Genomic DNA, 115,343 nt, shown 5'->3' on the forward strand with positions numbered 1-115,343 from the left:
CGCCCGCAACATGCAATTGGCCGATTCTCTCAAGATCCAGGGCACCCCCGCCTTCATCATCGACGAGACCGTCATCCCCGGGGCGGTCGGCTTTGACGCGCTTGCCGCGGCCGTCAAGCAGGTGCGCGACAATGGCGGGTGTAAGCTTTGCTGAGGCTACCCTGAGGATAGGCTGAGCCCTCCTCCTTCCCGAAACCGGGCTGACCGCTTATAAGCGCTCTCATGAAACCTGTTTATGTCATAAACGGGCCCAATCTGAACATGTTGGGTCTGCGCGAGCCCGATGTTTACGGCAAGGAGACGCTCGCCGGCCTCGAGGAGCGCTGTCGGCGCAAGGCTCAGGCGCTGGGGCTCGACATCTCATTCCGCCAGAGCAATATCGAGGGCGAGCTCGTGTCCTGGATCCAGGAAGCCCGCAACGCCGCCAGCGGAATCATTCTCAATGCTGCCGCCTATACGCACACCTCGATCGCCATCCACGATGCGCTGAAAGTAGCCCAGATCCCGATCATCGAGGTCCATCTCAGCAACATCTACAAGCGCGAGCCTTTCCGTCATCACAGCTACGTCTCGCCGGTTGCCGATGGCGTGCTGTGCGGCTTCGGCGGGCAAGGCTATGAGCTCGCCATCGACGCCATCCACGAGATCCTGACAAAAAAGAAGGGGTAATCCTGATCATGCCCGCGAAGAAGACAGCGCCGCCCCCCAAGCCGCCATCGGACAAGTCCGAGCTTGGGCTGATCCGGGACCTGGCCGACCTCCTCAACGAGACGGGGCTCACCGAGATCGAGCTGGAGCAGAAGGGGGTCAGGGTCAGGGTCTCGCGCGGCGGCACGGTCTATGCGGCGGCCCCCGCCGCCCCGGTGGCGCTCGCGGGTGCTGCGGCAGCACCGCCGGCGGCCGCGGCTCAACCGACGGCTCCGTCCGTACCGGCGGATGCCGTCAAATCGCCGATGGTCGGCACCGTCTATCGGGCGGCGCAGCCGGGCGCCCCCAATTTCGTCGAGGTCGGCGCCGAGGTTAAGGCCGGCCAGACGCTCCTCATCATCGAGGCGATGAAGACGATGAATCAGATCCCGGCCCCTCGCGCCGGCAAGGTCACCCAGATCTATGTGCAGAACGGGAGCCCGGTCGAATATGGCGAAGCCCTGGTCCTCATAGAGTAGCGCGATGTTCGACAAGATCCTCATCGCCAATCGCGGCGAGATCGCCCTGCGCGTGATGCGCGCCTGCCGCGAGCTCGGCATCCACACCGTCGCCGTGCATTCGACGGCGGACGAAGAAGCCATGCATGTCAGGCTTGCCGATGAGAGTGTCTGCATCGGCCCGCCGCCGGCGCGCGACAGCTATCTCAACATTCCCGCCATCGTGGCGGCCTGCGAGATCACCGGCGCCGAGGCCGTGCATCCGGGCTACGGCTTCCTGTCGGAGAACGCCCGTTTCGCCGAGATCCTCGAAGAGCACAAGATCAAGTTCATCGGGCCCTCGTCCAACCATATCCGCATCATGGGCGACAAGATCGAAGCCAAGCGCACCGCCAAGGAGCTCGGCATTCCGGTCGTGCCGGGCTCGGAAGGCGGCATCAACGACTTGGGCGAGGCGCGGCGCATCGCCAAGGACATCGGTTATCCGGTGCTGATCAAGGCGACGGCGGGCGGCGGCGGGCGCGGCATGAAAGTGGCGCGCTCCGAGACCGAGCTCGAGAATGCCATCCAGACCGCCCAGGCCGAGGCCAAGGCCGCCTTCGGCAATGGCGATGTCTATCTCGAGAAATATCTGGAAAGGCCGCGCCACATCGAAATCCAGGTGCTGGGCGACGGCCAGGGCCGTGCGGTGCATCTGGGCGAGCGCGATTGCTCGCTGCAGCGGCGCCATCAGAAGATCTGGGAGGAGGCTCACTCCCCTGCCCTCAATGCGGCGCAGCGCGAGGCCATCGGCGGGCGCGTGGCGCGCGCCATGCAGAAGCTCGGCTATGAAGGCGTCGGCACCGTCGAATTCCTCTATGAGAACGGCGAATTCTATTTCATCGAGATGAACACCAGGCTCCAGGTCGAGCACCCGGTGACCGAGATGCTGACCGGCCTCGATCTCGTGCAGGAGCAGATCCGCGTCGCCGCGGGCGCCCAGCTCAAATATGAGCAGAGCGACATCGTCTTCTCCGGCCACGCCATCGAATGCCGCATCAATGCGGAGAATCCGACGACCTTCGCGCCCTCGCCCGGAAAGGTCGAGTATGTCCATGTGCCGGGGGGCCTTGGCGTGCGCATCGATTCGGCACTCTATGCCGGCTACCGCATCCCGCCCTATTATGACAGCCTGATCGGCAAGCTCATCGTCTTCGGCAAGTCGCGCACCGAATGCCTGATGCGCCTGCGCCGCGTGCTCAACGAATATGTCATCGAAGGCGTCGAGACGACCATCCCGCTGTTCCAGCGCCTGGTCGCGGAACCGGACATCATCGATGGGCATTATGACATTCATTGGCTTGAGAAATATCTGATCAACAGTACCTGAATGTCGACCATCACCCCGCAGATCCTGCTCAAGGCCTATGCCGCCGGGATTTTCCCGATGGCGGAAAGTGCCGAGGACAATGCGCTCTACTGGGTTGAGCCCGAGGAGCGCGGCATTTTCCCGCTCGACGGCCTGCATATCTCGCATTCCTTGCGCAAGCGCGTGCGCCAGCGCCGCTTCGACATCCGCATCGATACCGCCTTTCAGGACGTGATCGCGGCCTGCGCCGAGAAGAAGCACGACCGCAAGACGACCTGGATCAACCAGCGCATCAAGTCGCTCTATGGCCAGCTCTTCAAGATGGGCTGCTGCCATTCGGTCGAGTGCTGGCGGGACGAGCGGCTGGTCGGCGGGCTCTATGGGGTCCGGATCGGGGCCGCCTTCTTCGGCGAGAGCATGTTCTCGCGCGAGACGGATGCGAGCAAGGTGGCGCTCGTGCATCTGGTGGCGCGCCTGAAGGCCGGCGGCTTCCATCTGCTCGATGCGCAATTTACCACGCCGCATCTCGAAAGCATGGGCGCCCGCACGATCAGCCGTGTCGACTATCACGCTTTGCTCGAACGCGCGATCGACCAGGACGCCGAATTCTTCAAATTCGCGGGCGATCGCGATCCGGAAGCGGTGCTGCGGCTGGCGAGCAAGGCCGCATAACTTCACATGATGCCGCCGGTGACGGCGAAGGCGCCGGCCGTGCGTCCGTCGGCCAGGTGGACAATGGCGGTGATGATTGATCCATAAGGCTTCCGCCACACGCTGTGCAGTCTTGCATGCTCGGCCGAAGCCACGGCCCTGCGCACCTTGAACAACGGGCCCGGGACGAGGATTTCGGCAGGCTCTCCGTTCACATGGATCTGCACGATGGCACCTGACATGTCGATGGGTTCCTCCGAGCTCACCTCCACCTGCGCCATCACCTCGTCGAACACGGCATCCACCGCATGCATCTCGGCCTCGATGGTGATCTTCAAATCCGCTCTCGCGCTCTCCGCGACTGAGCGGCGCGCCGTGAAAACATCGTCTGGCAGCTCCGGCGTGCGCGGCGGCCTGACGCGAAGCCCGGCGGCCCGGTCGAATTCGGCGGCGAAGCACAGCAGCCGCGTGTCGTCATAGGCCTTGCCGGCGATCGTCATGCCGACCGGCATGCCGATATCGGGCATGATCCCCATCGGCACCGTCACCGTCGGAATGCCGAGATGGCGCCAGACCAGATTGCCATTGGCGACCCAGGTCCCGTTGCGCCAGGCGAGCCGCGCCGACTCCTCGTTCACATCGGCATCGGCCTTGCCGACATCGGCGACGGCAGGCAACACGACGGCATCGAGGCCGAGCGCTTCCATCCAGTCCTCGAAATCGATGCGCCGCGTCGCCTCGAGCCCCTTGAGACCCTCTTCCAGATCCGCAATCCCCGCCACCGGCGGCAAGCCAAGCCTCGCCAGGTCGACCAGGTTGCCGAGGCCCGCCTCGATAGGTTCAGGAAGCGTGCCGGGCGGCTGCGGGAAAATTTTGTCGCCATCGACGCCAGCGAGGTCCGGGAAAGCCGGGTCACCATTGGCGCGCAGGAAATCGTCAAACGCCCAGGCGCAAAGCGGGCCCAGTTCGTGGGTCTCGAAGCTCTTCGGCACGAGCCCCCTGTCGACCATCGACCGGGCGCCCGGGCGGTTGCGTTCGTAATTCGAGACCACGGGAAAATCGACCTCGATCACCTCGGCACCCAGCACTTCGAGCTGGCGCGCCGCCTTCTCCCAGAGCGCAATGACCGACGGCCGCGTCTCGATCGGCGCGGTCGCTTCAGTGTCGCGGCCGATATACATGCGCGGCACACCGAGCCGCGTTCCACGCAAGGCGCCCTCGACGGTGAGCTTCACATAGCTCTTAGGCCGCAGTGCCGAGCTTTTCGGTATCTCGACCCAGGGCTGGACGCGCCAGAAGTCGCCGCGGGCGATGTCATCGTCGGCGACGATGACGTCGAGCAATTCCAGCAGGTCATCGACGCCGCGCGTATGCGGCACGACGACGTCCATCGTCGGCACCAACGGCCAGTTGCCGCGCACCGAGATCACCCCGCGCGAGGGCGTATAGGCGACGAGGCCGTTATTCGAGGCGGGAGCGCGCCCCGACGACCATGTTTCTTCGCCGAGACCGAAGGCGGCGAAGCTCGCGGCCGTCGCCGTCCCTGAGCCGTTGGACGAGCCCGAGGCGAAAGCAGCCGTCAGATAGTCGCCATTGTAGGGGCTTTCGGCCCGGCCATAGACACCACGCTGCATGCCGCCATTGGCCATGGGCGGCATGTTGGTGAGGCCGATGAGAACGGCACCCGCTTCGCGCAGCCGCTCTATCGTGAAAGCATGGTCGCCGGCGACGAGATGCTCGAAAGCCGGCGAGCCCGCGGCCACCGTCAGCCCCTTCACCCGATAGCTGTCCTTGGCCGTGTAAGGTATGCCGTCCAGAGGTCCGAGCAGCTTCCCCGCGCGGCGCCGTCTGTCGGATGCCGCCGCCATTTCGAACATCGAAGGATCGAGCACCGGAACAGCGTTGAGCGCAATGCCGTGACGGTCGTAATGCGCGATGCGGCGCAAATAGGCGCCCACCAGCTCGACGCTGGTGACGATGCCGCTATCGAGGGCCTGGCGCAGTTCGGCGATCGAGGCTTCGACGAGATGGAATGCCTGGTTCACTCGGACACCACCTTGATCAGTCTTCCGGCTCTTCTTCCTCGCCGCCCGGCACAGGCTGGGTGTCCGGCACCTGCTCGATCACCGGCGGCGGCGCGTTGGGATCGCGGCAGCCGGTCAGCCACACATCGTAGATCGGATGCTCCACCGCGCTCAAGCCCGGGCTCTCGGCAAACATCCAGCCGGAGAAGATCTTCTTGCGCGTGTCGTCGGATTCGATCTCCTCGACCTCGACGAAGGACGTGGTGCGCGGCTCCTCGGTGACATCGCGCGTATAGCAGGCATCGGCCTTGATGAAGAGCCCGCCGAAGCGCTTCTGCTCGCCGATCTTCGCCTCGAACGTGGTGGTGAGGCCGGTGATCTTGTCGAGGCCGGCAAAAACGGCGATGGGATTGGAGACGCGCTCGGCCGCGGCCGGCGCAACCATCGCCATTAAAGCAACGAGTGGCAGGATACGTGTCATGATGTCCGCGCTTCGACCCGCAGGCGCACATAGTCCGCCGTCCAGTTGCCCTGGGCATCGCACAAAGCGGGCTCAAGGAGCTCTTCGGTCTCGTTCACGGCGGCGTCGAAATTCTCGCCGAACTGGTGGAAGAAGGGCGAGTTGAACAGCTTGAGCCAGGATGCCATGCCGGTCTTGAGCGGCGTCGGGCGCGGGATGAGCGCGATGCGCGCCACCGCGAAGCCTTGCGCCTCCAGGAGCCCCCGATAGGTTTCGACCGACGGGAAGAACCAGGGATGAGCGAGGCGGACATCCTTGCCATGGCGCATGGCGACCGCATGGAGCGCCGTCGTGATCGCCGCGACATTGCCGTGGCCGCCGAACTCCGCGACGAACCGGCCTTGCGGCTTGAGGGCGCGCGCGACGCCGGCAATCACCCGCTCCGGACGCGTCATCCAATGGAGTGCCGCATTCGAGAACACGGCATCGAATTCATTCGCGAAAGTGAGCGCCTCGCCATCCATCAGGCGCACATCGAGGCCCCGCGCCTGGCAGGCGCGCACGAAATCCTCGCTCGCATCGACGCCCACCACCCCAGCACCCTTGGCCGCGAGTTCCGCCGTCAGCACGCCGTCGCCGCAACCGAGATCGAGAATGCGCTCGCCGCTTTTGGGCGCGAGCCAGTCGAGCACGCCTGAGGCGAGGTCGGAGACGAAACGCGCATGCTCGTCATAGGACGCCGCCGACCAGGTCTGGCGGCGCGAGTCGCCACCTGTCATTGCGGCTGCGTTTCCGGCTGCGGCTGCGGCTCGGGCTCCGGCGCCGTCTCAGGCGCGGTCTCGGGCTGTGGCGGGGTCTGCGTGTTCTCCGCCGGCTTGTCGTCGCCTTTGCCCTTGCCGCTGTCGAACATCGCCGTCGAGATCAGCGTCCAGATATCGACGGACCCTTGCGTGTTGGTGATCTGCCCGCCATCGGCAAGGATCGTATCCGATCCGCCGGGATCGAGGGCGATGAAGTTCGAGCCCAGGAGGCCTTCGGATGTCACTTTCGCCGTCGTGTCGTCGGTGAGCTTCACCTTGGGATCGATCGACATGGTGACGACGGCCTGGTAGTTGTCCGGGTTCAGCGACTGGCTGACCACGGTCCCCACTTTGATGCCGGCAAGCCGCACATCGGTGCCGGTATTGACGCCGGCGATATTGTCGAATTCGGCCGTCAGCCTGTAGCCGCCCGTGGTGCTGCTCTTCCCCGAGGTCGTATAGGCGAAAGCGAAGAAGCCGGCGGCGATCAGGATGACCAGCGCGCCAATGGCGGTTTCAACAGTCGTGTTCTTCATGATGCGGTCCCTTGCGACCTCGGCCTTCTAGCGGTCTTTAGGGATTCGAGACAACCCGCAAATTGTGGCAGCAGCAGGCCGGAAAAAATGACTATTCCGGGCGCCACGCTTCATAATCGGGCTTGGCGACTTTCGGCCAGGTACTGCCCATGATGCTGCCCGGCGGACGATAGGCGCGCGCCGTGCCGGTGAGATTGGGCTGATGCGGCTTTTCCCATTCGCGCGGCTGGTAGTCGTTCTTCGTCGGGGGGTTGGCCTGGCGGTGATGCATCCAGCCATGCCAGCCGGGCGGGATCATCGAGGCTTCGGCATAGCCGTTATAGACGACCCAGCGGCGCTCTGCGATCGACTGCGGCAGCGCCGAGGGCGCGCGATAATAGCGGTTGCCGAACTCGTCCTCGCCGACGAACTCGCCCTTGCGCCAAGTATATAGCCACAGGCCCAGCGTCCGGCTGTTCCACCAGGTAAAGAACTGCTTGAGGAATTCGATCACGTCGTCACCTTTTGGGCCTTGATTGGCGGAATTAGCCGGTTTTGTCCAGCCCATCCTGAGCGCTCATTTCATGGCATCGACCAGGGTCAGGCCGTCCTTGGCCTCGAGCCCTCGGGCCTCCACGACCCTGACGGCAGGGATCGAGCGTATCAGCGCCGCCAGGCCCTCGCGTTCCGGCGCATCGGCCGGGAGCGGTGACGGCACCGCGTAAAGATGGAAACCGCGGCGCAGGCGCTCGCGCATGAGGCTCATGAGATAGACGGGATAGGTCTCCTGCGCCTTGCCGATCATTACATCGGTCTTCCACGCCCGCAGGACCAGGCGTTCATCGGGCTTGCCCGCCACCGGCTTCGTCCAGGTCAGGTCGGCGAGCCTGCCCTGATGCAGAGCCGGGCGCGGCGCAAGATCGCTGAGCGCGCGCTGCGGATCGAGATAGGCAAGCCCCAATGTCCAGGACCACTTGCCCTCTTCCGTCCAGCCCTCCTTGCCGAGCGCTTCGGCAAGCGGCGTCGGATCACCCGCCCATTGCACGCAGAACGGCTCTTCGCTGCGCCCGGCGAGATCGATGCGCTGCCGGGGCAGGCTCGCCCAGGACCCGGATTCCCACTGCTCGCGATCGTAGAGAACGATCGCCTCGCGCGGCGCATAGGTCTCGGCATTGGCCGGATAGTCGCGCGAGATATGGATCGATCCGGCGACAGCGAAGGCGAGCAAGGTCGCGACCGTCAGACCCCAGGGTATGATGCGGCGCGACGGCACCGCTTCGATGGCGATGCCGAAGGCGGCGATCATGACCGCGCCGAACAGGAAGCCGCCCAGCACATCCGACATCCAATGGGCGCCGAGATAGATGCGCGAATAGGCGATGGCGATGACGGCGATGCCGGCGGCGGCGAATACCACCGCCTTGCCCCAGCTTCTGAGACCATGGCTCGCCAGCACCGCGAAGACGCCGAGCGTCACGGTGGCGAAGGTCGTGTGGCCGGAGGGAAAGCTGAAGACTTCCGGGAGCCCTGAGAGCTCGAGCGGCCGCGGCCGCTGCAGCCACAATTTCATCAAAGGCACGAACAGCCGCGCGGCGAGGATGGTGAGGAAGGCCGCGACCGCGATCCGCCATTCGCGCCGCCACAGGAGCCAGGCGACAATGGCGAGCCCCACCGCAACCATGACGAAGCCATCGCCCAGCATGGTGATGATGGTCATGATCTCGTCGCTCGGCGCGTTGCGCAGGCCCTGCATCATATTGTGGACCGAAAGATCGGCATCGATCAGCGTCGACTGGCCGAAGACGCTGCTCATGATGTGCAGGAAGGCGATGAAGGCGGTGACCGCGAGGGCAGCGAAGAGGATGATCGACAGCGATCCCGGGTGGGCGGGCGAGATGACGGCGCCGATGCGCGGCCAGAAGCGGCCCGGCTGTTTTTGCGCCCAGGCGGCGAAACTGTCCTGGGCGTTCTCGATGATTGGTCCGAGGCCGCCGATGAACAGGCGAATGAGCCAGCCCGCTATGGCGAGCAGCAGCAGCAGCAAGAGGAGGACGATCAGCAGTCTTTCGCTGAGCTCGCCCGCCATGGCCAGCACCTGGCCGAACAGCATGCCGGGCAGCACATGTGCCGCCGTCCAGAACAGGCCCGAGGTCACGTTGATGGTGGCGAAATAGACCTGCCCCATGCCGAACATGCCGACGATGCCCGGCACGACGGCTTTGACGCCGGGCACGAAACGGCCGATGGCGATCGACTTGCCGCCATGCCTGCGCACGAAATCCTCCCCGCGCGCGACGAGAACGGGATAGCGGTTGAGCGGCCACAATGTCTTGAGGCTGTTGCCGAACAGGCGTCCCGCCCAATAAGAGAGCTGATCGCCGAGGATCGCGCCGACGGCGGTGGCAATGAAGACCGGCCAGAATTCGAGATGCCCGGTCCCGACCAGCATGCCGGCCCCCACCAGCACCGCTGTCGAGGGCACGAACAGGCCGATGATGAGCAAGGCTTCCCCAAAGGCAATGAGGAAGACCACGGCGATCGCCCAGCCGGGATGCTGGGCAAAATAATCCAAATAAGGCTGTATATGCTCCATGCGGCCGGTGGTTCGTTAAGTCAGGAAAGTCACAAGGTTATTACGATGGGGCCTCGGGGGATGGTGGGGCCGACTTACCAAAAACCTCGTGTCGAGAACAAGGCGTAAAGGTCTGACTACGCCGAATCGCTTGATCCTGTCATCCTCGAATAAAGCGCCTGTCTTTGCTATTCATCACCTTCCAGCGCCCGGTTCCGATCAACGCATGACCTCCCCGTCCTCTCCCGATCGACTGACCGCCACCGCCGCCAGCTGGGCGGGCTTTGCCGCCATGTGCATCGGCATGTTCATGGCGATCCTCGACATCCAGGTCGTGGTGACCTCGCTCGCCGTGATCGAGGAGGCGCTCGCCATCGGCGCCGATCGGATGAGCTGGATTCAAACCGCCTATCTCATCGCCGAGATCATCGCCATTCCGCTGACCGGCCTGTTCATCCGCACGCTCGGCCTCAAGCGGACCTTCATCATCGCCTTGGCCGTCTTTACGCTCGCCTCCATCGCCTGCGCGGTGAGCTTCGATTTCGTCTCGCTGATCGCGGCGCGAGTCATCCAGGGCTTTGCCGGCGGCGTCCTCATCCCCCTGGTCTTCGCCGCCATATTCCTGCTGTTCCCGCGCCAAAACCATCCGCTCGCGACCACGATTGCCGGCGTGGTCGCGGTGCTGGCGCCGACGCTTGGACCGGTCGTCGGCGGCTGGATCACCGAGACCACATCCTGGCACTGGCTCTTTCTCATCAATGTCCTGCCCGGGATCGTCGCCATCGCCATCGCCTTCGTGAGCTTCGCCCCTGAACCCCGTGACCTCACCGGGCTAAGAAGCCTCGATTGGCTCTCCCTCATCTGTCTCGCTCTGGCCCTTGCCGCTTTTGAGATCGCCCTCAAGCAGGCGCCCGATGACGGCTGGACCTCGGGCACGGTGCTCGGACTTCTCGCAGCAACCGTCATCCTCGCCGCCGCCTTTGTCCAGCGCGCCCTCAAGGGCGAGAATGCCGTCGTCGATATCGCCCTCCTCGGCAACCGCAATTTCGCCGCCGGATGCATCTTGAGCTTCGCGCTCGGCGCCTCGCTCTTCGGCATGGTCTATCTCATGCCGGTCTTTCTCTCCTTCGTGCGCGGCCACGGCCCCTTGCGCATCGGCGAGATCATGCTGGTGACGGGCGCCGCCCAGCTCCTGATGGCGCCGGTCGCGGTGCAGCTCGAAAAACATGTCGACGCCCGCTGGCTGACGATCCTGGGCTTCACCGTCTTCGCCTTAGGGCTAGGCCTCAGCGCCCAGCAGACGGCCGATACCGACTATAATGAGATGTTCTGGCCGCAGGTCATCCGCGGCGCCTCGGTCATGCTGTGCCTCCTGGCGCCCACCCATATCGCGCTGGGCGGTCTCGCTCAGCATCAGATCGGCGACGGCAGCAGCCTGTTCAACATGATGCGCAATCTAGGCGGCGCCATCGGCATATCGCTCATCGACACCGTCATGTTCACGCGCGGACCGGAACATGCCGAGGCCCTCACCGATAAGCTCAAGGCCGGCGATCCCCAGACCCTCGACCTCTTCGGGCTGACCCCCGCCGATATCGAAGGCGGTCTCGATTCCATGCGGCTCCTCGACCTCATGCCCGATCTCGAGAAGCATTCGCTGGTGATGGCCACCAACGATGCCTGGGCGCTGCTGGCGGCCATCACGCTCACCGGCCTCGTGGCTTTGCTATTCGTCAGGAAACTGGATCAGCCTTCCGGCGACTTTACCCGCCGGCACTGACGCGTCGCAGAAATGTGACTTCGGCCTCGGCCGCGCGATGCTAGCCTGCGGGCGATGGTTCGCGGAGGTTACTTCATGCCGAGATGCTGGTTTTCCCTGCTTGCGGCAGCCATGCTCGCTTGCGCGATCGTCATTCCATCGCCCGTGGCCGCCGAAACGCAAGCCCGAGAAGCCACTGTTTCGGCAGTGAATGTGAAAGCTTTCGATGAAGCCTGGCAGGATGTGCGCGAGTCCTTCTACGATGCCAAGCTCAAGGGCCTCGACTGGAACGCCACGGGTCAGAAATATCGGGCGCGCGCCGGCGCGCCCGGCGCCGATGTGGCCCGGATCATCAATACGATGCTGGCGGAGCTCGATGCCTCCCATACCGGCTATTACACACCGGACGAGATCGCCTATTACGACCTCGCCGACATCTTCGCGGGAAGCCTCAGGCGCGACCTCGAGAAACGCTTCGCCAAGGGCGAAGTCACCTATCAAGGCGTCGGCATGGTCACGCGCGTGATCGACGGGCGGCATTTCATCAGCGGCATATTCGATGGCTTTCCGGCGGCACGGGCCGGGCTCATGGTGGGCGATGAGATCGTCACCGCCGACGGCTCGTCTTTCGCTCCCGTCCGATCTTTCGCCGACAAGGCCGGGCGGAAAGTCCGGCTTGCGATCCGGCGCGAGGCGCAGGGCCCGCTCACGACCGTCGAGGTCGTTCCGCAAGCCCTGCGCCCCAATGAAACCTTCCTCGCCGCCATGCAGAACGGCGCCCGCCTCATCGAAAAGGACGGCCGCAAACTGGGCTATGTCCACATCTGGTCCTATGCGCGACGCCAGTATCAGGAGCTTCTCGAAGAGCTCATCGGCGGGAAATTCAAGGACGCCGACGCCCTCATCTGGGACCTGCGCGACGGCTGGGGCGGCGCTCAGCCCGACTATCTCGACATCTTCAACGCGCGCGGGCCGACCATGACGCTCACCGGGCGCGACGGCGCCGAGACCGTGAATGCGCGATGGCGCAAGCCCGTCATCCTCATCATCAACAGCGGCACGCGCAGCGGCAAGGAAATACTGGCCTACGGTTTCAAGAAATATGGCTATGGCGAGATCGTGGGAACGAGAAGCGCCGGCGCGGTGCTGGCCGGGCGCGCCTTCATGCAAGCCAACGGCGACCTGCTGCTGATCGCCGTCGCCGACGTCGCGGTCGACAATGAGCGGCTGGAGGGCGTTGGGGTCTCACCCGACCATGATGTGCCTTTCGATATCCGCTATGCCAAGGGTGCGGATCCGCAACTGGCCGCGGCCATCGACATCCTGATGCGAAGACTCAACTAGCCGTTCCGTTGCCGACAAAGAATTCACTAACCGGGACAAAGCCGCGCCAGTTCTTTACGTGAGGACATGCATGCCCTCACTGCCGATAAATTACCCTTTCAAATACCCTTTCAATATCCTTTGCCTCGGGTTTTCCTGGCCCATGAAGCACCAATCGCCGGCGACAGGGCTGGCCGGGCTGCGCGCACCCGCGCGCGCAGAGAGAGCTCGTTATCCATCATGACGGCCCTCTCGAATTCGGGCGAGCGCTTGCGCGCAAGGACAGAGAGCGCGCTCGCCGCAGGCGCCAGGAAGCCCGCTTTGTGGCGCAGCAGCGCGACCTCCCGGCAACAAGCGCCGAGTTCCGCCAAGATCGTCAGGATGGTTTCGACGATGGTGGCGAACAACGCGGTGATCGTCGCCGCGTTTTGGCAAGGCGTTCTGGTCATATGACGGTTCCATTTGGGGAGCGAATTATAAAACAACGTGCCGGTAATGACTGTGGCCGGATCAAGTCCGGCCATGAACTGCGGGCACACTTTCTAATTCTGATATTTCCCGAACCACGCTTTGGCCCACGATGTCAAGAAGCGACTGGCGCAAATGGACATGGGCTGGTGAGCGACTTCTGGGATCACTGTCCTCGCCTCCGGCGCCGCGCTTGTGGAAGGCCCCATAATCACACCCTCGAGAATCGGCCCCTTTTCCCGCGTTTTTTCAGTCAAGCTCAAGGTTTGCTTGCGAGGGTCTGCCGAATCGTGGCGCACTCTCACTTATCCACAAGCCACCGTCAAGCTGTGGACACAAGATATAGTGTTAGGGTTTTGGTAACACACTATCTGTTGACGTTCATATGACGATGTAATAGATTGAGTCCTGAGGCTGAGGGGTACCGAGAACCGGGGCAAAAGCCGGCTCTCACACAACGAAAAACCCAAAATAATGCTGCTTGATCCGCGGGGGTGTCGTTCCCGGGGATGGGGAGTTCTGCGTCGTCAAACACGGGTGAATAGAAGCCGGTGGGTGGAGTCCTGCGCGTCCACCTCAGGCCAACTGTTGAAGAAGAACGAGGGAAACTATGAAGATCGAGCGCCGCTACACACAACCGGGTCAGGATGCCTACGAAGGTCTGGATTTCCGAAAGGCGGTGAGCGAGATCAAAAACCCCGACGGCTCGATCGTCTTCCGCCTGGAGGACATCGAGGTGCCGGCTTCCTGGAGCCAGGTCGCTTCAGACATCCTGGCGCAGAAATATTTCCGCAAGGCGGGCGTGCCTGCGGCCTTGAAGCGCGTCGAGGAAGAGACCGTTCCCTCCTGGCTCTGGCGTTCGGCCCCCGATGACGCCGCCTTGGCCGCCCTTACGCCCAAGGAGCGCACCCGCGGCGAAGTCAGCTCCAAGGAAGTCTTCAACCGGCTGGCCGGCACCTGGACCTATTGGGGCTGGAAGGGCGGCTATTTCGACACCGAAGAAGACGCCCGCGCCTTCTATGACGAGCTCTGCTACATGCTCGCCACCCAGAAATGCGCGCCCAACTCGCCGCAATGGTTCAATACCGGCCTGCACTGGGCCTATGGCATCGATGGCCCCGGCCAAGGCCACTATTACGTCGACTTCGAAACCGGCAAGCTCGTCAAGTCGAAGTCGGCCTATGAGCATCCCCAGCCTCATGCCTGCTTCATCCAGTCGATCGAGGACGACCTCGTCAATGAGGGCGGCATCATGGATCTGTGGGTGCGCGAGGCGCGCCTGTTCAAATACGGCTCGGGCACCGGCTCCAATTTCTCCAAGCTGCGCGGCGAGAACGAGCGGCTTTCGGGCGGCGGCAAGTCCTCCGGCCTCATGAGTTTCCTCAAGATCGGCGATCGGGCCGCGGGCGCCATCAAATCGGGCGGCACCACGCGCCGCGCCGCCAAGATGGTCGTGGTCGACATCGATCACCCCGATGTCGAAGACTATATCGACTGGAAGGTGAAGGAAGAGCAGAAGGTCGCGGCCCTCGTCACCGGCTCGAAGACCGTGCGCAAGGCGCTCACCCAGATCATGAAGGCCTGCGTCAATTGCGAAGGCTCGGGCACCGATTGCTTCGAGATCGAGAAGAACCCGGCGCTCAAGCGCGCCGTCAAGGATGCGCGCCGCAACATGGTGCCCGACAACTACATCAAGCGGGTCATCCAGTTCGCGCGCCAGGGCTACAAGGACATCAGCTTCGATACCTATGACACCGACTGGGACGGCGAGGCCTATCGCACCGTCTCCGGCCAGAATTCCAATAATTCGGTGCGCGTCACCGACGACTTCCTCAATGCGGTGGAAAGCGACCGCAATTGGGAGCTGACCTCGCGCCTCACCGGCAAGACCACCAAGACGCTGCCGGCGCGCGCGCTGTGGGACAAGATCGGCTATGCCGCCTGGGCCTCGGCCGATCCCGGCATCCAGTTCCACACCACCATCAACGACTGGCACACCTGCCCGGCCTCAGGCGAGATCCGCGCCTCCAACCCGTGCTCGGAATACATGTTCCTCGACGACACGGCCTGCAACCTCGCCTCCCTCAACCTCCTGCAGTTCCGCCAGGGCGACGGCACCTTCGACGTCGCCTCCTTCGAGCATGGCGTGCGCCTGTGGACCATCGTGCTCGAGATCTCCGTGCTGATGGCGCAGTTCCCGTCCAAGGAGATCGCCAGGCTCTCCTACGAGTTCCGCACGCTGGGCCTGGGCTTCGCCAATATCGGCGGCCTGCTCATGACCGCCGGCATACCCTATGACAGCCATGAAGGCCGCGCCATTTGCGGCGCCATCTCGGCCATCATGACCGGCATCGCCTATGCCACCTCGGCCGAAATGGCCAAGGCGCTCGGCCCCTTCCCGGGCTTCGAGAAGAACCGCGACCACATGCTGAAGGTGATGCGCAACCATCGCCGCGCCGCCTATGGCGCCGCCGTCGGCTATGAAGGGGTGAAGACCGCTCCCGTGCCGCTCGATGAATTGAGCTGCCCCGAAAAAGCACTCATCGCCCATGCCCGTGCCGCCTGGGACAAGGCCGTCACTCTCGGCGAGGCCCATGGCTATCGCAATGCGCAGTCGACCGTCATCGCGCCCACCGGCACGATCGGCCTCGTCATGGATTGCGACACGACCGGCATCGAGCCCGATTTCGCGCTCGTCAAGTTCAAGAAGCTCGCCGGCGGCGGTTATTTCAAGATCATCAACCAGGCGGTGCCGGAGGCGCTGCGCACCTTGGGCTATGGCGTCGATGAGATCGAGACCATCGTCTCCTATGCGGTCGGCCATGGCTCGCTCGCCGACAGCCCGGCGATCAACCACCAGGCGCTCAAGGCCAAGGGCTTCGGCGATGCCGAGATCGCCAAGGTCGAGGCGGGCCTCGCTTCCGCCTTCGACATCAAGTTCGTCTTCAACAAGTTCACCTTGGGCGAGGCCTTCTGCAAGGGCACGCTCAAGCTGACGGATGAGCAGCTGAACGACTTCGGCTTCGACCTCTTGAGCCACCTCGGCTTCTCCAGGGCCGATATCGAGCGCGCCAATATCCATGTTTGCGGCGCCATGACGCTCGAAGGAGCGCCGGGTCTCAAGGACGAGCACCTGCCGGTCTTCGACTGCGCCAATCCCTGCGGCCGGCTCGGCAAGCGCTATCTCTCGGTCGAGAGCCACATCCGCATGATGGCCGCGTCCCAGCCCTTCATCTCGGGCGCCATCTCCAAGACCATCAACATGCCGAACGACGCCTCGGTCGAGGAATGCAACGAGGCCTATCTCCTGTCCTGGAAGCTGGCGCTCAAGGCCAATGCGCTCTATCGCGACGGCTCGAAGCTCTCCCAGCCGCTTTCGGCCCAGCTCATCGAGGATGACGAGGCCGAGGACGACCTGGCCGAGACGCTGGCGGGCAGGCCGCAAGTGCAGCGCATCGAGACCGTGGTCGAGAAGATCGTCGAGGTGATGGTCAAGCGCGAGCGCGAGGTCATGCCGCAGCGCCGCAAGGGCTATACCCAGAAGGCGATCGTCGGCGGCCACAAGGTCTATCTGCATACCGGCGAATATGAGGATGGCAGGCTGGGCGAGATCTTCATCGACATGCACAAGGAAGGCACGGCGCTGCGCGCCATGATGAATAATTTCGCCATCGCGGTGTCGACCGGTCTGCAATATGGCGTGCCGCTCGAGAAGTTCGTCGAGGCCTTCACCTTCACGCGCTTCGAGCCGGCAGGCCTCGTCCAGGGCAACCAGTCGATCAAGAACGCGACCTCGATCCTCGACTACGTGTTCCGCGAGCTCGCGGTCTCCTATCTCGGCCGCCACGACCTCGCCCATGTCGAGCCCTCCGATATCGGCTTCGACGCGCTCGGCAAGGGTGTCGAGGACGGCAGCGCGCCGCCCCCTGCTCCGGTCCCGGTGCCGGCCGCCAAGGTCCTGTCCTCGGGCTTCGTGCGCCGGCAGAACCTCAACCTGCGCAATGTCGTCGTGATGCCGACCGGCAGCACCACGGCCTCATCATCGCCCGCCCATGCGCTGCAGATGCGTGCCGCGGAGACCTACGGCACATCGGCGCTCGCCGTCGCCGAGGCGCATGTGCATGAGCATCACGAAGAGCACGTGCATGTCCATGCCGCGCCCGCCACGCTGGAGCTCGACCGGCGCACCGAGGCCCGCATGAAGGGCTATGAGGGCGACAGCTGCAATGAATGCGGCAATTACACGATGGTGCGCAACGGCACCTGCCTCAAATGCGACACCTGCGGCTCGACCAGCGGGTGTTCATGAGCCTCGATCGACGCTGATCAGAAATGGCCGGGCATGTCCCGGCCATTTTTCATTTTCAGTCTCGGCGCATGGCGCCTAGGTCGCCTTCCCAGTTGAACTTGCCGCGCAGCTTTCGAATGGATTTCCCGACCTCCAGGTAGATCAAGACCTGAAGAGCCCTTTCGACGGTCTCCCGCTTCGTGGACGTGCCTGCCATCTTCATAGCCCGTTTCATCAGCTTATCATTGATTTCAATGGTTGTTCGCATGGTCGTCCTGCTCCTCGACCCTTTTTAGCAGGGATCACTCGATTTGCCTGCGGCGTTCCGCCAGTAGCTGAGCGACTCGGCATTGACCGGATTGCCGGCGGCCGCGACCAGCGCCCTGATCTCATCATGGAAGCCCCGCGCCTCGTCTGTGCCCAGAGCGAGCTTGAGGCAGCGGATGATGCGGGTGATGCGCAGGTGATTATGGTCGAAGGCGGTGAGCCAATGGTCGTTCACCTTGTAGAAATCGAGCATACGGTCGCGGGCGCGGCGCATATTGGCCTTCGCCGCGTCGCTGGCCTTGATCTCAGCCATGTCCTCAGGCCTCAAGACCGGCGCATTATGGTTAAAGCGGCTCGCTTCCGGCAGAGGAAACAGCCATTGGATGTAATCGTGGCTCCGTTCGAGCATGGAATCATCGTATGCCAGGACATCATCGAGAGAGCGGTGGCGATGATCATGTCCTTCTCCGGTCAAAAACAAGACGACGGCGGTCTTCGCGGTCATTTTTCGCTTCTCCCTTGTCCGGAATCAGCTCTCGTGGCGCATCGAACCATCTCTGCTTCGCTCGAAAGGCCGGATGAAGCGCCCCTTCTCACCGGGCTCGCCTGCCTCCTTCGCCGGCCTGCCCGAGGTGGATTCATGCTCAAAATCGCTCCCCATGCAAAAAAATCTTGCCGGCGTGACTTCCCGGCCACAGGGCCGGCGGGCCAAAAAAACCTCTCCGCCAGGCCGATTCCGGACGCTGATCCGTATACGGAGGACACGAAAAAACACTTGATTCCCGCATGAATCTCGTGAATCCGGCGCGCTTCCTTCCGTATACGGACAAAAAACACGATTTCTCAATGTTTACGGGTTGTTAGCGGATTTCTGCTGACATACCAGATGTTGTCGGCATATTGCCGAATCACACAAACAGGTAGACAACACGTTGCGATGACGGCCTGACAAATGATGATTCCTCTCGAGGGTCGCATTGTTGGACGTTAGATGTGAGGCTTACCTGCGTTATTGGGGCTCTAATTTAACCAGGAGAAAGACTATGGCTGCTAAGAAAGCTGCTAAGAAGAAAGCTGCTAAGAAGACGGCGAAGAAGAAGGCCGCCAAGAAGAAGAAGTAATCTTCTTTAGCGATACTTCAGGACTGGGCCCCGGACGGCATGAGCCTCCGGGGCCAGTTCTTTTTAAGGAGCCTGTTTGGACGTCTTGCGCGGCTCACGCGCGCCATAGCGGATAGCCGCCTCGAGATAGAGCGCCAGCACCAGCCCGTTCAATATGTGCCAGACGAAATGCGTGCCGATCGGCAGCATCGAGCACAGGATCTGGTCGGCGGTGCGGAAGATCAGCGACACGAACAAGATGGTGGAGGCCAGGCTCACATTGAGCTGGGCGGGGTGTCCCTTGCGCATTAGCTCGATCGACACGAGCACGCTGGCGATGAGCGCCGGCAAATAGGCGCCGGAGCCGTTCATGAAGCCGGGCGGCATGATGCGCTCGGTCGCGAGGGTGACCAGGAACAGCACGCCCAGACCCAGCCCTACCTTCCACCAGTCAAGCCTCAGGAACCGCCGCAGCGCGAAAGCGAGATAGCCGTAGATGAACAGCGTGATCGGCAGCACGTCGGCCAATGCCGACCATTGGTCGGCGAAGGTATGGAAAGCGAGGCTGCCGAGGCCGATGACGAAGACCAGCGCGATGAGGAGCCAGATGACGGGCTCGACGCCCCTTCTCGCCGCCGTCCGCGCCGCCCACAGGGCGGCGATGAAGAAGGCGGCGTTGCTCAGCGCATTGAGCGGCTCGGCCCAAAGACCGGGACCTAAGCGTTCACAATAAGCATCGATCGGCGCAAACCAGTCCATGAGCCCCTTGATATAAGACGAAAGCCGCGGCTGTTTTCAACCGCGGCTTCGCAATTGGCGAAAAAGCCCAAGTCTATTGGTAGACGTAGACTCGCGAACCGAGGGCGACGCGGTCGTAGAGATCGATCACGTCCGAATTCATCATGCGGATGCAGCCCGACGACACCGCACCGCCGATCGAGGCGGCATTGTTGGTGCCATGGATGCGGAACATCGTGCCCGAGATATACATGGCGCGCGCGCCCAGCGGATTGTTGGGGCCGCCTTCCATATATTCCGGGATGATATTCCCCTTTGCGGCCTCACGCGCGATCATCACGGCAGGCGGGCGCCAATCCGGCCATTCCCGCTTCATGCCGATCGAGGAATTGCCGCTCCACTGGAAGCCTTCCTTGCCGACGCCGACCTTGTAGCGCAGCGCCTTGCCGCCAGGCAGCACATAATAAAGAGCGCGCTCGGGCGTGCGGATGATGATCGAGCCGGGCTTGTACTTGCCATCGCTGAAGGAGACGGTCGAACGGGTCGTGCGGTCGCCCCCGCCCATTCCCCCGAAGGATGCGCGCGTGGCGCGCCTCGTGCTGAACAGGCACTCGAAGAAGCTGTCGCAGGTCCGGCGCAACGATGCCCGGCGGTACTCCCGCTTGGCCTGCGGCTTTTTCTGCTCGACCTTGACGACCTTGACGGTCTTGACGACCTTTTTCTTCGGCGCCGGCTTCTCGCTGTACACCGTGATATTGGACTTCACATTGGGCGTCGCTGCCTGGACGCCCCCTGTCACAAGCCCCACCACGGCAAAGACAGCCGCGGCGCCAACCCAGATTTTCCGCATTTTAACCCCTTGTTAAGAGACAGCCCCGTCTCGAATAGAATCCGACGCGGCGGACAATAATCTGGACCATGCGCCTTTTCAACTGGTTACGGGGTGCCAGTGGTTTCACCGTTGCGTGACGGGCGGCGCCCCCACCCCGGCTCCAAATCCCAACTTTGCCCTGATATCGCCATTGGTTTTCCCCGCCGCTTGACCTAATGTCTGCCCGCTTCGGGGTCGGGGCAATCTAACTTTTCAAGAGGTCTGGAAATGACATTGGTCAAGCGCTCGGCGCTCGCGTTGATAGTTTTTACGTCCCTGGCGGGCGTCTCACCCGCCTTCGCCGCCGAAGAGCCCCCGCTTGTCACCGCAATCCTGAAGACCTGGGAGAGCCAGCTCAAGGTCAAGCCGACCTATCAGTCGCTGACGACCGAAAGCGATGGATCGGTCGTGATCGACGGGCTGAGCGCCAACCTGGCGGTCCCGAACGATCCCGCGGGCAAGATGTCCGTCTCGGTCGGCAAGATCAAGCTCAGCGGCATCAGCGACAAGGGCAACGGCCTGTTCGAGGTGGCTTCGGCGCAATATACCGATACCAAGGTCGACATGGGCACGCCCGAGGCTGGCTTCAACATCACGGTGCCCCAGAGCTCGGCCGAATACTGGTATGTCAAGGCCCTCGGTGACAATCCGACCCCGGCCGACACCCTGCGCGCCAATATGAACATCGCCAAGAAGATGTCCGCCGGCACCATGACGCTGACGGCGGCGGGACAGACCTACTCGGCCGACGGCTATGAGATGACATGGGACGGCGATCCCGCCACGGGCTCGGGCAAGACCGATTTCAAGATCGTCAATATCACAATACCGGAAGCCGCCATCGCCGCCCTCGATCCCTCGGGCATGCTGAAGCAGCTCGGCTATTCGTCGCTCGCCTTCGATATCGGCGGCAACGGCGATATCGACATCGGCGCGGACAAGATGGGCTTCAATTTCGACATGTTCTATACCGGCAAGGACATGGGCACGCTCAAGATCGGTGCGGGCATGGGCGAGATCCCCGCAGCCCTCCTGGCCGAGCTGCAGAAACTCGAAGGCCAGGCGCAGCCCGATCCGAACAAGTTCATGCCGCTGGTCCAGGGTATCCAGGTGAGCCGCGTCACCTTCCGCTTCGAGGACCAATCGATCACCAAGAAGATGATCCCGCTCCTCGCCAAGATGCAGAACATGGACGAGGCGACGATGGTGGCCAATGCCGGCGCCATGCTGCAACTCGGCCTTGCCGAGCTCAAGAACCCGACCTTCACCCAGAAGGCGGTCGAAGCGGTCAATGCCTATCTCAAGGATCCGCGCTCGCTTACCATCCTGGCGAAGCCGGCACAGCCCGTCACGGTCCAGCAGCTCATGGCGCTCGATCCCAACAATCCGGGGGCGGCCATCGACCAGCTCGGCGTCACCATATCGGCCAACGACTGAGGTGTCGCGATCTCTCCACTTTGCGGAATGGCCGGGATTTCCCGGCCATTTTATTTGCTCCAATCGATCGCCTGCGGATCGTCAAAGGCCCGGCCCTCATCCTCCCAGTCGATCGGCATCAGCATCCCGTGGCGGATGAGGCTTCGGGGTCCGCGATAGCGCTTCGAGCCTTCGTAGAAGGCGACGACCTCGGGCTGTTCCTTGAAATGCCTGTTGATCACTCGATAAGCGTTCGAGTTCCGCCAATGCTGGCCTTCACGTTCATAGCGCTCCGAGCGTTCGACGAGGTCATGCATCAACTTCAAGTGAACCATGGCTCCCAGAGCCCCATTGGTCACCGTGTCATAAGGCCAGAGCCAGTGATGGTTGAAGATGAGCGTATCGGGGCCCATCCGGAAGAATGGATATTTCCACATCAGGTTCCTGTGCGAGTCGTCCTGATGGAAAAGCCGGAAGCGCGGGCCGCCGGTCAGGCGCCAGCCCTGCGGCCATCTTTCGAGCGAATAGCCGTCATTGTCGAACCAGCTGTCCTTCTCGATCAGCTCGGCTATGGTCTGGGACGAACCGCCGATCGCCGCTGACGGATAGAGATCGATCATCGGAGCATAGACCCGGTCCATGCCATGCCGGTCGAGCCATAGCGCAAGAGCCTTGAGATCATGCTCTTCCATTCGATCATAGACAAAGAGCTCATCGACATCGGCGCGGAGAAGCCAATTGCCCTCGCCGTAGAGGCGCGCGATGGCTTGCGCCCAGAAGAGGCCGCCCTGGCCCTCGCTGAACAGCGCCTGGGCGTGAAAGATGTCGGCCAAGGGTTCGGCGAGCAATAGATCGCGCGAACCGTCGTCCGAATTGTTGTCGATCATGAAGAAACGCGTGATCCCTAAGCGTTTATAGTGATCGAAAAACAGCGGCAGGCGCGTCGCCTCGTTGCGCAGAACACACACCATTCCGATCTCATCCGCCGCCAGACGCCCGCGACAGCGTATGGTCGTCAAATGCGCCGCGAACGATCTGCGGGAGAAGTCCTCGAACTCCTCGCGCTCGCCTGCAGAAATCGTCAGCCTAAGTCCGACGCCGTTCCATAGCCGATAGTCGATATCACCAACGGTCCGCAGATGCGGCAATGGTTCGGTTCCAATCGCCCGCCATTCGATCGGCAACAGCAGGTTATGCGCGATCAGGCTGCCAGGGCCGGTATACTTCTCCGACTTCGGATAGAACGCGATCTGCTTTGGCTGCTCGGCCAGCTTTTCGTTGATGATGCGGTACTTCTCGGCATTGTCGTGATGTTCGCCCTCGCGCTCGTTGCGGGCGCTGCGCTCGGCAAAATCATCGAGGAATTTCAGGTGAATCAAGGCGGTAAACGGACGGGCCGGCCCGGCGTCGCCCGGCCAGACAAAATGCGCATTGCAGACCACCGTGTCCGCACCCATGCGGAAGAACGGATGCTTCGATGCCCACTGGCCGCCGAGCAGCGGCAATGTCCCGAACAGGCGTTGCCGTGGCCCTCCGGTCATGAGCCAGCCTGCGGGCTTGCGCTGCAACGCATAGCCGGTCGTGTCGAACCAACTGTTCCGCTCCAGATTGTCTTTGACGGAGAGGCCCGTCTCGCCGATCACGTCCGGCGGATAGATGTCGATCATCGGCGCAAGGACACGGTCCTGAGCATTGCGCTCGAGCCATTGCGCCAGTGACGGCAAGCCGTGCCTGTCCATCCCGTCATAGACGATGAGCTCATCGGCATCTGCCATCAGCGTCCAATGGCCGACGCAACGGGCGCGGGCCAGGCCGTTGTACCAGTAGATGCCGCTGCAGCTGTCGCGGTAGGAAGCCCCGGTGTGGAAGACATCGGCAAGCGGCTCGGCCAGGAGCAATTCGGGGGTTGCATCTTCCGATGCGTTGTCGAGCATCAGGAAACGCGTCACGCCGAGCTTCTTGTAATGCTCGAAGAACAGCGGCAGGCGGAGCGCCTCGTTGCGCACCACGCTGATCAGCGCGATCTCGCCGGGTTTCAGCGGGCCGGCATGGCGCACGGTCCGGAGCTGCTCGGCAAAGGCACGGTCCGACAGCGCATTGAACTCGTCGCGCTCCGGCCAGTCCTGCCCGTGGAGCGGCAAGGTGGCGTTCCAATTGCGATAACCGAAACCGCCATCCATGCCGCCGCTTCCCCTATTTCTCCGGCAAATTGACCCTTAGATGCAATTCGCGCAACTGCTTGGGCGTCGCTTCCGAAGGCGCGTTCATCAGGAGGTCATAAGCCTGCTGGTTCATCGGGAACATCGTCACTTCGCGCAGGTTCTTGGCGCCGACCAGCAGCATGACGATGCGATCGATGCCGGCGGCCATGCCGCCATGCGGGGGCGCCCCATACTGGAAAGCGCGATAGAGGCCGCCGAAGCGCTCCTCGACCGTCTGGCGGTCCTTGCCTGTGATCTCGAAGGCCTTGACCATCGTCTCCGGCAAATGGTTGCGAATGCCCCCCGAGGCGATCTCGAAGCCGTTGCACACGATGTCGTACTGGAAGGCCTTGATGGTCAGCGGGTCCTGGCTCTTCAGCGCCTCCATGCCGCCCTGCGGCATGGAGAACGGGTTGTGGCCGAAATCGATCATCTTCTCTTCCTCGTTCCATTCATAGAACGGGAAGTCGACGATCCAGCACAGTTCGAACCGCTCGCGGTCGACGAGGTTGAGCTCTTCGCCCGCGCGCGTCCGCGCGGCGCCCGCGAATGTCGCGAATTTCTTCGGGTCGCCGGCGACGAAGAACGCCGCGTCGCCGTCGGCGAGGCCGAGCTGCTGGCGAATGGCCTCGGCCCGCTCGCCGATATTCTTGGCGATGGGCCCTGCCCCTTCGACCTTGTCGCCCTCCTTGCGCCAGAAGATATAGCCCAGGCCCGGCTGGCCCTCGCCTTGAGCCCAGGCGTTCATCCGGTCGCAGAAAGCGCGCGAGCCGCCTGTTTTCGCCGGAATGGCCCAGACCTGGTTCTTGGGATCGCTGCCCAGGATATTGGCGAAGACCTTGAAGCCCGATCCGCGAAAATGCTCGGAGACGTCCTGCATGACGATCGGGTTGCGCAGATCCGGCTTGTCGGAGCCGTATTTGCGCATCGCCTCTTCGAAGGGAATGCGCGGCCACTTTTGCGTCACCGGCTTGCCCTCGGCAAAGGCCTCGAACACGGCGCGGATCACCGGCTCCATGGTGGTGAAGACATCGTCCTGCTCGACGAAGCTCATCTCGACGTCGAGCTGGTAGAACTCGCCGGGCAGCCGGTCGGCGCGCGGGTCCTCGTCGCGGAAGCAGGGCGCGATCTGGAAATAGCGATCGAAGCCCGACACCATGATGAGCTGCTTATATTGCTGCGGCGCCTGCGGCAGCGCGTAAAACGTGCCGGGATGGATGCGGGACGGCACCAGGAAGTCGCGCGCCCCTTCAGGCGATGAGGCGGTGAGAATCGGGGTCGAGAATTCGGTGAAGCCCGCCTCTCCCATGCGCTTTCGCATCTCGGCGATGATCCTGGTGCGCGCCATGATGTTTCTGTGCAGGCTCTCGCGCCGCAAATCGAGGAAACGGTATTTGAGCCGGATGTCTTCGGGATATTCGACATCGCCGAAGACCGGCAAGGGCAATTCCTTCGCCTCCGACAGGACCTCGATGCCGGTGGCGAACACTTCGATGAGCCCTGTCGGCAGATCGCGGTTCTCCGTGCCGGCGGGGCGCAGCCTGACCTTGCCGTCGACCTTGACCACCCATTCCGAGCGCAAGGTCTCGGCGGTCTTGAAGGCCGGGCTGTCGGGGTCGGCGACGACCTGGGTCAGGCCATAGTGGTCGCGCAGGTCGATGAACAGCACGCCGCCATGATCGCGCACGCGATGCACCCAGCCCGACAGGCGCGTCTCGGCGCCCTGCTGCGTCTCGCGCAAATCGCCGCAAGTATGGCTTCTATAAGCGTGCATAATCCCTCGCAAATCAGGCATGGAAAATCGGATGAGCGCGCGGGAAAAGCGCATGCGCAAGCGGGATTGTCAAGCTTGCGGCGATTTCGCCGGTTTTCAGGCCGTCGCCGCCCTGTTTCACTCTCCCGGCGCGGCCAATGGCGTAAATTGACGCAGCGACCCGCACTTTCGGCCCAGGGCATTGAAAAATATAGATAAAATAGAATTTTAGCTGCTATGTCAGCAAATCATTTGACGCCTGCCCCGGACTCGCGCGACTTAGAGCCCATGGAGGTCATTACCACCACCCTAGCCCTCAAGGCCCTCGTCAAGGAACTCGCCCGCGAAGCCTATGTCACGGTCGACACCGAATTCATGCGCGAGCAGACCTTCTGGCCCGACCTCTGCCTCATCCAGATCGCCGGAAAGACGCGCCAGGCGATCATCGATCCCAAGGCTCAGGACATCGATCTCAAGCCCTTTCACGCGCTGATGACGAATGAGGCCGTGCTCAAGGTGTTCCATGCCGCCAGGCAGGATATCGAGATCTTCTTCCATCTCTCGGGCCGCGTGCCGCATCCGGTGTTCGACACGCAGATCGCCGCCATGGTCTGCGGCTTCGGCGACCAGGTCTCCTATGAATCGATCGTGCGCCAGCTGGCGCGCGCTCAGATCGACAAATCCTCGCGCTTCACCGACTGGTCGCGCCGGCCCCTCACCGAGAAGCAGCTCAATTACGCGCTCTCCGACGTCACCCATTTGCGCACCGTCTATGAGAAGCTGAAGGAAGAGCTTGACAAGACCGGGCGCGAGCCGTGGCTGGCGCAGGAGATGGCGATCCTCACCTCGCCCAAGACCTATAATCTGGCGCCCGAAGACGCCTGGAAGAGGCTCAAGACGCGGCTGCGCTCCAAGAAGCAGCTCGGCGTCCTGATCGCGCTCGCCGCCTGGCGCGAGCGCGAGGCTCAGGAAAAGAACGTGCCGCGCCAGCGGGTCATCAAGGATGACGCGTTGATCGAGGTCGCCACCCAGATGCCGCAGACGCGCGAAGCCCTCAACGCGTCGCGGGCGTTGCCGCGCGGTTTCGGCAATTCCCGCGCCGGCGAGGCCATTCTCGCCGCCGTCAAGGACGGCCTCGAGACCGACGCCAAGCTCCTCCCCGCTCTGCCGGGCGTGCATGAGAAAGTGGCGGAGAGCGCGCAGGCTGCCGCCGAGATCCTGAAACTCGCCCTCAAGATCGTGGCCGAGCGCGAGGGCCTGGCGCCGCGCCTTCTCGCCAGCGCCGCCGATATCGACGCCGTGGCGCAGGACGACGAGGCCGATGTGCCCCTGATGAAGGGCTGGCGCCGCCAGATGTTCGGCAGTGTGGCGCTCGACCTCAAGCACGGCCGCGCCGTCATCGGCTTCCGTGATGGCCGGGCCGAGATCATGCCGCATACGGGAAATTTTAAGCCGGCCGCCGCGGCGGCCGAATAAGCCCTCCCTGCCCTTGAGGAACGCCTTGTGCTAGGCTTGCTGCGCCGGGGGCTGTCCGCAGGGAGGATCAGCCATGCCTGCCTTCATCATCCTGTCGAGCTTCACCGACCAAGGCGTCCGCGCCGTCAAGGATACGACCAAGCGGGCCGAGAAATTCAAAGAACTCGCCAAGCAGCACGGGGCGACCGTCAAGGACCTTTACTGGACACTCGGCCAGTACGATGTCGTCGCCATCGTCGATGCGCCCGATGTAACGAGCATGACGGCGCTCGGACTCACCCTCGGCATGGCCGGCAATGTCCGCACCCAGACGCTGCCGGCTTTCTCCGCCGACGACATGGCCAAAGTGCTGGCCAAGGTGAAGTGAGCGTCAAGCGTATCGCTTAGTCTAGTCCGCGACTCTGCTTCTGGCATTTGTTGGGCATGAAGCTCCTTGTCCATTGGCCAAGGACTCACACTCATTTCGTCCCGGCGGGAGGAACTGGTCCGACTCGTTTAATCGAAGGCTCATCGGCAATACTCGATGGCGATAAAACACAACGCTCCACTTAGAATGATCATCCACGCGATCAGCGAGCAGTAGTCGCACCGCCGGGGATCAAAGAACACGTGGTTACTCCAAATTCGCACTCCCAGATAATTCTCGAGACGCAGCTGATCCGGATGAAAAACAGATACGCATGTCCCAAGCGCCAGGAGAATGACAATCAATGCGATGCCATATCCAATGGGCGGCATTAGGGTTGCGACCGAACACATGCGCTGTTTATATCGCGCAAATACCTCGATTCAAACGATCTCAATCCTGGAAGTACGTCCCATCTGGCCGGCGAGCGCAGCCAGCCGCTTCTCGACCCGCTCGCCCATGAGGTCGGCGAATTTCTTCGGCACCCGGAGGATCAGGCCCTTGGTGCCTTCGGCCTCGATGCCGATCTTGGGCAGGACGCCCGGCATGGCGGCGGTGATGATGTAAGCGAGGCGGAACACATCGCTCAACAACCGCGCCCGCTCCAGCATCTTGTCGTCGACCAGGCGGGCGAGATTGCTGGTCATGCCCTCCTCCTCGCCCTCATAACGATAGTAGATGGTGAGCGCCATGAAGATACGGCCGGCATGGTCGATATCGACGAAGGCGGCTTGCGAGATCATGCCGAGCGAGCGCTGGGCGCGGTAGTCGGGATGCGCCCGCCAGCCGATATCGGCGAGGAGGCATGCGGCATGGCGCAAACGGCGCTCGGACTCGGTCTCCTCGAAGCTCTTGTGCATGAAGAGCTTGTCGGTCCAGTCGCAGAGCTCGAGCTCGTGCTCGGGAGAGCGTGCATAGCGGCAGCAGAACTCCCAGCAGGAAGAGAGCAGCGCATCGGCGTCGCGCTTGCGCTTGGGCAGCTTCGAATAGAGCAGCCCCTCGCGCACGCCATAGATCGACACCACCATCTGCTTGACCTTGGACTTGGCCAAGAGGCGCTCGAGCACGAGCGCGCCATAGGGCAGCGTGTCGATGCGGCTGCGCGACACCGACTTGATGTCCTTGAGCGAGGATGAGGAGAGATGCGAGACGAGATCGGCCACCGAGCGCGCCTGCTCGCGTCCGATCGTGTAATTGTGCAGCACGTGCAGCGGATAGCGCGTCTGCGCCATGTGGATGCGCGCGATGTTGCGCCAGGTGCCGCCCACCGCATAGAGATTGCGCCCCTTGAGCTGGGTCAGAAGCGGCGAGGAATCGAGGTAGTTGTCGATGATGTCGCGCGCCTTGGCGACCGAGCCGCCCGACATGTCCAGGAGCCGCAAAGGCCCCAAGGGGAAGGTGACCCCGTCACGGATGCGGCCCTCGCCGACATCGATGAGCTCGAGGCTGCCGCCGCCCAAATCGCCGATCAGCCCGTCGGCGCCGGTGACGCCCGCCATCACCCCCATGGCGGCGAGCCGTGCCTCTTCCTTGCCCGAGAGCACGTCGATATGGGCGCCGAGCGCCTCTTCCGCCATGTCCACGAATTGCGGACCGTTTTCCGCTTCCCGGGCCGCAGCGGTCGCCACGGCATAGACTTCGCGAGCGCCGATCTGGCGCGACAGGGCCTTGAAGCGGCGCAAGGCGGAGAGCGCCCGCTCCATGCCTTGCGGGTTGAGCTGGCGGGTCGTGGCGACGCCGCGGCCCAAGCCGCAAAGGAGCTTCTCGTTGAAAACCGGCGTGGGCGCCCGGCGCAGACCATCATACACGACGAGACGCACCGAGTTCGACCCGATGTCGACGACGGATACCGGCCGGTATTTCGTCGACCCGCTACCTAACCTTTTTCGCTTCACTTCTTGGCTCTGGACTTCCTGCCGACGCGGCCAGTTATTGGTGGCGGCAGACTACCTTTAAGCGATCTACCGCGTCCAGAGAGAGATGGATTCTTCATGAAGTAGGTGTGGGCGTTGAATGGCTCCTCGTCGGGACCTGGCGCTATACGCCGCGACGAACCGTCGGACAGGAGTTCCCAGCTCTGCTCGTTGTCCTTCATGTTGGCCATCATGATCTGGCCCAGCACCTGCTCATGCACGGTCGGGTTTTCGATCGGGATCAGCGTCTCGACGCGGCGATGCAGGTTGCGCGGCATCCAGTCGGCGGAGGCGATATAGACCCGGGCGTTCGGGTCCGGCAGCCCATGGCCCTGGCCGAAGCAGATGATCCGGCTGTGCTCGAGGAAACGCCCGATGATGCTCTTGACGCGGATGTTCTCCGAAAGGCCGGGGACGCCGGGCCTCAGGCAGCATATGCCGCGCACCACGAGGTCGATCTGCACGCCCGCCTGGCTTGCCGCATAAAGCGCATCGATGATGCCCGGATCGACCAGCGAGTTGAGCTTGGCCCAGATCTGGCCGGGCCGCCCGGCCTTCACATGCTCGATCTCATCCTCGATGTCCTCGAGGAGCTGTGTCTTCATGTCGAGCGGCGACAGCGAGATCTTCTCCAGGTCCTCGGGCTCGGCATAGCCCGAGATGTAGTTGAAGAGCCGTGACGCGTCGCGCCCCAGCGCCGGATCGCAGGTGAAGAAGGAGAGGTCCGTATAGATCTTCGCCGTCACCGGATGATAGTTGCCGGTGCCGAAATGCACATAGGTGCGCATATTGCCGCTCTCGCGGCGCACCACCATCGACACCTTGGCATGGGTCTTGAGCTCGATGAAGCCGAAGACCACCTGGGCGCCGGCGCGCTCGAGATTGCGCGCCCACTGGATATTGGCCTCTTCATCGAAGCGCGCCTTGAGCTCGACCAGCGCCATGACGGACTTGCCGGCCTCGGCCGCCTTGACCAGTGCGGCGACGATCGGGCTGTCATTGGACGTGCGGTAGAGCGTCTGTTTGATGGCGACGACGTCGGGATCCTGCGCGGCCTGCTTGACGAACTGCACGACGACGTCGAAGGACTCGTATGGGTGATGGACGATGATGTCCTTCTGGCGGATGGCGGCGAAGCAATCGCCGCCGTGATCGCGGATGCGTTCGGGGAAGCGCGCGACGAAGGGCTTGAACTTGAGGTCGGGGCGCTCGTCGAGGATGAGCTGCTTGGTGTCGGAATAACCGATGAGGCCGAGGCATGTCACCATCTCGTCGCTCGACACGCCGAGCTCGTCGGCGATGAAGTCGCGCAGGTTGGACGGGCATGCGGCATCGACCTCCATGCGGATCACCGATCCACGGCGGCGTCGCTTGAGCGCGCTTTCGAACACCAGCACCAGGTCTTCGGCCTCTTCCTCGATTTCGATGTCGCTGTCGCGGATGATGCGGATGAGGCCCTGGCCCAGCACGTCATATCCGGGGAAAAGACGCGGCACGAACAGGGTCAGCATGTTCTCGAGCGAAATGAAGCGGGCCTGGCCCGTGCTCGTGCCGGGCAGCCTTATGAAGCGGTCGAGCTGCTGCGGAATGGGCAGCAGCGCGTTCATCAGGCCGGCGTCGCGCCTCCGCTTGAGCTGCAGCGCGATAATGAAGCCGCGATTGGGGATGAAGGGGAAAGGATGGGCGGGATCGATGGCGATCGGCGTCACCACGGGAAGGATGTGGCCGAGGAAGCGCTCGTCGAGCCAGGCGCGCTCCTCATCGGTGATCTCGCTTGGATCGACGATGCGGATGCCGTTCTCGCTCAATTCGTCGCGCAATTGCAGGAAGCGCGTATCCTGCTCGGTCATCAGCTCCTGGGCAAGCTTGCGCACCTGCTCGAGCTGCTCGGCCGGCGTCAGGCCGTCCTGGCTCAACTCGACCAGCTTGGCGCGCATCTGGCCGACGAGGCCCGCCACGCGCACCATGAAGAATTCATCGAGATTGTTGCCGGAGATCGACAGGAAGCGCAGCCGTTCGAGCAGCGGGTGGTTTTTGTTGCGCGCCTCTTCCAGGACCCGCATGTTGAAGATGAGCCAGGACAGCTCGCGATTGATGAAGCGGCTGGGATCGCTGAGCGGGGCCTCAACCTTGGGTTCGATCGTGAGAGAGATTTCGTTCATCGCGCCAAATCCTGCCGGAGACCCCGAATTTCAGGCTCATAATCGGGCCATGTGACCGAACGATGAAGGCTGTTGGTTAACCGTCCTCGCCCGTGAACAGGCCCGGGGAAACTATATCCCCAAGCACCTTTGCGGCAAAATTCCGGGTCACTTCGGCCCTTTCCTCGAGCGCCCGGCGGTCGATCTCGGCCACCAGGCTGCGGGCGGCGGCGAGTTCCCGCGGCATGCGGGAAATGAGGTAGCTGACCGTGGCCTCGTCCACCCCGATCTGCCGGTCGGCGAAGAGCTTGACCAGGACGCCCCGCAGGAGCGCATCATCCGGCGGTCCCAATTGCGCTATCGGCGCCGCCTTGAGCCTCGACAGCAGGTCCGGGAGTGCTATCCCCCAGGCTGGCGGCGGTGCCAGCGCCGTGATCAGCACATAGGCCTTCTGCTCGCGGGCGAGATTGAGGAGATGGAAAAAGGCCGGTTCGTCCAGCGCCTCGCCCGGCGCGTCCTCGATGACCAGGGCCCCCTTCTCCAGGAGCCATGGCACCGCGTCGGCGCGGACCTCGGAAGGGCGGGCCACCGAGGCGCCCGTCATCTCATGCCAGACGGCCGCGAGATGGGATTTGCCGCTTCCAGGGGGCCCGAGGAGAATCAGCACGTTCGACGGCCAATTGGGCCAGAGGTCGATCAGCGCCACCGCCTTGGCATTGGACGGCGTCACGAGGAAATCGTCGCGTCCGGTGGCGGGACGATGCGGCAGGTCGAAAGCGAGCTGACGGCCTTCGCCCGACATTACTTCGACCGGCTCCGCCGCTTGGGTTCGGCGGGTTTTTCCTGAGTCGGCACACCGAGATAGAGCGGGCTCTTGAGATATTGCTGCAGCGCAAAGCGCACCAAGACGCCGACCGCGGCCGCCAGCGGCACGGCCAGCAGCAGGCCGACAAAGCCGAACAGATAGCCGAAGGCGAAAAGCGCGAACATCAGCCAGACGGGATGCAGGCCGATGCGGTTGCCGACCAGGTTGGGCGAGAGGAAATTGCCCTCGATGAACTGGCCCAAGCCAAAGATGCCGACGATGATGATGATCTGCAGCCAGTCGGGCCAGAACTGGATCAGCGCCATGCCGATGGCGAGGACGCCGCCGATGATCGAACCGACATAGGGGATGAAGCTCAGAAGTCCCGCTCCCAGCCCGATCAGCAGGCCGAAATTGAGCCCGGCAAAGGACAGCGCCACGGCATAGAAGATGCCGAGCAAGAGGCAGACGGTGCCCTGGCCGCGGATGAAGCCCGCCATAGCCTCGTCGATCTGACGTGCGAGGGCACGGATCGTGTTGTGGTGATCGCGCGGAAGCCAGCCATCGACCTTAGCTACCATGTGATCCCAGTCGTTCAGCATGTAGAAGGCCACGATCGGCGTCACGATCAGGAGCGAGATGACATTGACCAGCGCCAGGCTGCCGGACAGGATCGAGGTCAGGATCGCCGCGAGCCACCCCGCCGCCTTGCCGGCAAGGTCGGAGAGCGAGGCCGGCAGGTTGGTGCCGGAGGCGGCCACCATGTCCTTCAGCCATTGCGGCGCGAGCTCCTCGAAGAGCTTGACCAGTGCCTGCATGAGGCCCGGCAGGTTCGAGGAGAAACGGGCGATCTGGTCGCCCAGCACCGGCAGCAGCAGCACGAGCAGCACCACGATGGCGACGATGCTGGTGATGAGGATGAGGAGGGTCGCCGCGAGGCGCGGCAGGCCGAGGCGCTCCAGCGCGTCCGCAATCGGGTCGAGGAAATAGGCCAGCACCAGGCCGGCGATGAAGGGCAGCATGATGTCGCCCAGAAGCCAGAGCGCCAGGATGACGACGACGAGTGCCGCCGTCCAAAAGATCATCTGGCGCTGCAATGTCATGGCGTATCCCTCGTGCTCGCCCCGTTGGCCATATGACGGGCCCATTCGCGCAAGTAAAGGGCCGCCGACGCGATGGTGAGGAAGGCGACGACGATGCTGCCGATCAGCGGGAACCAGGTGGCGTCCGACATCCAGGCGAGCATGGCCAGCTGCCCGCCGGCAAAGATGATCTGCGCCACGGTATTGACCTTGCTGATCATCAGCGGCTGCACCTTGATCGGCTTGTCGAGGATCCAGGAAAGGATCACCGCGCCGACGATCAGCACGTCGCGCGAGGCGACAAGGATGACGAGCCAGGCCGGCATCTGCTGCAGGAAGCCGAGCGAGATATAGATCGAGACGAGAAGCAGCTTGTCGGCGAGCGGATCGAGATAGGCGCCGAGCTGCGTCTTCATCGCGTAGCGCCGGGCGATATAGCCGTCGACGCCGTCGCCGACGCCGGCCATGATGAAGACCAGGAAAGCGAAGCCGAACTGACCGGCGACGATCAGCCAGATGGTGACCGGCACCAACAGGATTCGGCCGATGGTGATGATATTGGGCAGGTTCATGCGAGGCTAGAAGGCGAATGGTTGCTTTGGGCTGATATTACAATGGTTGCAGTACCCATGTCCCGCCTGCCCGCACCAGCCGCAGGCCACTGCCGGAAAGCGCCGATTGCAGCGTCTGGACCGAATCGGAGAAGGCCAGCTGGATGACGGCGCCGTTCTGGGCAATGGTCGAGACATCGACGCCGATCACGCCAGGGGTCGAAAGCAGCCGGGCGCGGATGCCGTTCCACTGATGTATGCCCGAAAACGGCACCGCGACCGCAAGCGACATCGCCGGGCGGGCGGCCTGCTGCTCCGCCTCGACGCGGGCCCTGGCCTCGGCGGCCATCTTGATTTTGACCGAACGCCACTTCTCCAGCATCACCTCGTCGAAGCGCCGCGCCGCGGCCGCGGCGGCGCCTTCGACCGTGCCATCCTCGGATGTGTAGGTCTTGTCGAAATTGATGCGTCCCAAGGGCGAGTCGCCCTGCATCACGGCATGGATGCCGCCTTGCGGATCGGGCTCGGCAAATGCCACCAGGATGGCCTTGGCCTCATATCGTATCATCAGCGATTCAAGCTTGATGGCATCACCCGCCAGCACCTCCTCAGGCGAGATCGCGGACGTGTCCTCGAGATCGCCTAACGGAATGATGATCGGCACCACCGACTGCTCGGCCTTGAGGTCGAGCCAGGCCTTGCGCCAGAGATTTTCCTCCCAGACGATCGGACCGGTGGGTCCTTTCCACAAGGGCAGGATGACGATCGGCGGCGCCTGGTCCTCGACGACCTCGATGCCATGCCGGCCGAACACTTCCCGGATCTTGGCCGGAAGGAAGCGCACCGTGAGCTTGCCGATGTAGCGTCCCGGGGCTGAACGCTCCTCCTCGATCGACAGCGAGCGCAGCATGCGGCCGATATCGCGGGCGTCCATCCCGGCTAGGCGCTGGGCCGCCTCGGGCGAGCCCAGCCGCTCGGCCAGGATGTAGAAAGCTTTTACCTGGGCCTCGATGATGGCGCGGGTACGGGCCGAGGCTGCATCCTTGTCGGTCACGTCGACCTCGACGCCGGTGACCGAGAACATACCGGTCTCGACCGGCCCGACCGCCCGGGCGCTCTCAGGCACAACAACGGCAAAAAGGGCCAGAAAGGCTGCAAGCAGGCCCCAAGAACGCACCGTCATCCAAAACTCCATCTGCGAGCCCGCGCTCAACTGAACGCTTTATCTGCCTGCCCGTTCGGGCTATTCACCGCGGCACACAGACGGCCAGCAGCAATCCAGGATCATTGAGGCAAACTAGCGGCATGGGCGCAGGCAAACAAGACGGCCATAACGGCATATCCTACGCGGATGCGGGGGTCGATATTTCGGCCGGAAACGCGCTGGTCGAGGTGATCAAGCCGCTCGCCAAGGCGACCGCGCGGGCGGGCACCGATTCGGCCTTGGGCGGCTTCGGCGGCCTCTTCGATCTCAAGGCCTGCGGCTTCAAGGACCCGGTGCTCGTCGCCGCCAATGACGGTGTGGGCACGAAACTCAGGATCGCCATCGATTCGGGCCTGCACAAGACGGTGGGCATCGATCTCGTCGCCATGTCGGTCAACGACCTGATCGTGCAAGGGGCCGAGCCCCTCTTCTTCCTGGATTACTTCGCCACCGGCAAATTGCAGGTGGAGGAAGCCCGCGACGTGATCGCAGGCATCGCCGAGGGTTGCCGGCAAGCGGGCTGCGCCCTCATTGGCGGCGAGACCGCCGAGATGCCCGGCATGTATCATGGCGGCGACTATGATCTCGCAGGCTTTGCCGTGGGTGCCGTCGAGCGGGTGAATATTTTGCCGCGCGCCGATGTTGGCCCTGGCGATGTCATTCTGGGCCTCGCCTCGTCCGGTCCCCATTCCAACGGCTATTCGCTGATCCGCCGTCTCGTCGAGCTGAGCGGTCTCGCCTATGCCGACACCGCACCTTTCGCGCCCGGCAAGACCTTGGGCGAAGCTCTGCTGACACCGACCCGCATCTATGTGAAGCCGGTCCTTGCCGCGCTCAAGGCATCGGACGGCATCAAGGCGCTCGCCCATATCACCGGCGGCGGCTTTCTCGAGAACATCCCACGCGTGCTGCCCGCGAGCACCGTGGCCGAGATCGATCTCGCCCAGGTGCCTTCGCCGCCCGTCTTCGGCTGGTTGCAGAAGACCGGCGGCGTCAGCGAAAGGGAGATGCTGCGCACCTTCAATTGCGGCATCGGCATGATCTGCGTGACGGCGCCCGAGAGCGCCGCGGAAGTCGCGCGTCTCTTCGAAGCACAAGGCGAGCACGTGGTGACGCTGGGAACGATCGCCGCCCGCAGCGGATCCGAGGAGCAGGTCAAGCCCCGCGGAAAGCTCGCGCTCTGATGACGGGGCGCAAGAAGACCGGCATCCTCATCTCGGGCCGCGGCTCGAATATGCAAGCCCTGATCAGGGCGGCGCAGGATCCGCATTACCCTGCCGAGATCGCCGTCGTCATCTCCAATCGTCCCAATGCCCAGGGGCTCGATTTCGCCAAGGCGCAAGGCATCAGGACGGAAGTCATCGACCATAAGGCCTATGGCTCGCGTGAGGACTTCGACCGCGCCCTCGATTCAGCGCTCAGGCGCCATCATGTCGAGATCATCGCCTGCGCCGGTTTCATGCGCGTCATGACCAAAACCCTGGTCGAAGCCTGGCGCGACCGCATGATCAATATCCATCCCTCGCTGCTCCCGGCGTACAAGGGGCTGCACAGCCATGAGCGGGCCTTGGCGGATGGTGCGACGCGCCACGGGGCTACCGTGCATTTCGTGCGTCACGACGTCGATTCAGGACCGATCATCGCCCAGGCGCGCGTGCCGGTGCTCAAGAGCGACACGCCCGAGACGCTCGCCCAGCGCGTGCTCGATGCCGAGCACAAGATCTATCCCAAAGCCTTGGCGCTCGTGGCCTCCGGCGCGCTCAGGGTCGAGGGCGAGGAGGTCGTCGCAACCGCGCCGGGCGTCACGCTGCCGGTCGTCATCCCCGTCCTACCGTGACGACGTCCTGCCTTTCTTTGCGGCGCGGCCCGACGAGGCGTTCAGGTCCACGGCGGCGCGGATCAATGCCGTGAAAGCCTTGGCATCGATTGGTTCACCCTCGCGGATGTCGATCGCGCGCCGGGTGTTGCCATCGAGGCTCGAATTGAAAAGGCGTGATGGGTCCTTCAGCGACGCGCCCTTGGCGAAGGTCAGCTTCACGACGCTCTTATAGGTCTCGCCGGTGCAGATGATCCCGTCATGCGACCACACCGGGACGCCGCGCCACTTCCACTCCTCGACCACCTCGGGATCGGCTTGCTTGATCAAAGCGCGGAGCTTCGCCAGCATCTCACCACGCCAGTCGCCCAGCTCCTTGATTCTCGCATCGATGAGCCGCGCGGGAGATTCATCTTTCGTCGATCCCATCTTCTTCTCCTTCAACGCTCCAATTTCTGCTTTGTAATGAATTCGTATATACTAAGTTAGTATCATAAGGGGGCTGACTGATGACAAGGGATGTGCCGCAATCCGCGTCTGGCGTGCTCATCGTCGGAACCGGTCCGGCCGGATTGTTCGCGGCATGCGAACTTCTTCGCCATGGCGTCAGGCCTCGCGTCGTCGAGCGGAGGGCAGCACCGCATCATGAGACTCGCGGTACCGCGCTTCAGCCGGCGGTGCTGGACATCATCGATCGGGCCGGTCTGATAGAACCCTTCCTCCAGGCGGGCGTCCACATCAGGCAGATCCAGCTTTTGGGGCCGGGCCTCAAGGAAATCGTCAGCGCCAAGCTTGCCGGCATCGGGTGCAAATACGAGTTTCAGTGCAGCCTGCCGCAGTGGCGCACCGAGGCAATTCTGCGCGAACGCCTGGAAAGCCTCGGCGTCGCGATTGAATACGGCACGGAAGTCAAGTCGATCGAGGACGATCCGGCAGGCTTGCGGGTGACCCTCGATGTGGACGGCCGGACCGAGATTCTGACGACAGCCTATGTGCTTGGCGCGGGTGGCGCCCACAGCGTGACGCGCCACTCGATGCAGGAGCACCTCGAGGGCGACACTTACGACGGCCAGTACATTGTCGCCGACGCGAAAACCCGCTTGCCGTGCCCGCCCGAATGCGGCCGCGTCATTGTCGGGCCGGACGGTTTTGTCCTGATATCGCCGTTGCCGGATGAACGCTTTCTCATCTTCGTCAATCGCGACGAAGCCGATACACGGCGCGAGCTTCCGGCATCGCACGAGCTGGCCGCATTGCTCGATGCCCGCGTCGGCGCCGATATCGGCCTGCACGATCTCAAATGGGTTTCCTATTTCAAGATGCACAAGCGCGCCGCCGAGCGCCTGAGCGACGGACGGCGGTTCCTGTTGGGCGATGCAGCCCACCTGTCCAGTCCGATGGGCGGCGAGGGTCTCAACGCCGCATTCATGGACGCCGCCGACATCGCCTGGAAGCTCGCCCTCGTCGCACGCGGCGCGGCGAAACCGTCGCTGCTCGAGAGCTACGCGCAGGAGCGCGGGGCCGCCGACCGCCATGTGCTCGAAGTGTCGGACGAGATCCATGATTTCGTGATCGGTCTGGTCGCAACGTGCAACAGCGGCGCGATGCCGGTCGTACCGCCGGCGGATCCGGCTGAAGCTGTCGCGGTGACACGCAAGCGGTCGATGCTCGATGTGTCATACGCCGGAAGCGCACTCGTCGGTCAGGCGGGCGCCGATGTCGGGGGAGCACCGCCGGGAAGCCGCTTCGGTGCGTGTCATCGCCTGAGTGGCACGGGCCACCATCTGATCCTGTTCGGCGCCCCGCCACGGCTCGAGCATTTTCGCGCGCGCTGGAACGGGTTCGTGTCGATCGTCGATGCTGCGAGCGCTGAGTTCGACGCGGCGGAGGTGGGAATTCCCGATGGCGGCGCTCTCCTCATCCGGCCCGACGGCTTCGTGGGGTTCCGCGCAAGCCCGGTGGATGAGGCGGCCATGGCGGCCCTCGATGCCCATCTCGCCACATATCTGATACCGGCTGCGATGCGGGCGAGCAGCAGCCCATCAGCGCGCAAAGAGCACTGAAAGACAAAGCAGGGCGAGGATCACGGCGACGATCCAGCCCGCCGCTTTGGCGCTCCGCGGTTGCGACTTTCCCTGTTCCTCAGCGTTCTCCTTGCCCATCAGCGCGCCGCAAATCGCCATTGCGGCACCACCCCAGCCGATGCCGAAAACGGCGGCGCTGTCGAGCCCGATGGACGCCCCTCCCAACAGCACGGCTTTCATGTTGACGAAGGCGAAAGCGATCGCCGTCAGGCCAAGGGCGCCAACAACCGTCGCAAAGACGACGAAACCGATGCGTTTCAATATTGCCGTCATGATGAATGATCCTTCAGGAAGCGACATTCACTGCGGGAATAATGACAGGGTGGCCGCAAAAGCCAAGCTGCTGAAGAGTCCACCTTAGAGAAATACGTCGAGATCGGGCTTCTCCTGCTCGGCGCGCAGCTCGTCCTGCCATTCCTTGAGCAGCGCCTTGCGCCGCTTCGGATAGCGGTCCTTCAATATGTCGAAATGCGAGATGCGGTCGGTGCGGAAATGGCGGAAGGCGGTGCGCAATTCGCACCAAGCGATGATGTTGCGCGTCGCCTCGTAATAGGCGATGCCGATCGGCCAGATCGTCCGCTCGGTACGGCGTTCGAGTTCGTCGCGATACTGGATCTGCACTTTGCGGCTCTCACGGATGGCGCTGCGCAGGCCTGCGACATCGACGGCATCGGCGGCGCGCTCCTCGCGCGGCGGCACCACCAGTCCGGCATCGAACAGAAACGGCTTCAGCCCTTCCGGCAGCACGGCGCCGATCTTGGCGACGCTGTCGCGGGCGGCGCGCGACAGCTGGACGTCGCCGCGGCGCGTCACCCAGCGCAGACCCAGCATGACGGCCTCGAGCTCATCGACCGTGAACATCAAAGGCGGCATGTCGAAGCCTTCGCCCAGCACATAGCCGATGCCGGCCTCACCCCTGATCGGCACACCCTGCGTGACCAGAGAATTGATGTCGCGATAGACGGTGCGCAGCGAGACCTCGAGTTCCTCGGCCATGGTCTCGCCGGTCACCGGCCGCCGATGGCGGCGCAGGATCTGGAGGACCTGCAAAAGTCGGTCAGCGCGTCTCATGGCCAGTACCCCGGTTCGCTGGAAAATTTACGCTTCTAGCGTGCTCTTGAACGCGAAGCTCCCGGCGGCATAGGCAGGAAACTTCGCGTCCGGCACAGCAGGAACCTACTGCAGTGCTGCTGACAAAGCATGTCAGGAAGCTGGCAGGAAGTGACCTTTTCCGGCATCGGCCGGCTCGGAAAATGGGAGGATCAGATGGGGACGGCCAGCATGGCCAAGGGCGCCGCCGTCGCCACCATGAGCAAGGCGGCCATGATCAGGAACCAATGGACGGGCAAGGTGGCGCGACGAGCGTTCATGGGTCTGGACTGTGTGCTGATTCTCATTTCGGGAAAATGATTCTTTTCAAAGGCTTAGGTCTTGAGATCTAAGCCTTTGATTCAATTAGCTCTAAGGATTGGGGGGTGATGGCGAGGGGGGTATGGACGGCCCGCCCGCGACCGGCATCGGCGGATTGGGCTGGACCGGTTGCACCGTCTTGAGCTTCATCTTGACGATATTTTCTTGCGTGATCTGGGGCCCGTCCTTGGCTTCCTGGGTCAGTTTCGGCGCGGTCTTCTTCTCCGCCGCCGAAGGCCCGGCCAGCGCTGCTGCCAGAAGCAGGACCGCGATTGCCGCACGGAACATGGCAAAATCCTCTCTCAGACATCCGGTAGACGCCCCAACTTGGGCCGGAATGTGCCATAGCCCACCTGATCACCGGCTGAGCTAGCTGTTCATCTGGGATTCATCTGGCCCGACGGCAGTAGCCCCCGCTCAGTCCTTCGCCGAAGGCAAAGGCAGGCCGGCCTCGGCGGAATAGACCTTCACCACCGCCGCATCGTCCTCGCGGCCCAAGCCCATGGCGGCCGCTTCGGCAAAGAGCCGGTGCGCGGTCGAAGCGATGGGCAAGGGGAAATCGAGAACCCGGCCCGCCTCGAGCACGATGCCCAGATCCTTCACGAAGATGTCGACCGCCGAGCGCGGCGTGTAGTCGCCCGAAATCATGTGGGGCACCCGGTTCTGGAACATCCAAGAGGAGCCCGCGGAGTTGGAGATCACCTCATAGAGGAGACTGGGATCGATGCCCGCCTTTATGCCGAGCGCCACCGCCTCCGCCGCAACCGCAATATGGACACCGGCGAGAAGCTGGTTGATCATCTTCACGCGCGAGCCCGCCCCTGGCGCATCGCCCAGGCGATAGACCTTGGACGCGATCGCGCCGAGAAACGGTTCCGCCTTCTCGAACGCCGCCGCGGCGCCCGAAGCCATGATGGTCATCTCGCCGGCTTCGGCCTTGGCCGAGCCGCCCGAGACGGGAGCATCGAGCGCCAGCAGGCCTTTTCCGTTCAGCTGGCGCGCCAGTTCCTCGGCAAAACTCGGCGGCACGGTGGCGCATGAGATCACGAGCGAGCCTTGCGATAGAGCCGCCGCTGCTCCGTCCGCGCCGAACAGAACCGTCTGCGTCTGCTCGGCATTGACCACGAATGTCAGCACCGCATCGGCCCCTTTGGCCCCCTCGCCGGCCGAGGTGGTCCCAAAGCCTCCCGCCTCTTTGAGCCGCGTCAGCGCTTCGGGCCGCACATCGACACCGCGCACCTCGATGCCTGCGCGCAGAAGCGAAAGAGCAGCCCCCATCCCCATCGAGCCGAGGCCGATGACGCAGGCAACCGGGCGTGGATTTGGAGTCATCATTGAGGCCGCTTCTCGAGTGTTCTTTTGAGGAAGGGAGCTAGGCGGGCCTGAGCCACACCCGGTTGTCATGGAAGGCGCCGCCTGCCGCCGGCGCCGGCTGGTCGCAGCCGGTCAGCGTGTTGATGCCCTTGCCGTCCTCGAAGGCCTCGTTCGGCCAGATCGATTCCGCGACCAGCACGCCGCGGCGCACGCCGTCGAAGGCCTGGACATGCAAAGTCACGGCGCCCCTGGCGCTGCCGAGACGCACCTTGTCGCCATCCTTGATGGCAAGCGAGGCGAGATCGTCCGGATGCGCGAAGACGGTCGGCCGCCCTTCCCTTTTGCGCGAGGATGGCGTCTCGTTGAAGGTCGAATTGAGGAAGGTGCGCGCCGGGCTGGTCGCGAGCCGGAAGGGATAAGTCTCGGTCGCCTCCTCGATGACGCCCCAATGGTCCGGCATCTGAGGCATGTCGTCGACCGGACCATAGGGTCCGATCCCGGCCTTGAACCGCGCCGCTTTCCAATCCGGCTTGAAGCGGAACTTGCCGTCCGGATGGCCGAAGCCGTTGAGGAAATGCGCGCTCTCGAAATCCTGCTGCACGTCGATCCAGGTCGCCTCGTCGAGGGCTGCAAGATCGGGCCGGTTCGAGTTCTTGAGCGTCCAGTCGATGAGCTCGCGCGGGCTCATGGCGAAGCCCGGATGCTCGGCCCCCACCCTTGCGGCCAGATCGGCGATCACCTCGTGATTGTTGCGGCACTCGCCCGGCGGCTCGATGAGCTTCGCGCCCAGCATGATGTGCTGGTGGCCGCCGCCCTGGTAGAGATCGTCATGCTCGAGGAACATCGTCGCCGGCAGCACGATGTCGGCGAGTTGCGCCGTCTCGGTCATGAACTGCTCATGCACGCAGGTGAAGAGATCGTCACGCATGAGCCCTTGCCTGACCTTGGTCTGGTCGGGCGCCACGGAAGCCGGGTTGGTGTTCTGGACGATCATCGCGGTGACCGGCGGGCCGCCCGCCAGGTCATAGGGATCGTTGAGCAGAACCGGACCGATGCGGCATTGATCGAGCTGGCGGATCGAAGGATCGCGGATATCGAGCCCCTCGATCATGGTCTTGTTCCACTTGTACATGCCGCTGTTCGAGTGGAAGGCGCCGCCGCCTTCATGCTGCCAGGAGCCCGCGACCGCGGCGATCGCCGTCACCGCATGCATATTGGCGGAACCGTTGCGCGAGCGGGTGAAGCCATAGCCGATGCGCAGATAATTGCGCTTCGTCTCGCCGATGAGCCTGGCGAAGGCCTCGATCTCGGAGGCCGGGCAGCCGCAAATGGCGGCCGCCCATTCGGGCGTGCGCGCCCTGAGATGCGCTTCGAATTCGCGCGGCACGTCGGTGTATTTCTCGAGATAGGGCCAGTCGGCATGGCCGTCGCGGAACAGCACATGCATGACGGCGCAAGCGAGGGCGCCATCGGTGCCGGGCCTGATGATCATCTTCACATCGGCCTGCTTCATCGTGCCGGTCTCGTAGACATCGACACAGGCGATCTTGGCGCCCCGCGTCTTGCGCGCGATCGCCGCATGGGTCATCACATTGACCTGGGTGTTCACCGGATTGGTGCCCCAGATCACGATCAGGTCGGATTTCTGCATCTCGCGCGGGTCGGAGCCGGTCATGCGGCCGCAGCCGGCGAGGTAGCCCGGCCACGACAGCGCCACGCAGAAGGTGTCATAGAGGCCGGAATATTTCTTGGCGTGGCGCAGACGGTTGATGCCGTCGCGCATCACCAGGCCCATGGTGCCGGCATAGTAGTAAGGCCACACCGATTGCGCGCCATAGCGCTCTTCCGATTTGAGGAAGGCTTGCGTGACCTCGCCCATGGCATCATCCCAGGAAAGGCGCTGCCAGTCGCCGGCACCCCGGGCCCCTTTCCGCTTCAAGGGATAGAGCAGGCGGTCGGGATGATGGATGCGCTCGGCATAGCGTCCGACCTTCTCGCAGATGACGCCCAGGGTGTAGGAATTGTCTTTCGCGCCACGCACGCGTCCGATCGTATGGGCATCGAGCAGTTCGACATCGAGAGCGCAGGCCGAGGGGCAGTCATGCGGACAGACCGACCGGCCGATCTTGATATTTGTACGGATGTTCATGGTGCTAGTTTAGGCTAAACGATTCCAAATGTTTAGGGTGACAATGACGGGGACAATCCGGAGGGGATGAGCCAGGCCTTGGAGACCATCACCAGCGCGCAAAACCCGGCGATCAAGGCCATTCGCGCCCTTGAGTTGAAGAAGAACCGCCAGGATACCGGGCTGTTCGTCGCCGAGGGCCTAAGGGCGCTCGAGCGGGCGCGACAGGCGGGGATCGCGGCCGACACCGTCGTCTCGGTCGCAACGCCCAAGGATTGGGGCCAGGCCCGCACCATCAGGGTGTCGGAAGCCGTGATGGCGCGGCTCAGCGGGCAGAACAATCCCACTGGCCTCATCGGCGTCTTCAAGCAGTCCGCCATCCTCTCCGATTTCGCGCCCGGTCCGGATGACGTTGCGATCGCCCTCGAATACATCCGCGATCCCGGCAATCTCGGCACGATCATCCGCACCGCGGACGCCGTCTCGGTACGCCATGTCGCGCTCGTGGGCGAGACCTGCGATCCCTTTTCGCCGGAAGCGGTGCGCGCCAGCATGGGCTCGCTCTTCGGCGTGAAGCTCAGCCGGATGACGGCGAAGCAATTCCAAGCTCCCCTTGCCGAGTGGCCAGGGGAGATCGTCGCCACCGCCGCCCAGGCCGCAGCGGATTATCGTCGCACCTATGCCCGGCCCACTTTGCTGCTGATGGGCAGCGAGGGCAGCGGCCTTTCGGCCACGCTCGCCGCACAAGCGAATGTGTCGGTGCGCATTCCCATGTCCGGGGGTGCCGAATCGCTCAATGTCGCCACCGCTTCAGCTCTCATGCTCTACGAGGTCAAACGGTCCGAGCTGCGCTAGGATCCGGGGCATGAATTCATCAGCGCGCAACAAAATCCGAATTTGATGTGCGTCAAGATCAACCAGCAAGCAAGGAGATTGGCATGCCTACCAGCTTCAATGTTCCCCGGCGAGACGTTCTGGTGGCAAGCGCAGCATTCGCCGCGGCGGCTGTGGCAACAGCGAAGCCCGCCGTTGCCGGCGATCCGAGCTTCATGAACAACGTCCCTGATCCTCTGCTTGCGGACAAGGAACTGCCGACGTTCAAGTTCGCTCTCGAGAAGTCGCAAGGAAAGGTCATCGGCAACAGTTTTGGGAAGGAGGCGACGGTCACCCAACTGCCGATTTCCAAGGGCATCGCCGGCGTCTCCATGCGCATCGAGCCTGGGGCGATGCGGGAGCTTCACTGGCACGCCACCGCGGCCGAATGGGCTTTCGTCATCGAGGGCCGCGTTCGGACCACTGTCATTGATCCGCAGGGCAACGCCGAGACGAATGATTTCGATGTCGGCGACGTCTGGTACTTCCCCCGCGGACACGGTCACATGCTCGAATGTCTCGGTGCGACGCCCTGCCAATTCATTCTCATTTTCGACAATGGATACTTCTCCGAGTTCGGCACGTTCAGCGTCAGCGACTGGATCGCTCATGCGCCAAAGCCACTGCTCGCAAAAAACTTCGGCCTGCCGGAGGAAACGTTCGATACGTTCCCCAAGGGGGAGGTATACTTCGCCCAAGGCGCTGTGCCGCCCGAACAACCAGCGGAGCCGCTGCAAGGGTGGAAGCTGCCGCCGGAAACGCATAAGTATCGTCTCCTCGCCCAGGCGCCCCACAGGGTCTATGCGGGCGGCCGCGAGTGGCGGGTCGATTCCGCGCGGTTTCCGATCTCGAAGACGATCACCGGCGTGATCCTCGACCTCGAGCCGGGGGCATTAAGAGAGTTGCACTGGCACCCGAACGCCGACGAATGGCAGTACATCGTCGATGGCCAGGTGAGCGTCACCCTGTTCGGCTCGGGCGGGAGATTCCGTGTCGAGACGCTGGAGAAAGGCGACGTCGGCTACATTCCGCAAGGATACGGGCATTCGATTGAAAATGTGGGCGACAAGCCCGCCCGCATCCTGATCGGGCTCAACACCGGCATCTACGAAGCGATCGACCTGTCGCAGTGGATTGCGGGCAACCCGGCTGATGTCCTGGCCACCAACTTCGGACAGCCACAAGACCTGTTTGCCAAATTCCCCAACCACGACGTGTTCCTCGCCGGCCCGAAGGACGCCAGCAAATAGGATCACCGGGTTCACGGGCTGGCTCAGGGGCAGTCGCTGTCGACCGTGAAGCGCCGCTTGATCCAGCCCTTGGTGACCTTGTCGCCATTGTAGTGCGACACCTTGCACCAGCGTGAGCGCGGCGCCGCCGATTTCGGCACGCAAGGGCCATCAAGATGGATGATGCCGTGATTGCCGGGCGGCAGCACATCGACGATCGGATGGGACGTGCCCGGGCCTCCGCGCATATTGAGCACGTCATTGGCCGCGACATTGGTGACGATCAGGCAACCCGGCCCCGACGTGGCATGCGCGGCACCTGCCGTCAGCATCAGGCACGCCGCGATCAGAAATATTCGCATCGTCTCCTCCCTCTTTGCGATAAGACTAGCCGCTTCCGCGCTATTTCCGAAGGTGAGCCTATTTCACCACACTTCCACGAATTCGTCCTTGTTTTCGGCACAAGGAGGGTAAACACCCCTCACCCTCTCTTGCCCGGACAGGGGCGGGAAGATTAGGTTTGGCGAAGGATCGAGGAGGATTTGATGAAATCGCATGCGCGGGTGGTGATCGTTGGCGGCGGCATCATGGGGGTAGGCCTCCTCTATCACCTGGCGCTTGAAGGCTGGAGCGACATCGTCCTCATCGAAAAGGGCGAGCTCACCTCGGGCTCGACCTGGCATGCGGCCGGCCAGTGCCCGCATTTCAACGGCTCTCTCAACATGACCAAGGTGCATGTCTATGGCACCGAGCTCTATCCCAAGCTGGAACAGCTCACCGGCCAAGCCGTCTCCTGGCATGGCTGCGGCGGCTTGCGCCTGGCCCAGACCGATGAGGAGCTGAACTGGCTCAAATATGTCGAGGGCATCTCCAAGCTCGGCGGCTATGAAGGCGAGATCATCGGCCCCGACGAGATCAAGAAATACCACCCCTTCCTCGAGACCTTCGGCCTCAAGGCCGCCTTCCGCACCGTGACCGATGGCCATGTGGCGCCGGCCGATGTGACCAATGCCATGGCCGCGGGGGCGCGCAAGCTCGGCGCAGAAATCTACCGCCGCACCCTCGTCACCGACATCAAGCAGCTCAAGAGCGGCGAATGGCAGGTGATCACCGACAAAGGCACCATCACCTGCGAGCACGTGGTGAATTCCGCCGGCTCCTATTGCGACGTGGTCGGCGCCTGGACCGGACACAATGTGCCGATCGCCAACATGCTGCATCACTACATGATCACCGAGCCTCTGCAGGAGCTCATCGATCTCGAGATGGAATTGCCGGTGGTGCGCGATCCCTATTCGCATGCCTATTTGCGCGAGGAGACGAACGGGATCCTGGTCGGTCCCTATGAGACCGAGACCGCGCATGTGTGCTGGGACGGCGAGCCCCCCGCCTGGGATTTCGAGAGCGAGCTCATCGCCCCCGAGCTCGACCGCCTGACCCCCTGGCTCGAACGCGCCACCGAGCGCCTGCCGCTCTTCGCCAAGGCGGGCCTCAAATCGATCATCTCCGGCGCCATCACCCACACGCCGGACGGCGTCTATCTCTCAGGCCCTGCCCCCGGCCCCAGGAATTACTGGATGCATTGCGGCGCCTCGATCGGCATCTGCCAGGGCGGCGGCGCCGGCAAATATTTGGCGCAGTGGATGGTGCACGGCCAGGCCGAGATCAACATGCGCGAATTCGATCCGCGCCGCTTCGGCAATTGGGCGAGCAAGGATTACACCGCCGAAGTGTCGATCGCCGACTATCACCATATGTATTACTGCTACAAGCCGGCCGAGCAGCATGAAGTCGGCCGAAACCTGCGCAAATCCGCGCTGCATGAGAAGCTCAAGGCCGAGGGCGCGCAATTCGCGCAAATCTTTGGCTGGGAGCGCGCCCGCTGGTTCGACAAGACCGGCAAGGGCGAGGACTTCTCCTATCGCCGCTCGAACTGGTGGGAAGCGGTGAAGCAAGAGGCGCTCGCGGTGCGCGAGAAGGTCGGGCTCATGGATCTTTCGACCTTCGCCAAATTCGAGGTCGCAGGCGCCGATGCCTACGCCTTCCTCGACCGCATCTGCGCCAACAAGATCCCCAAGACGGGCGGCATCATCCTGGGCCATCTCCTCAACGACAATGGCTTCATCGAATCCGAGATCACCGTCACGCGGCTCGCCGATGACAGGTTCTATGTCCTCTCGGCCGCGGCCGCTCAGCTCTATGACCTCGATCAGCTGCGCTGGCGGATCAAACCCGGCGAGCGCGTCGAAGTGAAGGACGTTACCGACGATTATGGCGTGCTGGTGCTCGCGGGTCCCAAGGCTCGCGATGTGCTCGCCCAGTGCACCAGAACCAATTTGGACAATGCCGCTTTCCGCTGGCTGACGGCGCAGGAGATCGAGGTCGCCAGCGTCAAAGGGGTACGGGCGTTGCGCGTCAATTATGTCGGCGAGCTCGGCTGGGAACTGCACACGCCGATGGCGGACATGCCATTCGTCTTCGATGCCTTGATGAAGGCCGGCGCCACGCACGGCATCCGACTCTTCGGCACTTATGCGATGAATTCCTTGCGCATGGAAAAGGCCTATCGCGGCTGGGGCTCGGAGCTCACCAGTGAGATCGACATGTTCGAAGGCGCGATGGAGCGCTTCATCCGTCTCGACAAGCCCGATTTCATCGGCCGGACCGCCAGCCTGAACCGCAAGCAACAAGGCGAGCGGATCAAGCTCACCTACATGGCGGTCGAGGCCGGCGACAATGACTGCCGCGGTAACGAGCCGGTCTATCTCAATGGCAAGGTCGTCGGCCTCACCACATCGGGGGGTTACGGCTTTGCCGTCAACAAGTCGCTGGCCTTCGCCTATGTCGAGCCCCGTCTCGCCAAGGCCGGCCAGGGCTTCGAAATCCTCTTGCTCGGCGAGCGGAAAAAGGCCCAAATCATCGCCGAACCAGCCTGGGATGAGACGAATTCACGACTGAAAGGATAGCGGGGGCGCGAAGGGACGGCGGCGGCATGAAGTTGGGACGGCTTTTCACGCGGGGCGCACTCGCCTCCACTCTGCTTGCCGGTCTGTCTGTTCTTGCCCAGGCAGAGCAGCGCATTGCGCTCGTCATCGGCAATTCGTCCTATCGGCCGGGCTATGAATTGCGCAACCCGGTCGCCGATGCGCGCGCCATCGCCAAGAACCTCTCCGATCTGGGCTTCGCCGTGACCGTGGTCATGGACAGCGATCTCGCCACCGCGCAACGGGCGCTCGATGCCTTCGTGCCGGAAGGCATCGCCGCCGAGGCCGCCCTCATCTACTATGCCGGGCACGGCGCCATGATCGACGGCCGGAGCTTCATGCTGCCGACCGATTTCTCGATGAGCAATTTCGACGAGATCGACAAGGAGGCGCTGGCCACCGACCGCATGCTGCAGACGCTGTCCAGCACCCATGCGAGTGTGAAGATGCTGCTCTTCGATGCCTGCCGCAACAATCCGCTGGAAAGCCGCGGCGCCACGGTGATCGAGAGACCCGAGGACGCGGAGGCGCGCACCGAGGACATGCTGATCGCCTTTTCGACGGCGCAAGGCATGGTGGCGCTCGACGGCTCAGGCGATCACAGCCCCTTCGCCGAGGGCCTCATCAACAATCTCGGCAAGCCCGACGAGCTCTCCGACATCATGCGCGCGGTGAGCTTGCATGTGCGCGAAAGGACCGAAGGCCGGCAGACCGTCTGGCTCGAGAATTCGCTGACCAAGAGCTTCTATTTCGCCGCCGTTTCCCCGGCGAGCCCGCCCGGCAAGGTGACCGATCTCACCCCGCCCGAGCCCGATGCCGATATCGGTGTCATCTTTCCCCAGTCGAGCGCGGAGTTGTTGAGCGAAACCGATCTCGCGGATAAGGATTCAGCGACGCTCAGACTGGCCCGCAACGAGATCTTCGCCCGCAATGGCCGCATCTTCAACGACCCCGCACTTCGGGAGCATTTCGGGAAATTCGACTGGTACAGGCCTGAAAGCTACGAGCCCATGCTCAACGCCATCGAGAAAGAGAATGTGGCGCTGATCCGCCAGTTCGAGATGACCCAGTCGGCGCCCAAGGCCGGCTTCCTGTTCGTCGATTCCGACCGCCGGCTGCTCACCGCGGCGGATCTCAAGAGCCTGAGCAAGGCGGAGCTGCGCAATGCCCGCAACGAGATCTATGCCCGGCGCGGGCGCAAGTTCGTGCGCAAGGAAGTGTCCAACTATTTCAAACAATTCGATTGGTACCGGCCGCAATTCGGAGAAGTCGAACTGACCTTCATCGAGGCCCAGAACGTGGCCCTCATCCAGAAATTCGAAAAGGCCCCGTGAGACTGCTTCTCATCGCTATGCTTTTTTCCGCGGCGGCTACCGGCGCGCTCGCCGGTGACGGCCGCTACGGGGCGCCGCCTCCCGACCTCGACCGGCACCTGGCGCGGCTCAAGGACGCCTATCCCGGTGTCATCAAGAGCCATGACAAGGAAAAGCTGGTCCTGACGTCGGGCGTCGAGCTTCCGATCTCGGACGGGCGGACGGATAAGAGCTTCGATGAGCTTCTGGATCATCCGGATATCGACGACATGTTCGCCATCCCCTATCCGGCCCATGCCGAGCCGAAGGCGCCGCCGGTCGATTCCGATCCCGGCCGCATCCGCGTCGAAGCGCTGTTCCGCGCGATCTATGGCGATTGCCGGAAGGGCGATGTCCGCGCGAAGCTGCGCAAGGTCCCCTGGTTCGGCGGTTCCGTGCTCTTCACCACCCGTAACGGCGCCGATCGGGCCCTCGAGGCCGTGGCGCGCGATCTGGCCACGCTGCCAAAGCCGATGCTGAAGTATCTGGCCCCGTCGGCCGGCACCTATAATTGCCGCCCCATCGCCGGCACCGACCGCCTGTCCATGCATGCCTATGGCGCGTCGATCGACATCAACACCAAATATTCAACCTACTGGCGCTGGACCAAGCCCGGCAAAGACGGCACCTACAAGTGGAGCAATCAAATCCCCTCGGAGATCATCGATGTCTTCGAGCGCCATGGCTTCATCTGGGGCGGACGCTGGTATCATTATGATACGATGCATTTCGAATACCGCCCGGAACTGCTGCCGCCGTGAGAAATAGAACACCATGAAGGAAATCCAGTTCAAGGATACAAAGCCGACTCTTTCTGCCCTGGTCGACTGGGCCGTCGCTGGCGAGCCGACGGTCATCATCCGGAATGGCCGCAAGGAAGCCGTGCTCGTCTCGTTCGAGGAATGGACGCGGGTCTCCAAGGTGCCGAGTTTCGCCGACCTACTGCTCGCGTTCCCCGGCGAGCCGAGCGACATTCCCGAGCAGCGGCGCAAGCCGGTGCGCACCCTTCGTAAGCCACTGTGAGCACGGAGCGCACCGGCCGCCCGTGCTTAGGCGGCCCATGATGGACTTACCCGAAGGCAGAGCAGGATTGCAGCGATCCGCATTGTCACGAAGGGCGTCCCCCGGTAGACGGGCGCGACAACCTCGCGCAACCGCATCATGCCATCATCCCAGCACCATAACGCGCCTCTCACGGGCATAGCCCTCATGCTCGCGGCAATGGCCGTTCTGCCGTTCCTCGACGTCGCGGCCAAGTTTCTCGGCCAGCAGAACATGCCTGTCCTGCAAAGCGTCTGGGCGCGCATGTTCTTCGGCATGATCTTCACCGTGCCGTTCGTCCTGAGGGGCCGGCCGCTGCGGGTGCTCATTCCGGAGATGCCGGTCCTCAACGGAACACGGGCATTCCTGATCATTGCCTCGACCGCGTTCTTCTTCCTTGCTCTTGCCTACCTTCCCATCGCAGACACGCTGGCGATCTATTTCGTGCAGCCGCTCATCGTCACCCTGCTCGCGCCGCTCATCCTGAAAGAGCACGTCGGACTGCGCCGATGGATCGCCGTCTTCGTCGGCTTCATCGGCACGCTGATCATCATCCGCCCGGGTTTCCAGAGTCTCAATCCCGGCATTTTCCTGGCTCTGCTCGCCGGCGCCACCAGCGGCCTCTACATGCTCATCACCCGCAAGATCTCTCACAGCGCCGATCCGATCGTCACGACATTCTACACCAACGCCCTGGGCGCCCTCATGACCTCGGTGGCGGTTGGCTTCGTCTGGGTGATGCCGACACTGGAGCAATGGGGCCTGTTGCTCACCATCGCCGTGGTCGCGCTGATCGGCCATTATCTTGTGATCGCGGCCTATCGCTTCGGCGAGGCCTCGCTGCTGGCGCCCCTTGGCTATGCCGAAATGATCATGGCGGTGGTCTGCGGCTGGTGGTTCTTCGGCGACTTCCCCGACCGCTGGACCTTCGTGGGTGTCGGCATCCTCATCGCCTGCGCCGTCTATATTTCCTATCGCGAAAGAGTGCGCGGTGTTTCCGCCAGCCCCACGCCGCCGCAGCCCTGAGAAGACGGGCGTGCCTTCAAAGCAGGATTGCAAGTATCCGCATTGTCACGATCGAAGTCGCCCTATAGACGGTGACCAACTTCCCTAGCGGCCCCATCATGCCACCACTTTCCCGATCCGACGCGCCCCTTGCCGGCATAGCTCTCATGCTCGCCGCCATGGCCGTCATCCCGTTTCTCGACGTCGCGGCGAAGTTCCTCGGGCGCGAAAACATGCCGGTGCTGCAGAGCGTCTGGGCCCGCCTCTTCCTCGGCCTCATCCTCAATTTACCCTTCGTCCTTGTCGGTCGGCCGCTCAAGGAGCTTATTCCCGACATCCCCGTCACGCACGGCATCAGGGCGGCACTCCTCGTTGCCTCCACCGGCTTTTTCTTCGCCGCCCTCGCCTATCTGCCGATCGCCGATACGCTCTCCATCTACTTCGTCCAGCCCTTGATGGTTACGCTGCTCGCCCCCCTGATGCTCAAGGAAACGGTCGGCCCCCGGCGCTGGATCGCCGTCTTCATCGGCTTCATCGGGACCTTGATCATCATCCGGCCGGGCTTCCAGACCCTCAATCCGGGTGTCTTCCTGGCGCTGCTCGCGGGCGCCACCAGCGCCTTCTACATGATCCTCACCCGCAAGGTCTCGAAACGAGCCGATCCCATGGTGACCATGTTCCACACCAATCTCATGGGCGCCATCATCACCAGCGTCGCGGTGGTGTTCGTCTGGGTGCCGCCGACGTTCGAGCAATGGGAACTCTATTTGGCGATCGCGGTCGTGGCCATGATCAGCAATTATCTCTCCATCACCGCCTATCGTTTCGCCGAAGCCTCGCTGCTCGCACCTCTTGGTTATGCCGAGATGATCATGGCCGTCGTGTGCGGCTGGTGGTTCTTCGGCGACTTCCCCGATCGCTGGACGTTCCTCGGCGTCGGCATCCTCATCGCCTGCGCAGCCTATATCTCTTATCGCGAGAAGAAACGCGGCGCGCCGCCTGATCCGATGCCGCAGCCCTAAAGCCAAAGCATGGTTTGATCAGAGCGCTGCCGCCGGCCTGCTGTCGGCGCGCAGCTTGAGCAAATACCACACGATGAGGACGCCGAGCGCCTTGCTCAGGACCTCGGTCGTGAAGGCGGCGGGGGTGAGGTAATTCGCGAGATATTGGAAAGCGAGGGTGTCGAGCGGCACCGCCACCAGGCTCGACAGCAGGATACGCTGCTGCAAGGGGCGCTTGGTGAAGGAATATATGGCCCAATCCGTCATCTCCGACAGGACGAAGGCGGTGATGCTGGCGAGCGCGATCGCCCGATCGACCATGAAAAAGGTGATGATGCCGGCGACGAGCGTCGCGAGCAGGATCTTGTGGCCGACTTGCCGCTGCCCATAATCGCGCAGCACGAAGACGAAGCCGACCACCAGATTGGCAAGATAGAGGTCGCCGAACGCCGTCGGCCATGGCGCCACGGCCACGAAGAGCCAGTTCACCAGGACGATCGAGGCGATATAGACGACGACCCACATTGTTCAGCCGACGATCTCCGCCGCCTTGAAGCAGAGCTTGATCTCCTTCTTGGCGTTCTCGGCGCTGTCGGACCCATGGACCGAATTGGCCTCGATCGATTCCGCGAATTCCTTGCGGATCGTGCCGGCCGCGGCATTGGCCGGGTTGGTGGCGCCCATCACGTCACGGTACTTGGTCACGGCATTGTCGCCCTCGAGCACCTGGATGACGATCGGACCCGAGGTCATGAACTTGACCAGGTCCTTGTAGAAGGGGCGCTCCTTGTGGACCTTGTAGAAGGTTTCGGCGTCCTTCTTCTTCCACTTCGCCCGCTTCTGGGCGATGATTCTGAGGCCTGAGGCTTCGATCTTGGCGTTGATAGCGCCGGTCAGATTGCGCCGTGTCGCGTCCGGCTTGATGATGGAGAGCGTGCGCTCCTTGGCCATGAAAATCCCCTTGTTTGAGCCATGTTTAAAAGGTCGGGCCGCCTTATAGCGGCGGCCCGGACAGGCTTCAAGTAGGGGTAGAAAACCTTATTCGACTTCCGCGGCTTCGTCGGCTTCGCCGACCAGTGGCGTCACCCGCTGCAGCGAAACGCGGCGGTTCTCTTCCTCCTGTTCGGCCGTCGGGATCTTGAGATAGCGCTCGCCATAGCCCACCGTTTTCAGGTTCCGCGCCGGGATGACGTAATAGCTGGTGAGCGCCTTCTTGACCGCCTCCGCTCGCTCGCGCGACAAGTTGAGGTTATAGTCGTCCGAGCCCACCGCGTCGGTATGACCTGCAATCATGAAGACCTCGCCCGGATGGGCGGCCAGGATCTTCTCGATCACCTCGGCGACACGGTCGAGCTTGTCCACTTCCTCTTCACGCACGAAAGACTCGTTGAAGCCGAAATGAATGTTGTCGATCTCGATGGCCGGCATCGCGGTCCGCAACTCCGGCTCCTCCTCGATCTCCTCGATCGTATAGCGGCGATCGATCTTGCGGCGCGGCGCCGCCACGAGATAGGTCTCGAGCTCCTCATCGTCGATCTCGTCCATGAACACCGCGTCACGCGGTTCGTAGTCATCTCCGAGATCGATGTTGATCGCGATATCGATCTCGTTGCGGTCGCGCCGGTCATGCCAATAGCGCTCACGCTCGCGCCGGTCGCTGATCAGACGATCGCGCAAATAGAGGCGGTCACGGTCCATCATGCCGCGCCAATAGGCCCGCTCCTCATCGTCATAGCGGTCGTCATAGATGGCGATGCGATAGATATCGATGCGCCGGCGCAATTCGCCTTCCTCGAGGTCTTGCGACCGTCGGCGGTCGCGCAGGACGTCGCGCTCTGACCAATTGTCCCATTTGCGATCATCCCGGTCGCGCCGCAGCTTTCGGCCGGGTATGACGTCGCCCTTATCCTCTTCGACGACCACCTTTTCGGCGACACGGTTGCGCAGTATCGCGCGCTCGGCCCTGAGCTTGCGGCGCAGAGCGCGCTCGCTGTCACCGGAGAGCTGATTTCTGCCCATCAATTCGCGCATGCCTTCCAGCCGATCGCGCAATTGATCGTCATTGAGCTGGTCGGCCTGACGCGTATCGTCGAGATATGTCTTCGCCTTGCTTTCTGCTTCAGGCGACGATTTGTTGCCGTCGAGCCGCTGCACTTGCTTCTTGTCGGGATTGGTCTGCTGGGTCGCCTGATCCATCGGCTGCGTCGGCTGGCCTTCGCCTTGCGGCGGCGGTATCTGGTCGCTCTTCGTCGCTTCACCCGTGGATGGCTGTTCAAGCGGCGGCGGCTCGGTTGTCTGCTGCTTGCTCTCACCCGACCCTCTTGCCAAAGCTTCGGCGCGGGCTTTCCGTCCTTCGGCGGCAAGCTTGCGGCGCACGTCGTCCGGCAAGCCTTTCATGCGCGAGAGATCGCGGCCGGCTTTGGCGCGCTGCCTTAGCTCTTCATCGGAAAGTTCCTTTGGCGAGCGCGTATCGGAAAGATATTGCGACACCTCCGGCGACGTACCCGCCGTTTCGGACTGACCCGGCTGCGGCTCTCCCGTGGTCTGCTGGGAGGGCTGTTGCGTCTGATCGGCAGGCTGCTCGCTGGTTTCCGTTCGCGGCTTCTTTTTCTTCACTGGCTCAGACTGCTCGGCCTGGCCCTCGGCCGGCTGCTGACCTGGCTCCTCGGCCTGCTGCTTCTTTTTCTTCTTGAATGGCTGTTCAACCTGCTCTCCGACCGGCTCCTGGCCAAGGTCCGGTTGCTCGGCCTGCTGCTTCTTTTTCTTCTTGACTGGCTGTTCAACCTGCTCTCCGACCGGCTGCTGGCCAAAGTCCTCCGGTTGCTCGGCCTGCTGCTTCTTTCTCTTTTTGATTGGCTGTTCAACCTGTTCTCCGACCGGCTCCTGGCCAAGGTCCGGTTGCTCGGCCTGCTGCTTCTTTCTCTTTTTGATTGGTTGTTCAACCTGCTCTCCGACCGGCTGCTGGCCAAAGTCCTCCGGTTGCTCGGCCTGCTTCTTCCGCTTCTTGACAGGCTGCTCGTACTGCTCCTGGACGGGCTGTTCCGCCTGCTCGGCTCGTTTCTTTCTCTTCTTAACGGGCTGTTCGGACTGTTCCCCTTCCGCTTGCGGAGCGGATTGTTCCGGCTGCTCGACCTGCTTTCTCTTTTTCTTCTTTACGGGCTGCTCGCCCTGCTGGTCGGGAATAATGATTGGATCATTAGGATCCTGCGCTTGGGCGGACGCTCCCAGGGATGTTCCGAGCATCAACGCCGCGGCAAGGGTGATGATAGCGGTCTTCATGCGTAACCCTCCACAATTCCGCATAACAGACCCCTAGCTAGGCCCCACCAATATGACGAAAGTGAGGGTTTCGCGTGGTAGTTTGGGGCAGAATGGGGCGATGAAGGGAGCGTTACATGAAGTCAATTAGCTATGAGAATGCCAGCGCCGAAGTGCGCGCCGTCTTCGACGACATCAAGCGGACGCGCAAGGTCGATGATGTGAACAACTTTTGGAAATATCTCGCCCATGATCCGCGCATGCTCAAGCATGTCTGGGAGAGCCTCAAGGATATAATGGGCCCGGGCGCGCTCGATCCTCTCACCAAGGAACTGATCTATGTCGCCGTCTCGATCACCAATGGGTGCGACTACTGCATGGCGAGCCACACCGCCGGCGCCCGCCAGAAAGGGGCGAGCGAGGAGATGATCCGCGAAGTCTATGCCGTGACCGGGCTCGCCAACATGACCAACCGGCTCGCCAACGCCTATAAGGTCCCGGTGGACGAGGCGTTCAAGTAACTTTTCATGAGAGCGAAGTGGGGAAACCTCATGCCTTACCGGATTGCTGTCGTCGGCGTCGGGAAAATTGCCCGCGATCAACACCTGCCTTGCATCGGCAAGAACAGGAATTTTGCCTTGGTGGCCGGGGTCAGCCGTTCGGCTAAAATTGACGGCGTGCCGAACTTCGAGAGCCTTTCAGCCCTCAAGGCAAGCAAGCTCAAAGTGGATTGCGTGGCGCTGTGCACACCGCCCGCTATGCGCCTGGCGATGGCGCGCGAAGCGCTGGATCATGGCTGGCATCTCCTCATCGAAAAGCCGCCGACGCCCACCGTCGGCGAGCTCCTGGCCATGGAGGCCTACGCCAAAAAGAAAAAGCGCGTGCTCTATGCCACATGGCATTCGCGCTACAACAAGTCCGTGGACATGGCGAAGGCCAGGCTCAAAGGCAAGCATGTCGATTTTCTGCGCGTGACATGGAAAGAAGACGTGCACAAATGGCATCCCGGCCAGGCTTGGATATGGCAGCCTGGCGGCTTTGGCGTGTTCGATCCCGGCATCAATGCCCTGTCCATCGTGACGAAGATCCTGCCGGAGCCCCTCTTCGTCGATAGCGCCACGATAGAAGTTCCTGCCAATGCGGCTACGCCGATTGGGGCCGACATCCGTTTCAAGCGTGGCGATGGCGCATCTGCAAATCTGTCGGCAGTTTTTGACTGGCGGCAAAAGGCCGGCGAAATCTGGGAAATCGAGATCGGCACCAGGGACGGCTTGAAGCTTCACCTGAAGAACGGTGGCTCCGTGCTCGAGGTCAACGGCAAGACCGCGCACAAGGCGGTGCTGCAGGAATATGAAGACATTTACGCGAAATTCGCGCGCCTGCTGAAAGCCAGGAAGAGCGAGGTCGATCCGTCGCCGCTGCAACTGGTGTCCGACTGCTTCATGCTTGGGAAGCCGGTGGTGGTCGAGCCTGTCAGCTGACTTCAGCCGCGCCGCGCCGTCTCGATCGCCGCAACATCGATTTTCTTCATGCTCATCATGGCATCGAAAGCGCGCTTGGCTTCGCTGCCGCCGGCAGCGATCGCATCGGTGAGGACTCTGGGCGTGATCTGCCAGGACACTCCCCATTTGTCCTTGCACCAGCCGCAATCGCTTTCCTGCCCGCCATTGCCGACGATCGCGTTCCAATAGCGATCGGTCTCTTCCTGATCGTCGGTGGCGATCTGGAACGAGAAGGCCTCGTTGTGCTTGAAGGCGGGGCCGCCGTTGAGACCAATGCAGGAAACACCGGCAACGGTGAATTCGACGACCAGCACGTCACCCTTTTTGCCATCGGGATAGTTGCCGGGTGCACGGTGGACGGCCCCTACCGAACTGTCCGGAAAGGTCTTGGCGTAGAAGCGGGCCGCGGCCTCCGCATCCTTGTCATACCACAGGCAAATCGTGTTCTTGGCCATTGCTTGTCCTTCCTCATTCTTGAGACCGCGCGAGGCGCAGTGAGTGGCAAAACGGCAAGTATCGCAGAAAGTTCCCGAGACCCTGAATGGCCTCGGCTACCAAACCCCCTTCGTCCAGGCGGTCCGCAGATAGAACCACAAGGTCGGATGATAGAATTGCTGCGAGGGCAGATCGACCTTCACCGGTTTCAACCGGCCTGAGAGAGCATCCTCGACGGCCTTGATCGCGAGCGGCCGGGCGATCGCCGCCTGGATGTAGAAATAAGTGAGGAAATTGTCCTGAGGCGTGGCCGTGAAACGCGCCTGATAGAGTACGGCGCCCGTGTCGACGCCTTCATCGACGAGATGGACGGTGACGCCGGCATTTTCCGGATCGCCCGAAGCCAGCGCCCAATAGCCGCCCGCCTGCCCGCGATATTTGGGATTGATGCCGGAATGGAAGTTGATCGCCGGTGCCGTGATGCTCTGAAGCGTCTCCTTGCCGATGATGCGCGTGCCGATGACCAGGACGACGTCGGGCTTCAGCATGGCAAGGGCGGCGCGGCAGGCCATGCTGTTGACCGACCTGACCGGCAGAAGCTCACAGGCAGGATTGGGCTCGGGCTCGAGGCCATATTCGGCGGCGATCTCCGCGATCCGATGGCCTGAACGCCGCGCCAAAAGCTTCTGGAACAGGACGAAGCCGATCTGCCCCAGGACCGTGACCAGGCCTTGCCGGCGCATGCGCTTGCGGATCAGCGCCAGCTTCGATTCGCGCTCCTCGGCGATGATCGCGACCGGCCCGAAATGCCTGGCGAGCGCATTGATCACGATCCAGGACTGCGGCGAAGGCACAGTGAGGACTGCTATGCGTGACATGTGATGTTAGAGCCGCCCCGCCTCGATGATCCGTTTCAGAAACGCCCGTGTGCGCTCGTGATGGGGACTGCCGAAGATCTTGTCCGGCGGCCCCTCCTCATGCACGACCCCGTCATAGAGGAAACAGACTTTCGACGCCACCTCGCGGGCGAACCCCATCTCATGGGTGGCGAGCAGCATGGTCATGCCCTGGTGAGCCAGGTCGCGCACGATGTTCAGCACCTCAGAGACGAGCTCGGGATCAAGCGCCGAGGTGATCTCATCGAGGAGCAGGAGCTTGGGCTCCATGGCGAGCGCCCTCACAATGGCGACGCGCTGCTGCTGGCCGCCCGACAGGCGGTCGGGATATTCTTGCGCCTTCGCCTCGAGCCCGATGCGGCGCAGAAGCGTCATCGCCCGGTCATGGGCCTCCCGCCGGCTGAAGCCCAAGACTTTCATCGGCGAGAGCGTGACGTTCTCGATCACTTTCATATGCGGAAATAGGTTGAAGCTCTGGAAGACGATGCCGACCTCGCGGCGCAAGCGGTTCACATCGACGCCCGGACCCGAGACGCGGTCGCCTTCGAGCTTGATCTCGCCGCCCTGGATCGGCTCGAGACCGTTGATGCAGCGCAAGAGCGTGGACTTGCCGCAGCCCGAGGGGCCGATCAGGCAGACGACCTGATGCTCCGTCACCGACATGTCGACGCCACGCAGCACTTCCAGCGCGCCGAAGCGCTTATGGACGCTGTTGATCTCGAGAAAGGCCATGTCAGCTCGCCGCCCGCATGCGGGCCTGGTCGCGTTCGACCAGCCGGTCGACGAAGCGGGCCTGCGGAATGGTGATGAGCACGAAGATGATCGCGACGATGGTCACGGCCGAGAGATTGAAGGCATTGGAGGCGATCATGCGCGACTGGTTGAAGCCGTCGACCACGCCGATGACCTGGACGAGGGCCGTATCCTTCTGCAGGCCGATGAAGTCGTTGAGCAGCGGCGCCATGATGCGGCGCACCGCCTGCGGCACGATCACATAGCGCAGCGTCTGCAGATAGGAGAGGCCGAGCGAGCGCGACGCCGCCCATTGGCTCGGATGGATGCTTTCGATGCCGGCGCGATAGACCTCGGCGACATAGGCGCCGTAAGTGAGGGTCAAAGCGAGGATGCAATACCAGGGCAAGGGAATGCGGGTATATTGCTTGATCTCGGCCGCCGTCATGCCGCCGAAATTGACGAAGAGCCCGACGATCGGCGGCACGATGAGATCGGGGAGCCCCGAGATCGGCAGGCCGAAGCCGACGAGATAGAGCGTCAAGATGGCCGGAAGGCCGCGAAAGACATCGCAATAGGCGATGGCGAGCAAACGAACCGGTTGGCCGGCCGGTCCCGGCAGGAGGCGCGCGATCGCCACCACGAGCCCCCAGACGAGCACCAGGATCTCGGCGATCACGAAGATCTTGACGTTGTTCCAGAAGGCCCAGACCACGAGAGGCCATTTCTCGAGGATGAGCGGCAGGTAGAAGAAGGTTTTTCCGACCCCGGCATTATTCGCCATGATGAAGCCGGCAAAGCCCAGGACGACCAGGGCTGCCGCCCCCCAGCCGAAGGTCAGATAGGACCACTCACGGGCGGAAGCCGCATCGATGCGCGCTTCGACGATATTGCCGGCGAAAAGCGCGCTCTTGGCGCGGCTGGAAAAGCGCCAGGCCCGCGAAGCCGGCCAGAACAGCGCCGCCGTGGCGGCGATCACCAGGAAGAAGATCGAAGACCAGCCGGCGCCCCGCTCGATCTGCAAGTGATCAAGGGCAGCGCCAACCGTGCGGGCCGCCGCCCAGGCGCACAGCACGCAGAAGCCGGCGAACAGCAAAGCCGCGAGGGCGAGCCCGTCAGTCCGCGGCGGGAGGGTGGGCAGAGCCCTGCCCACTCTCTCCTTCGCTGCGATGTCGGTCACCTATCAGGATCCGGCGTCCACATTGAAATACGGAACCTTGGCCGGATCCTTGCCCCAGACGGCCGCCAGATATTTGTCGGCGAGCTTCGACATGGTGCCGTCATCGATGATCGACTGGATGATCTTGTCGAGCGTCGCATTGTTGGCGCCGCCCTTGGGATAGATGGCGCCATAGCTCTCGCCGGTCTTGTACTGGCCCGCCACCACATGCTGGCCCTTGGTCTTCACTTCCTCGGCGAGCACGATCGAGGTGTCGGTGACGGCGGCATCGATCTGGCCGGCGGCGAGGGCGGTGAACATGTCGCCCTGGTCGGGATAGACCTGGGTCTGGCCCGCGGGAATCTTGAGGACATCTGCCACGAAGGTGGCGCCCGTCGTCGCCTGCTGCACGCCGACCGTCTTCTGCTTGATCGATTTCTCATCGACCGGCGCGTCGGCGCGGACGAGGACGCCGATATCCGAGCCGAAATAGGGAACCGAGAAGTCGACGACCTTCTTGCGCTCGTCGGTGATCGAGATCTCGGAAATCGCCAGGTCGAAATCCGTCACCTGGCCGGTGACCAGCGGATCCCAGCCGACATTGACGAGCTCGAACTTGTCATAGCCCGCCCGCCAGGCGATCTCGGCGGCAAAGCAATATTCCATGCCGTCTTTGATCGTTTCCGGCGTGTCGCCGTTCCACCAGATCGGCGCCGGCAGCGACACCACCACCGTGAACTGTCCGGCCTTGGCGGGATTGGTGATCGGGATCGATCCCTTCTTGCCCGACAATTCGCAATTGCCGATCATGTCGGCAGCGTTTGCGGGCATCGAGAAGTGGGCCAGCACGGCGAGCGCCGCGGCGGCCAGAAAGCTCCGCTTGGTAAGTTCCACAGGTTTCCTCCGTAGGTTTGATCTTTTGTGCAACTAGATCATTCTCCGGGAGGTTCGGCAAGATCACCCGGTCCAGCCGAGGCCTGCCGCGATGCAATTCATCGTCATGAGGAGCGGCGCCAGCGCCTTGTCCTTGTGCTTGCCGGCGCGGGCGTCCTTCAAGAGATCGACCTGCCAGCGATTGGTCTGGTCGATCATCGGACGCACCCGATCGAAACGGCGGCGGAAGCCAGGGAAACGGGCGCAGAGCCCGCTGGCGCCGGACAGAGCGAGCACCCTGTCGCGGGTCAGCGCATGCTCCGCCTGGACACGCTCCAGGATGCGCTTCGCCGCCTTGCGATCGGGCACCAGCCCGGCATAGAGATCCGCGATCTCCATATCCGCGAGATAGAGGGATTTCTCGACTTCGTCGATGGCCAGCCTGAAGCCGCGTGAGCGCACGAACATCTCTTTCAGAAGCGCCAGCCCCTTGTCGCCATGCTCGGCGGCATATTGATCGAGCGCCGAGCCCAGCCCGTACCAGCCGGTGACGACATGCCGGTTCTGGCTCCAGGCGAAGACCCAGGGAATGGCGCGCAGATCCTCGACACCTTTGGCGCCGAAACGGCGCGCCGGTCTTGATCCCATCTTGAGGAGAGACAATTCCTCGACCGGGCTCGCCGCCTGGAAATAATCGATGAGGCCCGGATCCTCGGCGAGGCCGCGATAGGCCTTGAAGGATGAGGCCGCGATGGCTTCGACCGCCGCCTGATGCTCAGGCACCAGGCGCAATTCGCTTTCCTTCGCCGATTTGAGCGTATGGACGAGCACGCTCGAGGCTAGCACTTCCAGGTGATAGAGCGCCGTGCCGCGATTGGCGAATTTGGACGACACCACCTCGCCCTGCTCCGTCACGCGCAAATGCCCGCCCACAGTCCCTGCGGGCTGGGCGGCGATGGCGCGCCCGGTCGGGGCGCCGCCACGGCTCACCGAGCCGCCGCGGCCATGGAAGAAGCTGATCTCGATGCCGGCACTGCGCGCCACCTGGACCAGACGGCGCTGCGTCTCATAGAGCTCGAAGCTCGCGCAGAAGAAGCCGCCATCCTTGTTGCTATCGGAATAGCCGAGCATGATCTCCTGGCGGCCGCCCTGCGTCTTGATGGTGCGGCGGACCATCGGGATCTTGAACAATTCCTCCATGATGCCGGGGGCGCGCTGCAGGTCGTCGATCGTCTCGAACAAGGGGACGATCGCGAGGCGAGAGCTCTCGCGCGAGGCGGCATCGGTGAAGAGACCGCAATATTTGGCGAGCAGATAGAGGCCCAGTATGTCGGTGGCGCTGCGCGTCATGGAAAGGACGAAGGCGCCGGTCGCCTTGGGATCGGTGCCGTCGAGCGATGCACGGACGAGCCCTAAGAGATCGAGCGTCTCCCGTGCCTCTTCCGACAGCCCCTGGAACAGCGGCAGGAAGCCCATCGGCTTCTTGAGCTCCGCCTGCACCCATTTCGTCCATTCGGCCGAATCGGCTTTCGGCGGCTCGCGCTTGGCGGTCGGGTTGAATTTCTGCCAAAGCTCCGCCAGCACGCGGTTGATGACCGTGGTGTTCTGGCGCATGTCGAGGCTCATGGTGCGGAAGCCGAAGATCTCGACCTCCCAGCGCACCGGTCTTACGGTGAAGGCGGCGATCGAGGTCGCGCGCATCTGGGACAGTGCGCGCTCCGCATGAAGGATCGCCTCGGCGAGTTCGTCCGGATCGGCGAAAGGCTTCCGGTCCGGGAAATCACCCGGGCTTCTCGTCGCCGCGAGCCTCGCTCTGAGCGCGGTGAAATACTGGCGGAAGGGCTCGCCCGGATTGCGCGCCGCCAGCGTCTCGTCGGCGGCATGGGCGATCTCGCGCGTCACGCGGGCGCGAAAAGCCTCCGGCACATCGGCCTCCCGCTCGGAGACCGATACCGTCTGCGCCAGATATTCGAGGCGCTTGTCGAGCCTTTCGGTCGCGGCCCGCGCATTCTCGTCCAAAGCCCGGCGCGTCGTCGCTACGGTGACATAAGGATTGCCGTCGCGATCGCCGCCGATCCACGAATAGAATCGGACCGGCGGGCGGACCCTGATCGGCTGCTCGGGATAATGGCGCTGCAGCGCTCCTTCCAGCAACTCGCAGAGCTGGGGTGCGCGCTCGAACAAGGCTTCGCGGAAGAAGTGCAGGCCCCAGGCAACCTCGGCCTCGACCGTCGGCTTTTCGAGCCTGATCTCGCCCGTCAGCCATAGGAGGTCGATATCGTTGCGCAATTGCCGGATGAGCGCCTCGCGCTCGCGCGGCGTCCAGCGCGGGCTCTCGAGGTCATAGAGGCGCAAATAGATGCGCCGGTGGATCTCGAGTACCGTCACCCGCTTGGCCTCGGTCGGATGCGCGGTAATGGTCGGGCCGGCTTCCGCCGTCTCGAGCGCCTTGGCCACGGCTTCGCCCGAGGCGCCCGCCGCCGCGATGGTGGCGAAGGCATTGGAGAAGGAGCCCAATATCTGATCGTTGCCGCCCATCGTCTCGAGCCTTCGCCTCGAGCGCATGGCGGCATTTTCCTCGGCGATGTTCAGGAGCTGCAGCCAGATGCCGATGACCTGCAGAGCGGGCGCGATCAGCTCGGGCTTGATCGATCGGGCATCTTCGGGATTGTCGATGATGGCGAGAACCTTAGGCGCCCGCTCGCGGATCACCCGGCGCAACAGGTCGCGCAGGAGGACAGTGATCTCGTCCACATAGCCGCCGTCGACGGGCAAAATATGCCGGGTCGTGTCTGCCATTTCGGCTGTCCTCCGGGCAACCATTGTGCACTGCACCTAAAGAATGACAATGGCTTTGATTGCGGCTAAACAGCCCGCCCATGTTGCATGTGAATGGCCTCACCTATCGCATTGCGGGGCGTCTGCTGCTCGATAATGCGACCGTTGCCATACCGGGCGGCCACAAGGTCGGCCTGGTGGGCCGCAATGGCGTGGGCAAATCGACCCTGCTGCACCTGATCCTGGGCGATCTCCAGTCGGAGTCGGGCACCGTCGGCATGCCGCGCAATGCCCGGATCGGCACGGTGGCGCAGGAAGCGCCCGGCGGCGATTCCTCGCTTCTCGACACCGTTCTCGCCGCCGATCACGAGCGCGCCAGCCTTCTCGAGGAAGCCGAGACGGCGGAGGATCCGCACCGCATTTCCGAGATCCAGCTCCGCCTCGCCGACATCGACGCCCATTCGGCGCCGGCGCGCGCCGCCACCATCCTGTCGGGCCTCGGCTTCTCGGAAGCGACGCAGGCCGGTCCCTGCTCGGCGCTCTCCGGCGGCTGGCGCATGCGCGTGGCGCTGGCGGCCGCCCTCTTCGCCTCGCCCGACGTGCTGCTGCTCGACGAGCCCACCAACTATCTCGATCTCGAAGGCACGATCTGGCTGAAGAGCTTCATCCGCTCCTATCCGCACACGATCCTGATGGTGAGCCACGACCGCGACCTGCTCAATGACGCGGTGGGCGCGATTCTCCATCTCGAGCGCGGCAAGCTCACGCTCTATCAGGGCAACTACGACAGCTTCGAGCGGCAGCGGCGCGAGCAGCAGGCGCTCACCCTCAAGCTCAAGAAGAAGCAGGAAGACCAGCGCAAGCATATGGAGGCCTTCGTCGAGCGCTTCCGCTACAAGGCCTCCAAGGCGCGCCAGGCGCAGAGCCGTATCAAGGCGCTGGCCAGGCTCGAGCCGATCGCTGATGTGATCGAGGACCGCGTCTATCCCTTCCACTTCCCCAATCCGGAAAAGCCCCTGGCGCCGCCCTTGGTGCGCTGGGACAGTGCTTCCGTCGGCTATACGCAAGGCAAGCCGATTCTGCGCAACATCACGCTCAGGCTCGATCCCGACGACCGCATCGCGCTTCTGGGCTCCAACGGCAACGGCAAGTCGACCTTCGCCAAGCTGCTCTGCGGCAAGCTCGAGACGATGAGCGGCGAGATGCGGCATCCGCCGCGATTGACCGTGGGCTATTTCGCGCAGCATCAGCTCGATGAATTGTCGCCCGAGCGCACACCCTATGACTACTTCACCGACCTGATGCCGGAGCACACCCAGGCGCAAAGGCGCGGGCGCCTCGGCTCCTATGGTTTTGGCGCGGCGCTCGCCGATTCCCAATGCAAGACCCTGTCGGGCGGCGAGAAGGCGCGCCTCCTCTTCGCGCTCGCCGCCTTCCATGCGCCGCATATATTGGTGCTCGACGAGCCGACCAACCATCTCGACGTCGATTCGCGCGAGGCCTTGATCCATGCGATCAACGACTATGAGGGCGCCGTCATCCTGATCAGCCATGACCGGCACATCATCGAGACCTCGGCCGACCGCTTGTGGCTCGTCGCCAATGGCACGGTGAAGCCCTTCGACGGCGACATGGACGACTATACGGATTTCATCCTCGGGCGCACGCCGCAGAAGCGCGAAACAGCGTCGCCGACGCCCGCCAAGCAACCCCCGCCGGTCGCCCGCTCCAATCCGGCGACGGTGAAGAAACAGATTCAAGAAATCACTGTTAAGATTTCGAAATTACAGGAAAAAATCGACGTCCTGGACCGCGCCCTGCAGGACAACCAGCTCTATATTGCCGACCCCAAGAAGGCGGCAAGCTTCGCCACCCTGCGCGCCAAGCTTGCCCGCGATCTCGAAGAGCAGGAAACCCAATGGCTCGAAGCCCAGGAGCGGCTCGAGCAGATCGCCTAGATTCCGGATCAATGATTTTCATCGCGCTCGCCGGCATCGTTCTCCTGGGCCTGATCTTCGGGCCGCAGATCTGGATCAAGAGCACCATGGCGCGCCATGCGCGAGAGCGTGCGGATTTTCCAGGGACCGGCGGCGAGCTCGCGCGGCACCTGCTCGACGAGGCCGGACTCACCACGGTCAAGGTCGAAGCCATCGATGGCGGCGACCATTACAGCCCCATCGACAAGGCCGTGCGTCTGAGCAAAAGCAATTTTGCCGGCAGGTCGGTCACCGCCATCGCGGTCGCCGCCCATGAAGCGGCGCATGCGCTGCAGGACAAGGAAGGCTATGCGCCCTTGCGCCTGCGCCAACGGTTCGTCTTCTATGGCATCGTGATCGAGAAGGTCGGCAGCGCCTTGCTCCTGGCGACCCCCGTCCTCTTCGCTCTCACCCGCTCGCCTTTGGTGATGGGTCTCCAGATCGCCACCGGCCTGGCCATATTGGCCTCGACCATCGTCCTGCATGTCCTGACGCTGCCGACGGAGTTCGATGCGAGCTTCAAGCGGGCGCTGCCCGTTCTCACCCACTATATCCGTCCCGAGGACATGAAAGGCGCGCGCCAGGTTCTCCGCGCCGCCGCCTTCACCTATGTCGCTTCGGCGCTGATGAGCCTCATCGATGTCGCGCGCTGGATCAGAATCCTGCGTTTCTGATCCGTCACTCCGAGCTCTTCGCCTTGTTCTGCCAGCGCCCGCGCTCGTCCTGCTGCCAGTAGCTCACCTCGTGGCCCTGGCCTTTTGCTTCCTTCCAGATGCGCCGGGCCCGCTCGACGGCATCGGCATCGGCACCGTCGAAGAGCAGCACGGCACGCTCCAGCCCGTCATAGGCCGAGGGCTCGACGCCGCCGACAAAGAAGCGCACCGAGGCGCGATTCGGATTGTCGTTCGAGGCGGTGATCCACACCGGCTGGTCCTCGGCATGGCCGTCGCGGGCGGTGCCGTGCGGCAGGAAGCCCTCTTCCGTATAGGTCCACAGCATGGCCGAGAGCGCCTCGACGCGGTCGTCCGAATCGGTCTCGATGACGGCCCGCCAGCCACGCTCCAAAGTGCGCTCCAGGAGCTGCGGCAGCACGCGTTCGAGCGGCTGGCGCTCGAGATGGTAGAACAGGATATCGGTCATGGACGCATCCAAGCCGGGCAAGCGGCATCGGTCAACGGTCTTTGCGCGCCAGGAACTTTGCCGCTAAGGTCAGGTCAAGAACTGGCAAATGGGGTTGGGGAATGGGGCGTTTATGGGCGCTGGGGACCGCCTTGGTGGTGGTGATGGGTTTATGTCTGTTGGCCATGGCCCCGCGGGCCGAGGCCATGGGCTTCTGCAATTGTTGCGCGACGAGCCTGACCCAATCCTGCGGCAAGGTGTGCGCCGCGATCAGCCTCAAGTCCGGCATGTGCCCGGCCATCGTCGATTATGAAGGAACGGGAGCGACAAGCAGAGGCGCCAACCCGCTCAACGGCATGTCGCTCAGGGAAGTGGCGCTGGGCGAGCCTTCCCCCGCGCAGCTCGAACGATACCGGCGCTTCGTGGAAAGGGCGCGCCGCCACGCCGTCAGCGCCTACAAAAAAGCGATGCGGCAGTTGCGGCGGCACCGGATCAGCGAGGCCGATTTCGAAAAGGCCGATGCCCTCTACCGCGAGGCCCTGGTCAACTACTATCATGGCATCAGAGCCTATCTGAACCGCGTCGGCACGAAATCGGACTGACGGTTTCCGCCGGCGCGGGCTATGTGTGGATCCGATGCCCAAGCGAAACCTGATCCTCATTCACCGGGGTCCCGAATATAAGCAGGACTTCAGGGAGATCGCCGAGAAGGTGACGGCGATCGACAAAGACATTACCGTCTACGCCCTCGCCAACAGCTCCGTGACGCAATTGCCATCGCTCGCCTGGCTGTGGCCGACCCTGGTCGTGGCCCTCACGCCGGAATACCGCCTGCAAGTCAAACGGGGCACGGTGCTCAAAAATACCCAGATCGAGAAATTCGCCCAATCCGAGACGTTCCGCAAAGCCGGAATACCGACACCCTATATGCTGCCTTTCCGCTTCGGCATGACGCTCGATCCGATACTGTTCGGTGACTTCGTCGTGATCAAGCCGATGGATCTCGACCTGACTTCGCAAGGGATCGGAACTCAGCTCTTTCGGCGCCACCGGCTCGAACGGATGGGACCGCGAGATTTTCCCCTCGATCATCCGATCCACAAAGCGCGGGAAGGCTATTTGGTGCAGAGATTCATCGATACCGGTCCCTATCCCTGCTTCCAACGCATCGAGACCTTCTTCGGCAAGGTCATGTTTTGCTGGCAAGCGACGTTGAAAATCCTGCGCGCGCCACTCGATGCCGCCGACAGCGATATCGAGCGCGCGGTGATCGACATCAAGGGTGGGGATGAGAGGGATCGGAAACTGGTCAAGGAACCCGATGTCGAGCGCCTGGCGCAAAGCGTGCACGCCCAATTTCCGGACATCCCGCTCCTCGGTTGCGATGTCATCCGCGAGGAAGCCACCCGGAAGCTCTACGTCCTCGAATGCAATCCCGGCGGCAATACCTGGGCCATCTCATCCAAGATTGGCGAAGCGCCACGGCTCTTCTTCGGCAATGCCAAGGTGAACGGCTTCCAACGCGGCAACGAGCTCGGGCGGCGCAGGCTCATCGAACAGTATGGCGCCTTCGACGTCGTGGCGAAGACCCTGGTCGAGAAAACCCGCAGCCTCGCCTCGTGACGATCCCGGCCTACCACCACAGCATCGGCGTCTTGGTCAGCAATTCGATGCCGTTCGACGTGACAATGGCATTCTGCTCGAAGCCGACACTGCCGATGCCCGGCCGGGCGAAGAACACCTCGATGCCGGCGACCATGCCTTCGACAAACTCGTCCTCGCCATAGCCCATGGCGACGGAAAAGATCGGTTGCTCGAAGAACAGGCCGAGGCCGTGACCATAGAGCGGGAATTTCTTGGCCATCTCGTCGTCTTCGACATTGAGACCGGCCTTGAGCTTGTCGCCCAATGCCACCAGCTCCTTCACCTTGAGGCCCGGCCGTAGCGCCGCCAGCAGCGCGTCCGTCACCTCGACGCAGGACTCGACGAGCTCGCGCTGGGCATGCGTCGGCTTGCGTCCGGCAACGACGGTGCGGCCCGGATCGAGATAGTAGCCCTGGAACATCGGCCCATAGACGAAGCCGCGGATGAGATCGCCGGCCTTGGGCGTATCATGACTATAGCCCGGCAGCGGATTGCGGCACATATTGTCGATCTTGTCGCCATGCGAGATCGGGATCATGTGAATGGCGCCACCTGAGCGAACGACCTCGCGCGCCGCATCGCCCGCTGCCTCGGCTTCCGACTTTCCCGACAGCAGGCCTTCGATGAGGAGCGTGCAGGCGCGCGACGCGATCAATCCGCCCTCGCGATAGGCATCGAGCTCGGGCGTGCTCTTCACCCGGCGGACCTTGCGCACGATATCGTCCTCGAACTGCCATGTGACGCCGGGCGTCGCCGCCTCGAGCTCGCGCCAGTGCTTCATGGAGAAGAAGTCGGTGCCGAGAAAGGCGACCGGCCCCTTGTCCTTGCGGGCCCTGAGGCACTCGGCCACGGCCGTCACCGGATCCCAGGTGCTGTGAAAACGATCGGTCGCGAGCAGGTTCAGATGCGGTGATGATTCCTCGATGATGAGTTCGGGCTTCTCCCCGGCCCGCAGAATGACGGCGGAAAAGGCCCGGCAGTTCTGCAGCGCATTGTCAAAGCCCTGGCCGGAATTGTTGCCGTAGTAGTTGGAGAGGTAATAGATGTCGGAGGCGCGGTCATAGGTGCCGCCGCTGCGCCCCCAGACCACGGCGGTCTCGACGCCGCGCCGCCGCATCTCGGCATGGACGAGGTCCCAGCGCCGCTCATATTCGGAAATCGGAAAATAGCGTTCGGTCATCTTCGTCCCTTGTCCTATTCCGCCATCCACCAGCGCGAGGCGATCTTGGTGCCGTCGAGCTCCTTGTCGGTGGCGAGCTTGCCGTGCGCGACCGTCTTGGCATGGGCGCTCACGTAATTGATGAAGAGCAGCACGATGGTGCCGCCATCGTCATGAACGAGCTGCTGCATCTCGGCATAAAGGGCTGCCCGCTTGCCCTCGTCGAGTTCGATGCGCGCCGCGGCGACCAGTTCGTTGAAGCGCTTGTTTGCCCATTTCGTCTCGTTCCAGGCGGCGCCTTCGGTATAGGCGAGCGAGAATTGCAGATCCTGGACCGGACGGCCGCTGAAATAGGAGGCGATGAACGGTTTCTTGCCCCAGACCGTTTCCCAATAGGCATCATTGGCTTCGCGAATGACATTGATGTCGATGCCGGCTGCCGCGGCCGAATCCTTGAACAGCAGTGCCGCATCGACCGCGCCGGCGAAAGCGGTGTCGGCGGCGGACAGATCGACCTTCAGGCCGTCGAGACCGGCCTTCTTCAACAGTTCCCTGGCCTTCTGCGGGTCGTATTTGTGGACCGGCTCGGGATTGGTCGCGAATTTGACTGACGGCGCGATCGGGTTGTCGTTGCCGGCAATGCCGTGGCCGAAGAATATCTTGCTCAGTATGGCGTCGCGGTCGATGGCATATTTCAACGCATTGCGGACGTCGGGGTTGTCGAAGGGCGCCTGCGTGACGTCCATCGAGAAGGTCGCGTGAGCAAAGCCCGTGACCTCATCGATCTCGATATTGGGATTGCGCTTCAGGAGATCGAGAGTTTTGAGATCGCAGCGGTCGGCGAAATGGAGATCGCCCGTCACCAGCCCATTCATCCGCGCGGCCACATCGATGATGGAAAGGATCTCGACCTCGTCGAACCAGGTGTCGCGGTAGTAATTGGGATTGCGCTTGAGCCTGGCGGAAATGCCGGGCTGCCAGTTCTCGAGCGTGTAGGGTCCTGTGCCGATGCCCGACTCCCAGTCCATGGCGCCGGTCTCCTTGGCCGGGAGGATCGGCAGATGATAGTCGCTCAGGAGATAGGGCAGATCGGCATTGCCGGCATCGAGGGTGAAGACCACATTGCCGCCATCGGCCTTCACCTCGTTGATCGCGCTCAATTGCGCCTTCACCGCCGATTTCGAATCGGGACCGAGATGGTGGCGGATGGAGGCCACGACGTCGTCGGGCTTGAGTTCGCGGCCATTGTGGAACTGAACGCCTTTCCGCAGGCGGAAGACCCAGGTCTTGGCGCCGTCCGCGGCCTCGAAGGACTCCGCCAGATCGGGCCTGATATTCCCGTCGGCGTCGACCTCGGTGAGGAAGTTGGCATAGGACGCGCAGACCGTGCCCGGCATGAAGTCCATGAAAGTCGACGGATCGAGCACATCCGTCGTCGCCCCCTGCCCCAGCCCCATCTTGAAAAAGCCGCCGCGCTTGGGCGCGCTTGCCGCTTGCGCCCACAGCCTGTCGGCCGTCGGCACGGCGAGGCCGGCGGCGAGTGCCAACTGCATGAAATCGCGGCGGCTGAGGCCGCGGACGGTTGCGGAGGAAGTTGTGGGCTGGGTCATGGTGCGGCCTCGCATGCGATGGAGGAAGATCTCCCCCTCTATCGTCACAACGCGCCACCAATGTCAACAGGTGAGCCATTTGGCTCATCTGTTGAACCTACTCTCCTTCCACTTCGATCCCCGCGCCGATCTCCCTGGCCGCCACGCGCAAGGGCGACAGCAATGTCTTCACGCCTTTCTCGAGAGTGAGCGCCTTGCGCAGGAACAGCACGTTCAAGGCAGCGACCGGCCGGCGCCCGCTCAGGACCGGGACCGCGATCGCGCGCATGCCGACCGGATAGAGCGTGTCGAGATAAGACTCATCGGAGACGCCGTAACCTTTGTCGCGGGTTTCGAGCAGGACCTTGTCGACTTGCCGGCGCGCGCCGGCGAGCGGGTCGGCCAGCAGGAGACGGTCGAGCAGCAGCTTGCGCTCGTCATCGGGAATATGCGCGAGATAAGCGCGCCCCAGCGCGCTGCGCAGGATCGGCGCGCGCGCCGCCCCCTGGCCGGAGAGGGAAAGAACGCCAAGCTCGCTGGCGGTGAGGATGATCAGCATGGCGTCGTTGTCGAAGACGGCGAAGTCGGAGGACCAGCCGATATCGGCGCGCAATCTGGCGAGGACCGGCTCGGCCGCCTTGGCATAATCGGCCTTGCGGTCGAAGCCGCTGCTGAGCAGCAGGCATTTGCCGGTCGGGCTGTAGAGAGCGCTGTCGGACCGGACGACATAGCCTTGCGAGACGAGCGTCTCGACCATCCGCAAGACGGTCGCCTTCGGCAGGCCGGAGCGCTTCTGCAGATCGATGATCGAGATATGGCCGAACTCGTTGATGAGCCGCAGCACGTCTAGGGCGCGAACAACGGCATTGACGGGTTCGAAGGACGGCATGGCTGCCGCAATAGCTCGAAAGTCCCCGACTGTGAAGGCCTGCCCCGCAAGCGGCAGAGTTGCTCAGCCCTCGTAATGCTCGGCGACCAGGCGGTTGAGAAGGCGCACGCCCCAGCCCGACCCCCAGCTCTGATTGATGGGCGTGCGATTCGAATCCATCGCCGTTCCCGCGACATCGAGATGCGCCCAGGGCACGTTGTTCACGAAGCGCTGCAGGAACTGGGCGGCGGTGATGGCGCCGGCATTGCGCCCGCCGATATTCTTCATGTCGGCCACTTCGAAATCGATCAGCTTGTCGTATTCGGGGGCCAGCGGCATGCGCCAGACCTTCTCGCCGGTCTTGAGCCCTTCATCGTAGAGACGCTGGGACAGTTCGTCATTGTTGGAGAAGAGCCCGGCATATTCCTTGCCGAGCGCCACCATGATGGCGCCGGTCAAGGTCGCGAGATTGACCATGAATTTGGGCTTGAAGCGGTCCTGGCAATACCACAGCGCATCGGCGAGGACGAGCCGGCCCTCGGCGTCGGTGTTGAGGACCGCAATCGTCTTGCCCGCCATCGAGGTCACGATGTCGCCCGGACGCTGCGCCGTGCCGCTCGGCATGTTCTCGACCAGACCGATGATACCGACCGCATTGACCTTGGCCTTGCGGCGGGCGAGCGCCAGCATCAGGCCGGCGACGCAGGCAGCGCCGCCCATGTCGCCCTTCATGTCCTCCATCCCGGCCGCCGGCTTGATCGAGATGCCGCCGGTATCGAAAGTGACGCCCTTGCCGATGAAGGCCACGGGCTTCTCGCTTTTCCCGCCCCCCTGCCAGCGCATGACGACCAGGCGCGGCTCGTTCGCCGAGCCCTGTGCCACGCCGAGAAGCGCCCCCATGCCGAGCTTCTTCATCTGCGCCGGGCCCAGGATCTCGACGATGAGGCCCGCTTTGCCCGTGGCCTTCACGCGGTTGGCGAATTCCACCGGAGTGAGCTTGTTGGCCGGCTCATTGACGAGGTCGCGGGCGAAGTGGACGCCCTCGGCGACGGCCTCATAGGCGGCGAACGCCTTCTTCGCCTTGGCCGCTTCCGGGGTGAGGAAAGTGAGGGACTGGAGCGCCTTGCCGTTGGCGGGCTTCTTGGACTTGTAGCGGTCGAAGCTGTAGATCCTGAGCTTGGCGCCGGACGCCAGAAGGGCCGCAAATTCCCCGGGCTCGGTCTTTTCCACCGCGATGTCTGCGGCGATTGAGGCTGTCTCGGCCTTGGCCGACTGCAGATAGCCGGCGACCGCGCCCCCCAGAAGCTCGATCTCGCGACCGGTGATCTTTGCCGGGTCGCCGAGGCCAGCGATGATGATTCGCCTTAGGCTGAGCTTCTCCGGCGCCACCAGATCGAGGATCTGCTCGCGCTTGGCCTCGAAGTCTATGGCCTTGATGGCGCGCGAGACATGCCCGCCGCTGCGCTTGTCGATCTCCTGAGCGACCCCTTCTAGCTTCTTGTTCTCCGGGCAAAATATGACCAAAACGCCGGATTTTGGCTGTCCGGGCGCAGCAAATATGACATTCATGGGCTGTCCTGCTGAGGATTTTCAGGCTCCTTCCTTAGCCTTAGCCCCCCCGCCGTTCAACAGCTGTAATGGTTTGTTAATTATGCAAATTTCCTGCCTTGGGCTTGCCGCATCCGCGGTTACATTCGGACATGTAAAAGCGCTTTGCGGACCCGGTCAAACGGGTTAAGAAAGCGTAAAGTAACGTTACTAGTGCAAGCGGGGTTTATGACGACGGGGCGTCCAAGGGGAAGGCTGGCGCTCTCCGGGCATTTGTCCGGGGGTTTGTGCTTGGCCGCATTGCTTGCCGCAAGCCTCGGCCTCGTCACAGTGAGTTCTTTGCCGACGCCGGCCTTTGCCGCGACGGGCGATGTGCGCGACAACAAGATCAAGACGCCGCCCAAGGGCACGCGCGTCTATGTCGTCGCCAACAAGATCACTTACGACGCGCGCACCAAGATCGCCGTCGCCATCGGCAAGGTCGTCCTCACCTACGGCAAGTACGAGCTCGTCGCGACGCGCGTCTCCTATGATCAGAAGAACGACAAGATGACGGCGGTCGGCGAGGTGAGGCTCACCGAACCCAGCGGCAACATCCTGGAAGCCGAGCGCGCCACGCTCATGAACAACTTCAAGGACGGGTTCGCCGAGCATCTGCGCCTGCTCCTGACCAACAACGCCACGATCACGGCCGATTATGCGACGCGCCAGGACGGCTATCTCACCGTCTATGAAAACGTCGTCTACACCGCGTGCAAGGAATGCAGGCTGTCGAGCGGCAAGCCGCTATGGCAGCTCAAGTCGCGCGAGGTGACGCACAACGAGAAGGAAGGCGTCATCTACCATCGCGACGCCACTTTCGAATTCGGCGGCGCGGACATCATCACGATGCCCTATTTCTCGCATGCCGATCCGACCGTTAAGCGGCGAACCGGTTTCCTCACGCCGAAATTCAGCTATGCCAGTATCTATGGCCTCGGCGTCGAGACGCCCTATTTCTGGAACCTGGCGCCCAATTACGACATCACTTTCCGCCCGGTGTTCACGACCGATCAAGGCGTGCTCGCCAAAGCGGAATGGCGGCACCGCCTTGCCAATGGCGAATATAATGTCGATGTCGCCGGCATTTATCAGCTCGATACGAACCAGGATCCGCCGGGCGACACGCACTTGCGCGGCTCGGTGAGAACCGACGGCAGCTTCGCCCTCAATCGCTATTGGAACTGGGGCTGGGACGGCACGCTCGTCAGCGATCAAGAGTTCATGGACAAATACAAGATCGACAGCCGTGACGAGGCGATCAACCAAGTCTACATAACCGGCTTGCGCGGCCGCAATTACTTCTCCGCCCAGGCGCTCAATTTCGAGCCGCTTGACCCGGATGAAGTGGACGATTTCTACCCCTATGCGGTCCCCTATATCCAGCACAGCTACACGTTCGATCAGCCGGTGCTGGGCGGCGAGTTCGGCTACAGCTGGAACGTCTACAGCCTGCACCGCACGGATTCGATTCTCGGCACCGATCCGCGCGTGAACCTGATCGGGACCGACCTCGGCACCGACCAGACGCGCGGCGTCGCCAATCTCAACTGGCAGCGTCAGATCATCAACGGCATGGGCCAGGTCATCACGCCCTTCGCCAATCTGCGCGGCGATCTCTACGTCACGGAAAATCTGCCGGACGACAACGGCCTGACGGAAGAGTCGGAGACGACCACGCGCTTCCAGCCGACGGCCGGCCTCGACGCCCGCTGGCCTTTCCTCGCCAATACCGAAGGCGGCCAGCACATCCTCACGCCCGTCGCCCAGGTCATCTCCTCGACCAACGAGGAGCGCGAAGACGACGTCAGCGATGAAGACTCCATCGCGGTGAATTTCGATGCCTCGAGTCTCTTCCTGCATGACCGCTTCAACGGGCTCGACCGCTATGAAGGCGGCACCCGCGTCAATGCCGGCGTGCTCTATACGTTCCTCTCCCAGAATGGCGGCTTCCTGCGTGCCAGCTTCGGCGAATCATTCCATGTCGCCGGCGAGAACAGTTTTGAAGAGGATAGCGGCCTCGAGGGCACGAACTCCGATCTCGTCACGGCTATCGCCTGGCAACCTTGGGACAGCGTGCGGCTCTCCTACCAGGCCCGTATCGAGGAGGACTTCTCGGATATCAATGTTCAGGAAGCGGCCCTAAGCCTCAATTTCGACAGGTTTTCCGGGTCAATCTCCTATGCTAGCCTCAAAGCGGATCCGCATGTGGATCGTCCGGATGACGAGCAACAGGTCTGGGGTGCCGTCGGCTGGAACTTCTCCGGCGGATGGAGCGTCTATGCCGGTGCGCGCTACGATATCGAGGACAGCAAGCTGCTCAAGGATACGGTCGGCATCGGTTACAACTGTGATTGCTTCAATTTCCGCATTTTCTACGAAGAGGACCGTGCGGATGAGGATGAGAAAGTTGACCGGTCTGTCCTGTTCTCGATCGATCTCAAATCGCTCGGCGGCGATGACGTTCTGCCGGCTCCCTAGAGAAAATCGCACCATGAGCTTGCCCCGGATGCGATCCCAGGGTGCGGACTTTGGCAACCAGGCCTTATCTCAGTATACTGATTTGATCCGCTTCCGCGCCGGCGAAGTGATTTCCCTTCGCCGTGAAGCACGCTAGAGACTGATGTCATCATGAAGACCGGAATTCTTTTCGCTGCGGCGCTGGCCGCTTGTGCATTCACATCCACCCTCCCAGTCCGCGCCGAAAGCCAGGGCGTCCTGGTCACCGTCAATGACCGTCCGATTACGAGCTTCGACGTCCAGCAGCGCATCCAGCTCAATGCTATCCTCGGGCGCGGCCAAGGCAGTGTCGCCGAGCAGCGCAAGCGCGCCCTGCAGAACCTGATCGACGATCAGGTCAAGCTGGCGGAAGCCAAGAAGTTAGGAGCCACTCCCGATGATAAGATGATCAACGCCCAGATCGACAAGATGGCCAAGGGTTCCAATACCGACGCCAAGGGGCTTGCCGCCCAGCTCAAGTCCAAGGGCTCCTCGATATCCGCCTTGCGCACCCTCGTAACCGCACAGATCTCGTTCAACAGGTTGATCAGCAGTTTGTACAAGGTGAAGGTCGAAGTCGATCCGGCCGAGATCGACAGGAAATACAACGAATTTGCCAATGACCCGCGGCTGCAGCCGATCACCGTCTATGAGATCATGGAGATCGAGATGCCGGTGGAGAATACCGGCGAAGCCATGGCGCAGCAATTGCTCGTCGCGCGCGCGGCGGATGCTGCCCAGTATCGCAGCAAATTCAAGGGCTGCGCCAGCGCCCGGCAGGCCGCCGGCGGCATTTTCAACGTCCAGATCGGCAAGCGCATGCAGGCCGATGGGCGCAAGCTGCCGAAGCCCCTGAAAGCGGCGCTCGACAAGGCCGGCACCGGCGGCCTCATCGGCCCGGCACGCAGCCGGAGCGGCATCCAGCTGATCGCCTTCTGCGGCAAGAAGAACATCGCGCCCGACAAGCCGACGCGCCAGCAGGTCGAGATGATGCTCAGCAACAAAAAATACGACGTCTATGAAGAGCGCTACATGCGCGAGCTTCGGCGCAACGCCTTTATCGAATACAAGGACGCGAAGGCACCTGAGGATGCGAAGGCCACCGAGTGAGCGCTCGCGCGGCGCAGGCCGTTGACCTCCCCCTTGCGCTGACCATCGGGGAGCCTGGCGGCATCGGACCCGACATCACGGCCAAGGCCTGGCTCGCGCTCAAGGATCACACCCGTCTCGCCTTTTTTGTCCTCGGCGACGCAGGCTTCCTGCGCCAGAGGTTTGCTCGCCGCGCGGATATTCTGCCTGTGCAAGAGATCGAGACGCCAGGCGAGGCCGCCGCGATCTTCCGCCGCGCCCTTCCCGTCATCGACCTGCCGTTCACGACGCAGCCTGAAACGGGCCGGTTCAGCGCCGCGACCGCCGCCACGGTGATCGGCGCCATCGACAAGGCCGTCGAACTTGCCCTCGCCGGCGCGATCTCCGCGATCGTGACCAATCCGATCCAGAAGGAAGCACTCTATGCGGCAGGCTTCAGCCATCAGGGGCATACGGATTATCTCGCGCATCTGGCGCGCCGCCACGGCCGTGACGCCGAGCCGGTGATGATGCTGTGCGCGCAAGATCTGCGCGCCATACCCGTCACCGTGCATATCGCGCTCGCCGAGGTGCCGCGGCAGCTCACCCAAGAGCTCATCATCCGGCAGGCGCGGGTCGCGGCGCGCGATCTCGAACAGCGCTTCGGCATCGCCCGCCCGAGGCTCGCTTTCACCGGCCTCAATCCGCATGCCGGCGAGAATGGCGCCATGGGCAAGGAAGAACAGACCATCATTGCGCCGGCGCTCGCTCAGCTGCGCGCCGAGGGCCTTGCCGTCATCGGCCCGCTTCCCGCCGATACCGCCTTCCATGCCGAAGCGCGCGCGAGCTATGACGCGATCCTGTGCATGTATCACGACCAGGCGCTGATCCCGGTCAAGACGCTGGATTTCCATGGCGGGGTCAATTGCACGCTGGGCCTTCCCTTCATCCGCACGTCGCCGGATCATGGCACGGCCTTGAGCCTGGCAGGCACCGGCAAGGCTAATCCTCAGAGCCTCATCCAGGCAGTGACCCTTGCCGGCGACATCGCCCGGCGAGTCCGATGCCGCTGAGCGAGGACGGGCTGCCGCCGCTGCGCGAGGTCATCGCGCGCCACGGCCTCGATGCGCGCAAGAGCCTCGGCCAGAATTTCCTCTTCGATCTCAATCTCACCCGACGCATCGCGCGCAGCGCAGCACCCCTCGATGCCGCGACCATCGTCGAAGTCGGACCCGGTCCCGGCGGCCTCACCCGCGCCCTCCTTCTCGAAGGCGCGAAGAAGGTCATCGCGGTCGAGAAGGACCAGCGCGCCCTGCCCGCGCTCGAGGAAATCGCGGCGCACTATCCGGGCCGTCTCGAGATCATCGCGGCCGATGCCTTGCGCCACGATCTTGCGAGCCATATCGACGGCGAGGCCAAGATCGTCGCCAATCTGCCCTACAATATCGCGACGGTTCTGTTGACCGGCTGGCTGACGGGCCCCTGGCCGCCGTGGTTCTCGTCGCTGACGCTGATGTTCCAGAAGGAAGTAGCCGAGCGCATCGTCGCGGCACCCAGATCCGAATCCTATGGAAGGCTTGCGGTCCTCAGCCAATGGTGCGCCGGGGCGCGAAAGCTCTTCGATATCGACCGGCGCGCCTTCAGTCCGCCGCCCAAGATCACGTCCTCGGTGGTCCAGCTCGTCCCGAAGACGGTGCGCGAGCCCGCTTGCGACGTGAGCATGCTGGAGAAAGTGACCGCGGCGGCCTTCGGCCAGCGCCGCAAGATGCTGCGCTCGAGCCTCAAGAGCATCAGCCCCGATCCTTCGCAACTTCTTGCAAATCTTGGCATCGATGCCAATCTGCGCGCCGAGCAGCTGACGGTCGCCGATTTTGCCCGCATCGCCGCCGCTCTCGGAGCCGACAGACCATGATCCGCCAATCGCTTCTCTCTTATGGCTCGCCGCTCACCGAGACGGCCGCGCCGCTCCCCGAGCCCACAGGCAGCGAAGTCCTGCTCAGGGTCTCCTCCTGCGGTGTGTGCCACAGCGATCTTCATTTGCAGGATGGATTTTTCGATCTCGGCGACGGCAAGCGCCTCGATATCGCCGCGGGCCGAAAGCTTCCCTTCACGCTCGGCCATGAGATTTCGGGCCATGTCGAGAGCGCCGGACCTGAGGCGGGCGAGATCGACCCCGGCACGTTCTACGTCGCCTATCCCTGGTGCGGCTGCCGTGACTGCGAACGCTGCCGCAAGGGCGAAGAGCATCTGTGCGATGCGCCGCGCCAGCTCGGCATCAATGTCGATGGCGGCTATGCGAGCCACGTCCTCGTGCCGCATCCGCGCTATCTGATCGAGGCCCAGGGCGTCGATGCAAGGCTCGCCGGCAGCTATATGTGCTCAGGCCTCACCGCCTACAGCGCCATCCGCAAGGCCGAGAGATATCTCGAGGATCAAGGGGCGCTGATGATCGTCGGCCTCGGCGGTGTCGGCATGATGGGGCTCGAGATCGCCCGCGCTTTGACGCCGGCGCGCAAATATGCCGCCGATGTCGTCGCCGCGAAACGCGAGACCGCGCTCACCCTCGGCGCCGAGGCTGCCTTCGATCCCAGCGTCGCCGATGCGCGCAAGACCGTCCTCAAGCAGGCCGGTCCGATCAGCGCGGCGATCGACTTCGTGGGCTCGGAAGCCTCGCTCAATTTCGCGCAAAGCATCGTCGGCAAAGGCGGGGCCGTGATCATCGTCGGACTGATGGGCGGCAGGTTCACCCTGCCCGTGCCGATGTTCCCGTTGCGCGAACTGACGCTCTCCGGCTCCTATGTCGGCAGCCTCGCGGAAGCGCGCGAATTGATGGCGCTGGTCCGAGCCGGGCGCATCCGGCCGATTCCCGTCGATGAGCGCCCGCTCTCTGAAGCCAATGCCGCGCTCACCGATCTGCGCGCCGGCAGCGTGACCGGCCGGGTCGTTCTCAGGGCTTAGCAGCGCATAGACCCCTCAGCGCGCGGCGTAGTCGCCGAACGCTTCGCAACGCAGGGCGAACAAGCGCTCGCTGAGGAAATCGACCAGTACCCTGACTTTCGGCGAGAGATTCCGGTTCGACGGCCAGAGCAAACGGAACTGGCCGGGACCATCGATGTGCTCCATGAGGATCGTGCGCAGCGCACCTTCAGCCAGCGGTTCGCGGGCGAGGAAATCCGGCAGGCAGCCGATACCGAGGCCCCTGACGGTGGCGCCGCGCAAGGCTTCCATATTGTTGCAGGTGAGGACGGTGCGGACGCGCAATTCGGTCTCGCCCGCCGGCAGCGTCAGCGGCCAGTCCTGGAGCTTGCCGCTGTTGGGGAAGCGGAAACGGATGCTGAGATGCCGGTCGAGATCGCGCAGGGTTTTCGGCACGCCGTGACGTTCGAGATAGGCAGGTGCGGCGCACAGGAGAAGCTGGAAGGGGCGCAGTGCCCGTGACATCAGGCGCGAATCGGGCAGATCGCCGCTGCGGATCGCGACATCGACGCCCTCCTCGATGAGATCGACGATCCGGTCGTTAAAATCGAGATCGAGCTCGATCTCGGGGTAGCGCGCCATGAAGTCGGGCAAGAGCGGCAGCAGGAAATGATAACTGACGATGGGCGATGAGAGCTTGAGCCGGCCGCGCGGCTTCTCCTGCGCCTCAGCCAGTACGGCATGGGCATCCTCGAGATCATCGAGGATGCGCCGGCACCTTTCATGGAAGAGACGGCCCTCCTCGGTCAGCCTGAGGCTGCGGGTCGAGCGCTGAAACAATCTCGTGCCGAGCTGCTGCTCGAGCTTCGCCACGGCCTTGCCGACGGCGGAAGCGGACAAGCCGAGGACGCGGCCGGCTTTGACGAAGCTGCCGAGATCGGCGGTGCGAACAAAGGCTTCCAGTCCCGACAGTCGATCCATGGCGCCTCTCATTCGAGCGTTTTGTTCCGGTATGATCGGAAATCTACCCCAATTTCGATGAGATTACCGCATGAATATCTTTCTTGGTGATCCAACCGAACCCAACGGGATTCCCATGACCGATACGATCTTGGCCGGGGCGCCGGCCGCTACCCGAAGGCTCCTGGTCCTTCTCACCGTGTGCCTCGCCGCCGCGGCGATGCCTCTCGCCTTCACCGGACCTGCCGTCGCCCTTCCCGCCATCAGTCAGGCGTTGGGCTCGAGCCCCGTCGCCCTCAACTGGGTGACCAACGCCTTCATGCTGGCTTTCGGCAGCAGCCTGATGGCGTCGGGATCCCTCGCCGACGGCTATGGCCGCAAGCGTCTCTTCCTCGTGGGTGTCGCGGGCTTTGCGCTCATCTCGCTCGCGCTTGCCGCGGCCCCCGATATCATCTGGTTCGATCTCTTGCGCGCGGCCCAGGGTGCCGCGGCGGCGGTTGCCTTTTCCGCCGGCATGGCATCGCTTGCCCAGGAATTCGACGGGGCATCGCGCCTGCGCGCCTTCAGCTTCGTCGGCACGAGTTTCGGCATTGGCCTGGCTTTCGGGCCGATAGCGGCGGGCGCGATGATCGAAGGCTTCGGCTGGCCGGCGATATTCATCCTCGTCGTCGCCCTGGCGCTGATGGCTTTCACCTTGGGCGCCGTTGTCATGCGCGAATCACGCGACCCGGACGCCAGGGGTCTCGACTGGCCGGGCGCGCTCAGCTTCACGGCAGCGCTTTCGCTCTTCACCTTCGGCGTGCTGCAGGCGCCGGAGAGCGGCTGGAGCGATCCTTTTGTCATCGCTCTCCTCCTCGCAGGTGCTGCGATCTTCGCCCTCTTCTGCGCCATCGAGAACCGCGTGGCGCGTCCGATGCTCGATCTCTCGCTCTTTCGCTATCCGCGCTTTGTCGGCGTCCAGCTCCTGGCCGCCGCCCCCGCCTATGCCTTCGTCGTCCTGCTCATCCTGCTGCCCATCCGCTTCATCGGCATCGAAGGCATGACTGAGATCGCCGCCGGCCGCATGATGATCGCACTCTCGGCCCCCCTCCTCGTCCTGCCCATCGCCTCAGGCCTTCTCGTCCGCTGGCTCAAGCCCTCGACGATTTGCGCGACCGGGCTCGTCATCTCGGCGGCCGGCCTCCTCTGGCTGAGCTTCGTTCCGGCCGGCGAGGCGAGCATTGCCGTGCTGGCGCCCCTGGCGGTGATCGGCACCGGGATCAGCCTGCCCTGGGGTCTGATGGACGGGCTCGCCGTCAGCGTCGTTCCCACGGAGCGCGCCGGCATGGCGACCGGCATCTTCAGCACCACGCGCGTCGCCGGCGAGGGTGTGGCGCTCGCAGTGGTCAATGCCGTGCTGTCAGGCCTGACGGCCACCGCTCTCGCCGCTCCCGACGCAAGTCCTGCCGCGCAAAGGCTCGTCACCGGCGATCTCGCCGGCGCTGCGGCACTCCTGCCTCAGCTCGATCATGCCGCACTGATCCACGGCTATGCGGGCGCTTTCGCACTGCTGCTCGTGCTGCTTGCCGCGATCACGCTCCTCACCGCGCTCGTCATCTTCCTGTTCCTCGGCAAGAGCGGTCCGACGTGAACCGGGCCGGATCACGTCAGAGCGTCTTGTTCAGCTTACGGACGAATTCGGTCAGTCCGATGCGGCGCTTGCGGCGCAGCCTTTCCGCCGTCAGGATGGCGGTGATCTCGGCGCTGGCGGTCTCGACATCGTCATTGACGATGACATAGTCGTATTCCGCCCAGTGGCTCATCTCGCGCGAGGCCTCGGCCATGCGCTTGGCGACAACCGAGGATGAATCCTGGGCGCGCTTGATCAGGCGGTCGCGCAATTCGTCGGTCGAGGGCGGCAGGATGAAGATGCGCACCAGATCGTCGCCCATCGCCTGCTCGAGCTGCTGGGTGCCCTGCCAGTCGATATCGAACAGGACATCGCGGCCCTTGGCGAGCGCATCCTCGACCGGCAGTCGCGGCGTGCCATAGAGATTGCCGAATACTTCCGCATATTCGAGAAGCTCGCCCTCATCGCGCATCTCGAAGAAGCGTTCCTTGGAGATGAAGAAATAATCCTTGCCGTCGAGCTCGCCGGGCCGCGGCGGCCGCGTCGTCACCGACACCGACATGCGGATATGATGATCGGAGGCGAGCAAAGCGCGCGACAGCGTGGTCTTGCCCGCACCCGAGGGCGAGGACATGACCAGGAGGAGACCGCGCCTTGCGATCGCCGTCTTTGACTTGCCGCTACTCAATGTTCTGCACCTGCTCGCGCATCTGGTCTATCACGGTCTTCAACTCGAGACCGATCGCCGTCAAGGTGCGGTCGGCGGCCTTGGAACACAGCGTATTCGCCTCGCGATTGAATTCCTGCGACAGGAAGTCGAGCTGACGCCCGGCCGGCTGGTCCGACAGGAGAAGCTTCCGCGCCGCCCCGATATGGGCGAAGAGCCGGTCGATCTCCTCGGCGACATCGGCCCTGGTCGCGAGGAGCACGGCCTCCTGATAGAGCCGGTCCTGGTCGAAAGAGGCGCTCGTTTCCATGAGGCGGGCGACCTGTTCGGCGAGCCTTGCGCGTATCGCCTCGACCGAGCGCGCCGGATTGTCGCGCGCCGCAGTGACGAGCTTCTCGATGCGGTCGAGATGCAAACTGAGCACGGTTGAGAGCTTGGCGCCTTCGGCCTGACGCATGACGGCGAGGGCCCGGAAGGCCTCTTCGGCGTTCTTGAGGATCGCCTTGTCGCGGAGAGCTGTCTTCGCTTCGTCCTCGACGGGAGCTGCGACATCGATGACGCCACGCAAGCCCAGCAGCGCCTCGATCTGGGGTGGCGAGCCGCCGAGCCGCTCGCGCAGCCTTTCGGCGAGCTGGAGGATCTGCTCGAGCACCGTCTCATTGACGGCGAGCTGCTGCTCGGCGCCGCCGTGGTCGGCTGAGAGGCCGATCTGGACATTGCCACGCTTCAGATACTTCTGGGCGATCTCGCGTGTTGGCAGATCGAGCGTCTCGAAGCCGGGCGGCAGGCGGCAGCGGATATCGAGCCCCTTGCCGTTGACGCTCTTGATCTCCCATTGCCAGTGCAGCCCATCGAGCGCCGATGATGCGCGTGCATAGCCTGTCATGCTCGACAGTGGCATAGGACCCAACCCCGAATCGAAAACTGCCCGGACTTTATCGCATGATCCGGAAAAGTTCATAGCCGGGCTTGACCCGGCCATCGTACCGGTTTCAGGGCACCCGCGGTTTCGGCGCCGGAATGGGGATCAAGCGCTTGCTTCCGCGGATCACGCTGCCGGGCTTCAGGTCGAGCGCGACATCGGCGACGGTGGTTTCCGGAGACGCGGTCTCCGGGGCCGTGGTCTCAGGAGCGGCTGCCTCGGGAGCCGTGGTCGTGGTGAGAGGAACCACCCCTTCGGGCTTGGGCCGCGGGATCGGGATCACTGCGCCCTGCGCCGGGGCTGCGGGCTCACCGGCATCCGTCTCGTCCTGCGCTTCGGGAGGTTCCGTCGAGTTGCCGGCCGCTTGGTCCGCCGCTGCGATATCATCCCCGGAAGGCAGGCCGGACGTCTCGCTCTGCTGCTGCCCTTGGTTCGCGGCATCGGGGGCTGCTGTATCGGGCGTCGCTGTATCGGGCGCGGGTTCCGCGGCGGCGACGCCACCACCCGCTGCACCGTCCTCATCCATCACCGGCGCTTCTTCGCCATTCTGGTTGCGCTGCCTCTCGATCGCGCGCCATTTGCGCACATTGATGCGATGCTCGTCGAGGGTCGCGGCGAAGACATGGCCGCCCGATCCGTCGGCGACGAAATAGAGATCATTGGTCTTGGCGGGCGCCAAGGCGGCGGCGATCGAAGCGCGGCCCGGATTGGCGATCGGCCCCGGCGGCAGGCCGTTGATGCGATAGGTGTTGTAGGGTGTGGCCTCGGCGATGTCCTGCCTGGTCAGCGGCCGGTCGAGCTTCGACTTGCCGCCCGTTATGCCATAGATGATCGTCGGGTCGGACTGCAGCCGCATGCCTTGGCGCAGCCGATTGGCGAAGACCGAGGCCACGCGCGTGCGCTCCTCCGGCACGCCGGTCTCCTTCTCGATGATCGATGCCAGGATCAGCGCCTCCGCCGGCGTGCTGACCGGCGCATCCAGGGCGCGCTTAGGCCAGAGCTCGTCCATGAGCTTCTGGCTCGACTTCATCATGCCCTTGACGACACTGTCGCGGGTCTCGCCACGCTGGAACACATAGGTGTCGGGCATGATCTGCCCTTCCGCCGGGGTGAGCGTGATATCGCCGGTCAGGACCTCGTTCTCGCGCAGCCGGTCGAGCGCCTGCGCCGTCGTCCAGCCTTCCGGGATCGTCACCTTGTAGGTGATGAACTTACCGGACACGATGAGCGCCATCACATCGCGCATGCTCATCGCTTCCTTGAACAGATATTCGCCGGGCTTGAGTCGCCCGCGTTCGCCAGTGGCGGTCGCGGCGGCGGCAAAGATGTTGGCGCTCGAAATGATCCCCGCCTTTTCGAGCTCGGCGGCAATGCCCAGAACCCCGCCGCCGCGCTCGACCTGGAAGGTCTTCTCGGCGGCCAACGGACCAGGCTGGGTGAATTTCACATAACCGTAAAGGCCGAGGCCGAAGACCGCGAGAGCGAAGCAGCCGGCCAGCAGCACAAGGGAGTAGACGACGCGCCTCAGCGCCGATCGCCGACGGCGGCGGGGTGGCACCACCACGCTACGTCTATGCCTGCGCTGGTCGGGCACGGTAGGTCTCCCTAGAGCCTGTCCCGTTTCTGCTGGCTGAGAATCCCACAGAAATGGTTAAAAAGCTCGAAAAAACTGGAGCGCTCCCTTACCGGGAAGTGCCCTAGATCACGATCACTTCAGGTCGGTTCGACCTGAAGTGATAAACGTGATCGGAATCTTAAGTTTAGCGCGTGATCGGACGGAAAACCGGTTCCCACTTTTCCTGATCACGCGCTAGCGGCTCAAATTCGCCTCATGATCAACGATGCGTTCGTCCCACCGAAACCAAATGAATTGGACAGAACTGTGTTGATCTCCTTTTTTCGTGCTTTCAGCGGAACTAGATCGATATCGGTCGCAACCGACGGATTCTCCAGATTGAGCGTCGGCGGGCAGATATTATCCCTAAGGGAGAGGAGCGAGAAGATCGCCTCGACGGCGCCTGCCGCGCCTAACAGATGCCCAGTCGACGACTTGGTCGAAGACATGGCCAAGCCATTGATCCGATTGCCCATCAGTCTTTCGACGGCCTTGAGCTCGATCTCATCGCCCAAGGGCGTCGAAGTGCCGTGGGCGTTGATATAGTCGATCTCATGGGCGGAAATGCCGGCCCGCTTAAGCGCTGCCTGCATGCAGCGATAGGCGCCGTCGCCGTCCTCGGAAGGAGCGGTGATGTGATAGGCATCGCCCGACATGCCGTAGCCGATGATCTCGGCATAGATCTTGGCGCCCCGCGCCTTGGCGTGTTCCAGTTCCTCGAGGACGAGGATGCCCGCCCCTTCGCCCATCACGAAGCCGTCGCGGTCGCGGTCATAGGGGCGTGAGCCCTTTTCCGGCGCATCATTGTATTTCGTGGCCAGCGCCTTGCAGGCGATGAACCCCGCTATGCCAAGGCGCGAGATCGCGGCCTCGGTGCCGCCTGCCACCATGACATTGGCATCGCCGAGCGCGATCATGCGGCTGGCATCACCGATCGCATGCGAGCCCGTGGCGCAGGCCGTCACTACCGAGTGGTTGGGGCCCTTGAAGCCGAATTCGATCGACACGACCCCGGCCGCCAAATTGATCAGCGACCCTGGGATGAAGAATGGGCTGACGCGGCGCGGGCCTTTCTCCTTCAAGAGGAGCGTCGTCTCCTCGATCGAAGGCAGGCCGCCGATGCCTGAGCCGATGAGGACGCCGGTTGCGTATTTCTCGTCCTCGCTCTTGGGTTCCCAGCCGGAGTCGGCTACGGCCTGCTTGGCGGCGGCGATCGCATAGATGATGAATGTGTCGTAGCGGCGCTGGTCCTTGTGCTCGACCCATTGGTTCGCATTGAAGGTGCCATCTGCGCCATCGCCCGGTTTCACTTCGCAGGCGATGCGGCAGGCCATGTCGGATGTATCGAATTTGGTGATCGGACCGGCGCCGCTCTTGCCGTCGGTGAGGCGCTTCCAGGTCTCTTCAACACCCGTCGCAAGCGGCGAAACGATACCCAGACCCGTGACAACCACCCTGCGCATCAATTCTCCTCTCCTATACGACAACGCGGCGGCAAGACTTTCGTTCTCCTGCCTCCGCGCTGCAATCAATGGCCCTCCCCGCGGGGAGGCAACCCGCATCCGTCAAGCGGCGCTCTTTTCAATGAACTTGACCGCATCGCCGACGGTCTGGATGGTCTCGGCCGCATCATCGGGGATCTCGATGCCGAACTCCTCTTCGAAGGCCATGACGAGCTCGACCGTGTCCAGGCTGTCGGCGCCGAGATCGTCGATAAAGCTGGCCTCGGGATTCACCTTTTCGGCGTCGACGCCAAGGTGCTCGACCACGATCTTCTTCACCCGCTCCGCAACATCACTCATGTTCAATCGTCCTCGTCATTAGTTTAAGTTATTTTCCGTTCTACGATCGGACATTTCGTCCCCCTCGTGTTCCGGGCTTCCTAACACAGATTCCTCAAGCCATAAAAGGGGCAAGTCCAGCCCCTTGATAAGACCTGAGAAAAGCCGTCTCGTCAGTGGCTTAGAGCATCGCCATGCCGCCATTTACATGCAGTGTTTGGCCGGTCATGTAGGCCGCTTCGGCACTCGCCAGATAGAGCGCCGCTGCCGCGACGTCATCGCTGGTGCCGAGCCTGCCGGCCGGAACCTTGGCGATGATCGTTTCCTTCTGCTTATCATTGAGTGCATCGGTCATCGGGGTCGCGATGAAGCCCGGCGCTATGCAGTTCACCGTCACATTGCGGCTGGCGAGTTCCTGCGCCAAGGCCTTGGTCATGCCGATCATGCCGGCCTTGGAGGCCGCATAGTTGGCCTGTCCGGCATTGCCGGTGACGCCCACCACCGAAGTGATGCCGATGATCCGTCCGTAGCGGCGCTTCATCATGCCGCGCATCGCCGCACGCGCCAGGCGGAAGGCGGCGGTGAGATTGACGTCGATCACTTGCGCCCAGTCCTCATCCTTCATGCGCATCGCCAGGCCGTCGCGGGTGATGCCGGCATTGTTCACGAGGATGTCGAGCGAGCCCATTGCCGCCTCGGCGGCCGGCACGAGCTTTTCGACCTCTTCGGGTTTGCCGAGATTGGCGGCAAGCGCGTGGACGCGCTCGCCGAGCTCCGCCTTGAGGGCGTCGAGCACCTCGGCGCGCGTGCCGGAAACGGCCACTGTCGCGCCCTGCTTGTGCAGCACCCGGGCGATGGCAGCGCCGATGCCGCCCGTGGCGCCCGTCACCAGCGCCGTTTTTCCGGTTAGATCGAACATGTCTTCACCCCTGCTTGAGCTGAGCGGCGTTCTGGGCGATGTCCTCTGGGCTGCCCAGCGCCAAGCCTTGCGCCTCGGGCGCCGTCCTTTTCACGAGTCCCGACAAGACTTTGCCTGAGCCGACTTCACAAAAGAGTTTAACACCCTCTGCGGCCATTGCCGCCATGCTTTCGCGCCAGCGCACCGTGCCCGTCACTTGCGCCACCAGCGCCTTCCTGATCTCGGCCGGATCGCTCAACGGAGCAGCCAGCACATTGGCGAAGACCGGCACGGTCGGCGGGCGCATCGGCGTGTTGGCGAGCGCCTCCGCCATCAGCTTCGCGGCGGGCTCCATCAAAGCGCAATGAAAGGGCGCGCTCACCTGAAGCATCACGGCGCGCTTGGCGCCCTTGTCCTTGGCTAGCGCCACGGCGCGCTCGACCGCGGCCTTGTGGCCCGACACCACGACTTGGCCCGGCGCATTGTCATTGGCCGCCTGGCAGATCTCGCCTTGGCCTGCGGCTTCCGCCACGGCGACCGCGTCCGCATAGTCGAGCCCGAGAAGGGCGGCCATGGCGCCGGTGCCGACCGGGGTCGCCTGCTGCATGGCGCGGCCGCGGGTTTTGAGGAGCCGCGCCGCATCGGCGAGCGAGAAGGTGCCTGCGGCGGCCAGTGCCGAATATTCGCCGAGCGAATGGCCGGCGACGAACTTCGCGACATCCTTGAGCTTCACCCCGTGCTCGGCCTCGAGCACCCGCACCACCGCGAGGCTCACCGCCATTAAGGCCGGCTGGGCATTCTCGGTCAGCGTCAGCTCGGCTTCCGGCCCTTCCCACATCAGCATGGAGAGTGGCTGGCCGAGCGCTTCGTCCACCTCGGCGAAGACGGCGCGCGCTGCGGGCGATGCCTCGGCGAGCGCCTTGCCCATGCCGACGGCCTGGCTGCCCTGTCCCGGAAAAATGAAAGCAAGGCTCATGAATTGTCCCTGATCGATTCACTTGCGCCGCACGAAGCATGCGGGGGCCAAGGAAGTCAAGCTTTCGCTTCGCGGCAATTCCACCTATGGAGAAGCATGTTCACGCGCGCAGATTTGCACAAGGCGCTGGGGATCGTCTATTCGGCGATGCCATCCACGCCACAATATGCCTGGCCCCTTCTTGCAGAGGAAACCCAGTGCGAATGCTGGGTCAAGCATGAGAACCACACGCCGATCGGCGCCTTCAAGGTCAGGGGCGGCCTCGTCCATATGCGCTTGCGCAAGGAGCGCGGCGAGACCAATGGCGTCATCACCGCCACACGCGGCAATCACGGCCAATCCATCCCCTTCGCCGCGCGCCGTGAAGGCATCCCGGCGACCGTCGTCGTCCCTGAGGGCAATTCGCTCGAGAAGAACGCGGCGATGCGGGCGCTCGGCTGCACGCTGATCGAGACCGGCACGGATTTCGACGAGGCGCGCGAGACGGCGATGAGACTCGCCAAGGAACAGGGTCTCGACATGGTTGCCTCGTTCCATCCCGAGCTGGTGATGGGCGTTGCCACCTACGCGCATGAACTCTTTACAACGGCAGGCGATCTCGACGCCGTCTATGTGCCGATCGGATTGGGCTCCGGCATTTGCGGCGTGATCGCGATGCGCGACCTCCTCGGCCTCAAGACGAAAGTCATCGGCGTGGTGGCGGAGCGCGCCAATGCCTATCGGCTGTCCTATGACGCCCAGCGCACGGTGCCGACCAATTCGGCCCTTTCCTTCGCCGACGGCATGGCGGTCCGCGTGCCGCATCCCGATGCGGTCGCGATGATCAATCGCGGCGCTGAGCGCATCGTCGAGGTCGGCGAGGATGAGATCGCCGACGCCATGCGCCTCCTCTACCGCACCACCCACAATGTCGCCGAAGGTGCGGGTGCTGCCGCTCTCGCCGCGCTGATGAAGGAGCGGGCCGAGATGAAAGGCAAGCGCGTCGGCGTCATCCTCTCGGGCGGCAATATCGACGGCGCCAAATTCGCACAGGTGCTGCAAGGCAGAACGCCGTTGCCATAAAAGAATGACCGTGATGCACATCATCATTCGCCGCGCCTCGGCTACCGACGCACTCGCCCTGACCGATCTCATGCGGGCGTCATCGACATATGAGGGCGAATATGCGCGCATCCTCGACGGCTATCGCGTCACGCCCGAGCAGATCAGCCGCGACCTGATCTTCCTGGCGGAGGCATCCGGGCGCCTGCTCGGTTTCTACAGCCTGATGCTGGGCGAAGAGCCCGAGCTCGACCTCATGTTCGTGGCCGACGACATGCAGGGAACGGGGCTCGGCCGGCAGCTTTTCGAGCACATGCGGGACGAGGCGCGCCAGCGGGGAATCCCTCTGGTCAGGATCGTATCACACCCGCTTTCGGTCGGCTTCTACAGGCGCATGGGCGCTGAGCTTATCGGGACAAAGCCGCCATCGCCCCCGCGGGTCACATGGGAGCGGCCGGTGCTCACCTTGCGGACAGGACCTGCTTGAAGTGGGGAGCCGATCATGCGAGAAGAGCGCCATGAGCCTCGTTAACGGCCAGCTTCGAATGCGCGCCCCCTTGCCGGGTACCACCACCGGCGGAGGCGATTGAGCACGCGCAGTCACTGAAAGAGCATCGCGTTTCCTCGAACCCTCCCGCCAAGCCCGGTCGAGGGTTTTTCATTTTCCGGAAACGGATCCCTTTTCAGACGAGACGCACCATGACATCCCCTTCGCATCCCTGCCTCTTCTGCCGCATCGCGCGGCGCGAGATCCCGGCTCACATCGTCTATGAGGACGACTATCTGGTCGCCTTCCTGGATAATGGCCCGATCCGGCCCGGCCACGTGCAGATCATCCCGCGCGATCATTATCCGACATTCGACGATCTCACCGCCGAGCTCGCCTCGCGCATCATCGTGCTCGGGCAAAGGCTCGCCCGCATCCTGAAAGCGAGCCACAATGTCAGCCGCGCCGCCTTCCTGTTCACCGGCGGCGACATCGCCCATGCGCATGCCCATGTCCTGCCGATGGTCGCGGCCACCGACATCACCTCCAGGCGTTATATCGCCGAGGAGGAGATCACCTTCCGTCCGATCCCGCGGCCGAGCGAGGACGAGCTTCGGCACGTCGCCTTCACTTTGCGCGAGGCACTGAAAGGCCGGGAAGCGGCGCCATGAAAATCAGGAAGGCGACGCCTCGCGATGCCGAGCCGGCAAGCCTGGTGCTGAGGCGGTCGATCAGCGAGCTGTGCGTGCGCGATCATGAGAACGATCCCCTCATCCTGCAGAGCTGGCTCACCAACAAGACGCCGGAAAAGTTCAGGGAATGGGCCGAAGCGGCGGAAGACTTCTGCTGCGTCGCGGTCGGCGACCAGGGCGCCATACTGGGTGTCGCCTATCTGGCGAGATCGGGCGAGATCAGGCTCAATTATGTCTCGCCCGACGCCCGTTTTCAGGGCGTGAGCGGCGCCCTGATCGCCGCCATCGAGGCCGAAGCGATGCGCTGGGGGCTGACCCGGCTCTTCCTCAAGAGTACCGCCACCGCCCACCGCTTCTATCTGGAGCGCGGCTATAGGGATGAGGGCGCACCCGAGACGGACCGGCTCAGGGACAGTATCTACCCGATGGCGAAGCCGCTCGATTATAGGGGCCGTTTAGGAAATAAAGCGTAAGCCTGCCCCGGCGCTTGCATTATGCCGGCTTTTCCGCCATAGAGCCCCCGCCAATTGGCTCCGGTTGGGGGCTGAACGGAAGGTCCACGGCCCAAAGGCCCTGGATAGGGGTTCGCCCCGGCTTCCCGTGTCTCCGCTCTTTCGAGAATCCGGTCTTTCGAGCCTTTCACGTTTTGAGGGTTCGAAAGAGGCTCTGCATCGGGACCAATTGCCGAACGCAACTTTGAAAGGCTTGAAACATGCCACTTTACGAGCATGTGTTCCTGACCCGTCAGGACGCATCGAATGCGCAGGTTGATCAGCTGACTGATCAATTCAAGACCGTCATCACCTCGGGTGGCGGCAAGATCGGCAAGACCGAATATTGGGGCCTCAAGTCCCTCACCTTCCGCATCAAGAAGAACCGGAAGGCGCATTACACCTATCTCGACATCGAAGCCCCGCCGGCGGCGATCGCCGAAATGGAGCGCCAGATGTCGATCAATGAAGACGTCATCCGCTTCATGACGGTCAAGGTCGACAAGCACGAAGACGGTCCGACCGCCATGATGAAGGCCGGCAAGCGCGAGGAGCGCGGTGGCGGCCGTGGCTTCGGCGGGCGCGGTGGACGCGGCTTCGACGATATGGACTTCTCGATGGACAGGGAGGCTAACTGATGGCCCAGACTCAAGGCGGGCCGGCGCGCCGCCCCTTTTTCCGTCGCCGCAAGAGCTGCCCGTTCTCGGGCGACAATGCCCCGGCGATCGACTACAAGGACGTGAAGCTGCTGCAGCGCTTCATCTCCGAGCGCGGCAAGATCGTGCCGTCGCGCATCACGGCGGTCTCGGCCAAGAAGCAGCGCGAGCTCGCCCAGGCGATCAAGCGCGCGCGTTTCCTGGGCCTCCTGCCCTACGTGCTCAAGTAATCGCTTATTGGGAGCGTTCCCTTTTCGCCAAAGTCGAACAACTTTGGCGGGGAACGCTGCCGTGGTTGGGGCGGACACCCGATCCGCCTCTAACCCATCCTGAAGGATCGGGGACAGCAAAGGACACGAATTATGGACGTCATTCTTCTCGAGCGCATCGGCAAGCTCGGTAATATGGGCGAGGTCGTCAAGGTCAAGGACGGCTATGCCCGCAACTTCCTCTTCCCGCAGCACAAGGCGCTGCGCGCGACCGAGGCCAACAAGGCCAAGTTCGAGCGCGACCGCGCCACGCTCGAGGCCAAGAGCGAAGAGCGCCGCAAGGCCGCCATGGGCGACAGCGGCAAGCTCGAAGGCAAGAGCTTCATCATCCTGCGCCAGGCCGGCGAATCGGGCCAGCTCTATGGCTCGGTCTCGACCCGCGACATCGCGGAAATCGCCTCGACCGCCGGTATCCCGGTGTCTCGCAATCATGTGCTGCTCGACACGCCGATCAAGACCATCGGCCTCTATACGGTGCAGATCGCCCTCCATCCCGAGCTCTCCGTTCCGGTGACCCTCAATGTCGCCCGCTCTCAGGACGAGGCGGATGCCCAGGCGCGCGGCGAGGTCCTCACCGGTCCCGTCTCCGAACGCGCCGAGGCGCTCGCCGCCGCCGAGGAGCTGTTCGAATCGGAAGCTGCGGCCGAGGCCGCTACCCCGGAAGAGACGGAAGAGAAATAATCCCGTTCAAGCGGCGTGATCAGAAGGGCTCCGCCGACCGCGGGGCCCTTTTCTTTTCGGCCCGGCGCGCCCTGTTTCCCTGCGGCACCGCCTCCACGGCCATGCATTGAGGCTATGCCCCCCTGCAATGTTGCGGGCCTTCACTTATCCGTCAAACTGCGTTTACTATGCGGGGGGAACCACGTTCCGGCTCGGGGGCCGGGAGAGCGGGAGACTGAGGAATGTTTGCAGCTTTAAACCAGGCTTTGAAGAAGCTGGTTCTGACCGGCCATCTCACCGTGACGAACGCCAATGGGCGAAAGCACGTCTATGGCGATGGATCAGGCAAGCCGGCAGGCTTCAAGATCGTCAACCGGGCGGCGCCCATGAAGATCCTGCTCGATCCCGACCGGTTCTTCGGCGAAGCCTACATGGACGGCGGCATCGAGGTCACCGAGGGCACCATCTACGACGTGCTCGAAGTGCTGCTGCAGAATGCCGAGCATCGTCCCGTGCCCGGGGCCGCCAAGCTCTTCAACAATATCCGTATCGCGATGAAGCGGCTCGACCAGTACAATCCGGTCGGCAAGGCGAAGGCCAATGTCGCCCATCACTATGATCTGTCGGGCGCGCTCTATGATCTCTTCCTCGACCGCGACCGGCAATATTCCTGCGCCTATTTCGAGACGCCCGATGCCTCGCTCGAGGACGCCCAGCTCGCCAAGAAGCGCCATCTCGCGGCCAAGCTCAATATCAAGCCCGGCATGAAGGTGCTCGATATCGGATCGGGCTGGGGCGGGCTCGGCCTCTATCTCGCCGAGACCTGCGGCGCCAAGGTGACCGGCGTCACCCTCTCGGAAGAGCAGCACAAGATGTCGATCGAGCGCGCGCGCCAGCGCAGCGTCTCCAATACAGTCGATTTCCGCCTGCTCGACTACCGTCATCTCGATGAGCCTTTCGACCGCATCGTCTCGGTCGGCATGTTCGAGCATGTCGGCGTCGGCCACTACCGGGAATTCTTCCGGAAGTGCCGCGCACTCCTCAAGGACGACGGCATTGCCGTCTTGCATTCGATCAACCGCTCGGACGGACCCGGCGCCACCAGCGCCTGGACCAAGAAGTATATCTTCCCCGGCGGCTATATCCCTGCCCTTTCCGAGGTGCTGCCGCATATCGAGAAGAGCGGGCTCTATGTGACCGACATCGAGATCCTTCGCCTGCACTATGCGCAGACCTTGCGCGAATGGGGCAAGCGTTTCGCCGCCAACCGGCACCGCGCCAAGGCCATCTATGACGAGCGTTTCTGCCGCATGTGGGAGTTCTATCTGGCGGGGGCTGAAACCGCCTTCCGCTATTCGGGCATGAACAACTTCCAGATCCAGTTCGCGCGCAACCAGCATGCGCTGCCGCTGACCCGCAACTACATGATCACCGAGGAAGAGCGGTTGCGCGCGATCGACACCAAGAACCCGAAGCTCAAATCGGTTCCGGCGGAATAGCCTGGAACACGGCCAAATTTGGCCTTGATCGCGCCGCAACGGCACGCCTAAACAGCCGTGACGGAAATGTTCAAGGCGGCCGCATGATGTCGAGTGTCCTGATCCGCAAGTCGCAAGAAGCCGTTACCGCTCTTGTGGCGGTGATCTTCGCGTTGTGCCTTGCGCTGACGGCGCGCGCCGAGGAAGCGAAGACCCTCAAAGGTGTGGCCCTCGTCATCGGGCAATCCAAATACGCCCATATCACGCCGCTCGCCAATCCGGCCAATGATGCGCGCGAAATGTCGAAGCTCCTCACCGACATGGGCTTCGATGCGAGGAGCGTCAGCGACCGCGATGCCGCGAAGCTCGGCCGCGACCTTGAGCGTTTCGCCGAGGATGCCGAGGGCGCCGATGTCGCCTTCCTCTATTATTCGGGCCATGGCATCGAGGCGGGTGGCGAGAACTACCTCATCCCCGTCGATGCCGACGAGGCTTCGCTCGGCGATGCCGGCGAAAAGCTCGTCTCGCTGTCGGCGGTCATCGAGAAGCTCAAGCAGACCGTGCCCGTGGCTATCGTCCTGCTCGATGCCTGCCGCACCAATCCCTTTCCGCCCGGAGCGCAAATCAAGGCGACGCCGGCAAGTGCCGGCCAGCCGATCACCGCGGGCGGCCTCGGCGCGCCGCGTGGCGCCAGCGTGGTCGGGGAGCAAGCCCCGGCCTCGGACAATCTCGGCACGGTGATCGGCTTTGCCGCCGAGCCCGGGCGTCCCGCGCTCGATGGCGGCGAAGGCGGCAACAGTCCTTATGCGGCAGCCCTGCTGCGCCATCTCTCGGCGATGAAAGGCGCCGAGCTCTCCGCCGTCATGCGCATGGTGACGGAGGAAGTCTACCTCTCGACCGAGACGCGCCAGCGGCCCTGGGTGAATGAGAGCTTGCGCCGTCTTCTCTATCTGGGGGTCGCGCCCGACGAGCCTCAAGGCGAGGAAGGCCTTATCACCGGCGAGCGCCGGCAGCTCCTCCTCACCATTGCCGATCTGCCGGACCTCGAACGCCGGCAGGTCGAGACCATCGCCAAGGCGGATGGCGTGCCGATGGATGCGCTCTATGGCATCCTGCGCGCGCTCGGCGCCAAGGACATGCCGAAGGATCCCGAAGCCCTCGAAACGCTGCTCAAGGCGCAGGCCGACAAGCTCAAGAAGATGATGGCCGAGCGCGAAGCGCTCAATTCGGAAGACCCTGAGATCAAGCGGCTGGCCGATGCCGCCGATCGGGCCATCAAGCAGGGTGCCATCGCCACGGCGCGGCAGTTCCTCGATGATGCCGTGAAGCGGGTCGAGGCGACGGCGGGCGCCGTCGATGCGGCCGAGGAAGCGGTGAAGAAAAAGCGCCTGACGGACGCCGCCGTCTATGCGCGGCGCGCCGAAGCATCCACGCTCGCCTTCGATCATCTGGCCGCGGCCCGGGACTATGCCAAGGCCTTCTCGCTCGCCGAGAAATGGGACGAGAAGCTCAAATGGAACTACAAAAATTTGGAAGCCGAAGCGCTCAATACGCATGGCAATGAAAAGGGCGACAATGTCGCGCTCGAGAAGTCGATTGCGACCTATGAAGAGCTCCTGTCCTTCATCCCCAACGGTGAGAAAAATGACGATTGGGCCATAACCCGCAACAATATGGGCGTCGCCTATCAGACGCTGGGTGAGCGCGCGAGTGACAGCAAGAGGCTCGAACAGGCAGCGCAGATCTTTCGCGACTCCTTGCAAGTCCTGACCCGCGAGCACGATCCAGCCAATTGGGCAGTGGCCCAGAACAACCTCGGTAACTCGCTTGTCGCTCTCGGACAGCGCGAGAATGGCCCGAAGTCGCTGGAACAGGCTGTGGCGGCATTCCGCGCCGTGCTCGAAGTCAGGAGCCGCGACAAGCAGCCCGTGGAATGGTCGGAGTCGCAGAACAATCTTGGCCTCGCCCTCTATTCGCTGGGCGAGCGGGAAAGCAACGATGCAAGGCTCGTCGAAGCCGTGGCGGCCTATCGCGCAGGGCTCGCAGCGATCAGCCGCGACAAGGAGCCGTTGCGCTGGGGCATGCTGCAGAATAATCTCGGCAACACGCTCAACACGTGGGGTGCCCGCAAGAACGACATTGCCATGCTCAAGGAAGCGGCCGGCGTGTTCCGGGCCGCTCTCGAGGTGCGCACCCGCGAGCGAGTCCCGGTGCAGTGGGGCAACAGCTTGGTCAATCTCGGCAATGTCCTCTACAATCTCGGCATGCGCAGCGGCGGCACGGCCGAACTGGAAGAGGCGGCAAAGGCCTATCGCGATGCGAGCCTCGAACTGACGCCCGAGCGCACGCCGATAGGCTGGGCCTCGGTGCAAAACAACCTCGGCGGCACCCTGCAGCAAATCGGCACCCGCACCCAGGACGCGACGCGCTTGGAAGAGGCGGTTGTGGTCTATCGCGGCCTGTTCGACGTCTACAAGCGTGAGAATCTGCCGCTCGACTGGGCGGCGACGCAGCTCAATCTCGGCAATGGCCTGCAGACTTTGGGCAAGCTCAGCAATGATGCCGGCAAGCTCAACGAAGCCGTCGCAGCCTACCAGGCGGCACTCGGTGAATACACCGCCGAACGCACGCCCATGCCATGGGCCACGGCGCAAAGCATGATGGGCACGGCGTTGGAGGCCATCGGCTTCGCCGGCGGCGGCCCAGAGAAGCTCAAGGAGGCCGTCGCGGCCAAGCGCGCGGCGCTCACTGTCCTGACCAAAGACAATGCCCGGCTCGAATGGGCTCAGGCCCAGTTCAACGTCGGCAACTCGCTCAACATGATCGGCAATTTCGAGAAGGGCACGGAGAGCTTCGAAGCCGCGATCACCGCCTTGACGGCGGCACTCGAGGTCTACACGCTCGCGGATATGCCGCTGCAATGGGGGATGGCGCAGAACGGCATTGGGGATTCCTATTGGGGCCTGGGCACGCGGCGGAACGACAGACAAGCGTTCGAGACTTCACTCGCCCAGTTCGAGAAGGCCAAGGAAGGTTTCGCCAAGGGCGGCATGGCCGCCATGGCGGCGCTGGTCGACAAGAAGATCGCTATCATCAAGGAATCGCTGGCGGCGAAATAGGCCCCCAGCCCTATGACCGGCGTCCGGCCCGGCGCTTCGCCGGAACCGGCCGGTCGGCCGCGAAAGCATGCTCGACGATGCGCGAGAAGGCCATGTAGAGCTTCTCTAGACGGTCGAAGCTTCCGGCATCCTGGGTGATCGGCGAGGCGCTGTTGGCGATGCTGACCAGGAGCACGGCGACGTCGCCGACCGGCATCCAGCCGGCATATTCGTTGCGCGCCTTGGCCTGCTCGATGGCGGCGGTGATGATGGCGTTCAGGTCCTTCTCGAAACGCTGCAGCATCTCATGGCATCCGGGGCTCAGCGCATCGCCATCCTGGCGCATGCGCGCGATGAGGCTCCAGGGCCGGCCGCTCTGCCCTTTCGGATTGTAGCGCTGATAGCGCTGACGGCTGTAGTCGATCATGGTGGCAAGCTTGCTCGCCAGTGCGAGACCGGGCTGCGCCCACAGATCGCGCAAGGCCGCGGTCGTCGCCTCGACATAGTCGCCCAGCACCTCCTCCACCAGGGCCTGCTTGTTGCCGAAGTGGTAATGGATATTGGCGCGGGTGATGGCGAGGCTCTCGGCGATGTCGCCGAAGCTCACACCGCGATAGCCATGCTGGATGAAGAGATCGAGCGCCAGCGCCTTGATCCGCGCCCGCATCGATGATGCCTCCTCGCTGCGACTTCCTATCATCCGCGAAATGCTCTCGCTCAACCCGCCGTCACGTTGACTCTATACTTACTTACTAGTAAGTAAGTCAAAAATCAATGCGCCGTGGCAATGCCAGCGACGGCTAAGCAGGGAGAGCGACGTGAACGAATTTCTGAAGAATTTTCTCGACAGCAAGCTCAATGAGGATGTGAGCCGCCGGCGGTTCATCCAGGGTGCGGCGGGCCTCGCCACGCTGACCGTGCTCGGCGCGCCCCTCGCCTCGGCCGAAGAGAAGAAGCTCGGCGGCCCCTTGAACTTCCTCGGCTGGGACGGCGAGCATGGCGGCAATGTCGCCAAGGAATTCCTCGCCAAGAACAATATCCAGATGCAGGCCGCGTTCCAGTCGGCGGCGGATGAGGCGCTCACCCGTTTCAATACCGGCGGCCGTGGGTCGATGGACCTTCTCACCCCCAACAAGGATTTCCAGCGCGCCATCCTCGCCTCCAATGTCGAGCTCTTCCAGCCGCTCGACATGAGCCGGATCCCGAGCGCCCAAGGCCTCTTCCCGGCCTTCAAGGATGCGCCCTGGCTCACGCGTGAGGGCAAGACCTATGGCATCCCGATGATCTGGGGCGATGAGCCTTGCGTCTACAATCCCGCCAAATGGGACGCGATGCCCGAGAAATATACCGACTTCGCCGATCCGAAATACAAGGGCGAGCTGGTGCTGCTCGATGATCCCTTCGGCAACATCTGGCTCTATGCCACTTCCCTCGGCTTCAAGGAGCCGAGCCGGCTCACCCAGGCGCAACTCGACCAGGTGGTCGAGACGATGCTGAAAATGAAGCCCAATGTCGTGACTATTGGCGCCTCGCATGGCGACATGGCGGACGTCATGGTGCGCGGCGACGCTTCGCTCGGCATCGGCGGCTGGGCCTATCAGACGCTCATCGCCAAGGACAAGGGCGTCAAGCTCGTGGTCGGCTCACCCTCCAAGGACGGCACCTTCTTCTGGTCGGACGCCTATGCCATCGCCGTCGATGCGCCCAATGTCGATAATGCCTATGCCTTCATCGATTTCATCACCCAGGCGGAATCGAATGCGGCATTGGCCAAGGAACTGGGGTCGGGCTGCACGGTGGAGAAAGCCTTCGACATCCTCGATCCGAGCGTCAGGGACATCTATCCTTACGACAATGTGCGCCAGCCGGGCGGCGGCATTCTCGGCACCCAGATCGTCGTTCCGCCGCAGAAGGCCGAGGGTGATATCGTAGGGGCACCCGCCTGGGTCGAGGCGTGGCAGAAATTCAAGGTCGCCTGAGGCGCGAAATCTGGGTATGATGGTCAATGCCGCGACGGTGAGGCTCGAGGCCAATGGCCCCGAGCAATGGAGCCGAGCGGGCGCCTTGGTGCGCCCGCTCCTTCCTGCGTCCTTCTTCTATGCGATCTTCTTCGCGCTTCCGATGCTGGCGCTCTTCGGACTGAGCTTCTGGCGGGCCGACGGCTTCGTGATGATCCCCGATCTCACTTTCGCCAATTATGAGAAGATCGCCACATCGCCGCTCTACCGCGTCCTGCTCTATCGCACCATCGCCGTCGGCTTCACCACCGCCCTCATCGTGGTGCCCATCGCCTTCACCCTCGCTTACATCATGCGCTTCGTGCTGGAGAAGCGCGGGGCGCTCATCCTGCAGCTCGTGCTGCTCTCGCTGTTCAGCGGCTATCTGGTGCGCATCTATGCCTGGCGCACCATTCTCGGCAAGCAGGGCCTGCTCAATTCCACCTTGCAGTGGCTGGGGCTGATCGACCGGCCGCTCGAATTCCTGATCTACAGCAATCTCGCCATCGTCATCACCTTGACCGGCCTCTTGCTGCCACTCTGCGTATTGCCGATCTATTCGGCGATGGCCAACATCTCGCGCGACTATCTCGAAGTGGCGCGCGATCTCGGCGCCCCCGGCCACACGCTCATCCGCACCATCCTGGTGCCCATGGCGATGCCGGGCCTCAGCACCGCTTTCGCCTTCGCCTTCCTGCTCTCGGCCGGGGATTTCGTCACGCCGACGCTGGTCGGCGGCACCCAGAGCCTCCTCATCGGCAATGTCATCGCCGATCAGTTCCGCGGCATCGGATCGAACTGGCCCCTGGGGGCGGCACTCGCCTTCGTCACCATCAGCCTCGTGCTCGCCCTCTATTTCCTGGTGATGCGCCTTGTCCGCAAGGTGACGGCATGGTGAGCGCAGCCAGATCGACGCTTGTGGCCAAGGGCTTCGTGGCGCTCGTCCTCCTCTATCTCTACGCGCCCGTGGCGGTGATCGTCATCTTCTCCTTCACCACCTCGCCGCGGCTCTCCATGCCGATCGAAGGCCTCACCTTTGCGTGGTATCACAATGCCTTTGCCAATCCGCTCATCACCGCAGCACTTGCCAACAGCCTCATCCTCGCCGGCGTGTCGGCGGTCGCTGCCGGGCTGCTCGGCGCCGCCTTCGCTTTCGGCGTGATGAAGCTCACCCAGCTCCGACTGAGGCGCGCCCTCCTCGCTTTGAGCCTGCTTCCCGCCGTGATGCCCCTGCTCGTCATCGGCATCGCCCTTGCCGTCGTCTTCCATGCCCTTGGCCTGGCGCAGGGCCTGCGCAACGCCGCTATCGGACATATCCTGGTCAGCCTGCCCTTCGTGGTGCTGACCATGAATGCGCGGCTCGAAACCTTCGACTTCGCCACTCTCGAGGCGGCGCGCGATCTCGGCGCCTCGCCCTTCCAGACTTTCCGCGACATCACCTTCCCGCAGATTCGTTCCGCGATCGTGGGCGCTGCCCTTCTCGCCGCGGCGCTCTCGCTCGATGAGTTCGTCGTGACCTGGTTCAACATCGGCAACGAGCAGTCGATCCCCGTATTGGTCTGGGGGCTCATGCGCCGGGGCGTCGATCCCTCGATCAACGCCCTCGCCTCGGTCCTCTTCGCCTTGCTCGTCTGCCTGGTGTTCCTCTCCAACTTCATCGGCCGGAGAAACAGCACATGAAAGCGACTCAAAGCCTCTCCGTCGATCTCCTCATCCGTCACGCCTATGTCATCACCATGGACGATGAGAGCCGCATCTTCGAGCATGGCGCCATCGCCATCGACAAGGGCCGCATCGTCGCCGTCGGCGATGACGCCGCGATCGCCGCCGGCTACTCAGGCAAGCGCAGCCTCGATGCCGAAGGTGCTCCCGTGCATCCGGGCTTCGTCGAATGCCATTTGCACGCGTCCTTCCAGCTGTTCCGCGGGGCGTTGCCCGACCACCTGGCCGAGGCGGATGCTTTCGATAGTTTCGAGAGCGTGTTCTACAACACGGTCAACGACGAGGAGGAATATCTCGCGGTGGCGCTGTCGGCGCTGGAGATGATCCGTAACGGCACGACCTGTTTCATGGAAGCGGGCACCGTGCTCGCTCCCGGCGCAGCGGCCCGCGCCGCCCAGGATGTCGGCATCCGCGCCGTGATCGGCGATGCCTTTATCTGGGACCGGCCGCAGGGCTTTGCGCAAGGCCTGGTCGAGACGGGCTGCGCCACCTGCGCCACGCAGGCGCGCATCCACCCCGAGCTCAAACGCGCGCCCAAGACCCGCGCCGAGGCGCTCGCCATGATGGGGCGCGAGCTTCATCGCAATGGCGATCCCGAGGCGCTGGTGACCGGCCATATCGCCGTGCTCGGCCTCGGCACGGCGAGCGAGGAATTGATGATGGAGGCCAAGCATCGCGCCGACAAGGCGGGCGTCGTCCTCAATCTGCATCAGTCCTATAGCCCGGCCGACACGGAAGCCGATCGGCAGCGCTTCGGCACCGATCCCTTGCTCCATCTCGACCGGATCGGCTTTCTCGACCGCAATGTCACTTTCGGCCACGCCAATCACCTGAGCGATGCCGAATGCGACGCGCTCCTCGGCAGGGGGACGAGCATCGCCTGGGCGCCGGCGGCTTCCATGATGTGGGGCCATGGCGGCTCGATCCATGGCCGCCATGCGGAACTGTGGCGGCGCGGCGCCAATGTCGCGCTCGGCTCCGACTCGGCCAACTGGTCGAATGATTTCGACCTGTGGCGCCAGGCGAGCCTCGGCGTGCTGACGGCGCGCGAGGCGCATGGCGACAGGAGCTACCTTGTGGCCGAGGACGGTTTCCGGATGGCGACACGCGCCGGCGCCAGGGCCGTCGGCATGAGCGACCGCATCGGCGCGATCGAGCCCGGTAAGCGCGCCGACCTCGTCGTCCACACGCTCGACCGGCCGGAATTGATCCCGACCACCGACATGATCCGCGCCTTGTTCTATTCGGCGCGCTCGAAATCGGTCCACACCGTCATCGTGAACGGCCGCATCGTGCTCGAGGAAGGCCGCTTCGTCACCGTCGATGAGCGCCGGCTGCTCAAAGAGTGCAACAAGGCCTCGGCCGCCCTCCTCGCCCGCATGGGCCTCAAGGCCGAGCCCAACAGGCTTGCGCGCCTTCAGCGAAAGACGGCATGATCGTCACCTCACCTGGACGTTAGATCATCCATGCCCGCCGATCCCGTCACCGTCATCTTGCGGCCAGAGCATTTTTCGCCGGCCCGCCACGTGCTCGCAACCTATGGCAGCATGACCGCGACCTGCTTTCGCTATGATAGCGGCGTCGCCGGTCTCACCATCGCTAATGAAGCCGGACATATCGACCTCCTGCCCTTCCACGGCCAGCAGATCTGGGACGCCCTATTCTTCGGCCGCCGGCTCACCATGGGCTCGATGTTCGACGAACCCGTCGCCACCCAGGACTATCTCTCCAACTATGGCGCCTTCTTCATCCATTGCGGCGTTACCGCCATGGGCAATCCGGGCCCTGAGGACAGGCATCCGCTCCATGGCGAGCTTCCCAATGCGATCTATGCCGAAGCGCGGCTCATCGTCGGCGAGGATGAGGCCGGCCCCTTCATGGGACTCGCGGGCGCCTATCGCCACCGCGTCGCCTTCACCCACAACTATGTGGCGGAGCCCGTCATCAAGCTCGACGCGAAGAGCGGCCGCATTCGTGCCTCGCTCACCGTGCGCAATCTGAAACAGGCGCCCATGGAGCTCATGTATCTGGCGCACATCAATTTCCGCCCCATCGACAATGCCCGTCTCCTCGACACCGTGCCGGACGATCCGCGTCATATGCGGGTGCGCGCCGCCTTGCCGCAAGGCTATGTGGCATCCGAGGGACATCAGGCGCTTCTCGCCGAGATGCTCGCCGATCCCAGCCGGCACCGGCAGATCGTTCCCGGCCGGGCGATCGATCCCGAGCTCGTCCTCTCGCTCGACTGCCGGGCGGATGATGCCGGCTGGGCCCACAGCCTGCAGCTCCTGCCCGACGGATCGGCGGATTTCGTCAGCCATCGTCCTGAGGAACTCGGTCACGGCGTGCGCTGGATGAGCCGCGGCGGCGACCAGGACGCGCTGGGCCTCATGCTGCCGGCGACCGCCGATCCCAATGGCTACACGGCCGAGAAGGCCAAAGGCCATTTGCGCATCCTCGCCCCCCAAGGCGAATTCCGCTGCGCGCTCGAATTCGGCGCGCTCGACAAATCTGAGGCGGACGCCTTGCGCCGCAAGATCGAGAAGATAAACGCATGACATCGAGCTTCACCACCATCGGCGATATCGAAGCGGCACGGCAGCGCATCGCACCTCACATAAGGCGCACGCCGGTCATGGCGCTCGGCCAGCTTCAGTCGCCGCTCGCCCGGCCGACACAAGTCACGCTCAAGCTCGAATGCCTGCAAGTCACGGGATCGTTCAAGGCGCGGGGCGCCATGAACCGGCTTCTCGGCGCGGCACCTGGCGAGATCGCCCATGGCATCACCACCGCCTCGGGCGGCAATCACGGGCTCGCGGTGGCGCGCACCGCTTTCGCCGCGAATGTGCCGGCGACGATCTTCGTACCCGCCAACGTGTCGCCCGCCAAGGTCGCCAAGATGAAGGCCTGGAACGCCAAGGTCGAGGTCGTCGGCGATGAATGGAGCCAGTCGAACCAGGCAGCGCTCGATCACGCGGCAAAGACCGGTCAGGCCTATTTCCATCCCTTCGCCGATCCGCTCGTCGTCGCGGGGCAAGGCACGCTCGGCCTCGAGATCATGGACGAGCTCCCCGACATCGATGCCATTCTCATCGCCATTGGCGGCGGCGGATTGATCTCTGGCCTCGCCACCGCGCTCAAGGCGCGCCGCCCCGCGATCCGCGTCATCGGGGTCGAGCCCATCGGATCGCCTACCCTCAAGGCGAGCCTCGACCAGGGCCAGGTGGTGACCCTTGCCGAAGTCACCTCACGCGTGCCGACCATGAGTTGCCGGCGCACCGATGAGCGCATCTTCGACATCGTGCGCCGCAACGTGGACGACATCGTCCTCGTCAGCGACGAGGAGATGGCGGAGGCCTCGCGCTTCCTGTGGTTCGAAATGGGCATCGCCGCCGATCTCTCGGGCGCCGCTTCGGTCGCGGCGCTGCGCCGGGATCTGCCGCAGCTCGCCGACCGCCGGCATATCTGCGCGCTGGTCTGCGGCGCCGGGGCGGAAGGAACAGGGCCATGAAATTGAAACTGGCGCTCGCGGGCGCCGGCCTTTTCGGCGAAGAGCATCTGCGCGTGATGTCGCGGATGGCGGATGTCGAGATCGCGGGCATCGCCGACGTGAACGCCAAGGCCGCCGAAAGCGCTGCCCAGCGCTATGGCGCGCTCGATTGGGGCACCGACATCATCGCCCAGCTCGATCGCCGCAAGACCGACGGGCTCATCATCGCGACGCCCGGCCAGACGCATGTTCCGATCGCCAAGCAGGCGCTCGAGCGCGGCATTCCCGTGCTGGTCGAGAAGCCCATGGCCATGACCGCGGCGGAAGCCGCGACGCTGGTCGAAAGGGAAGCGCTGAGCCAGGCCTTCATCCTGCCGGGCCACGTGCTCCGCTTCTCCAAGCCGCATCGCCTCATCGCCGACATCGTCGGCTCCGGCGGGATCGGCCGGCTGCTGTCGCTCACCGCCCGGCGCTATCGCGACGACAGCCATGCGCTGCGCTATCCCGACATCGACCCCATCATGATGACGATGATCCATGACATCGATCTGGCGCTGTGGATGGCGGGGGCTCCGGTGCATGAGGTCCTCGCTTTGCGCAATCCCGCCCATGAGCAGCGCGCGCAGACCGTGGTGACTGCCCGCGACCGCAATGGCGCCGCCTGGACGCTCGCCACAGCCTGGACCTTCGCGCTCGACGCCGCACCGCCCGATCGCCTCGAGATTGTCGGCGAGCGCGGCGGCATCGATTTCGAGACGGGCGCCTATCTGCGCCAATATGGCGCAAAGGTCCGGGAGATCGACCTTGCCCGGGAGGAGCCCGACGATCCGCTTTATACCGAGGTCGCCTATTTCGCGGACCGCATCCGCTCGGGCCGGCCGCCCGAGACCGTCACCGCCAAGGATGCCCATGCGGGCCTCCTGATCGCCGAGGCGGCGCTTGCCTCGCTCAGCCAAGGTGGGATCGTCAAGCTGCCCGGCTAGCCACACCAGGAACGGCGCAATTTTGCCATCGTCCCGCCGCCGCATTCCGTTAGGATAGGCGTATGTTCCATCCGGTGGGCAATGCGATCAGGCGTATGACGGCCACCTTCTCGGCGCTGTTGCTGGTTGCCCTTTTCGCCAACCTGGCCGCGGCCCAGGACACCAAGCCCCTCAAGGGCGTTGCCCTCATCATCGGGCAGTCGCGCTATGAGCAGGTGACGCCGCTCGTCAATCCGGCCAATGATGCCCGTGCCGTCGACGGACTCCTGACCGGTCTCGGTTTCGACACGCGCACGGTCAGCGACCGCGATGCGGAAAAACTCAAACGCGATCTCGAACGCTTCGCCGAGGATGCGGAAGGGGCCGATGTCGCTTTACTCTATTATTCGGGCCATGGCATCGAAGCGGGCGGCGAAAACTATCTCGTCCCGACCGATGCCGATCTCTCGGCCCTCGATGATGCGGGCGAAAGGCTGGTGCCGCTGTCGGCCATCATGGAGCGCCTCAAGCGCAGCGTGCCGATCACCATCCTGCTTCTCGATGCCTGCCGCACCAATCCCTTCCCGGCCGATGCGACGCTCAAAGTCGGCGGTGAGTCCCCGCCGGCGCCCGTCGCCGCGATCGGGCTTGGGGCGCCGCGCGGCATGAGCGTCGTCGAAGACCCAGCGGCGACCGACAATCTCGGCATGGTCATCGGGCTCGCGGCCGAGCCCGGCCGCGCCGCGCTCGACGGCGAGCCTGGCCGCAACAGCCCGTATGCCGCGGCCCTCATCCGGCATCTCTCGGCCATCAAGGGCGAGGAGTTCGGCACGGTGATGCGCTTGGTGACCGAGGAGGTCTATCTCACGACCCGGACGCGGCAGCGGCCGTGGATCAATGAAAGCCTGCGCCGCCTGCTCTATTTCGGCGGCGCGCCGCAGGAGGCCGAAGGTCCGAGCGGCCTCATCACCCAGGAGCGTCGGCATCTGCTCTTGACCATCACCGCCCTTCCCGAGCCTGAGCGCAAGCAGGTCGAGACCATCGCCGAGAAGGACGGCGTGCCGCTCGATGCGCTCTATGGCATCCTGCGCGCGCTCGGTGCCGCGGACATCCCCAAGGACCCGGCGGCGCTCGAGAAATTCCTGCGCGCCCAGGCTGCAAGCCTCAAGCAGATGATCGCCGAACGCGAGGCGCTCAAAGCGGATAATCCCGAGATCGCCCGGCTGACCGCCGCGGCCGACCAAGCGATCCGCGAAGGCGCCATTGAGACGGCGCGCCAGTTCCTGGACCAGGCGGTGAAGATCGTCGAGGAGAACCGGGTCCCGGTCGATGCCGCGGAAGCACCTATCAAGGCCCGCCGCATCGCCGATGCCCAGGTCTATGCGCGGCGCGCCGAGGCCGAACGCCTCGCGCTCAATGTTCCTGCCGCCGCCGAAGACTATGACCGCGCCTATGCGCTGATCGCCAAATGGGACGATACGCTCGCCTGGCGCTACAAGTTCGAAGCCGCCAATGTGCTGTCCGAATATGGCGACAGGCGCGGCGATACGGCGAGCCTCGCCCGCGCCATCGCCTATTACGAGACGGCCCTTGCCGAGATCAGCCGCGAGACCGTACCGGAGGATTGGGCCCACACGCAGAACAATCTCGGCATTGCGCTCCATGCTCTGGGCGACCGCGAGACCGGTTCGGACAAGCTCTATCGGGCCGCCACGGCTTTCATCGCCGCCCTCGTCGTCCTTCCGCGCGACAGCGAACCGATCGATTGGGGCCTGACCCAGAACAATCTCGGCAATGTCCTCCACACGCTGGGTGAGCGCGAGGTCGGGACCTTGCGGCTCGAAGAGGCCGTCAGGGCCTATGACGCGGCGCTCGAAACCCTGACCCGCGCGGCAGCCCCCCTGGATTGGTCCAGCGCCCAGAACAACCTCGGCAATGTCCTGCACCTTCTGGGCGAGCGCCGGGGCGAGACCGCTTTGCTGCGGGAAGCCGCGGTCGCCTATCGCGCGGCCATGGACGTCCGCACGCGCGATGAGATGCCGCTGCAATGGGGCGTCACGCAAAGCAATCTCGGCATGACCTTGCGCATCATCGGCGAGCGCGAAAGCGGAACCTTAACGCTCGAGGAGTCCATCGCCACCTATCGCCTGGCCCTCGAGGAGCTGAAGCCCGATCTCGCTCCCGCCGATTGGGCGATGGCGCAGAGCAATCTCGGCAATGCGCTGGCCTCGCTCGGCCGGCGCGAGAACGACCTCGATCGTCTCGAGGAAGCCGTCGTCGCCTATCGCGGCGCGCTCGGCCAGCGCTCACGCGAGCAGGTTCCCTATCTCTGGGCCATGACCCAGAACAACCTCGCCGGCGCCCTGGCGATGATCGGCGAGCGTGGCGGTGGAGTGTCTTATTTCGAAGAAGCCGCCGCCGCCTATCGCGCCGCCCTTGAAGAGCGCACTCGCGAACGCCTGCCGCGCGAATGGGCGCTGACCCAGAGCAATCTCGGCGCGGTGCTGCAGATGCTGGGCGAAGCGCGCGACGACGTCGGTCTCCTCGCTCAGGCGGCCGAGGCGCATCGTTCCGCCCTTCTCGAATTCACCCGTGAGCGGGCGCCGCAGGAATGGTCCAAGGTGCAGAACAATCTCGGCAATGCACTGAGGAGCCTCGGTGAGCGCGAAAAGGGAACCGCCTCGCTCAAGCAGGCTTTGGTTGCGCTCACCGCCTCGCTCGAGGAGCGAAGCCGCGAGGCATCGCCGCATCAATGGGCCAACACGAAGGTCATCATCGGCCTGACGTCCCTCACCCTTGCCCACAGGGGCGGCGGCCGCAAGATGGCCAACCAGGCCATTGCCGCCTTCGAGGCGGCGCAATCCGTCTACCGGGAGGCCAATGCCCTGCAGAATGTCGCGCAGGTCGAGGGCTTTCTGAAGGAGGCCAGGGCGGTGAAACGATGATCGCTGCGGCTCAGGGGAAGAACATTGCCGGGACGGCGTATATCGGATGCGCCGGCAGACGACATCGGGTTCCCTCCCCGCCAGAAACGAACATTAAGTTTAACCGATCTCGTGTAAAACCGTATCCACTTTTCACGATCACACGTTAGAATGGATTCATGCATCATCTGGCAAGCGTTGTCGTAAAGGCCGTGACGGCGGCGTTCTGCGCCTTACTGGTCGTCGTGCTCGTGGCCGCCCCCGGCATCGCCCAGGAGGCCACGCCGCCCAAGGCTGTGGCCCTGGTGATCGGCGAGTCCGCCTATGAGGCCTTGCCGCCGCTCGCCACGCCCGAACGCGATGCCCGCGACATCGCGGAACTCCTGGCCAAGCTCGGCTGGACGGCCGAGGCCGCCGCCAATGACAAGGCGCAGAAGCTGCGCAGTTCCATCGATGCCTTCATCGAGAAGGCCCAGGGTGCCGAGGTGGCGCTGCTCTATTATTCGGGCCACGCCATCGAAGCCGGCGGCATTAACTACCTGCTCCCCGTCGACATCGACCTCAACTCGCTCGAGACCGCCGACCAGAATCTCGTCTCGCTGCAGAATGTACTGGACAGGCTGCGCGCCAAGGCCAAGACGACCATCCTGCTCTTCGATGCCTGTTATCCCAGCTCATTCCCGAAATATGCCGTGGTCAAGCAAGGAGCCCAATCGACGGGCCAGCCGATCTCGTCTTCGGGTCTGTGCACGCTGCCGGGCGTCGCTGTTCCGGGAACTTCGGCAATACCCGACTCGACCCTGGAGGTGATCGGCTTCGCCAGCGACCCCCGGCAGGCGGCGCCCGAGGGAGCTCCCGGGGACAACAGCCCCTATGCCGCGGCTTTGCTCAAGCATCTCGGCGCCACGCAAGCCTATGACTTCGCCCAGGTGATGACGATGGTCGGCGAAGAGGTCTCACTCGCCACCCAAGGCCGGCAGCGGCCCTGGACCAATGCCAACCTGAAGCACGTTCTCAACTTCGGCGGCCAGGGAGACCGGGCCGTTTCCGACGACGCGGCGCTGGCCGACGAGCGGCGCAAGCTCCTCCTCGCCATTGCCGCGACACCTCCGGAAATGCGGTTGGCGGTCGAACGCCTCGCCCAGGACCAGGGGCTGCCGCTCGACCCGCTCTATGGCGTCCTCAAGGAACTGCAGGCCGATGCGGCGGCAAGTCCGCAGGAACGCGACGAACGGCTTGGCGCCGGCGCCGAAACCCTCAAGCGGCTGACGACCGAGAGGGTCGTTCCTCGCCGCAAGGACCCTGAGCTGGTACGGCTCTCGGGGCTCGCCGAGCGGGCGCAGGCGCAAGGCGCCATCGCGCTGGCCAAGAATTATCGCGCCAGGGCCGCGGCGCGCGCCGGTGAGCTCGGCAGGATGCTGGACAAGCGCGAAACGGTGGATGCGGCGGACCGGATCGAGGTTGCTTCGACCTATGCCGACTTCGCCGATACGGCGGTCCTCGCCTTCGATTACCGCCTGGCGGCCGAGCAATATCGCAAGGCCATCGAGCAGATCCAGGGGCGCAGCGCCATATTGGGCATCGTCTACCGGATGGGCCAGGCCGACGCTCTTTCCAACTTTGGCCGTCACAAGGGCGATGACGAGGCCACGCGGTCGGCGATCGCCCTTTATCAGTCGGTCGTGAATGACACGGCGGAGGGCAAGAACCAGGTTGCCTGGGCCACGGCTCAGAACAATATGGGCGATGCCTTGCAGATCCTCGGCGCCCGCAGCGGCAATCCTGAATTCTCGGCGAAATCCGTCGCGGCCTATCAGGCAGCGCTCACCCAGCTGGATCGCAAGCGTTTTCCGCTCGACTGGGCGACGACGCAAAACCGGCTCGGCGACGCCTTGCGCAATCTCGGCGAGCGCGAGAACGGTGCCGATAACCTCAGCCAGGCGGTCTTGGCCTACGAGGCGGCGCTTGCCGAGCTGACGCGCGAGCAGAGCCCGCGCGAATGGGCGAAGACGCAATATGGTCTCGGCACGGCGCTCAGGGTTCTGGGCGAGCGCGAGAACGGCACGGCGAACCTGGCCAAATCCGTGGCCGCGCTGGAAGCCGCGCTCAGCGAGACGAAGCGCGAGCGCGATCCCCTTGGCTGGGGCGATATCCAGTACAACATGGCCAATGCCCTGCAGATCCTTGGCCGGCGCGAGAGGGATACCCAGAAGACGCGGCAGGCGATTGCGACCTATGAGGCAGCGCTCACCGAGCTGACCCGCGAGCGCGTGCCGCGGCAATGGGCCATGGTCGAGGTGAGCCTCGCTGCCGCGCTGCAAGCGGCGGGCGAGAGCGAGGACGATGTCGAAACCCTGAAGAAGTCGGCCGCCGCTTATGAGGCAGCCCTTGCCGAAACACAGCGCGTGCGGGTTCCGCTCGACTGGGCGATGATCCAGGACAAGATCGGCGGCGTGCTGCAGCTCATCGGCGAGCGCGAAAGCGGCACTGAAAGTCTTCTCAAGGCCATTTCCGCCTATGGCGCCGCGCTCGAAGAGCGGACGCGCAGCCGGGTTCCGCTCGAATGGGCGGCGACGCAGAACAAGCTCGGCGTCGTGTTCCAGACTCTCGGCGAGCGCGAGAACAACACGGGTTATCTGGGAAGAGCCGTCGCCGCCTACGAATCGGCGCTCATCGAATCGACGCGCGAGCGCTCGCCGCTCGAGTGGGCCACGGCCCAAGACGGCATCGGCGATGCGCTCGCGGCCATGGCCGCGCATGAAAGCGACACCGGCAACCTGGTCCGCGCCATCGCCGCCTATCGCTCCGCCCTCGAGGAGAGGAAGCGCGAGCGGGCACCCCTCGCCTGGGCCGAGACGCAGAACGGCATCGGCGATGCCTACCTGGCGCTCGGCACGCGCGAGCCCGGCACGAGATACCTGAACAACGCGGTTCTCGCCTATGACGCCGCCCTTTCGGTCTGGACACGCGAAGACATGCCGCGGCTATGGTCGTCAGCCCAGAACAATCTCGGCCTGGCGCTGCAGAGGATCGCCGAACGCAAGAACAATGTGGATGGCCTGATCAGGACCATTGCCGCCTATGAAGCCGCCCTTCAGGAGCGGACCAAAGAGCGTAACCCGCTCGACTGGGCCATGACGCAGAGCAATCTCGGCACCGTGATGCGCCTTCTCAGCGAACGCGATCGCAATTCGCCGCGCATGACGCGTGCGATCACCATATTGGAGAATGCTCTCACTGTGCTGAGCCGCGACAAGCAGCCGCTCGACTGGGCGAAGACCCAGCTCAATCTGGGCGCAGCGCAATTCAGCATCGGCAGGCGCAAACGTGACAAGGCGATGCTCGAAAACGGCAAGCGCGCCGTCCAGGCGGCGTGGGATGTCTATAAATCTACCGGCACAACACAATATGACGAGTTCTTCACCCAGAGCATGAAGGGCATCGATGATGCCCTGGCCGCCTTCGCGCCGAAGCCTCCTCCCGAACCGCCGCAAACGGATTCGGCCGGGACGCAGCAGGACCCCGCCAAGGCGCAAGAGGACCCTGCCAAGATCCAAGAGGACGCTGCCAAGACCCAAGAGGACGCAGCCACGACGCAAGAAGATCCCGCCACGACGCAAGAAGATCCAGCCACGACGCAAGAAGATTCCGCCAAGGTTCAAGAAGAAACTCCGGAATCGCTAGAACTTCCTGCCGAGGAGTCCGTCGCCCCTCAAGAAACTCCTGCCCCTGCGCAAAAGACTACGAAGCCAAAGCCTTCCAAGCAGAAGTCAACTAACCAGAAAGCTTCTAGCCAGAAAGCTACTGACAAGAAGGCGGCTGACAAGAAGACAGCAGCCAAGAAGGCGCCCGACAAGAAGGCCGCTGACAAGAAAGCTGCTGACAAGAAGGCTGCCGATCAGAAGGCTGCTGATCAGAAGGTTGTCAAAAAGAAGAAAGCTCAGCCTTGAGAACGAGATAGCTTCGCATCACTCGCATGTGAAAAGCATTCTTCCCCATCACTGTGGATAGCGCGCATAATATGCGAATCATTAGGCGCATGACGCGGCTAATCGCTATCACAGTCACATGAACGCACAGAACGCCGCCCGGGTCGTCGAGCCCGAACCAGAATCCGACTCCTACCGCTCGCCGCCGCACAATATCGAGGCGGAGCAGGCGATTCTGGGCGCGATCCTGGTCAATAACGAAGCCTGCGACCGGGTATCGTCCTTCCTCGACCCCTCGCATTTCTTCGAGGCGGTGCATGCGCGCATCTATGAGGCCGCCGCCACCTTGATCCGCGCCGGCAAGCTCGCTTCGCCGGTGACGCTCAAAACCTATTTCGAGCGCGACGAGACGCTGAAGGAGATCGGCGGCCCCGCCTATCTCGCCCG

General features: G+C 63.4%; 105 protein-coding genes (2 of these 105 cut by a window edge). 56 read left to right on the top strand and 49 right to left on the bottom strand.

What is annotated here, in order from left to right; all coding sequences use genetic code 11:
• The 5 genes from DS839_RS04600 to aat all read left to right on the top strand — a co-directional run.
• Positions 1-154 carry the end of a DsbA family protein gene (locus DS839_RS04600; protein WP_119269100.1) on the top strand. 599 nt of this gene lie to the left of the window's left edge, so only the last 154 of its 753 coding nucleotides appear in the window; its start codon lies off the left edge, out of view; the stop codon is at positions 152-154.
• A gap of 68 nt (positions 155-222) precedes the next feature.
• Positions 223-669 carry a type II 3-dehydroquinate dehydratase gene (gene aroQ, locus DS839_RS04605; RefSeq protein WP_119269101.1) on the top strand — a complete coding sequence of 149 codons (447 nt, stop codon included), beginning with the start codon at positions 223-225 and terminating at the stop codon, positions 667-669.
• An 8-nt stretch (positions 670-677) separates the two neighbouring features.
• A complete protein-coding gene (gene accB / locus DS839_RS04610; RefSeq protein ID WP_119269102.1) occupies positions 678-1,166 on the top strand; it encodes an acetyl-CoA carboxylase biotin carboxyl carrier protein in 489 nt (162 codons plus the stop codon).
• Between the two features lie 4 nt (positions 1,167-1,170).
• Positions 1,171-2,514, top strand: a complete 1,344-nt coding sequence (gene accC / locus DS839_RS04615; RefSeq protein ID WP_119269103.1) for an acetyl-CoA carboxylase biotin carboxylase subunit — start codon at positions 1,171-1,173, stop codon at positions 2,512-2,514.
• A complete protein-coding gene (aat, locus tag DS839_RS04620) occupies positions 2,515-3,165 on the top strand; it encodes a leucyl/phenylalanyl-tRNA--protein transferase (RefSeq protein ID WP_119269104.1) in 651 nt (216 codons plus the stop codon).
• A gap of 2 nt (positions 3,166-3,167) precedes the next feature.
• On the opposite strand, the gene DS839_RS04625 is transcribed toward aat, so the two are convergent.
• The 6 genes from DS839_RS04625 to DS839_RS04650 all read right to left on the bottom strand — a co-directional run bounded on the left by DS839_RS04625 (position 3,168) and on the right by DS839_RS04650 (position 9,515).
• Positions 3,168-5,189, bottom strand: coding sequence for an amidase (locus DS839_RS04625; RefSeq protein ID WP_119269105.1), 2,022 nt, complete (start codon positions 5,187-5,189; stop codon positions 3,168-3,170).
• A 16-nt stretch (positions 5,190-5,205) separates the two neighbouring features.
• Entirely contained in the window at positions 5,206-5,619 is a 414-nt protein-coding gene (locus DS839_RS04630) for a DUF2155 domain-containing protein (protein WP_119269106.1), read from the bottom strand.
• A gap of 26 nt (positions 5,620-5,645) precedes the next feature.
• Entirely contained in the window at positions 5,646-6,407 is a 762-nt protein-coding gene (locus DS839_RS04635; protein ID WP_119269107.1) for a class I SAM-dependent methyltransferase, read from the bottom strand.
• Complete coding sequence (gene mlaD, locus DS839_RS04640; protein WP_119269108.1) at positions 6,404-6,964, bottom strand: outer membrane lipid asymmetry maintenance protein MlaD; 561 nt, start codon at positions 6,962-6,964, stop codon at positions 6,404-6,406. Before mlaD ends, DS839_RS04635 begins: the two co-directional genes overlap by 4 nt.
• A gap of 91 nt (positions 6,965-7,055) precedes the next feature.
• Complete coding sequence (locus tag DS839_RS04645; protein WP_119269387.1) at positions 7,056-7,457, bottom strand: NADH:ubiquinone oxidoreductase subunit NDUFA12; 402 nt, start codon at positions 7,455-7,457, stop codon at positions 7,056-7,058.
• A gap of 63 nt (positions 7,458-7,520) precedes the next feature.
• The gene (locus tag DS839_RS04650) at positions 7,521-9,515 is read right to left on the bottom strand and encodes a bifunctional DedA family/phosphatase PAP2 family protein (protein ID WP_162918303.1); all 1,995 of its coding nucleotides are present in this window, start codon (positions 9,513-9,515) and stop codon (positions 7,521-7,523) included.
• Positions 9,516-9,741: 226 nt separating this feature from the next.
• On the opposite strand from DS839_RS04650, the gene DS839_RS04655 reads away from it, so the two are divergent.
• Together DS839_RS04655 and DS839_RS04660 are read left to right on the top strand one after the other, a co-directional pair.
• Entirely contained in the window at positions 9,742-11,295 is a 1,554-nt protein-coding gene (locus DS839_RS04655) for a DHA2 family efflux MFS transporter permease subunit (RefSeq protein WP_119269110.1), read from the top strand.
• Between the two features lie 75 nt (positions 11,296-11,370).
• Positions 11,371-12,618, top strand: a complete 1,248-nt coding sequence (locus tag DS839_RS04660) for a S41 family peptidase (RefSeq protein WP_162918304.1) — start codon at positions 11,371-11,373, stop codon at positions 12,616-12,618.
• A gap of 110 nt (positions 12,619-12,728) precedes the next feature.
• Here DS839_RS04660 and DS839_RS04665 read toward each other — a convergent pair whose 3' ends face one another.
• On the bottom strand, positions 12,729-13,121 hold the full coding sequence (locus DS839_RS04665) for a hypothetical protein (RefSeq protein WP_119269112.1): 393 nt from the start codon (positions 13,119-13,121) through the stop codon (positions 12,729-12,731).
• Between the two features lie 554 nt (positions 13,122-13,675).
• On the opposite strand from DS839_RS04665, the gene DS839_RS04670 reads away from it, so the two are divergent.
• A complete protein-coding gene (locus DS839_RS04670) occupies positions 13,676-17,374 on the top strand; it encodes a vitamin B12-dependent ribonucleotide reductase (RefSeq protein ID WP_119269113.1) in 3,699 nt (1,232 codons plus the stop codon).
• A gap of 55 nt (positions 17,375-17,429) precedes the next feature.
• On the opposite strand, the gene DS839_RS04675 is transcribed toward DS839_RS04670, so the two are convergent.
• Positions 17,430-17,621 (bottom strand): type II toxin-antitoxin system VapB family antitoxin, encoded by a 192-nt coding sequence (locus tag DS839_RS04675; protein ID WP_119269114.1) that lies wholly within the window; start codon positions 17,619-17,621, stop codon positions 17,430-17,432.
• A 24-nt stretch (positions 17,622-17,645) separates the two neighbouring features.
• On the bottom strand, positions 17,646-18,029 hold the full coding sequence (locus DS839_RS04680; protein ID WP_368911180.1) for an opioid growth factor receptor-related protein: 384 nt from the start codon (positions 18,027-18,029) through the stop codon (positions 17,646-17,648).
• Here DS839_RS04680 and DS839_RS36860 point away from each other — a divergent pair.
• Positions 18,000-18,410 carry a hypothetical protein gene (locus DS839_RS36860; protein WP_368911244.1) on the top strand — a complete coding sequence of 137 codons (411 nt, stop codon included), beginning with the start codon at positions 18,000-18,002 and terminating at the stop codon, positions 18,408-18,410. The two genes, DS839_RS04680 and DS839_RS36860, sit on opposite strands and share 30 nt — an antisense overlap.
• Positions 18,411-18,804: 394 nt before the next feature.
• Here the strand turns inward: DS839_RS36860 and DS839_RS04685 are convergent, their stop codons facing one another.
• Together DS839_RS04685 and DS839_RS04690 are read right to left on the bottom strand one after the other, a co-directional pair.
• Positions 18,805-19,479: a ceramidase domain-containing protein gene (locus DS839_RS04685; protein ID WP_119269116.1), complete on the bottom strand. Its 675-nt coding sequence runs from the start codon at positions 19,477-19,479 to the stop codon at positions 18,805-18,807.
• Positions 19,480-19,552: 73 nt separating this feature from the next.
• A complete protein-coding gene (locus DS839_RS04690; RefSeq protein ID WP_119269117.1) occupies positions 19,553-20,308 on the bottom strand; it encodes a L,D-transpeptidase in 756 nt (251 codons plus the stop codon).
• Positions 20,309-20,557: 249 nt separating this feature from the next.
• On the opposite strand from DS839_RS04690, the gene DS839_RS04695 reads away from it, so the two are divergent.
• A complete protein-coding gene (locus DS839_RS04695) occupies positions 20,558-21,766 on the top strand; it encodes an aq_1923 C-terminal domain (RefSeq protein WP_162918305.1) in 1,209 nt (402 codons plus the stop codon).
• 50 nt (positions 21,767-21,816) lie between these two features.
• Here DS839_RS04695 and DS839_RS04700 read toward each other — a convergent pair whose 3' ends face one another.
• Positions 21,817-23,925, bottom strand: coding sequence for a glycosyltransferase family 2 protein (locus DS839_RS04700; protein WP_119269119.1), 2,109 nt, complete (start codon positions 23,923-23,925; stop codon positions 21,817-21,819).
• A 13-nt stretch (positions 23,926-23,938) separates the two neighbouring features.
• Entirely contained in the window at positions 23,939-25,720 is a 1,782-nt protein-coding gene (aspS, locus tag DS839_RS04705; protein ID WP_119269120.1) for an aspartate--tRNA ligase, read from the bottom strand.
• A 267-nt stretch (positions 25,721-25,987) separates the two neighbouring features.
• Here aspS and rnd point away from each other — a divergent pair, with 267 nt between their 5' ends.
• On the top strand, positions 25,988-27,175 hold the full coding sequence (gene rnd / locus DS839_RS04710) for a ribonuclease D (RefSeq protein WP_119269121.1): 1,188 nt from the start codon (positions 25,988-25,990) through the stop codon (positions 27,173-27,175).
• A gap of 73 nt (positions 27,176-27,248) precedes the next feature.
• Positions 27,249-27,542, top strand: coding sequence for a GYD domain-containing protein (locus tag DS839_RS04715; RefSeq protein ID WP_119269122.1), 294 nt, complete (start codon positions 27,249-27,251; stop codon positions 27,540-27,542).
• A gap of 422 nt (positions 27,543-27,964) precedes the next feature.
• On the opposite strand, the gene ppx is transcribed toward DS839_RS04715, so the two are convergent.
• From ppx to DS839_RS04745, 6 genes are all read right to left on the bottom strand, one after another.
• Positions 27,965-29,476 carry an exopolyphosphatase gene (ppx, locus tag DS839_RS04720; protein WP_119269123.1) on the bottom strand — a complete coding sequence of 504 codons (1,512 nt, stop codon included), beginning with the start codon at positions 29,474-29,476 and terminating at the stop codon, positions 27,965-27,967.
• On the bottom strand, positions 29,473-31,656 hold the full coding sequence (locus DS839_RS04725; protein ID WP_119269124.1) for an RNA degradosome polyphosphate kinase: 2,184 nt from the start codon (positions 31,654-31,656) through the stop codon (positions 29,473-29,475). The genes ppx and DS839_RS04725 overlap by 4 nt, the downstream gene beginning before the upstream one ends.
• Positions 31,657-31,732: 76 nt before the next feature.
• Positions 31,733-32,437 carry a P-loop NTPase family protein gene (locus DS839_RS04730; protein WP_119269125.1) on the bottom strand — a complete coding sequence of 235 codons (705 nt, stop codon included), beginning with the start codon at positions 32,435-32,437 and terminating at the stop codon, positions 31,733-31,735.
• Positions 32,437-33,543, bottom strand: coding sequence for an AI-2E family transporter (locus DS839_RS04735; RefSeq protein ID WP_119269126.1), 1,107 nt, complete (start codon positions 33,541-33,543; stop codon positions 32,437-32,439). Before DS839_RS04735 ends, DS839_RS04730 begins: the two co-directional genes overlap by 1 nt.
• Complete coding sequence (locus DS839_RS04740; protein WP_119269127.1) at positions 33,540-34,094, bottom strand: CDP-alcohol phosphatidyltransferase family protein; 555 nt, start codon at positions 34,092-34,094, stop codon at positions 33,540-33,542. Before DS839_RS04740 ends, DS839_RS04735 begins: the two co-directional genes overlap by 4 nt.
• Positions 34,095-34,131: 37 nt before the next feature.
• Positions 34,132-35,256 carry a DUF2066 domain-containing protein gene (locus DS839_RS04745; RefSeq protein WP_162918306.1) on the bottom strand — a complete coding sequence of 375 codons (1,125 nt, stop codon included), beginning with the start codon at positions 35,254-35,256 and terminating at the stop codon, positions 34,132-34,134.
• 122 nt (positions 35,257-35,378) lie between these two features.
• Between DS839_RS04745 and purM the strand changes: the two genes are divergently transcribed.
• Positions 35,379-36,461 (top strand): phosphoribosylformylglycinamidine cyclo-ligase, encoded by a 1,083-nt coding sequence (gene purM, locus DS839_RS04750; protein ID WP_119269129.1) that lies wholly within the window; start codon positions 35,379-35,381, stop codon positions 36,459-36,461.
• Positions 36,461-37,114 (top strand): phosphoribosylglycinamide formyltransferase, encoded by a 654-nt coding sequence (purN, locus tag DS839_RS04755; RefSeq protein WP_119269130.1) that lies wholly within the window; start codon positions 36,461-36,463, stop codon positions 37,112-37,114. Before purM ends, purN begins: the two co-directional genes overlap by 1 nt.
• On the opposite strand, the gene DS839_RS04760 is transcribed toward purN, so the two are convergent.
• On the bottom strand, positions 37,106-37,522 hold the full coding sequence (locus DS839_RS04760) for a DUF1801 domain-containing protein (protein ID WP_119269131.1): 417 nt from the start codon (positions 37,520-37,522) through the stop codon (positions 37,106-37,108). The two genes, purN and DS839_RS04760, sit on opposite strands and share 9 nt — an antisense overlap.
• Before the next feature lie 80 nt (positions 37,523-37,602).
• Here DS839_RS04760 and DS839_RS04765 point away from each other — a divergent pair, with 80 nt between their 5' ends.
• Positions 37,603-39,156 carry an FAD-dependent monooxygenase gene (locus tag DS839_RS04765; protein ID WP_119269132.1) on the top strand — a complete coding sequence of 518 codons (1,554 nt, stop codon included), beginning with the start codon at positions 37,603-37,605 and terminating at the stop codon, positions 39,154-39,156.
• On the opposite strand, the gene DS839_RS04770 is transcribed toward DS839_RS04765, so the two are convergent.
• Both DS839_RS04770 and DS839_RS04775 read right to left on the bottom strand, forming a co-directional pair.
• Positions 39,136-39,450, bottom strand: coding sequence for a hypothetical protein (locus tag DS839_RS04770; protein WP_162918307.1), 315 nt, complete (start codon positions 39,448-39,450; stop codon positions 39,136-39,138). The two genes, DS839_RS04765 and DS839_RS04770, sit on opposite strands and share 21 nt — an antisense overlap.
• An 84-nt stretch (positions 39,451-39,534) precedes the next feature.
• A complete protein-coding gene (locus tag DS839_RS04775) occupies positions 39,535-40,248 on the bottom strand; it encodes a helix-turn-helix transcriptional regulator (protein WP_119269134.1) in 714 nt (237 codons plus the stop codon).
• A gap of 129 nt (positions 40,249-40,377) precedes the next feature.
• Here DS839_RS04775 and DS839_RS04780 point away from each other — a divergent pair, with 129 nt between their 5' ends.
• On the top strand, positions 40,378-40,587 hold the full coding sequence (locus DS839_RS04780; RefSeq protein ID WP_119269135.1) for a hypothetical protein: 210 nt from the start codon (positions 40,378-40,380) through the stop codon (positions 40,585-40,587).
• Positions 40,588-40,638: 51 nt separating this feature from the next.
• Here the strand turns inward: DS839_RS04780 and DS839_RS04785 are convergent, their stop codons facing one another.
• From DS839_RS04785 to DS839_RS04795, 3 genes are all read right to left on the bottom strand, one after another.
• A complete protein-coding gene (locus DS839_RS04785; protein WP_119269136.1) occupies positions 40,639-40,875 on the bottom strand; it encodes a hypothetical protein in 237 nt (78 codons plus the stop codon).
• 129 nt (positions 40,876-41,004) lie between these two features.
• Positions 41,005-41,919 (bottom strand): L-threonate dehydrogenase, encoded by a 915-nt coding sequence (gene ltnD, locus DS839_RS04790; protein WP_119269388.1) that lies wholly within the window; start codon positions 41,917-41,919, stop codon positions 41,005-41,007.
• 40 nt (positions 41,920-41,959) lie between these two features.
• Entirely contained in the window at positions 41,960-44,050 is a 2,091-nt protein-coding gene (locus DS839_RS04795; RefSeq protein WP_119269137.1) for a molybdopterin-containing oxidoreductase family protein, read from the bottom strand.
• A gap of 66 nt (positions 44,051-44,116) precedes the next feature.
• Between DS839_RS04795 and DS839_RS04800 the strand changes: the two genes are divergently transcribed.
• Entirely contained in the window at positions 44,117-44,884 is a 768-nt protein-coding gene (locus DS839_RS04800; RefSeq protein ID WP_119269138.1) for a TrmH family RNA methyltransferase, read from the top strand.
• Between the two features lie 83 nt (positions 44,885-44,967).
• Positions 44,968-46,152 (top strand): cupin domain-containing protein, encoded by a 1,185-nt coding sequence (locus DS839_RS04805; RefSeq protein WP_119269139.1) that lies wholly within the window; start codon positions 44,968-44,970, stop codon positions 46,150-46,152.
• A 23-nt stretch (positions 46,153-46,175) separates the two neighbouring features.
• Here the strand turns inward: DS839_RS04805 and DS839_RS04810 are convergent, their stop codons facing one another.
• Entirely contained in the window at positions 46,176-46,493 is a 318-nt protein-coding gene (locus tag DS839_RS04810) for an SH3 domain-containing protein (RefSeq protein WP_119269140.1), read from the bottom strand.
• 183 nt (positions 46,494-46,676) lie between these two features.
• Here DS839_RS04810 and DS839_RS04815 point away from each other — a divergent pair, with 183 nt between their 5' ends.
• The 6 genes from DS839_RS04815 (at position 46,677) to DS839_RS04840 (ending at position 53,535) form a co-directional block, all read left to right on the top strand.
• Entirely contained in the window at positions 46,677-49,097 is a 2,421-nt protein-coding gene (locus tag DS839_RS04815; protein WP_119269141.1) for an FAD-dependent oxidoreductase, read from the top strand.
• A gap of 26 nt (positions 49,098-49,123) precedes the next feature.
• Positions 49,124-50,449 carry a YARHG domain-containing protein gene (locus DS839_RS04820; protein WP_119269142.1) on the top strand — a complete coding sequence of 442 codons (1,326 nt, stop codon included), beginning with the start codon at positions 49,124-49,126 and terminating at the stop codon, positions 50,447-50,449.
• The gene (locus DS839_RS04825) at positions 50,446-51,228 is read left to right on the top strand and encodes a M15 family metallopeptidase (RefSeq protein WP_368911185.1); all 783 of its coding nucleotides are present in this window, start codon (positions 50,446-50,448) and stop codon (positions 51,226-51,228) included. Before DS839_RS04820 ends, DS839_RS04825 begins: the two co-directional genes overlap by 4 nt.
• A 13-nt stretch (positions 51,229-51,241) precedes the next feature.
• Positions 51,242-51,490 (top strand): type II toxin-antitoxin system Phd/YefM family antitoxin, encoded by a 249-nt coding sequence (locus tag DS839_RS04830; protein ID WP_119269144.1) that lies wholly within the window; start codon positions 51,242-51,244, stop codon positions 51,488-51,490.
• Between the two features lie 138 nt (positions 51,491-51,628).
• Positions 51,629-52,534 carry a DMT family transporter gene (locus DS839_RS04835; protein ID WP_119269145.1) on the top strand — a complete coding sequence of 302 codons (906 nt, stop codon included), beginning with the start codon at positions 51,629-51,631 and terminating at the stop codon, positions 52,532-52,534.
• A gap of 98 nt (positions 52,535-52,632) precedes the next feature.
• Positions 52,633-53,535, top strand: a complete 903-nt coding sequence (locus DS839_RS04840; protein WP_119269146.1) for a DMT family transporter — start codon at positions 52,633-52,635, stop codon at positions 53,533-53,535.
• An 18-nt stretch (positions 53,536-53,553) separates the two neighbouring features.
• On the opposite strand, the gene DS839_RS04845 is transcribed toward DS839_RS04840, so the two are convergent.
• The 3 genes from DS839_RS04845 to DS839_RS04855 all read right to left on the bottom strand — a co-directional run bounded on the left by DS839_RS04845 (position 53,554) and on the right by DS839_RS04855 (position 56,130).
• Complete coding sequence (locus DS839_RS04845) at positions 53,554-54,039, bottom strand: VUT family protein (protein WP_119269147.1); 486 nt, start codon at positions 54,037-54,039, stop codon at positions 53,554-53,556.
• A 3-nt stretch (positions 54,040-54,042) separates the two neighbouring features.
• On the bottom strand, positions 54,043-54,465 hold the full coding sequence (ndk, locus tag DS839_RS04850) for a nucleoside-diphosphate kinase (RefSeq protein WP_119269148.1): 423 nt from the start codon (positions 54,463-54,465) through the stop codon (positions 54,043-54,045).
• 87 nt (positions 54,466-54,552) lie between these two features.
• On the bottom strand, positions 54,553-56,130 hold the full coding sequence (locus DS839_RS04855) for an OmpA family protein (protein ID WP_162918309.1): 1,578 nt from the start codon (positions 56,128-56,130) through the stop codon (positions 54,553-54,555).
• Between DS839_RS04855 and DS839_RS04860 the strand changes: the two genes are divergently transcribed.
• From DS839_RS04860 to DS839_RS04870, 3 genes are all read left to right on the top strand, one after another.
• Positions 56,074-56,799: a hypothetical protein gene (locus tag DS839_RS04860; RefSeq protein ID WP_119269150.1), complete on the top strand. Its 726-nt coding sequence runs from the start codon at positions 56,074-56,076 to the stop codon at positions 56,797-56,799. The two genes, DS839_RS04855 and DS839_RS04860, sit on opposite strands and share 57 nt — an antisense overlap.
• Before the next feature lie 110 nt (positions 56,800-56,909).
• A complete protein-coding gene (locus tag DS839_RS04865; protein WP_119269151.1) occupies positions 56,910-57,293 on the top strand; it encodes a carboxymuconolactone decarboxylase family protein in 384 nt (127 codons plus the stop codon).
• Between the two features lie 30 nt (positions 57,294-57,323).
• Positions 57,324-58,253, top strand: a complete 930-nt coding sequence (locus DS839_RS04870; RefSeq protein ID WP_162918310.1) for a Gfo/Idh/MocA family protein — start codon at positions 57,324-57,326, stop codon at positions 58,251-58,253.
• A gap of 2 nt (positions 58,254-58,255) precedes the next feature.
• Here the strand turns inward: DS839_RS04870 and DS839_RS04875 are convergent, their stop codons facing one another.
• From DS839_RS04875 to DS839_RS04900, 6 genes are all read right to left on the bottom strand, one after another.
• Complete coding sequence (locus tag DS839_RS04875; RefSeq protein WP_119269153.1) at positions 58,256-58,729, bottom strand: VOC family protein; 474 nt, start codon at positions 58,727-58,729, stop codon at positions 58,256-58,258.
• Positions 58,730-58,825: 96 nt separating this feature from the next.
• On the bottom strand, positions 58,826-59,587 hold the full coding sequence (locus DS839_RS04880) for a formyl transferase (protein ID WP_119269154.1): 762 nt from the start codon (positions 59,585-59,587) through the stop codon (positions 58,826-58,828).
• A 6-nt stretch (positions 59,588-59,593) separates the two neighbouring features.
• On the bottom strand, positions 59,594-60,337 hold the full coding sequence (locus tag DS839_RS04885; protein ID WP_119269155.1) for an amino acid ABC transporter ATP-binding protein: 744 nt from the start codon (positions 60,335-60,337) through the stop codon (positions 59,594-59,596).
• Between the two features lies 1 nt (position 60,338).
• A complete protein-coding gene (locus DS839_RS04890; protein ID WP_368911187.1) occupies positions 60,339-61,517 on the bottom strand; it encodes an amino acid ABC transporter permease in 1,179 nt (392 codons plus the stop codon).
• 3 nt (positions 61,518-61,520) lie between these two features.
• Positions 61,521-62,390, bottom strand: a complete 870-nt coding sequence (locus DS839_RS04895) for an ABC transporter substrate-binding protein (RefSeq protein ID WP_368911188.1) — start codon at positions 62,388-62,390, stop codon at positions 61,521-61,523.
• A 63-nt stretch (positions 62,391-62,453) separates the two neighbouring features.
• Complete coding sequence (locus tag DS839_RS04900) at positions 62,454-65,168, bottom strand: phosphoenolpyruvate carboxylase (protein ID WP_119269156.1); 2,715 nt, start codon at positions 65,166-65,168, stop codon at positions 62,454-62,456.
• An 80-nt stretch (positions 65,169-65,248) separates the two neighbouring features.
• On the opposite strand from DS839_RS04900, the gene DS839_RS04905 reads away from it, so the two are divergent.
• Positions 65,249-67,105 (top strand): ABC-F family ATP-binding cassette domain-containing protein, encoded by a 1,857-nt coding sequence (locus DS839_RS04905; protein WP_119269157.1) that lies wholly within the window; start codon positions 65,249-65,251, stop codon positions 67,103-67,105.
• A gap of 11 nt (positions 67,106-67,116) precedes the next feature.
• Entirely contained in the window at positions 67,117-67,797 is a 681-nt protein-coding gene (locus DS839_RS04910) for a zinc metallopeptidase (protein WP_119269158.1), read from the top strand.
• A gap of 4 nt (positions 67,798-67,801) precedes the next feature.
• Here DS839_RS04910 and DS839_RS04915 read toward each other — a convergent pair whose 3' ends face one another.
• Entirely contained in the window at positions 67,802-68,263 is a 462-nt protein-coding gene (locus DS839_RS04915) for a DNA polymerase III subunit chi (RefSeq protein ID WP_119269159.1), read from the bottom strand.
• A 101-nt stretch (positions 68,264-68,364) separates the two neighbouring features.
• Here DS839_RS04915 and DS839_RS04920 point away from each other — a divergent pair, with 101 nt between their 5' ends.
• Both DS839_RS04920 and DS839_RS04925 read left to right on the top strand, forming a co-directional pair.
• Positions 68,365-68,844, top strand: a complete 480-nt coding sequence (locus DS839_RS04920) for a hypothetical protein (RefSeq protein WP_162918311.1) — start codon at positions 68,365-68,367, stop codon at positions 68,842-68,844.
• Positions 68,845-68,878: 34 nt separating this feature from the next.
• The gene (locus DS839_RS04925; RefSeq protein ID WP_119269161.1) at positions 68,879-69,865 is read left to right on the top strand and encodes an ATP-grasp domain-containing protein; all 987 of its coding nucleotides are present in this window, start codon (positions 68,879-68,881) and stop codon (positions 69,863-69,865) included.
• 10 nt (positions 69,866-69,875) lie between these two features.
• On the opposite strand, the gene DS839_RS04930 is transcribed toward DS839_RS04925, so the two are convergent.
• The 4 genes from DS839_RS04930 to DS839_RS04945 all read right to left on the bottom strand — a co-directional run bounded on the left by DS839_RS04930 (position 69,876) and on the right by DS839_RS04945 (position 75,071).
• A complete protein-coding gene (locus tag DS839_RS04930; RefSeq protein ID WP_119269162.1) occupies positions 69,876-71,066 on the bottom strand; it encodes a M24 family metallopeptidase in 1,191 nt (396 codons plus the stop codon).
• Between the two features lie 14 nt (positions 71,067-71,080).
• Positions 71,081-72,655, bottom strand: coding sequence for an ABC transporter substrate-binding protein (locus tag DS839_RS04935; protein ID WP_119269163.1), 1,575 nt, complete (start codon positions 72,653-72,655; stop codon positions 71,081-71,083).
• A gap of 97 nt (positions 72,656-72,752) precedes the next feature.
• On the bottom strand, positions 72,753-73,523 hold the full coding sequence (locus DS839_RS04940; RefSeq protein ID WP_119269164.1) for an IclR family transcriptional regulator domain-containing protein: 771 nt from the start codon (positions 73,521-73,523) through the stop codon (positions 72,753-72,755).
• Positions 73,524-73,586: 63 nt separating this feature from the next.
• The gene (locus tag DS839_RS04945; RefSeq protein WP_119269165.1) at positions 73,587-75,071 is read right to left on the bottom strand and encodes a leucyl aminopeptidase; all 1,485 of its coding nucleotides are present in this window, start codon (positions 75,069-75,071) and stop codon (positions 73,587-73,589) included.
• A 270-nt stretch (positions 75,072-75,341) separates the two neighbouring features.
• Here DS839_RS04945 and DS839_RS04950 point away from each other — a divergent pair, with 270 nt between their 5' ends.
• The 5 genes from DS839_RS04950 (at position 75,342) to DS839_RS04970 (ending at position 81,614) form a co-directional block, all read left to right on the top strand.
• A complete protein-coding gene (locus DS839_RS04950) occupies positions 75,342-77,570 on the top strand; it encodes an LPS-assembly protein LptD (RefSeq protein WP_162918312.1) in 2,229 nt (742 codons plus the stop codon).
• A 150-nt stretch (positions 77,571-77,720) separates the two neighbouring features.
• Positions 77,721-78,698: a SurA N-terminal domain-containing protein gene (locus tag DS839_RS04955; protein ID WP_119269167.1), complete on the top strand. Its 978-nt coding sequence runs from the start codon at positions 77,721-77,723 to the stop codon at positions 78,696-78,698.
• A complete protein-coding gene (gene pdxA, locus DS839_RS04960; RefSeq protein WP_119269168.1) occupies positions 78,695-79,729 on the top strand; it encodes a 4-hydroxythreonine-4-phosphate dehydrogenase PdxA in 1,035 nt (344 codons plus the stop codon). The genes DS839_RS04955 and pdxA overlap by 4 nt, the downstream gene beginning before the upstream one ends.
• Positions 79,720-80,568 (top strand): 16S rRNA (adenine(1518)-N(6)/adenine(1519)-N(6))-dimethyltransferase RsmA, encoded by an 849-nt coding sequence (rsmA, locus tag DS839_RS04965; RefSeq protein WP_119269169.1) that lies wholly within the window; start codon positions 79,720-79,722, stop codon positions 80,566-80,568. Before pdxA ends, rsmA begins: the two co-directional genes overlap by 10 nt.
• A complete protein-coding gene (locus DS839_RS04970; protein ID WP_119269170.1) occupies positions 80,565-81,614 on the top strand; it encodes an alcohol dehydrogenase in 1,050 nt (349 codons plus the stop codon). Before rsmA ends, DS839_RS04970 begins: the two co-directional genes overlap by 4 nt.
• Positions 81,615-81,629: 15 nt before the next feature.
• Here the strand turns inward: DS839_RS04970 and DS839_RS04975 are convergent, their stop codons facing one another.
• Positions 81,630-82,553, bottom strand: coding sequence for a LysR family transcriptional regulator (locus tag DS839_RS04975; RefSeq protein WP_119269171.1), 924 nt, complete (start codon positions 82,551-82,553; stop codon positions 81,630-81,632).
• Between the two features lie 115 nt (positions 82,554-82,668).
• On the opposite strand from DS839_RS04975, the gene DS839_RS04980 reads away from it, so the two are divergent.
• Complete coding sequence (locus DS839_RS04980; protein ID WP_119269391.1) at positions 82,669-84,162, top strand: MFS transporter; 1,494 nt, start codon at positions 82,669-82,671, stop codon at positions 84,160-84,162.
• Between the two features lie 16 nt (positions 84,163-84,178).
• Here the strand turns inward: DS839_RS04980 and gmk are convergent, their stop codons facing one another.
• The 7 genes from gmk to fabD all read right to left on the bottom strand — a co-directional run bounded on the left by gmk (position 84,179) and on the right by fabD (position 91,000).
• Positions 84,179-84,775, bottom strand: coding sequence for a guanylate kinase (gene gmk, locus DS839_RS04985; RefSeq protein WP_368911242.1), 597 nt, complete (start codon positions 84,773-84,775; stop codon positions 84,179-84,181).
• A 46-nt stretch (positions 84,776-84,821) separates the two neighbouring features.
• Positions 84,822-85,694: a YicC/YloC family endoribonuclease gene (locus DS839_RS04990; RefSeq protein ID WP_368911191.1), complete on the bottom strand. Its 873-nt coding sequence runs from the start codon at positions 85,692-85,694 to the stop codon at positions 84,822-84,824.
• 106 nt (positions 85,695-85,800) lie between these two features.
• The gene (mltG, locus tag DS839_RS04995; RefSeq protein WP_162918313.1) at positions 85,801-87,324 is read right to left on the bottom strand and encodes an endolytic transglycosylase MltG; all 1,524 of its coding nucleotides are present in this window, start codon (positions 87,322-87,324) and stop codon (positions 85,801-85,803) included.
• Between the two features lie 224 nt (positions 87,325-87,548).
• Positions 87,549-88,808 (bottom strand): beta-ketoacyl-ACP synthase II, encoded by a 1,260-nt coding sequence (gene fabF, locus DS839_RS05000; RefSeq protein WP_119269175.1) that lies wholly within the window; start codon positions 88,806-88,808, stop codon positions 87,549-87,551.
• Positions 88,809-88,910: 102 nt separating this feature from the next.
• Complete coding sequence (locus tag DS839_RS05005; RefSeq protein WP_119269176.1) at positions 88,911-89,147, bottom strand: acyl carrier protein; 237 nt, start codon at positions 89,145-89,147, stop codon at positions 88,911-88,913.
• A 160-nt stretch (positions 89,148-89,307) separates the two neighbouring features.
• Positions 89,308-90,045, bottom strand: coding sequence for a 3-oxoacyl-[acyl-carrier-protein] reductase (fabG, locus tag DS839_RS05010; RefSeq protein WP_119269177.1), 738 nt, complete (start codon positions 90,043-90,045; stop codon positions 89,308-89,310).
• A gap of 4 nt (positions 90,046-90,049) precedes the next feature.
• Positions 90,050-91,000: an ACP S-malonyltransferase gene (gene fabD, locus DS839_RS05015; protein WP_119269178.1), complete on the bottom strand. Its 951-nt coding sequence runs from the start codon at positions 90,998-91,000 to the stop codon at positions 90,050-90,052.
• A gap of 96 nt (positions 91,001-91,096) precedes the next feature.
• Here fabD and DS839_RS05020 point away from each other — a divergent pair, with 96 nt between their 5' ends.
• The 9 genes from DS839_RS05020 (at position 91,097) to DS839_RS05060 (ending at position 99,893) form a co-directional block, all read left to right on the top strand.
• The gene (locus DS839_RS05020) at positions 91,097-92,062 is read left to right on the top strand and encodes a threonine dehydratase (RefSeq protein WP_119269179.1); all 966 of its coding nucleotides are present in this window, start codon (positions 91,097-91,099) and stop codon (positions 92,060-92,062) included.
• A 13-nt stretch (positions 92,063-92,075) separates the two neighbouring features.
• Positions 92,076-92,528, top strand: a complete 453-nt coding sequence (locus DS839_RS05025; RefSeq protein WP_368911193.1) for a GNAT family N-acetyltransferase — start codon at positions 92,076-92,078, stop codon at positions 92,526-92,528.
• 212 nt (positions 92,529-92,740) lie between these two features.
• On the top strand, positions 92,741-93,199 hold the full coding sequence (locus DS839_RS05030) for an HIT family protein (RefSeq protein ID WP_119269181.1): 459 nt from the start codon (positions 92,741-92,743) through the stop codon (positions 93,197-93,199).
• Positions 93,196-93,693 carry a GNAT family N-acetyltransferase gene (locus tag DS839_RS05035; RefSeq protein WP_119269182.1) on the top strand — a complete coding sequence of 166 codons (498 nt, stop codon included), beginning with the start codon at positions 93,196-93,198 and terminating at the stop codon, positions 93,691-93,693. Before DS839_RS05030 ends, DS839_RS05035 begins: the two co-directional genes overlap by 4 nt.
• Positions 93,694-93,932: 239 nt before the next feature.
• The gene (gene rpsF, locus DS839_RS05040; RefSeq protein ID WP_119269183.1) at positions 93,933-94,349 is read left to right on the top strand and encodes a 30S ribosomal protein S6; all 417 of its coding nucleotides are present in this window, start codon (positions 93,933-93,935) and stop codon (positions 94,347-94,349) included.
• Complete coding sequence (rpsR, locus tag DS839_RS05045) at positions 94,349-94,597, top strand: 30S ribosomal protein S18 (RefSeq protein ID WP_119269184.1); 249 nt, start codon at positions 94,349-94,351, stop codon at positions 94,595-94,597. The genes rpsF and rpsR overlap by 1 nt, the downstream gene beginning before the upstream one ends.
• A gap of 132 nt (positions 94,598-94,729) precedes the next feature.
• Positions 94,730-95,317 carry a 50S ribosomal protein L9 gene (rplI, locus tag DS839_RS05050; protein ID WP_119269185.1) on the top strand — a complete coding sequence of 196 codons (588 nt, stop codon included), beginning with the start codon at positions 94,730-94,732 and terminating at the stop codon, positions 95,315-95,317.
• 221 nt (positions 95,318-95,538) lie between these two features.
• Complete coding sequence (locus DS839_RS05055; RefSeq protein ID WP_119269186.1) at positions 95,539-96,795, top strand: cyclopropane fatty acid synthase; 1,257 nt, start codon at positions 95,539-95,541, stop codon at positions 96,793-96,795.
• Positions 96,796-96,878: 83 nt separating this feature from the next.
• Complete coding sequence (locus DS839_RS05060; protein ID WP_119269187.1) at positions 96,879-99,893, top strand: caspase family protein; 3,015 nt, start codon at positions 96,879-96,881, stop codon at positions 99,891-99,893.
• 10 nt (positions 99,894-99,903) lie between these two features.
• On the opposite strand, the gene DS839_RS05065 is transcribed toward DS839_RS05060, so the two are convergent.
• Complete coding sequence (locus tag DS839_RS05065; RefSeq protein WP_162918314.1) at positions 99,904-100,539, bottom strand: TetR/AcrR family transcriptional regulator; 636 nt, start codon at positions 100,537-100,539, stop codon at positions 99,904-99,906.
• 151 nt (positions 100,540-100,690) lie between these two features.
• Between DS839_RS05065 and DS839_RS05070 the strand changes: the two genes are divergently transcribed.
• The 10 genes from DS839_RS05070 to DS839_RS05115 form a co-directional block, all read left to right on the top strand.
• Positions 100,691-101,851: an ABC transporter substrate-binding protein gene (locus DS839_RS05070; RefSeq protein WP_119269189.1), complete on the top strand. Its 1,161-nt coding sequence runs from the start codon at positions 100,691-100,693 to the stop codon at positions 101,849-101,851.
• Between the two features lie 16 nt (positions 101,852-101,867).
• On the top strand, positions 101,868-102,767 hold the full coding sequence (locus DS839_RS05075) for an ABC transporter permease (protein ID WP_119269190.1): 900 nt from the start codon (positions 101,868-101,870) through the stop codon (positions 102,765-102,767).
• Positions 102,761-103,549: an ABC transporter permease gene (locus DS839_RS05080; protein ID WP_119269191.1), complete on the top strand. Its 789-nt coding sequence runs from the start codon at positions 102,761-102,763 to the stop codon at positions 103,547-103,549. Before DS839_RS05075 ends, DS839_RS05080 begins: the two co-directional genes overlap by 7 nt.
• Positions 103,546-105,027 (top strand): amidohydrolase family protein, encoded by a 1,482-nt coding sequence (locus DS839_RS05085; RefSeq protein ID WP_119269192.1) that lies wholly within the window; start codon positions 103,546-103,548, stop codon positions 105,025-105,027. The genes DS839_RS05080 and DS839_RS05085 overlap by 4 nt, the downstream gene beginning before the upstream one ends.
• 30 nt (positions 105,028-105,057) lie before the next feature.
• Positions 105,058-106,149, top strand: a complete 1,092-nt coding sequence (locus DS839_RS05090; RefSeq protein WP_119269193.1) for a DUF4432 family protein — start codon at positions 105,058-105,060, stop codon at positions 106,147-106,149.
• On the top strand, positions 106,146-107,102 hold the full coding sequence (locus DS839_RS05095) for a threonine ammonia-lyase (protein WP_119269194.1): 957 nt from the start codon (positions 106,146-106,148) through the stop codon (positions 107,100-107,102). The genes DS839_RS05090 and DS839_RS05095 overlap by 4 nt, the downstream gene beginning before the upstream one ends.
• Positions 107,099-108,064 (top strand): Gfo/Idh/MocA family protein, encoded by a 966-nt coding sequence (locus DS839_RS05100; protein ID WP_119269195.1) that lies wholly within the window; start codon positions 107,099-107,101, stop codon positions 108,062-108,064. Before DS839_RS05095 ends, DS839_RS05100 begins: the two co-directional genes overlap by 4 nt.
• A gap of 62 nt (positions 108,065-108,126) precedes the next feature.
• A complete protein-coding gene (locus DS839_RS05105) occupies positions 108,127-110,988 on the top strand; it encodes a caspase family protein (protein ID WP_119269196.1) in 2,862 nt (953 codons plus the stop codon).
• Between the two features lie 158 nt (positions 110,989-111,146).
• The gene (locus DS839_RS05110; protein WP_119269197.1) at positions 111,147-114,917 is read left to right on the top strand and encodes a caspase family protein; all 3,771 of its coding nucleotides are present in this window, start codon (positions 111,147-111,149) and stop codon (positions 114,915-114,917) included.
• 118 nt (positions 114,918-115,035) lie between these two features.
• Positions 115,036-115,343, top strand: the beginning of a protein-coding gene (locus DS839_RS05115) for a replicative DNA helicase (protein WP_119269198.1). 1,192 nt of this gene lie beyond the right edge of the window; the window shows 308 of its 1,500 coding nt (coding positions 1-308); it begins with the start codon at positions 115,036-115,038; its stop codon lies off the right edge, out of view.

The sequence above is a fragment of the Taklimakanibacter deserti genome, from assembly GCA_003574785.1.

Bases quoted from the DNA above. Each gene is read 5' to 3' on its own strand.
- aroQ (WP_119269101.1), top strand. From the start codon at position 223: ATGAAACCTGTTTATGTCATAAACGGGCCCAATCTGAACATGTTGGGT.
- accB (WP_119269102.1), top strand. From the start codon at position 678: ATGCCCGCGAAGAAGACAGCGCCGCCCCCCAAGCCGCCATCGGACAAG.
- accC (WP_119269103.1), top strand. From the start codon at position 1,171: ATGTTCGACAAGATCCTCATCGCCAATCGCGGCGAGATCGCCCTGCGC.
- aat (WP_119269104.1), top strand. From the start codon at position 2,515: ATGTCGACCATCACCCCGCAGATCCTGCTCAAGGCCTATGCCGCCGGG.
- DS839_RS04630 (WP_119269106.1), bottom strand. From the start codon at position 5,619: ATGGCGATGGTTGCGCCGGCCGCGGCCGAGCGCGTCTCCAATCCCATC.
- DS839_RS04635 (WP_119269107.1), bottom strand. From the start codon at position 6,407: ATGACAGGTGGCGACTCGCGCCGCCAGACCTGGTCGGCGGCGTCCTAT.
- mlaD (WP_119269108.1), bottom strand. From the start codon at position 6,964: ATGAAGAACACGACTGTTGAAACCGCCATTGGCGCGCTGGTCATCCTG.
- DS839_RS04655 (WP_119269110.1), top strand. From the start codon at position 9,742: ATGACCTCCCCGTCCTCTCCCGATCGACTGACCGCCACCGCCGCCAGC.
- DS839_RS04660 (WP_162918304.1), top strand. From the start codon at position 11,371: ATGCCGAGATGCTGGTTTTCCCTGCTTGCGGCAGCCATGCTCGCTTGC.
- DS839_RS04665 (WP_119269112.1), bottom strand. From the start codon at position 13,121: ATGGCCGGACTTGATCCGGCCACAGTCATTACCGGCACGTTGTTTTAT.
- DS839_RS04670 (WP_119269113.1), top strand. From the start codon at position 13,676: ATGAAGATCGAGCGCCGCTACACACAACCGGGTCAGGATGCCTACGAA.
- DS839_RS04675 (WP_119269114.1), bottom strand. From the start codon at position 17,621: ATGCGAACAACCATTGAAATCAATGATAAGCTGATGAAACGGGCTATG.
- DS839_RS04680 (WP_368911180.1), bottom strand. From the start codon at position 18,029: ATGCTCGAACGGAGCCACGATTACATCCAATGGCTGTTTCCTCTGCCG.
- DS839_RS04685 (WP_119269116.1), bottom strand. From the start codon at position 19,479: ATGGACTGGTTTGCGCCGATCGATGCTTATTGTGAACGCTTAGGTCCC.
- DS839_RS04690 (WP_119269117.1), bottom strand. From the start codon at position 20,308: ATGCGGAAAATCTGGGTTGGCGCCGCGGCTGTCTTTGCCGTGGTGGGG.
- DS839_RS04695 (WP_162918305.1), top strand. From the start codon at position 20,558: ATGACATTGGTCAAGCGCTCGGCGCTCGCGTTGATAGTTTTTACGTCC.
- DS839_RS04700 (WP_119269119.1), bottom strand. From the start codon at position 23,925: ATGGATGGCGGTTTCGGTTATCGCAATTGGAACGCCACCTTGCCGCTC.
- aspS (WP_119269120.1), bottom strand. From the start codon at position 25,720: ATGCACGCTTATAGAAGCCATACTTGCGGCGATTTGCGCGAGACGCAG.
- rnd (WP_119269121.1), top strand. From the start codon at position 25,988: ATGGAGGTCATTACCACCACCCTAGCCCTCAAGGCCCTCGTCAAGGAA.
- DS839_RS04715 (WP_119269122.1), top strand. From the start codon at position 27,249: ATGCCTGCCTTCATCATCCTGTCGAGCTTCACCGACCAAGGCGTCCGC.
- DS839_RS04725 (WP_119269124.1), bottom strand. From the start codon at position 31,656: ATGAACGAAATCTCTCTCACGATCGAACCCAAGGTTGAGGCCCCGCTC.
- DS839_RS04730 (WP_119269125.1), bottom strand. From the start codon at position 32,437: ATGTCGGGCGAAGGCCGTCAGCTCGCTTTCGACCTGCCGCATCGTCCC.
- DS839_RS04735 (WP_119269126.1), bottom strand. From the start codon at position 33,543: ATGACATTGCAGCGCCAGATGATCTTTTGGACGGCGGCACTCGTCGTC.
- DS839_RS04740 (WP_119269127.1), bottom strand. From the start codon at position 34,094: ATGAACCTGCCCAATATCATCACCATCGGCCGAATCCTGTTGGTGCCG.
- DS839_RS04745 (WP_162918306.1), bottom strand. From the start codon at position 35,256: ATGACGGTGCGTTCTTGGGGCCTGCTTGCAGCCTTTCTGGCCCTTTTT.
- purM (WP_119269129.1), top strand. From the start codon at position 35,379: ATGGGCGCAGGCAAACAAGACGGCCATAACGGCATATCCTACGCGGAT.
- purN (WP_119269130.1), top strand. From the start codon at position 36,461: ATGACGGGGCGCAAGAAGACCGGCATCCTCATCTCGGGCCGCGGCTCG.
- DS839_RS04760 (WP_119269131.1), bottom strand. From the start codon at position 37,522: ATGGGATCGACGAAAGATGAATCTCCCGCGCGGCTCATCGATGCGAGA.
- DS839_RS04765 (WP_119269132.1), top strand. From the start codon at position 37,603: ATGACAAGGGATGTGCCGCAATCCGCGTCTGGCGTGCTCATCGTCGGA.
- DS839_RS04770 (WP_162918307.1), bottom strand. From the start codon at position 39,450: ATGACGGCAATATTGAAACGCATCGGTTTCGTCGTCTTTGCGACGGTT.
- DS839_RS04775 (WP_119269134.1), bottom strand. From the start codon at position 40,248: ATGAGACGCGCTGACCGACTTTTGCAGGTCCTCCAGATCCTGCGCCGC.
- DS839_RS04780 (WP_119269135.1), top strand. From the start codon at position 40,378: ATGTCAGGAAGCTGGCAGGAAGTGACCTTTTCCGGCATCGGCCGGCTC.
- DS839_RS04785 (WP_119269136.1), bottom strand. From the start codon at position 40,875: ATGTTCCGTGCGGCAATCGCGGTCCTGCTTCTGGCAGCAGCGCTGGCC.
- ltnD (WP_119269388.1), bottom strand. From the start codon at position 41,919: ATGACTCCAAATCCACGCCCGGTTGCCTGCGTCATCGGCCTCGGCTCG.
- DS839_RS04795 (WP_119269137.1), bottom strand. From the start codon at position 44,050: ATGAACATCCGTACAAATATCAAGATCGGCCGGTCGGTCTGTCCGCAT.
- DS839_RS04800 (WP_119269138.1), top strand. From the start codon at position 44,117: ATGAGCCAGGCCTTGGAGACCATCACCAGCGCGCAAAACCCGGCGATC.
- DS839_RS04805 (WP_119269139.1), top strand. From the start codon at position 44,968: ATGCCTACCAGCTTCAATGTTCCCCGGCGAGACGTTCTGGTGGCAAGC.
- DS839_RS04810 (WP_119269140.1), bottom strand. From the start codon at position 46,493: ATGCGAATATTTCTGATCGCGGCGTGCCTGATGCTGACGGCAGGTGCC.
- DS839_RS04815 (WP_119269141.1), top strand. From the start codon at position 46,677: ATGAAATCGCATGCGCGGGTGGTGATCGTTGGCGGCGGCATCATGGGG.
- DS839_RS04820 (WP_119269142.1), top strand. From the start codon at position 49,124: ATGAAGTTGGGACGGCTTTTCACGCGGGGCGCACTCGCCTCCACTCTG.
- DS839_RS04830 (WP_119269144.1), top strand. From the start codon at position 51,242: ATGAAGGAAATCCAGTTCAAGGATACAAAGCCGACTCTTTCTGCCCTG.
- DS839_RS04835 (WP_119269145.1), top strand. From the start codon at position 51,629: ATGCCATCATCCCAGCACCATAACGCGCCTCTCACGGGCATAGCCCTC.
- DS839_RS04840 (WP_119269146.1), top strand. From the start codon at position 52,633: ATGCCACCACTTTCCCGATCCGACGCGCCCCTTGCCGGCATAGCTCTC.
- DS839_RS04845 (WP_119269147.1), bottom strand. From the start codon at position 54,039: ATGTGGGTCGTCGTCTATATCGCCTCGATCGTCCTGGTGAACTGGCTC.
- ndk (WP_119269148.1), bottom strand. From the start codon at position 54,465: ATGGCCAAGGAGCGCACGCTCTCCATCATCAAGCCGGACGCGACACGG.
- DS839_RS04865 (WP_119269151.1), top strand. From the start codon at position 56,910: ATGAAGTCAATTAGCTATGAGAATGCCAGCGCCGAAGTGCGCGCCGTC.
- DS839_RS04870 (WP_162918310.1), top strand. From the start codon at position 57,324: ATGCCTTACCGGATTGCTGTCGTCGGCGTCGGGAAAATTGCCCGCGAT.
- DS839_RS04875 (WP_119269153.1), bottom strand. From the start codon at position 58,729: ATGGCCAAGAACACGATTTGCCTGTGGTATGACAAGGATGCGGAGGCC.
- DS839_RS04880 (WP_119269154.1), bottom strand. From the start codon at position 59,587: ATGTCACGCATAGCAGTCCTCACTGTGCCTTCGCCGCAGTCCTGGATC.
- DS839_RS04885 (WP_119269155.1), bottom strand. From the start codon at position 60,337: ATGGCCTTTCTCGAGATCAACAGCGTCCATAAGCGCTTCGGCGCGCTG.
- DS839_RS04900 (WP_119269156.1), bottom strand. From the start codon at position 65,168: ATGGCAGACACGACCCGGCATATTTTGCCCGTCGACGGCGGCTATGTG.
- DS839_RS04905 (WP_119269157.1), top strand. From the start codon at position 65,249: ATGTTGCATGTGAATGGCCTCACCTATCGCATTGCGGGGCGTCTGCTG.
- DS839_RS04910 (WP_119269158.1), top strand. From the start codon at position 67,117: ATGATTTTCATCGCGCTCGCCGGCATCGTTCTCCTGGGCCTGATCTTC.
- DS839_RS04915 (WP_119269159.1), bottom strand. From the start codon at position 68,263: ATGACCGATATCCTGTTCTACCATCTCGAGCGCCAGCCGCTCGAACGC.
- DS839_RS04920 (WP_162918311.1), top strand. From the start codon at position 68,365: ATGGGGCGTTTATGGGCGCTGGGGACCGCCTTGGTGGTGGTGATGGGT.
- DS839_RS04925 (WP_119269161.1), top strand. From the start codon at position 68,879: ATGCCCAAGCGAAACCTGATCCTCATTCACCGGGGTCCCGAATATAAG.
- DS839_RS04930 (WP_119269162.1), bottom strand. From the start codon at position 71,066: ATGACCGAACGCTATTTTCCGATTTCCGAATATGAGCGGCGCTGGGAC.
- DS839_RS04935 (WP_119269163.1), bottom strand. From the start codon at position 72,655: ATGACCCAGCCCACAACTTCCTCCGCAACCGTCCGCGGCCTCAGCCGC.
- DS839_RS04940 (WP_119269164.1), bottom strand. From the start codon at position 73,523: ATGCCGTCCTTCGAACCCGTCAATGCCGTTGTTCGCGCCCTAGACGTG.
- DS839_RS04945 (WP_119269165.1), bottom strand. From the start codon at position 75,071: ATGAATGTCATATTTGCTGCGCCCGGACAGCCAAAATCCGGCGTTTTG.
- DS839_RS04955 (WP_119269167.1), top strand. From the start codon at position 77,721: ATGAAGACCGGAATTCTTTTCGCTGCGGCGCTGGCCGCTTGTGCATTC.
- rsmA (WP_119269169.1), top strand. From the start codon at position 79,720: ATGCCGCTGAGCGAGGACGGGCTGCCGCCGCTGCGCGAGGTCATCGCG.
- DS839_RS04970 (WP_119269170.1), top strand. From the start codon at position 80,565: ATGATCCGCCAATCGCTTCTCTCTTATGGCTCGCCGCTCACCGAGACG.
- DS839_RS04975 (WP_119269171.1), bottom strand. From the start codon at position 82,553: ATGGATCGACTGTCGGGACTGGAAGCCTTTGTTCGCACCGCCGATCTC.
- DS839_RS04980 (WP_119269391.1), top strand. From the start codon at position 82,669: ATGACCGATACGATCTTGGCCGGGGCGCCGGCCGCTACCCGAAGGCTC.
- gmk (WP_368911242.1), bottom strand. From the start codon at position 84,775: ATGTCCTCGCCCTCGGGTGCGGGCAAGACCACGCTGTCGCGCGCTTTG.
- DS839_RS04990 (WP_368911191.1), bottom strand. From the start codon at position 85,694: ATGACAGGCTATGCACGCGCATCATCGGCGCTCGATGGGCTGCACTGG.
- fabF (WP_119269175.1), bottom strand. From the start codon at position 88,808: ATGCGCAGGGTGGTTGTCACGGGTCTGGGTATCGTTTCGCCGCTTGCG.
- DS839_RS05005 (WP_119269176.1), bottom strand. From the start codon at position 89,147: ATGAGTGATGTTGCGGAGCGGGTGAAGAAGATCGTGGTCGAGCACCTT.
- fabG (WP_119269177.1), bottom strand. From the start codon at position 90,045: ATGTTCGATCTAACCGGAAAAACGGCGCTGGTGACGGGCGCCACGGGC.
- fabD (WP_119269178.1), bottom strand. From the start codon at position 91,000: ATGAGCCTTGCTTTCATTTTTCCGGGACAGGGCAGCCAGGCCGTCGGC.
- DS839_RS05020 (WP_119269179.1), top strand. From the start codon at position 91,097: ATGTTCACGCGCGCAGATTTGCACAAGGCGCTGGGGATCGTCTATTCG.
- DS839_RS05025 (WP_368911193.1), top strand. From the start codon at position 92,076: ATGCACATCATCATTCGCCGCGCCTCGGCTACCGACGCACTCGCCCTG.
- DS839_RS05030 (WP_119269181.1), top strand. From the start codon at position 92,741: ATGACATCCCCTTCGCATCCCTGCCTCTTCTGCCGCATCGCGCGGCGC.
- DS839_RS05035 (WP_119269182.1), top strand. From the start codon at position 93,196: ATGAAAATCAGGAAGGCGACGCCTCGCGATGCCGAGCCGGCAAGCCTG.
- rpsF (WP_119269183.1), top strand. From the start codon at position 93,933: ATGCCACTTTACGAGCATGTGTTCCTGACCCGTCAGGACGCATCGAAT.
- rpsR (WP_119269184.1), top strand. From the start codon at position 94,349: ATGGCCCAGACTCAAGGCGGGCCGGCGCGCCGCCCCTTTTTCCGTCGC.
- rplI (WP_119269185.1), top strand. From the start codon at position 94,730: ATGGACGTCATTCTTCTCGAGCGCATCGGCAAGCTCGGTAATATGGGC.
- DS839_RS05055 (WP_119269186.1), top strand. From the start codon at position 95,539: ATGTTTGCAGCTTTAAACCAGGCTTTGAAGAAGCTGGTTCTGACCGGC.
- DS839_RS05060 (WP_119269187.1), top strand. From the start codon at position 96,879: ATGATGTCGAGTGTCCTGATCCGCAAGTCGCAAGAAGCCGTTACCGCT.
- DS839_RS05065 (WP_162918314.1), bottom strand. From the start codon at position 100,539: ATGCGGGCGCGGATCAAGGCGCTGGCGCTCGATCTCTTCATCCAGCAT.
- DS839_RS05075 (WP_119269190.1), top strand. From the start codon at position 101,868: ATGATGGTCAATGCCGCGACGGTGAGGCTCGAGGCCAATGGCCCCGAG.
- DS839_RS05080 (WP_119269191.1), top strand. From the start codon at position 102,761: ATGGTGAGCGCAGCCAGATCGACGCTTGTGGCCAAGGGCTTCGTGGCG.
- DS839_RS05085 (WP_119269192.1), top strand. From the start codon at position 103,546: ATGAAAGCGACTCAAAGCCTCTCCGTCGATCTCCTCATCCGTCACGCC.
- DS839_RS05090 (WP_119269193.1), top strand. From the start codon at position 105,058: ATGCCCGCCGATCCCGTCACCGTCATCTTGCGGCCAGAGCATTTTTCG.
- DS839_RS05095 (WP_119269194.1), top strand. From the start codon at position 106,146: ATGACATCGAGCTTCACCACCATCGGCGATATCGAAGCGGCACGGCAG.
- DS839_RS05100 (WP_119269195.1), top strand. From the start codon at position 107,099: ATGAAATTGAAACTGGCGCTCGCGGGCGCCGGCCTTTTCGGCGAAGAG.
- DS839_RS05105 (WP_119269196.1), top strand. From the start codon at position 108,127: ATGTTCCATCCGGTGGGCAATGCGATCAGGCGTATGACGGCCACCTTC.
- DS839_RS05110 (WP_119269197.1), top strand. From the start codon at position 111,147: ATGCATCATCTGGCAAGCGTTGTCGTAAAGGCCGTGACGGCGGCGTTC.